This window comes from Providencia sp. wls1914, from assembly GCF_009706645.1.
Lineage (GTDB): Bacteria > Pseudomonadota > Gammaproteobacteria > Enterobacterales > Enterobacteriaceae > Providencia > Providencia zhijiangensis.
In genome coordinates this window covers 230,687-346,029 of sequence record NZ_WLUN01000004.1, presented here as the reverse complement: position 1 = coordinate 346,029, position 115,343 = coordinate 230,687, and the positions used below count along the sequence as shown (strand labels likewise).

The window sequence follows — 115,343 nt, the reverse complement described above, 5'->3', positions numbered from 1 at the left end:
TTGCGCGCTCTTTTGGGTTATCGCCAATCAATAACCAAGATTCCACCACCACGAAAATCCCTGCTACCGCAATACCCGCAATTAAACGGTTTGGTAGCCAAGCTTCAATCGTCGGTGTCCATGGCAGTAAAACAACCGTTGCTGCCAACATTAATAGGAAACTAATAAAGGAGAGACGGTGACCAATTTTTGCGATCACGGGCTCAATCATCATTGAGCCAATTAATAAACCAATATAGTAGGCACTCGCTAACCAGCCTGCATATTGCGTATCAATGCCAAAGCTACCCATTGATAGCGGGATCAAGCTCATCAGGTAACCTGAAGCAATAGCAAATAACGTTAAGCCTGCAACAGGTACAAAGGTATTGTCGCCTTTACGCATTAACATGGTGGACATTTTCACGTCCTACTCTCCAAAAAATAAGGTAAATATTGTGCGCTGCAGACGTCGATAATCACGGCAAAATTATTCATGAAAATGAATATATTTTAGCGACTAGTGCAGTGATGAAATTAAATAGATGAGGCTAATTTGAGCGCAATATAGATCTTTCAAGACGGGAATGACAATGAGAAAAACTAATGATGACTAGTAAATTTATTTATGTGAGAAAAATCACGTTTTTTTATGCAGTAAAAACCCCTAAAAAATCGCCATAAAAACAATCAAATCATTTATTATCAATGAGATAAACCAATAAAACCAAAACTCCTATCGTTACTTTTTGAAACACAATTCCTTACTCCTATTCCCTCTTTCAAAATATATTTATCACTTTTCTTAAAAAGAAATCTATTCAAAACTAATTTTGCTAATTAATTAGCCTCAAGCTTATCAATATACTTAATTAGTGGTATTCATTATCCAAACACCCATTTTTATAAATTATTATTATCTTGTTTTAATAATTGCCCTCTAACTTCGAGTTGTCTTCTAACTAGTTTTTGCTGTGGCAAGGCGGCAAATGAGCTAATCCCTAGGAGCATACACTAGTATGTGACTAGGGTTAGCGAGTGAAGCCAACACAGCCACAGTGAAAACTAGGACGAAGACAACCGGCGCCATAAAGTTGTACGACTGATACCAAAATACTCCGCCACCGCCTTACGATCCCCATTAAACCTTGCCATCACTTCCTCTAACGTCTCGGTTACTTCCCGAGACTTTGCCGGATTTACTTCTGTTCGCCTTTCTGGTGATAGCATCTTGAGCATGTCTGGGTTGATGCTTTTATCTGCATAGGCACTACAATAGAGCGCAACACGCTCCATTAAGTTACGCAATTCTCTTACATTTCCAGGCCATGAATAGGAGAGAAAAAAGTCTCGACAACTGAGAAGTTGCTGAACTCTAAAGGCTGGAAGCGGAAGCTGTAATCCAGCAAAAGCGAGTTTCAATAATCGCTCTGCCAGCGTGAAAATATCCTCGTTACGCTCTGATAATGCGGGAACTTTCATGCGAAGGACACCTAGGCGATAGAAAAGATCGCCACGGAATCTGCCTTGTGCTACCCATTCATCCAAATCACAATGGGTTGCACAAATAACACGAACGTTAACCTGTAGAGGTCGATACCCCCCAACTCGTACCACGGAACGCTCTTCCAACACACGCAATAACCGAGTTTGTAACGCTATCGGCATCTCACCGATTTCATCGAGAAAAAGAGTTCCGCCATTCGCTAATTCAAACAGCCCTGCACGACCGCCGCGACGCGAACCAGTAAATGCACCTTCTTCATAACCAAACAGTTCAGCTTCCAGTAATGTTTCAGGAATGGCACCACAGTTAACCGCCACAAACGGCATTTGCTGTTTACTGCGTTTTTGCTGATTAAACAAACTGTATTCGTGATGAATAGCTTGTGCCACCATCTCTTTCCCCGTGCCACTTTCACCTTGTATCAACACCGTAGCATCTGAACGGGCATACAACATAATGGTTTGCCTAATTCGCTCCATCGCAGGCGATAAGCCAATCAGGTCATTAATCGTGTGTCTAACTTTTGCTGTATTCTGCTGAGGGTAACGTGATTGTTCAGTTACATGGCGATGGGACATTCTGCTGAGTTCGATAGCATCAGAAAAGGCTTGTCGAATGGTCTGTGTAGAGTAGATAAAAATCCCTGTCATACCCATTTCCTCAGCGAGATCCGTAATTAATCCCGCCCCCACAACAACGTTTACCCCCATGGCTTTTAGTGCTTTTAGTTGTGCTCGAGCATCTTCGGCAGTGACATAACTGCGCTGTTCAATCTGTAATCCAAAACTATGTTGAAACTGCTCTAACGCAGGGATAATTTTTTGATAGCTAATAATGCCGACTTTATGGCTAATTTCCCGAGCCTTCGCCAAGGCCTGCATCACATCAAAGCCGCTAATGTTCACAATAATAACGGGAACCGAGACATGACTTTTTAAATAAGCCCCATTAGAGCCTGCGCTAATAATCGCGTCACAGTGTCCTTTTTTTAAACGGCGACGAACTTCTTCTGCGGCTTGCTCAAAACCGATATTCAGTGGAGTGATGTCTGCTTGTGCACTAAATTCAGGGCTAATATCACGAAATAACGTGTAAAGACGAGACACTGACACCGTCCAAATAATGGGCTTTTCCATTGTTCTTCTCCACTGAGTTTGCTCTGCTTGGGTTTGCTTAGCACTTTGATGTTTCACCTTTGTTTCATGAAACAATACATCGACCCAATGAAACACACCAATCCATTGATTAAAAAATGGCTTTCTTGTCACATAAAAATAAAAATTTTTATCCTATTGATATTTAAGGATTAATAATAATTTCTGTTTTTCCTTCCGTACTGGCACGTCAATTGCTATCTAACTATAGTTAATAAAGTCACATAGTTAGTGAAAGTCATTTACAACTGATTAACCAACTCTGAGGTGTTTATGTCTAGCCGTTCCGCAGGTCAAAAGTTTCGAGATGCCGTTAACAGTGAATCCCCTCTTCAATTGGTCGGCACTATCAATGCAAACCATGCACTTCTAGCTCAACAAGCTGGCTATAAAGCCATTTACTTGTCTGGTGGCGGCGTTGCTGCTGGCTCATTAGGGATCCCCGATTTAGGCATTTCTACGCTGGATGATGTGTTGATTGATATTCGTCGAATTACTGATGTCTGTGATTTGCCGTTAATGGTGGATGCGGATATTGGCTTTGGCCCCTCCGCATTTAACGTAGCCCGTACCGTCAAATCGATGGCGAAAGCAGGTGCTGCTGGGCTGCACTTGGAAGATCAAGTTGGCGCAAAACGTTGTGGTCATCGTCCTAATAAAGAAATTGTGTCGACTCAAGAGATGGTTGACCGAATCAAAGCCGCTGTCGATGCCAGAACAGATGAAAATTTTGTCATTATGGCACGCACTGATGCGCTAGCCGTTGAAGGGCTTGAGGCCGCTTTAGAGCGAGCAAGTGCTTACATCGAGGCGGGTGCCGATATGCTGTTTCCCGAAGCGATTACTGAGTTAGGCATGTATCAGCAATTTACTCAACATACGCAAGTGCCTGTATTAGCTAACTTAACTGAATTTGGTCAAACGCCGCTATTTACTTTGGATGAGCTACGAAGTGTTGGCATCGCCATCGCCCTGTACCCACTTTCTGCTTTTCGCGCTATGAACAAAGCCGCTGAACAGGTGTACACCACCTTACGCCAGCAAGGCACTCAGAAAAATGTCGTGCCACTTATGCAGACTCGTGAAGAGCTCTATAAATCCATTAATTACTATCAGTATGAAGAAAAACTGGATGCGTTATTTTCACAAAATAAAAAACGCTAATTTCTTTCCAATCACTCCATAAACCGTGAATAGAGCAAGTTGTAATCTCCTCTGTCCCCTACAAGGAATCAATGATGAATGAGCAACTTAAGAGTACAGGATTCAAACCTAAAAAATCAGTCGCCTTATCAGGTGTTACCGCAGGCAATACGGCACTTTGTACCGTAGGTCGAAACGGTAATGACCTCCACTATCGGGGCTATGATATCCACGATTTAGCCACTCAATGTGAGTATGAAGAAGTGGCCTATTTACTGATCCACGATAAGCTTCCTAACCGCACAGAGCTGGCGGCGTACAAAGAAAAACTTAAGCCTTTAAGAGGCTTGCCGACGAATGTGAAACAAACCTTAGAATCCATCCCTGCGAATACTCACCCGATGGATGTCATTCGTACTGGAGTTTCAATGATGGGTTGCGTGTTGCCAGAAAAAGATCTGCATACCGTCGCTGGCGCTAAAGATATTGCCGACCGATTACTCGCCTCTCTGGGTTCCATTTTGCTGTATTGGTACCACTTTAGTCACCATGGTCGCCGCATTGAAACCATGACTGACGATAACTCCATTGGCGCCCATTTTTTGCATCTGTTACACGGTAAAAAACCGCCAGCTCAGTGGGAAAAATTCATGCATATCGCCTCTATTTTATATGCAGAACATGAGTTTAACGCCTCAACATTTGCCGCTCGCGTGATTGCCGGAACAGGTACTGACTTCTACTCCGCAATTACCGGTGCCATTGCGGCATTAAGGGGACCAAAACATGGCGGTGCCAATGAAGTTTCATTAGAAATTCAGCAGCGTTATGCCTCTATCGAGGAAGCTGAACAAGATATCGTGGCTCGAGTTAAAAACTCAGAAGTCATTATCGGCTTTGGCCACCCTGTTTACACCTTGGCGGATCCTCGCCATCCCATCATTAAATCCGTTGCTCTACAGCTTTCAGAGCAAAGTATGAATCGGCATTTGTACACCATTGCCGATCATATTGAATCGGTCATGAAGAGTGAGAAAGGCATGTTTCCTAACCTCGATTGGTTCTCTGCTGTGGTTTATCACTTAATGGGCATTCCGACTGCAATGTACACCCCATTATTTGCTATCGCGCGGATTGCCGGCTGGTCAGCGCATGTGATTGAACAACGCCAAGATAATAAAATTATTCGCCCTTCAGCAAACTACACGGGCCCAGAAAATAAGCTTTTTGTTCCCATAGAACAGCGCTAATTAAGGTAAAAATAATGACCACGCAAACTCAAACGGCTCCACATGTTCAATTTGATAAAGTGATGACGGATATTGTCGATTATGTTATTGATTTTCCCATCACTTCAACGTTGGCATACGATACTGCCTATTATTGTTTACTGGATACCCTAGGCTGTGGCATGGAATCCCTTGAATATCCAGCTTGCAAAAAGCTATTAGGCCCTATAGTCCCAGGTACACACGTCCCAAATGGCACCAAAGTTCCCGGAACACAATTTCAATTAGACCCAGTCCAAGCGGCATTTAATATTGGAACCTTATGCCGCTGGTTAGATTTCAACGACACTTGGCTAGCCGCGGAATGGGGACATCCCTCTGATAACCTCGGTGGTATTTTAGCCACTGCCGATTGGCTTTCCCGTGAAAATCTCGCTAAGGGCAAAAAACCGTTAGTGATCCGTGATGTCCTCACCGCCATGATCAAAGCTCATGAAATTCAAGGTTGTATCGCCCTCGAAAACGCATTTAATAAAGTTGGTCTTGACCATGTCATTCTGGTCAAAGTGGCCTCAACCGCCGTCGTTGCTCAAATGCTAGGACTCTCCCGTGAGCAAATTCTCAATGCGGTTTCTCTTGCATGGGTTGATGGTCATAGCTTGCGTACCTATCGACACACGCCAAACACTGGCTCCCGTAAATCATGGGCAGCAGGTGATGCCACCTCTCGTGCAGTTCGCTTGGCGCTTATGGCACAAAAAGGTGAAATGGGCTATCCAACCGCATTAACCGCAAAAACATGGGGTTTTTACGACTCCCTGTTCCGTGGTCAGCCATTTAAATTCCAGCGACCTTACGGCTCTTATGTGATGGAAAATGTGTTGTTCAAAATTTCTTTCCCAGCAGAGTTTCACGCTCAAACCGCGGTTGAAGCTGCTTTACAATTGCATGAACAACTTAGTTCAATGGGAAAAACCTCTGACGATATCGAGTCTATTTCAATTCGTACCCACGAAGCTTGCGTGCGCATTATTGATAAACAAGGCCCATTACAGAACCCGGCAGACCGCGATCATTGCATTCAATATATGGTAGCAATCCCGCTTATTTTTGGTCGCCTCACCGCCTCTGACTATGAGGACAGTGTCGCTCAAGATAGCCGAATTGATGCGCTGCGAGCCAAGATGCAGTGTCACGAAGACTCTACATTTACACAGGACTACCATGACCCTGAAAAACGCTCTATCACCAATGGGCTCACTATCACATTAAAAGATGGGCAAATTTTGGACGAAGTGGTTATTGAATATCCCGTTGGTCATAAACGTCGTCGCCAAGAAGGTATGCCGCTGTTGCTTAAGAAATTCAGAACCAACTTAGCGCGTCAGTTCCCTGAAACTCAGCAGTTGCGAATTTTAGCTGCTGCACTGGATAAACCATTATTTGAAAATATGCCTGTTAATGAGTTTCTCGATTTATGGGTGATTTAGTTTTGTTATTTTTTTGATTTACAGACAGTCAAAGGCTCCACGCTATCGAATACCGTTGACTGTCTGTTCATCACAAATAGCACGGTTTATGGCATTTGTGGCACAAGTGAAGAAATATCATCTTGTCCCGTGGCAATATTTTCCGCTGGTACTAATGACGCCATCACTTCTTCCCTTAACTTCGCCACCTCTTCATCAATTTCTTGACGCATTTCTGGTGAACATTTTTCTAATAACTCGCTTAACGTACCCATAATCCCTCCGGTTTCACTAAGTGGGATGCATATTCTGCATCTGCTGATTTAATCAACTTGATATAAAACTGATTTTCATCACAACCTTTTTTATTACCTGCACATAACACAATTCCACAACTTCTTGGATCAAACGCAAAACAGACTCGAATGGGTACCCCCGAAACTTGGATCCTGAGTTCTTTCATATGAATAAATTTAGAAAGTTTTAATCTATCTGCATAAGGACGCCCTAAATGAGGCCCATATTCAGAAAGAATCAAAAGCATCGAAAGTACCTTCTTTTTTACTTGATAGTTTTGAATTTCTAACCAATCGTCAAACAAAATCCTCGTTCTTATCGTCCATGTCAACAAAACAAATCTCCTTACTTTAAGAAAAAAACTCAACCCTCTGGTTATTAAGAAAAACTCATTTTCTAAAAAAATAAAAATCAAATAACCGATTAAATGCAGGACATGGCTGTTATAACCAAAAAATTAAGTAGATTAAATAAAAAAAGAAACTCGATAAAATGAATGGAAGGCGCTTCGCAGAAATCGTAGTAAGAATAAAACAGACGAAATAATATCAAAGTAAATTATTAAGTTTTATTTTCTTATTTTGATTGTAATAGGGATAAAAAAGCCCCAGTTTGCTCAACTAGGGCTTCAAAAATGTCAGTCTAGGAATTTACTTTAGCAATCTCGCTCTCACTGATTTGCCTTTGATTTTACCTTGCTGTAATTGCTTCCACGCTTTGTTCGCCACTGATTTTTTAATAGCGACATAAGCATGCATGGGGTGAATCGCGATTTTACCAATATCATCCCCTTCTAGACCAACCTCTCCGGTTAATGCACCCAAAATATCCCCAGGACGAATTTTCGCTTTTTTACCACCATCTAGGCATAAGGTCGCCCATTGGGCTTCTAATGGTGTAATGCGCAATCCTGTTGGCTCTGGCAGCCAATTTAACTTCATGTTAAGCATCTCTTCGAGCACATTTGCGCGTTGAGCTTCTTCTGGTGAACATAGGCTTATCGCTAAACCGCTTTGTCCTGCACGAGCTGTACGACCAATTCGGTGCACATGCACTTCAGGATCCCAAGACAACTCAAAGTTAATCACCATTTCCAGTGCTTTAATATCTAAACCTCGAGACGCCACATCCGTCGCTACTAAGACTCGGCTACTACCATTCGCAAATTGAACTAAGGTTTGATCACGATCGCGCTGTTCCATATCACCATGCAATACTAGGACACTTTGATGGCTGTCCATTAAAGCATCATAGACAGCCTGACAATCCTTTTTCGTATTACAGAACACGACACAAGAAGCCGGTTGTTCACGGCTTAGCAGCTTTTGCAGTAAGTCAATTTTGTCATGTCGAGACACTTCATAAAACTGCTGTTCCACATCAGGTAATTCATTAACAGAATTGATTTCAATGGTTTGTGGATTATTTTGGATGCGTCGGCTAATTGCTGCAATGCTATCCGGCCATGTTGCTGAGAATAAAAGTGTTTGTCTATCTTCTGGCGCGAAAGAGATTACTGCGTCAATATCATCCGCAAAACCCATATCTAACATACGGTCGGCTTCATCAAGTACCAGTGTCTGTAAATGATCTAACCGCACCGTTTCTTTATGTAAATGGTCAAGCAAACGCCCTGGTGTTGCCACCAAAATATGCGCTGCATGCACTAACGAATCGCGCTGAACACTAAAAGGTACACCGCCACATAAAGTTAAAATTTTGAGATTAGGAATATAACGCGCTAAACGGCGTAATTCATTTGCGACTTGATCCGCTAATTCTCTTGTTGGACATAAAACGAGGGATTGGGTATTAAAGTTTTTTGCATCAATACGTTGTAATAGCCCTAGGCCAAAAGCAACCGTTTTCCCACTCCCCGTCTTAGCTTGGGCTCGCACATCTTTGCCTGCAAGGATAGCGGGTAATGCCGCTTCTTGAATTGGGGTCATGGTTAAAAAACCCAATTCATTGAGATTGGAGAGTTGCTCCGCAGGAAGCGCATTTAGTTCAGCAAATGAAGTCACAGTTAACATTCCGAATAAAATAAAAGAGATCATTACGAGGGATCATAGCCCCCCGTACATGATACTAAAAAATAAATTGATAGCGAGTTTGGCTGGTATAAATATGATTAGCTTTGGCAATAATAGGGTTTTTACCATCTGATTCTGTATGCCCTAAACCATCAAATGGGTATTGTGGAGCCAACACTATCCCAGAAAATGGCGTATAGGTTTTGCTTTTACCTAAAACAGAGATTAAATGGTTCCCCGTATACAAATGGATAGCAGGTGACGTACTCACTATATTCATTTGCACATCACCATTGGGAGAGCCCAGTGTCGCCACAATTTGTCGCCCATCGACCACTGACTCATCAAACACAAAAGTATGGTCGTATCCACCTACCGCTTGCTGCTCTTCATCTTGTAAAAAATCATAGCCAACACGTTTCTTTTGCCTAAAGTCGAAATAAGTGTCAGTGACTTCTCGCCATTCTCCCGTTGGGAGCCCTTCACTATCCTGTGGCAAGAAATATGCTGCCTGCATTTGGAGGTCATGCTCAAATGCAGTGCGATCCGACTGTTCACCCGCAAGATTAAAATAGGTGTAATTAGTCAAGTTAACAGGGCAATCTTGGTTACATTGATATCGGTAGTTAATGAGCACTTGGTTATCGTCAGTGAGCTCATAATGCACTTCAACTTTTAACTCCCCCGGAAAACCTTGGTCACCATCAGAAGAGACAAGGGTAAAAATCGCTTGCTGCTGATCAGGCTGAGCGATTGACCACACTCGATAACTGAAGTTATCACGCCCACCATGCAAGCAATGTGCGCCTTGATTATGCGCAAGTTGATATTTACGACCTTCAAGGTCAAAAGTGGAGTTTGCAATGCGATTTGCGACTCGCCCTACCGTTGCACCAAAATAAACTCGCTGTTCCATTTGAGCGGCCATATTAGGTGAACCTAAAATGATATCGCGTTTACCACTCGCCAACGGCAATATACAGCTCACCCAGCTGGCGCCTAAACTACTCAAAATAATTTTCATTCCCTGTTTATTTGTGAGTGCAACGACCTTCGGTGTGCGTAGAGTATGACGTTGTTGCTTGGTAAACTGCATTTTTCCCTAATATTCCTTATATTTCCGCTTATCGTGTAACCAACATAATTTAACAATAATAAAACGAATTCTCGATTACGTAAAAAGAAAAAAGCTGAGCGCATAATACGTCAGCTTTTTCAAAAATGCTTAATACTTAAATAGGAATCAATGCAAACAATCTTTATCGTAAGGGTCTAAGTGGGTCATAACATCCAGTATTTGTGGATTTTTCATTAACTGTTTCCGTACGTTCACTGCAATATCATGCCCTTCTAGAATTGTCATTTGGCCATCTAATTCTAAGTGGACATCTACAAGGAAAAAGTCACCAGATTTGCGTGTTTTCAAATCATGGAATCCTTTAACTCCCGAAATACCTCGAAGAACATCGCTCATTTGTTCGAGCGTTTCTTCATCTGCTCCTTTATCCATTAAATCTTGCATAGACTGATAAGTGAATTTGAATCCCATACGGAAAACGAATGTCCCCACAATTAAAGCGGCAATGGGGTCAAGAATACGGATACCACATAAACTCCCAATAATCCCGATAGCGACCACTAATGAAGAAGCAGCATCAGAACGTGCATGCCAAGCATTCGCCACTAACATACTCGAATTCACTTTATTTGCCACATGCAGCATGTAGCGGAATAAGCCTTCTTTCGCAACCAGAGCCGTTAATGCAGCAACTAATGCAATCGTATGAACTTCGGGGATTAAATCTGGGTTAATCATTTTTTCGACCGCAGACCAGCCCATACCGACACCAACGATCAACAAAATAATCCCTAAAATAAGGGAAGCCCCGTTTTCATAACGAAAATGGCCATATGGGTGGTCAGCATCAGGTTTTTTATGACTTTTTTTATTCGCAATAAGGACAACAAAGTCTGCAATTAAATCCGAAAGTGTATGAATACCATCAGCAATTAAGCCTGATGAGTGGGAAAATATACCGACAATAATTTGCCAAATAGACAACAGCGTATTCACCGCCACACTGATCAATGTACTTTTTTTTGCGGCTTTAAATTTCTCTTGTTGTAGTTCGAATTCATTTTTCCCGGAAGTTGGGATTTCATGTTTATGCATAGTTTATTTTCTTAATGAAAAGCAAAACAATTATCATTTAAATATATTGTATTTTCAATAACTTAATTAAGTATGGTGATACTCTCATATTATTTGTTAAATGTCCCATAATAAATTGTAAATAATTGATTACATTGATTGAGAATGATTATTCTTTATTTTTCTATCTCTAATCAGATAAAAGCCACAAATAGAAGGTATTCATGACTAACCTAGTCTCTATTATAGATAGAGTGTAGATTTATCTTTATTAGATAGCCATGCTCCTATGAATCCAATATCACAAAATCATAAGTGTAATATGACTTATAAAATGATAGGTATATAATCAAATTAAAATAACAAATGAAGAGGTGGCTATGTATAAGAAAATATTGGTTCCTATTGATCTGTTAGAAGATGATTTAAATTCAAACATCATCAAACATGTGGAATATTTGGCAACATTGGGTAAGCCTGAGATTCACTTTTTCTCGGTGATCCCGAGTGTAGAACTATTTTTTGGTATTGAAGTCGCTATTTTACCTGAAAGCCATAAAAATTCGGCTGAGCGTGCAACACTCGCGATGCGGGCATTAGAAGAAGTGATCAAAGAGACTAAAATTCCAAGTTCTCAAATTACATGTCAAGTAAGCATTGGTTCAGCAAAAGACGAAATTTTAGACTATGCTAAAACTATTAATGCCGACCTGATTGTCGTCGGTTCTCATCATCCAAGCACATCCACCTATTTATTAGGTTCGACAGCATCCGCCATTGTGCGTCATGCACAAACATCCGTGTTTGTCGTTCGTTAATCTAAAGCTTACAAAATAAAAAATGCCGCATCATAGAAAACTGACGCGGCATTTTAATGCATTATTTCATAGTAGAGTTCATTAATTTATCGTCTGTCGACCAGATACGATATTTCACTTCCATATCTTTTGGTGCATAAACAACAATTGGGAGTTTGCTGTTATAACGAACAAATGCTTCATCACCTAACTGAGTGGTAATAAACCGATCTTTTGCAGGCTCGCTACAAGCCATCATTGTTGAGGCAGGTCCTTTGACTTCGTCTAATTTGTAGTAGTTATATCCCCAACCCTCTAAGGTTTTTTCTTCTAAGTCACCCATAAACCATTGGCGGTTACAATCCGCTTTGATTGTTTTACCGATAACCAGCTCAACCATGTAGTCATATTCATTTTGCTGAGTATCAAGCTGGATCACATGACGAGTCATACCTGATTCTGCTTTCGGGTATGGCGCGATCTTTCCTAAATCTTCAGTCGCCATTGCACAAGAAGACACTGCCACCGCAGCCATTACAGACAAAATCGCTTTTTTCATCATAAAATTCCTATTGGTAAAAAAATAACAACATTAAAAACTAGGGTTTAATACATAGTAGGTCAATTCAACCACTTTAATCACTATAGATGATTCTTAATTACAAAAATATAGATAACTCATTAATCCTTTAGTGATAATACTTAATATTAGTATAAGGATCATAAAATTAATAAAAATTATGTAAATCCCCCCCTTCAATATGTACATAAAACAATCAATGGTTATACTGATAGTGAGGCTTAATTCATTCTGAGGAGGTAGTATGTTATCTGCTGATCAAGATTTAGTTTCACAATTAATCTCCACACATCCCCGCTTTCAATCTCTCTATGAGAAGCATCACCAGTTAGATAAAGAAATTAGCAAGCTTGAAGGTCCTTCCGGTGCCGGCTATAACGAACAGGTTGCCAAACTTAAAAAAGAAAAACTGCATCTAAAAGATGAAATGCAGAGAATAATGCAAACCAGTCGATAAGGTGCCTTTAAACTACAGCTAATCTTACTTTATCAAGTACATTGGAGCCTTAGCTTCAGTGTATTAAGCTCCAATAAAGATAGCGGTTATACAACTGGCGATAATACAGTGTTAATGGCATAAGAAATTTCTCTTATGCCATTTTTGCTATTACTGGAGGTAAAAATGCTTTTATATTGATTTAATCGCCTATGAATAGTTACCTTAAAGATATATATTAAATGTATCTTTAATTGTGAGGAAACGATGATGGTGGGTAAAAGAATATCTCGGGAAATCGTAACGATAGAGAAAATGATAAAAATCTATGAAAAGGCACACCCTGCTCCTGAAGACGCCCCTGAACATTACCAAACACTTTTTTCCTATGCGATTAAACGCCTAAAAAAATGCCGCTATGGTGAAGAAAAACCAGCTTGCAAACAGTGTCCTATACACTGCTACCAACCGAAGCAACGAGAGCAAATGAAAGTGATTATGCGTTGGGCCGGCCCCAAAATGCTCTATTGCCATCCCATCTTAGCAATTCGTCATCTCATCGATGATAAAAAGCCAGTCCCTGAATTACCACCAAGGCAACGCATAACATCTAATAGAGGTAAATAACTCTAAGTGCAAAATATTTTACCAAGCCAATAGAAGAGTGATCCTGTAGAAACTAAATCCCCCCATGTAAATGTTAAATATATTTAACCACTACTTATTCGTCTAAATCTTCGGTTTATTTTTACTATTCTATTGGTTTTTTATCACTTTTTAAAACATCACAGATCCGATATTCAGTTTCTGACAAATAAAGTCTATTTACTTAAACACATCATCAATATTCCCCTCTCTAAAAATGACGTTCTTATAAAAATTAGTAACCAATAAAAATTAATAACCAAAAACCATATTTATAAAAAAGCCAAAATCAATAACTCAAACCTATACATGTTAAAAATGAGATTTAAATCTCAATATTTGACTTAAATTGAGCTTTTTAATGAAAATATTAAATCTTATTAATTTAAATTATTAATTGATAATGAGACTAACGATAAAAATCATTAGAAAAATTCATTATTGATACTTTTAACGAATGTATCCCAAATAATTTACATCGCTATTATTTATGATAAAACACAAATAATGACTACTTACCTTTAAAAGTCAAAAAAACATCAAAAAAGCGTAAAAAAACATAAAATATTTAAATCCATAGAATTGAATAAAGTTAGAATTTAAAACTATAGTTACCCGTAACCATCAGAATAAACGAATAGAACACTAAATGAGTTACTCGAAATAACCGATGAATATATGCGAATAAATCGTAAAAACCATATTTCGAAACATTTATTAATACTTTAATTTACGATATGACATATAAAAAAACAGCTCATATAATTTTAATCATCAAAGTTATAGTGATTTTTTATATCAATAGAAGTTAAAAAGTTGACATTTAATTTCGACTATTACTTAAAGAGCTAATTTTAATAAAGGTGCTACCATGAACAGCAAATTAAGTCATCAGGTGATAAAAAAAGTTCGCATAGATAAAAATAACCCACATGCGATACTCGATTTAACCTCTAAAGGTCTTATCATCATAGAAAAAGGGGCGATTTTATTAGAAACCCCTGCGGCAAATCAAAGCCTGCATGAAGGTGATATTCTCTATCACAAACAGGGATCATACTCGTTTAAAACAGAGAGTAATGCATTAGACGGCGAATTCTTATGGATCTCATTGGATGATAAGTTTTTACGCGAGTACTTATCTCACTATGGTTCTCAATTAAGTGAGATCGAGCGCACTGAAAGCGCTGCAAAAGACATCATTAAATTTACAACAAACCCATTAATTAATGAGTTAAAAAATAGTTTAGAGTCATTTATTCAAACTCAGTACCCGGAAATGATTCTTAAATTAAGGATTAATGAGCTACTCTTGTTATTATCCTACAGTGAGCAAGGCGCAACCCTATTGTCCAATTTACGACAACTCAGTAATCGCCAAGCTGAGCGTTTGCAGACCTTCATGGAAAATAATTATTTAAAAGAGTGGAAGTTAAATGAGTTTGCCAGAACGTTTGGCATGGGCTTAACAACATTCAAAGAGCTATTTCATACTGTTTATGCGACATCACCACGTTCTTGGATCAGTGAGAAGCGCATCATGTATGCACATCAATTATTGATAAATACGTCGATGAGTATCGTGGAAGTTTCTATGGAAGCTGGCTTTTCAAGTCAGTCTTACTTTACTCAAAGCTATCATAGACGCTTTGGTTATACCCCCAGTAGGTCGCGCAAAGCCGCCTAATACCTTCCTCACGTTATATGCCCTGTCAGTATAGGATTGATGTCTTAGCTACACTGACAGAAAGGCAACCCCACATACCGTTGGAAATAAAAAAAGAGCCTACTATTTAAGTAAGCCCTTCTTTCTATTTAGCATCTTTATTGATCAGTTCGCTTGAATCACTTTCAAATCAATAATTGACATCGAATTTGGCGGCACCTCACCGGGAATACCGTCTGGGCCATAACCACCTTCAGGCTCAATATAAATTTTGACCATTCCGCCTACCCCCACTTTTTCTACGAACGAGTTCATCGGTGGTGGAAGTTGATCATAAGGTAACACCATTGGATTTTTCTCTGTATGCATAACGGTCACCTTACCATCGGTGAGTTGTTCACGCATAATCAATGTGATTTTCTTATCTTTCACATTTGTAATTGGCGTACCTTTTTGTAAAACCTTATAGTAAGTATAGTTATCTAACTTACTGTATTTCTGCTGTTTTATATCCTGCAGGATCTTTTGATTCCGCTTTTCATTCTCTTTAGCAATAGTCGTATTATCCGCAGATGGGATTTGGATAATGGTCGGCGTCTTACCTGTAGATGTTTTTTTACTCGCTCTTAATGCTTCATTCTCTTCACGCAACTGAGTCACGCGCTGATTGAGATCCCTAATTTGCATTTTCAATCCCTCATCCGTTGAAAATGCTTTCAAAGATGCCAGCTCATCTTTTGCTTTCTTCAAACTATCTTGAACACTAGCAAGCTCCAGCTTAGATTTGTTATCCGCCGCTGTTTTTTCATCGAGCTGTTTCTTAAGTTGAAGCAATTCCTGATCTTTTTTCGAGAGATTCTCTGCATTAAATTTTTCAGCATCTAACTTCAACGCATTCAGTTGGTTGTTTGCTTCTAGCAACTTTTGCTCGATTTCAGCTTGCTGTTTGTTGCGATTGGCAATGTCACTTTCAAGCTTAGCAATCAATGCTTCTTTTTCTTTGGCTTGTGACAACAACTGAGAATTTTGAGACTCTAGCTGCTGTTTATCAGACAGTTGCGCTTTTAACGAATCTTGAATGCCTTTATTCTCTTGATCTAACTTGGTTAAAGCTTCTTCTCGGCCTTTGAGTAAGCTAATTTGCTTATTCAATTCCGCCGTTAATTCTTTGACTTGTAGGTCAGTATCTTTGCCTGCAAGCTCAGTCTGTTTTTCTAATTCAGCACGCAGTTTTTGCACTTCAGTATTTGCTTGCGCTAACTGTTTTTTCGCATCCGCATAACTTTGTTCATTCGATGCTAGCTGCGCTTGTAGTTGTGCGTACTGATTTTGGCTATCTGCCAGTTGCTTAGCTATTTTTTCATGAGCATTTTGCTGAGTCGCCTGTTGTTTCTTCGCTTCTGCTAACTCAACATCCAGTGCATTTTTTTGTACTAACTTGGCAGTTTGCTCAACCAATGTCGCTTGAGCTTTGTCGTTCTGCTGCGATTTTTCAGCGAGTTGAGTCAAGAGCTTCTGATTTTGCTCAGATAAAGCTTTAACTTGTTTGTCGCTAGCTTGAGCCATCAACACTGCTTTATTTTCCAGCTCTTGCTTCACGTTTTGCAAGTCTATATTAGCCTTAGCTAGCTGCTGCTTAGAGGTGGCTAATTCAGCTTCTACCGCAGATTTTTGTTTTACTTTATCTATCAGTTGCTGATTCTGTTGTTCAAGCTGCTTAACCGCATCTTGCTGTTGCTTCAGTGCTAATTGGACATCACTTTTTTGCGTTTGAGCCAGCTTAAGCTCATCCTCACGCTGCTTCAATAAGGCTTCTTGCTGTAATAAGTTGGCATTCACAGACTTCAACTGCTCATCCGTATTGCCGGATGACTGCAATTGCTGTTTCGCATCAGATTGTAGTTTGGCAATCTCAGTGGTTAATTGCTCGATACGCTGATGAGCATCCGTGACTTGCTTGTCTTTGTCGGCCAACTGCTGCTTCATTTGCTCAGCCAGTTGCTGATTCTGTTGTTCAAGCTGCTTAACCGCATCTTGCTGTTGCTTCAGTGCGGATTGGACATCACTTTTTTGCGATTGAGCCAGCTTTAACTCATCTTCACGCTGCTTCAGTAAGGCTTCTTGCTGTACTAAGTTGGCACTCACCGATTTCAACTGCTCATCCGTATTGCCGGATGACTGCAATTGCTGCTTCGCATCAAATTGTAGTTTGGCAATCTCGGAGGTTAATTGCTCAATGCGCTGATGAGCATCCGTGACTTGCTTGTCTTTGTCGGCAAGTTGTTTTTTCGCATTTGTCGCTTCAATCACGCCATCACTCAGCTGTTTTTCCAACTGTTTGATAGTGTCTAATGACTGGCTATTTTGTTTGGTAAGGTTATCCAGATTAGCTTGCTTTTCAGCAATCACTTTCTGCGATTTGGTTAATTCATTGTTCAACCCATCGATAACAGCTTTATTATCAACAGATTTTACAACATTTTGTAATTGCTCAATTTGCAACTTACTTGCTGCAATGTCATCACTGAGTTTAGCTATCGTCGTTTGCTTTTCAGTAATGATGCGATTTAATTCAGCAATGTCTTTATTGTAGTTAGTCAGCTTAGTGACTAACTGACTATCAGTTAACAGCCTATTGTACGAAATAAGCTCACCAACGCCTTGAGCAACACCAAAGCGATACAGATTTTTTAATTGCTGCTGCTCAATGAGTTTTGCCAACTGAGCCAGATTGACTGAGTTATCAGTCCCTGCTTTCTTCGTCAAACTCGAAGAATATAAGCCAAGAGGATCAATAATGACTTGGTATTTGGCAAAATCTTTCGCCAAATACTTAGGATTCCATTGACTACCTTGTAGCAAATAGGAAGATGCAGGCTGGTAAGATTGAGACTCAGAAGGCAACGAACAGACGTCGATAACAGGTTTTTCTGTGCCTGCTACTTGAGCTGGTTCTGTTACTTGAACTGGTGTTGTAGGCTCAACAGGCGTTGATACCGATGCTTTTGTACTTTGAGATTGGGATGACGTCACCGCATTCGATGATCGCTGAGCCACCTTTTTCTCTTTAGTGTTCTTTGCTTTACCCGTCGTAACTTGACGGCTTTCTTTCGGCACAGGAACTGGCGAAAGAGAGGATAAGACATCATAACCTTGGGCTTGTGATTTAACACTCAGTGGTACTTCGACAGGTCGTGGCTTTGGTTTTTGACCTTCATTTTCAGATTGAAGGTAAGTATCAAAGTCATCTATGACATTATTAAAACGCTCCGCGTAGGAAGCTGTTGAAAAACATGTCGAAAAAAGTGCCAAAGAGACACAAAGCCTTAGGTTAAGTCTCATAATCCATTAATTTTCTGCAAAGTTGATTCCGTTGATAGCACTGCGTTGTAACGCACCTTAGCACAAAGAACTTTTGTTTTAGATTCTATAGCCATTTGCAATAGCTCAATGGTATCTGGGCTAGCAGTTGCTTCGATTTGTTTGTACAGCTGATTAATTTCACTCACTTCTTTAAATGATCCTACCAGGCGATTATAACTTTCTGGTGATAGCGTTTTCAGTGAACTGAGTTCTTTAATACAAGTATTTAGCGGCGCAACACCTTGCTGCTCAACAGCATTTGGTGAACGATCTAAAGCATTATTTAAAACGTTCTGAGATTCAGGGTAAGAATCATCAGCCTTACTATTTTGCTGTGAATTATTCGTTGCTGCTGTGGTGACTTGAGAATCAGCTAATGCCGTCTTTTGCGCATTTGGACCAGTGACACAGCCAGAAAGTAAAACCGTGCTTACCGCAAGCAAAGACGCGACATAAAATTTATTTTTTAAAAACATATATTTACCTTACCAGTACTTTTCTTCGCTATTATTATGATGTCCTAGAAACCTAGTGTAAGCTAAAAACTCGCTATTTTCTATATAGCCGAATAGAGAAATAGAGACTTCTCATAAATCTTATGCATTTTTATTTTGCGCCAATTTAGTTTTACAACCGCGGAATTGTTATTTCAGTACATTAATACTCATATGTCTTTAAATAAGATATCGCATACTTGTGTTTATTGGTGGCTCTTGCACATTAATTAACATCAAAAACACATTTTATTAGTAATAAATCAAAATAAACTTTGCTTACTCATCCTATTTTTCAGGTTTCTCTAAACTTAGTCTAATTAATCAACTTAGAATCATGGTATTACAAACAGGTACATTTACTCACTCAAAAATTGAAAATACTCACATTTTGGAATATCCCAATGAAATGATAAAGGCTACTCCGATGATAAAGATAGGTATTGAGTAAAATAAAATTCTACACTTATTAAAGTAGTCAATGAATAGCAGTTATCTTAAAAAGATATTGAGCTTAAATTAACGCATAACGTGACGTAACGCAGATTTTTATTTTTATACTGGAAAGGTACAACAAATTAATTATGGGTTTGAATGAGGGAATTAAATAAAAATATCATGATTAATTGATAATTTTCATGCCCAGTTATTAACTGGGCATGAAAAGCAAAGATTAAGCTTTGCTAGGACGTAATGCAGGGAATAGAATTACATCACGAATAGTATGGCTATTGGTAAATAGCATGACCATGCGGTCAATACCAATGCCTAAACCTGCTGTTGGTGGTAAACCGTGTTCTAATGCGGTCACGTAATCTTCGTCGTAGAACATCGCTTCGTCGTCACCTTCGTCTTTCTGACGAACTTGCTCAGCAAAACGTTCTGCTTGGTCTTCTGCGTCATTTAACTCAGAGAAACCGTTACCGATTTCACGACCACCGATGAAGAATTCGAAGCGGTCTGTAATGAATGGGTTGTCATCATTACGGCGTGCTAAAGGAGAAACTTCAGCTGGATATTCAGTGATAAAGGTCGGCTGAATTAAGTGGCTTTCAGCAACTTCTTCAAAGATTTCGCACTGAACACGACCTAAGCCCCAGCTCTTCTCAATCTTGATACCGATAGACTGAGCAATCGCAACCGCTTTATCCATATCATCCAGATCAGCAACGTTAGTTTCTGGACGGTATTTACAGATAGCTTCTTTCATGGTCATTTTGGTAAATGGCTTACCAAAATCGAACTCTTGCTCACCGTATTTAACAACGGTATTGCCTAATACTTTCTGCGTTAAGATACGGAACAAGTCTTCAGTCAGCACAATCAGGTCACGGTAATCGGCATACGCCATATACAGTTCCATCATCGTGAATTCTGGGTTATGGCGTGGAGATAAACCTTCGTTACGGAAGTTACGGTTGATTTCGAATACACGCTCAAAACCACCTACAACTAAGCGCTTCAGATACAGTTCTGGCGCAATACGCAGATACATATCGATATCTAATGCATTATGATGCGTAACAAATGGACGCGCAGAAGCACCACCAGGAATAACTTGCATCATTGGGGTTTCTACTTCCATGAATCCATGCTCAACCATGAAGTTACGAACTTCAGCTAAGATCTTAGAACGGATGATGAAAGTGTTACGAGACTCGTCGTTAGCAATCAGGTCAAGGTAACGTTGACGATAACGTGTCTCTTGGTCTGATAAACCGTGGAATTTGTCTGGTAATGGACGCAGAGCTTTAGTCAACAAACGAACTTCATGACAGTGAACGGTCAATTCGCCTGTTTTAGTTTTAAATAAACGACCTTTCGCGCCTAAAATGTCACCTAAGTCCCATTTTTTAAACTGCTCGTTGTAGATGCCTTCTGGCAGATCATCACGTGAAACGTAAATCTGAATACGGCCACCAACATCTTGCAATGTTGCAAATGACGCTTTCCCCATGATACGACGAGTCATCATACGACCCGCGATAGTCACTTCAATGTTCAGGTCTTCCAGCTCTTCAGCTGATTTTTCACCAAATTCAGCGTGAAGCTTATCGGAGACATTTTCACGACGAAAATCATTTGGGAATGGAATACCCTGTTCGCGCAACGCAACCAGTTTTTCTTTACGGGCTTTGAGTTCGTTATTTAAATCGGGAGCTTGTTCTGCACCCTGTTGCTCTTGAGACATTTTTTCCTCACAGGCCAGCTTTTAAACTAGCTTCAATGAATTTATCCAAATCACCATCCAGCACGGCTTGCGTGTTACGCGTTTCCACACCAGTACGTAAGTCTTTAATACGTGCATCATCAAGGACGTAAGAACGAATTTGGCTTCCCCAGCCAATGTCCGATTTATTCTCTTCCATCGCTTGCTTATCTGCGTTCTTCTTCTGCATTTCCAGTTCGTATAATTTCGCTTTTAACTGGCGCATGGCTTGATCTTTGTTTTTATGCTGTGAACGGTCGTTCTGGCACTGAGTCACAATGTTGGTCGGTATATGGGTGATACGTACCGCAGACTCAGTTTTGTTAACGTGCTGACCACCGGCACCCGAGGCACGGTATACGTCGATACGTAAATCAGCAGGGTTAATTTCGATATCAATATCATCATCAACTTCAGGATAGATAAACGCTGAACTAAATGAGGTATGACGACGACCGCCGGAGTCAAATGGGCTTTTACGCACTAAACGGTGAACACCCGTTTCAGTTCTTAACCAGCCATAGGCATAATCACCGATGATTTTAATTGTTGCAGATTTTAAACCCGCCACATCACCATCTGACTCTTCGATAATTTCTGTTTTGAAGCCTTTTGACTCAGCCCAACGCAGATACATACGCATGAGCATACTCGCCCAATCTTGCGCTTCTGTACCGCCAGAACCTGCTTGTAAGTCGATGTAGCAATCAGCACTGTCATATTCACCGGAGAACATACGGCGGAATTCAAGTTGTTCTAACTTGCCTTGCAGTACTTCTAACTCAGCGCCCGCTTCGTTGAACGTTTCTTCGTCATCAGCTTCTACCGCTAATTCCAATAAACCTTCTACATCTTCAATACCTTGGGTCAGTTGGTCAATTGTCTCAACAATCGCCTCAAGGGAAGAGCGTTCTTTGCCAAGTGCTTGAGCGCGTTCTGGTTCATTCCAGACATCCGGCTGCTCAAGTTCTGCATTCACTTCTTCTAAGCGTTCTTTCTTGGCATCATAGTCAAAGATACCCCCTCAGAACCGTTGTCCGTTCAGACAGGTCCTGAATTTTGCTTTTTACTGGGTTTATTTCAAACGTCATTTTCACTATCTTATAGTTGATCAATAAAGATAAATATTTTCATTCACGAACCGTTTAGTATAACGGAATTCCTGTCAGGTTTATAGGGCATCAATCCTCTATTTCTGAACGAACTTTTACCGTGGTTTTAATCTGGCCAAATATGTTCAATCATCAATTGCACATTTTTATTACCACGGAACTCGTTCACATCTAACTTAAACGCAATTTTCGCTTTTTTGACGCTATTATCTGGCCATCTGCGAACATCAATATTGAACATAATGCCATCCAACATCGGCCCGCCATTGACGGGTTCTAACATCAATTTTAAATGTTTCTCGCCCACCAGTTTTTGTTGCAATAACTGGAAGTGCCCATCAAATACCGGTTCAGGAAAAGACTGCCCCCACGGACCGCTTTCGCGAAGTAATTCAGCCGTCTCTAATGACAGTTGATTACGCAATAATTCACCGTCACTCCAAATAACGCCCGATAATTGCTCAGGTTGAATAAGTTCCCCCATCAGCATTTCGAAATGGTATTTGAATGCGTCAAATTTGCTTTCTTCGAGCGACAGACCCGCAGCCATAGCGTGCCCACCAAACTTTTGCATTAAACCCGGTTGCAACGTATTTAATCGCTCTAATGCATCGCGCATATGCACGCCTTGCACAGAACGACCTGAACCTTTTAATAATCCATCTCCGGCTGGTGCGAACGCAATAACGGGACGGTGAAACTGCTCTTTAATTCGTGAAGCCAAGATCCCAACCACCCCTTGATGCCATTCGGGATGATATAATGCTAAACCATTCGGTAACTGATTTTCGCTGTATTCTATTTTGTTAAATAACACCAATGCTTCTTGCTGCATACCCGCTTCAATTTCACGGCGGGTCTGATTTAAACCATCTAACTCATTGGCTAGCTGGCGTGCATGCGCCATATCATCCGTCAGTAGTAATTCAATACTGACAGACATATCATCCAGCCGACCTGCCGCGTTAAGCCTAGGCCCCAGTGCAAAGCCAAAATCATTCGCGACCAGACGAGAGGAATCTCGTTTGGACACCTCAATTAACGCTTTGATCCCAGCGCAGCAGCGCCCTGCTCTCACTCTGTTCAACCCTTGGTGCACCAAAATGCGGTTGTTCGTATCTAATGGCACCACGTCTGCTACGGTACCCAGCGCAACTAAATCAAGGTATTCCGCTAAATTAGGCTCGCTGATCCCTTGTTTTTCAAACCATTGCTGCTGGCGTAAATGGGCTCTTAACGCTGACATTAAATAAAACGTCACCCCAACACCCGCCAGTGATTTCGAGGCAAATTGGCAATCATTAAGATTCGGGTTGATGATAGCATCCGCCGTCGGTAGCGTTTCTCCCGGTAAATGGTGGTCGGTAATAATCACCTTCATCCCATACTCGTGAGCAGTGACCACGCCATCATGAGAAGAAATACCGTTATCTACCGTAATAATCAGGTCAGTTCCCTGCTTATAGGCTTCATCCACCACTAATGGCGTTAAACCATAGCCGTTTTCAAAACGGTTCGGGACGATATAGTTTAAATTCCTATACCCCATCGCTTTAAGCGCACGTATAGCTAATGCGGTGCTCGTTGCACCATCAGCATCAAAATCCCCAACGATAGTGATTTTTTGGTGCTCCACCAGCGCCAAATAGAGCAGCGTTAGTGCATTTTCAACCCCTGATAGCGAACGATAATCAAGCAAATTAGACGCTTTACGCTCCAATTGAGCGAGAGAGGTTATCCCTCTGGAGGCATAAATGCGCTGTAAAAGTTCAGGAACATTAGGTAATGCTGCAGCATCGCCCGTTAATTCTCTTTGACGTAAAAAAGTTTCGACATTCACAATGATGATTATTTCTGTTCAAGTATTTGGAGTAATTCGTCAGGTTTTAAAAAGCCAGGGAGTACTTGTCCGCTTGGTAGAACAATGGCCGGTGTTCCCGTAACTTTAAATAATTGACCTAATTTCAAATGATTACCTAAATCGATTTTACAGTCATCAATCATGGCAACTTCGTCACCTTTGAACGCTTTAGTCAACGCATCTTTTGGTAACGCATTACACCAGATGGATGCCATCTGTTTTGCCGTGTCGCTCTTCATCCCTTGACGCGGGAAGGCTAAGTAGCGCACAGTCACCCCTTTACTGTTTAGCTCACCCACTGTTTCGTGCAATTTCTTACAGTAACCACAGCTAATATCAGTAAAGACAGTTACCGCATATTTTTCATTGGGTGCTTTGAAGATGATCATCTCGTTTTTCAACGCTTCCATCTTCTTCAACAAAGGCTGGTTGCTGATGTTCACCGGAACTTTTCCGCTGAGATCATAAATTGGACCTTGTAACAGGTATTTACCGTCATCCGTCACATAAATTACGCCGTTATCCGTTTCCACCGTATTTAATCCCACAATTGGGGAAGGCTTAATGGATTCCACTTGCATATTATAATGTGCCAGTTTTTCGATAATCAGTTTTTCTTCCGTTGCGCCATAAACCGATGCCGTTAATGACGCGATGCAGGCGGCTAAAACAAGTAGTTTGCGTTTCATATTTATCCTTTTCACCCATCACCCTCTTGGATGATGCTGCTCATGTAAAGCACGTAGCCGCTCAGTAGCGACATGTGTGTAAATTTGGGTTGTGGATAGGTCACTGTGACCTAACAACATTTGTACAACGCGTAAGTCCGCGCCGTGATTCAATAAATGAGTTGCAAATGCATGCCTTAATACGTGAGGAGATAACGCATCCCCATCAATATTCGCAAGAACGGCATAATATTTTATTCGGTGCCAAAATGTCTGGCGGGTCATCTTTGTACCACGTTTGCTTGGAAATAAAACATCGCTAGTTTTCCCATTCAGTAAATCTGGGCGCCCCTGCGCGATATATTTTTCTAACCAGTAAATCGCCTCTTCTCCCAGAGGGATCAAACGCTCTTTATCACCTTTACCAACGACCCGAACGACGCCTTGACGCAAACTGATATCCGAAAATGTTAGCCCTGTCAGCTCAGAGACTCGTAAGCCACAAGCATACAGTACTTCCAACATAGCTTTGTCTCGTAACTCAAGCGAGTCTTCAGTCGCAGGTGCATTCAACAAATCTTCAACTTGTTGTTCACTGAGATCTTTGGGTAATCGCTGCGGAATTTTTGGTGCTGCGATTACCGCAGAAGGATCATCCGCTCTTATCTTTTCGCGGTAAAAATATTGAAATAACCGGCGAATCGAACTTAATAAACGCGCAGAACTTGCGGCTTTGTATCCGCTATCAATGCGTTCTGCGAGAAAAGATTGCAAATCAATCGACTGAACACTTTCCAAATGCAATTGCTGTGCATCCAGCCATCTATCTAACGATTGCAGATCATTACGATAAGATGCCAAGGTGTTTTCAGCAAGATCTTGCTCCAACCAAATTGTATCAAGAAACTGTTCAATTAAAGGATTTAGTTGTTTACGTTCCACGCCAGATCCTATGCCTCTTTATTATTACAGTGCAATCTATTATGCCTGATTGTAGCACCATCTGTTACAATACGTCCCTCGTGATAAAAACCAGCGCTGGATATAGTAATAATATATATGAAAATAGGTCTTTTTTACGGTTCAAGTACCTGCTATACCGAAATGGTCGCAGAAAAAATACGTGACATTCTTGGTGATGATTTCATTACCCTCCATAACGTCAACGATACACCGCCAGAATTAATGGAACAGTACGATGTTCTTATTTTGGGGATCCCTACGTGGGATTTTGGTGAAATTCAGGAAGATTGGCTAGAAATTTGGGAAGCGCTTCCCAAACTTAACCTTGCGGATAAAATGGTCGCAATGTATGGCATGGGTGACCAAGTTGACTATAGCGAATGGTTTTTAGATGCGCTCGGCATGCTCTATCACCAGCTTAAACCAACAGGCGCACAGTTTATTGGCTTTTGGCCGACTGAAGGCTATGAGTTTGAAAGCCCGAAACCGCTCACTGAAGATGGTAAGATGTTTGTGGGTCTTGCATTAGATGATGTGAACCAGTTTGAACAAACTGATGAGCGAGTCGCACAATGGTGCGAGCAGATCCTACAAGAAATTGAAGCTGCTCTTTAAACACCAAGTACAACTAACTGCAATATCAAATATCAGGATATTGCAGTAGTAATTGATTGAGATTGCGCCAGTTCTCTTCGGAAACAGAATCTTTTGCAATCCACAAGCGAAGCTTCTGAGGCTTACCCTGCAACGCATTAAGTGTTAATAAAATACCAAAGCGACTACACCATGGCGCTTTGATAATTTCCCACTCATTCTTTTTCCATTGCAGCTTGTTGCCATTCACCAATACAGCCACGCCTTTGACTTTACTGATATTTTTTTGGCTTTTCGCCCAACTTGCTACCAACACAACTAACAATGGCAGCCAAATCATTGAATTACCTGGGGCCCATGGTGCAACCAGCAAAATAATGCCCATTACCCCATGAAGACAGGTGGAAAAAAGCTGAGTTTTCCATGAAATGGAAAGATTAGATTTCCACAGGACCACGATTTTTATTTCTTTCTTGAATGAGTTTAATCATAGAGAACAGTTCTTCGTCCTCCGGACGCCCGTGATTCATTAGCCAATTGAACAAATCTGGGTCTGGGCACTCGAGCAGGCGCACAAAAACACGTTTGTCGTGATCTGTTAGCTCGTCATATTCATATTCAAAAAATGGCATGATAGAAATATCAAGCTCACGCATGCCTCTTCTGCACGCCCAATGAATTCGCGCCTTGTTATTGATATCGATTTGACTTTGCCCGCTAGGCATTCCATTATCCATTTCACTACGACCTTTTGTTGCAGTTGACTGATAAGATTGATTATTTTAAATACTCTATCAGATAATCTGTCAATAAAACATGTCACACTCTACATAGTTCACATTTTAGGTTGTAAAATACCGTTTTTCTACAAACTATTTACCCTCTTATGCTGAATAATAAGATAACGGAACTTTAATGCGGGTTTAGGCTTGCAATGTGACCTAGCTATTTTACCATTAAGCACCATTATCAGATAAAGAACAACAGGTGAAATCATGACTTCCCATGTAGACAACACACAACAGTTTCCCCTCGATTCTCAGTCTTTACCCCTTGTTTTGATTTCACTGGAAAACTGGGAACTTATTCATCTCCACGGCGCCGATGCAGAAAAATATCTGCAAGGGCAAGTCACCGCCGATATCAGCACACTTGAACATACGCACACATTAACCGCCCATTGCGATCCCAAAGGGAAAATGTGGAGTGACCTACGCTTATTCCATCACTTAGACGGTTTTTCTTATATTGAAAGACGCAGTGTTGCCGATGCCCAGCTCACTGAATTAAAAAAATACGCGGTTTTCTCAAAAGTCACTTTTGAAAAGAAACCGGAACTGAAATTACTTGGCGTTGCAGGACAAGGGGCGCGAGAAGCACTTTCGTCCGTGTTCGCCACACTACCGGATACCCAAAACCAAGTTGTTGCCGATGGCAACAGCACCCTTCTGCATTTTGATCTTCCCGCAGAACGTTTTTTAATTATTACGGATGAAGCGACTGCGCAAAATCTCGCAGAGACCTTAAATGCAACACAGGTTTCTGACCAACAATGGTTAGCATTAGAAATTGCCGCAGGCTTTGCCGTTATCGACCAAGAAAATAGTGCCCAACATTTGCCACAAGCGGCAAATTTACAAGCTATTCCTCACGGTATTAGCTTTAAAAAAGGCTGCTATACCGGCCAAGAAATGGTCGCACGCGCCAAATTCCGTGGTGCCAATAAACGCGCTATGTACTGGCTAACGGGCACAGGTTCCTCACTCCCTACTATTGGTGATGGTGTTGAGTGGCAACTGGGTGAAAACTGGCGCCGTACAGGAACAGTACTTGCCGCCGTGCGTTTAGGAAATGAAGAATTGAGCATCCAGATTATCATGAACAACGATATGGAAGCCGATAGCGTGTTTCGTGTTATGGGTGACGAACAAAGCCGCCTGACCATTGCACCACTACCTTATTCATTAGAAGAAGATAAATAACTGAGGTTTTTATGTCATCTGCAACAAGTAATAAGCCACTCGATGTTTTGAATTTTGGGGCTTTTACTGAAGTCGTCCAATTTTTGATGGAGCTCGATAAACTGAAAAGCGTTTATCGCAAGAATAAGTTATTAAACCGCGAAAGACACGAAAACACCGCCGAACACAGTTGGCAGTTTGCTGTTGCTGCGATGGCGTTTGCCCCTTATGTGCCGGGTGTTAACCTCGAACGTGCCATGAAACTTGCGCTCGTTCATGATATCGTCGAAATCGATGCGGGTGACGTTTTGGTGTTTGATAATGCCGCTCGTGAAGCTATTCATGATGAAGAAGTCAAAGCAGCTAACCGCCTGTTTAACTTACTGCCTAGTCCTCAAAATGCTGAGTTCTTAGCATTATGGAATGAATATGATGCCGTCGAGACATTGGAATCTAAGTATGCCAATGCCATTGATAGAGCGATGCCAATGTTAATGAACCTGCATAACCAAGGCCAAAGCTGGATTGACAATCATATTCGCCATGAGCAAGTTGTCAGTAAGTGTGACTATATTCAGGAGATCCTCCCTGAATTTTGGTTGCAACTTAAACAGCAATTAGAGCAAGCCCACCAAAAAGGCTGGCTGCTGTAGTTAAAAAAATAAAACAAAAAACGCCAGATAAAATATCTGGCGTTTTCATATTAAGAAACTCGAAAATTAATTACATATACTCATCGATAGGCACGCAAGAGCAATGTAAATGACGGTCGCCATAAACATCATCAAGGCGTTTTACCGCTGGCCAATATTTGTTCACTCGTGTTGCGTGAGATGGGAATACCGCCAATTCACGGCTATAGCCATGTGCCCACTCTTCCGCTAACTCAGTTTGAACGTGTGGCGCATTGACTAACGGGTTATCTTCCAGCGTCCATTTACCTTGAACCACTTGATCAATCTCATCACGGATAGCCAGCATGGCATCGATAAAGCGGTCGATTTCCACAATACTTTCTGATTCAGTTGGCTCAATCATCAACGTGCCCGCCACTGGGAATGACATCGTTGGCGCATGGAAACCATAGTCAATCAGGCGCTTAGCAATATCTAGCTCACTGATGCCCGTGTCTTTCTTGATTGGACGCAGATCCACGATACATTCGTGAGCCACATAACCTTCTTGTCCGGTATAGAGGATCTCATAACGGCTCGCTAAACGTTTGGCAATATAGTTAGCATTTAAGATTGCCACTTGGCTGGCTTTTCTCAGCCCGTGGGAGCCCATCATGCGGATATACATCCAGCTAATTGGCAGAATAGAAGCACTACCAAATGGCGCCGCAGAAACCGCACCTTGTTCGGTCAGCATTTCTTGAGTGACGACAGAGTGACCCGGTACAAACGGTGCTAAATGTTTTTTCACACCGATAGGTCCCATACCTGGGCCGCCACCGCCATGAGGAATACAGAAGGTTTTATGTAAGTTCAAGTGAGACACATCCGCACCGATAAAGCCCGGAGTTGTCAATCCCACTTGTGCGTTCATATTCGCGCCATCTAAGTAAACTTGCCCGCCATATTGGTGGATAATTTCACACACTTCGCGAATGCTCTCTTCATATACACCATGAGTTGACGGGTAAGTAACCATTACGCAAGAAAGCGCCGCGCTGTGTTCCTGCGCTTTTTCTCGCAGGTCAACAAGGTCAATATTACCTTCATCATCACAACGTACTACCACGACTTCCATACCCGCCATGTGAGCAGATGCGGGGTTAGTTCCATGGGCAGAAGCTGGGATCAAACAGATATTACGAGCGCCTTCATTGCGACTTTCATGGTAACGACGGATAGCTAACAGACCCGCATATTCCCCTTGTGCCCCGGAGTTAGGTTGCATACAGACAGCATCATAGCCCGTTAATTGAACTAACCAGTGGGAAAGCTGCTCAATCATTTGGTGATAACCTTGCGCCTGCTCCGGTGGGCAGAATGGGTGTAATTCACCAAATTCAGGCCACGTAATTGGTAGCATTTCAGCCGCAGCATTCAGTTTCATGGTGCATGAACCTAATGGGATCATAGCTTGGTTCAGCGCTAAATCCTTACGTTCTAAGCTGTGCATGTAGCGCATCATTTCCGTTTCGCTATGATAACGATGGAAATTTGGATGAGATAAAATCACGTCATCACGCAACATGGCGGCTGGGATTGCATTTTCACTTTCTGAAACTTGCTTATCTAATTTTTCGAAATCCAGTTTTTGGTCAATTCCCGTGATCACAAAGAACAGTTCGTTGAGATCTTGGCGCGTGGTGATTTCACTGAATGTGACACCCACTGCACCGTGAATATCTGTGCGCAAGTTTATTTGCGCTTTTTCGGCACGCGCTAAAACAGCCGCTTTGTCTGCCACTTCGATAGCCAGAGTATCGAACCACGTTTTATGGCGCAGAGCGATGCCAGACTCTGTAAGCGCTTTAGCAAAAATCGAGCTAAAGCGATGAATGCGCTGAGCAATCACTTTCAAGCCTTCAGGCCCATGATACACCGCGTACATCGCAGCAATATTGGCCAATAAAACTTGCGAGGTACAAATATTGGAGTTCGCTTTTTCGCGGCGGATATGTTGTTCACGAGTTTGCATCGCCATACGTAGTGCAGTATGGCCTGCCGCATCACGAGAAACCCCGATAATACGTCCCGGCATCGCACGTTTGAACTCATCTTTACAGGCAAAGAACGCAGCATGAGGACCACCGTAACCCATTGGAACACCAAAACGCTGCGCCGAACCGAAAACGATATCAGCCCCTTGCTTTGCAGGTGCTGTTAATAGCACTAATGCCATCATATCGGCAGCCACACAGCTAACAATATTCTTCGCTTTTAGTTTGGCAAATAGCTCGCTGTAATCGTGGATATTCCCCGTGGTGCCCACCTGTTGCAGTAATGCACCGAATACCCCCTCGTGTTCCAGTACTTTCTCTGCGCTGTCCACAATCACTTCAAAACCAAATGTACCCGCACGAGTCCGCACAACATCAAGAGTTTGAGGATGGACATCATCCGCAACAAAAAAGCGCTCTGCATTTTTCAATTTACTGATGCGTTTTGCCATCGCCATGGCTTCCGCAGCAGCTGTTGCTTCATCCAATAACGATGCTGAAGCTAAATCTAAGCCCGTTAAATCAATCGTTAATTGCTGGAAGTTCAGCAGTGACTCAAGACGACCTTGAGAAACTTCGGGCTGGTAAGGAGTATAAGCCGTATACCAACCTGGGTTTTCAAGTAAATTACGTAAGATAACAGGAGGAAGGATCACTGGGGCATAACCCATGCCGATGTAACTTTTATAACGTTTATTCAGGGAGGCAATCCCTTTTAATTCTGCGAGGGCTTCTTGCTCAGTAGCACCACCGCCGACTCTTGGTGGCTCAGGCAGTAAAATGGCTTTCGGGACAATTTTGTCCATTAAATTATCGAGGGAAGTCGCGCCAACAGTACCTAACATGGTTTTTATTTGTTGTTCTGATGACCCTATGTGGCGCGAGATAAATTCTGAACGGTTTTCTAGTTGACTCAGTGACATCGACATATCTGTGTTCCCATCCTTTTTGCTATGCGTAGCGTAGGTTATAAGACTCTAGCGATGATAAAACCTATTGATAAACTGCGAGATAAGTAGACTAGCTCAAACTAACCTTGGTTAAAAAATATTCATTATGTTCTTGATATTTCGCACTGTAGCAAGCGATTACACTACAGTGCGAAACATGATGATGTGGATTACTCTTCCGCAGCGATCATGCTCAGATAACCTTGAGCATCAATAAGATCAGCTAACTGAGAGTCATCGCTCATCTTAATACGGAAAATCCAGCCTTCTTGATATGGCGATTCGTTCACCAGCTCTGGAGAGTCGCTGAGTGCATCGTTAACCGCGATAATTTCACCACTAATCGGTGCGTAAATATCGGATGCTGCTTTCACAGATTCAACGACAGCACAGTCGTCCCCTGCGCTCACTACATCACCCACGTCCGGTAAATCAACAAACACCATGTCGCCTAAAGTTTCTTGCGCATGTTCAGTGATACCCACCGTGAATTCACCATTACCTTCATCACGCAGCCATTCGTGTTCGCGGGTATATCTTAATTCTTTAGGTGCATTGCTCATTTCTAGCCTCTCTTTTGATTCTGACTATATGTTCTTGAGAAAAAGTTTTTGAGAAAACGTTTTAAAATCAATTTGTATTAGAAAATATCTAATTACACTAATGCCTTACCTTCGCGGACAAATCCGGGTTTTACTACTTCAACCGGCATTTCCCGCTGACGGATTTCAACGATGGCGTGATTTTTAATGTCACTCGGTACACGCGCTAACGCGATACTGAAACCCAATGTAGGAGAGAATGAACCACTGGTGATCACCCCCTCATGCAATTTACCTGATTCATCCGTAAAGCGCACAACCTGTTCGGCACGCAGAATGCCTTTTTCGCGCATCACGATGCCCACCAGCTTATCGGTACCCTTGGCCCGCTGTTTTTCCAGCGCTTCACGACCGATAAAGTTTCTGTCTTGCGGCTCCCAAGCAATTGTCCACCCCATATTGGCCGCTAATGGAGAAATAGACTCATCCATATCTTGCCCATAGAGATTCATACCCGCTTCAAGGCGCAAAGTATCGCGAGCACCTAAACCTGCTGGATGAACTCCTGCCTTCAGTAATTTGTGCCAGAAATCCACGATCTGCTGTTTCGGCATCGCAATTTCATACCCTTTTTCACCCGTGTAACCTGTGGTTGCAATAAACAGATCACCTGTTTGCACACCATAGAAAGGCTTCATATCTTTGATGGCAGCACGCTGTTCATCGGTCAGTAAAGTGTGAACTTTCTCTTGAGATTTCGGGCCTTGAACAGCAACTAACGCCAAATCATCACGTACAGTAATCGCAACCGCATAATCTTTTGCGTGCTGCTCAATCCATGCAATATCTTTGTCTCGCGTCGCAGAGTTAACCACAAGGCGGTAGAAGTCATCTTCAAGGTAATAAACAATCAGGTCATCAATCACACCACCTGATGCATTCAGCATGCCGGTATACAGTGCGCGACCTTTGATGGTGAGCTTAGCGATATCATTGGCGAGAAGATAACGAAGAAAATCACGGCAACCTTCACCATGTAAGTCAACAATCGTCATGTGGGAAACATCAAACATTCCTGCATCGGTTCGAACAATATTATGCTCGTTGATTTGCGAACCATAGTGCAGTGGCATCATCCAGCCGTGGAAATCCACCATTTTTGCACCGCAGGCTATATGCTCATCATATAGAGTCGTTTGCTTTACCATGAATACCCTCTTTACATTACTGTGTCTGATGGGGTGATCGCGCGATGAACGGCATAAATTTGTGTCTGTAAACCCCGTTTCATCAAAACGCAAATCATCGGATTTGATTCAAAACCGCTAACATTCGAAATTGGATGCTATAAAAAAAAATAGGGTGACGTACTCTCTGTATTACTCATTGCATCATTACATTTCCAGTGGTTTTTGTTAAATAATTGAGAACGATCACTCAATCCCTTCATATTTGGCTTATTGCTGCGCAAAATATCATCAAAATTGAGACTTACTCCAAAAATGTGGATAAATTCAGAAAAACACATGAATTAGAAAAACTAATCCGAAATAATGGATAAATTAGTTTTTCTCAGCTATTGGTAGACTAGGCTGACGACTAACTAGGTGGAATAAGAAATAAAAAACCTGAGTATTTAAAATTAAACACTCAGGTTATCTGGAAGAGAGAATTAAGGCGGAATTAAGCGTTATTAGCCGGTAGTTGCTTTAACCATTTAGGCATATCCGACAAGCCCATAGCGTGATTCAATAATTGCGGTTTAACTCCCGGCAAACTGTCTGCTAAAACAAGGCCAATATCTCGCAGCAGTTTCTTCGCAGGGTTGTTGCCATCAAACAGTTCACGGAAACCTTGCATCCCCGCTAACATCACCGCAGCGCTGTGCTTACGGCTACGCTCATAGTCACGCAAATAGAAATATTGACCAAAGTCTTTGCCTTCACGGTGTAGCCTTCTGATTTCTCCAATCAGCATAGCAACGTCCATAAAACCAAGATTCACACCTTGACCGGCTAAAGGATGAATAGTGTGAGCCGCATCCCCAAGTAGCGCTAAACGCTGCGCCGCGAACTGGCGTGCATAGCGCCCAGTTAACGGAATTGTTAAACGGTCGCTTTCTAATTGGCAAAAACCTAAATTAACATCAAATGCGACGGTCAATTCTTTCTCAAACTCTAACTTATCCAAATCTTGACGACGAGCCGCCGCTAAGTTTGGTTGAGACCAAACAATCGAGCATAAATGCGGGTCACTTAACGGTAAGAACGCGAGGATGCCTTCACCATTAAAGGCTTGGCGGGCAATACCTTCATGCGGACGTTCAGTTCGAATAGTTGCCACCAGTGCGGTATGTTCATAATCCCAGAAAGTGAGCGGAATATCCGCGTGGCTACGCAACCATGAATTTGCGCCGTCTGCCCCGACTATCAAGCGAGCCGTTAACATATTTTCATCGTCTAAAGTGATGAAAACGTCATTTTCCCCCCACACTACCTTTTTGATAGTTGCAGGTGCCAGTAAAGTCACATCGCGCAATTGGCTGGCTTTTTGCCATAAGGCGTCGCGCACCACATTGTTCTCAACAATATGACCTAAATGGGAGAGATTTTGGTCTTGCGCAGAAAAAGCAATACGGCCGAAACTGTGGTTGTCCCACACTTCCATCCCGTTATAGGCGGCAGCACGCATCCCTTTGATTACTGACCACACATCTAAATGAGCCAATAATTTTTCACTGGCGGCATTGATTGCCGACACGCGTAGCGCATGGGGATCGTTAGCAGAGAATGGAATTTTAGGTGGATGGTTCTCAACGACCGCCACACGTAAACCACTGCCTTCGAGTCCACATGCCAGTGCGAGCCCAACCATACCACCACCGGCGATAACCACATCAAACGATTGCATATTTTTATTCCTCTTAGTTTTGTGGTTATTTATGTGCGACCCAGCCAAGGGTTTGGCGGGCTAAAACATCACGAACAGGCGGCAACATCTCCATCGCCATCAGACCTAAATTACGCCCCACAATTAATGGGAAGCAACGATTAGCAAATAAACGCACCAGACCATCAGTCATGGTGACCGTTTTTTCTCGGTCGGCTAATCGGGTTTGTTGGTACTGACTGAGCAATGAATAACTACCAATATCTTGCTGATTATCATGAGCATTGACGACTAATTCAGCTAATTGCATGACATCGCGGATCCCAAGATTGAAACCTTGCCCTGCAATTGGGTGTAATGTCTGCGCCGCATTTCCCACCAGCGCAACACGGTGACTGACAGGATTCACCGCTTTTCTTAACACTAATGGGTAACAATTACGTTTACCCGCTTGGGTAATTTCCCCTAAGCGCCAGCCAAAGGCTTGCTGTAATTTGCGAATAAAGGTTTCATCATCCCACGCATTAATATCGTCAGCATGTTCTTGGTGATGACACCAAACTAACGAGCTACGCCCTTCAGACATAGGTAATAATGCCAAAGGACCAAATTCAGTAAAACGCTCGAAGGCTCGACCTGCGGGGTCAATCGAGGTTTTCACATTGGCAATAATCGCCACTTGTCCATAATCATCTTGCTGCCATTGCATGTTGCAAGCTTGGCCAATCGCGGAACGACTACCATCCGCTGCCACTAATAGACTGCCCGTAATTTGCTCACCGCTGTCTAACGTGACAGTCACATTCTCCACGGTACGCTCAACATGCTCCACTTTAGCGGGACAATAAAGTGTAACGCCGGGCGCTTTACGCAACAGTGAAAATAAACGGGCGCCCGCTTCATGCAATTCAATCACATTACCCAATTCGGTGATTTGATGATCTTCCGCATGAATATTAACGAACCCTGCGTGCCCTCTATCGGACACATGAACGTGATTAATGGGGGTGACGCAATCAGCAAATGCAGACCAAACACCTATCGACGATAAGTACTGGCAAGTGCCGTGCGCTAACGCAATCGCTCGTGCATCAAAGCCCGGATGTTGGTTATCCGGTTGAGATGCTTCGATAATTGATACCGAAACACGTCCTTGACTGAGTGATGAAATTGCCAATGCTAATGTCGCACCAGCCATTCCTCCCCCAACAATAATCACATTCATAGGTTGTTAATTACCTTCTATTATTACTTTTTACTGCTTAACCTAAGCGTTTTTTAGCCGCCGCCATTAACGCTTCAATTTCATCAGGATCTTTGACTACCATCGCCGTTAAGTTTTCATTCCCATCTTCAGTGATAAGAATATCGTCTTCTATGCGAACACCAATACCACGGTATTGAGGCGGTACATCAGCGTCTGGCGCAATATATAATCCCGGTTCAATAGTCAGCACCATGCCTGGCTCTAAAATGCGGTCTCTTTCTACACCGTAGAAACCGACATCATGAACATCTAAGCCCAGCCAATGGCTTAAACCATGCATAAAAAATGGATGATACGCTTTGTTTTCGATCAATTGTTCGACATCACCCTGCAAAATGCCTAATTTCACTAAGCCTTCCGTTTTAATACGAACAATTTGGCGAGTCACTTCGTGGATGCTGGTACCAGGGCGATACAGTTCTAATGCGGTATTGATAGATTGAAGAACGATATCGTAGATTTCACGCTGCTCTTTGCTGAATTTGCCATTTACTGGGAAAGTTCGAGTGATATCTCCGGCGTAACCTTCTAACTCTGCACCAGCATCAATCAGGACTAAGTCCCCGTCTTTCATCGCACATTCATTTTCTGTGTAGTGCAAAATGCAGGCGTTTTCGCCACTACCGACGATGGTGTTATAGGATGGGAAACGCGCACCATGGCGAGTAAATTCATACTCAATCTCACCACAGAGTTGATATTCATACATATTCGGGCGGCAAGTTTCCATCGCACGAATATGCGCTAATGCCGAGATTTCACCCGCTTTACGCATGACCGCCATTTCTGCATCTGACTTAAATAGGCGCATTTCGTGCACCATTGGACGCCAGTCAATGACAGTGCGAGGGGCTTTTAAATTGCGACGGCTTCCTCGGCGCAGGACATCCAACGCACCGAAAACCAGTTTATCCGCGTAATCAAATTCACCTTGAGCGTGATAAATCACATCAAGGCCATTGAGTAATTGATAGAGCTGATCAACGATTTCATCAAATGGCAGCGCTTTATCAACACCGAGTTTTTCCGGTGCCGCATCTTGCCCTAAACGACGCCCAAACCAAATTTCTGCGGTGAGATCGCGAACACGGTTGAACAGCACGGTGTGGCTATGTTTCTCGTCACTTTTTATTAAAACTAAAACCGCTTCTGGCTCACTAAATCCAGTCAGATACAGAAAATCACTGTGCTGGCGATACGGATATTCGCAATCCGCATTACGTTGTGCTTCCGGTGCTGAGAAGATAATAGCAGCACTTGCTGGCGCCATTTGAGCCAATAATGCATTACGACGAGAAATAAATTCCTGCTTATTCATACCGTTATTGCCTTATTATTCGGGTTTTAGGTTGGTTGCTTGTTTGATAATTAGCTAAAAATCAAACGGCAATCAGTTTAAATTAGGTAAATCCGTTCCTTAACCGTAGGTGACTGACAATGCAGAAAGCCTACAGTTAGTGGGTCGCTACCTAGTATTATAGATTAATGAAGAACGGGCTTGATATTCTCGACAGCGGTTGGACCTTTTTTCGGCTCAGCCAGTGCGATGTAACACAGTTGAACGGCAACTCTCACATATTCAACAACTTCTTCTAATGCTTGCTCTAACTCTTCTTGGTCTTCTTCTTCATCATAACCAAGCATACCGATGTTACGTAGATCAGTAATTACTTCACTAATCTCTTTTTTATCAGTCAATTTAGGTTGAGCAACGCCAATGCCAAGTAAGAAGTGGTTAACCCAGCCAGCCAGTGCGTCTGCATGGTCAAACACAGAAGCGTCTTCATCCGGAAATAGCATATTGAATGCAAATTCGGTGTCATCTAATGCTTCAAATGTGAGGTCATATAGCTCGCGCAATGGTTGTGAAACGGTTTGCGGAAACGCAAGTCCGTCATTCGCCAGATCATGAACAAGCGTTTGCCAACCGTGGTCACGGCTCCCTCCACAAATCAGTCCGGTTATTAAACCATGGATCTCGGCGGCCGTGAGTGCGATTGAGTGCTGTTGGAGTAAGTTATCCAACGATTCATAGTTAGGTAAAGATTTTTGTATAGACATCTGAATTCGTCATGTTAGCTTGGGATTCGTGATATGCTACCACCAAGGATAGCCGCTAGACCAGCCTGCTTTTTTTGTCTGAGTTATTATTAGCTTATTTTTATTCTAAACTAGTAATATATCGCCAATGCCTATCTCAGCATAAGCTATGCAAAAATTAACAACATTTACGCCAAATGTCCTACTTTTATTGGCGAAAACGATTTTAGTATGGAGGTACCATGTCCGCACAACCCGTTGATATTCAGATTTTTGGGCGCTCTATGCGCGTTAATTGCCCAATAGAACAAAAAGAAGCGCTCTTAGAGTCAGCAAAAGAATTAGAAGAACGCTTAAAAACGTTAAAAGACCGAAGCGGTGTCACTAACACTGAACAGCTTATTTTCATTGTCGCATTGAACGTCTGTCACGAATTAGCACAAGAAAAGACAAAAACGCGCGATTATGCTTATAATATGGAAGAGAAAATAAAAGTATTGCAGCAGACGATTGAACAAGCGTTGCACGATCAGGTGAAAATCACTGAGAGGCAGGTATTGCCCCTAGAGTAAATATGCTTATTAATCAATCACTAGTAAAAAAATAAAACGAAAAATTAGGTTGCATTTATACTCTAATTTCGTACAATGAAATCACTGAGTAACGAAAGTTCTCAAAACAAATTTCTCTGAGATGCGCGTCAGTGGGTAAGTCCCCTGAGCCGATATTTCATACCAAACAGAATGTGGTTATTGCGCTGGTGAGCATGCCTGATTCGCTCAGGAAGCCTAAAGGTTGCTAAACTGCGTTCACCTTGAACCAAGGGTTCAAGGGTTACAGCCTACAACGGCATCTTGGAGACCTCCCTTCTATTTAGTCTGCTCTTATTCTTTGCACAAAATCCCAAACCCACGCTAAAAATTACTTATTCCTATTCCTTGCGATATACTGTTTCGTAGGTTTTTCCACGAGTTATCAACTTGCTATTAGGAAATGATTTATGGGAATGGTTATGTCAGATACGCTCTCTTCACTACGTCAACAAATCCGTAAATCCATTCGAGCAACTAGACGGGAACTGACACCAGAAGCCCAAGATGACGCGGCTCAACACATTATCGCTCACATACTTAATCACCCCAAAATAGCGTCAGCTAAAACGATTGCCCTATTTCTTTCGTTCGATGGTGAAATTAATACACGTCCATTAATCCAAGCCCTTTGGGATCACGGAAAACAGGTTTATCTCCCCGTTATTCATCCTTTTAATCCTCATCACTTATTATTTTTGCACTACACGCCGAAGACTATCTTAGTAAAAAATAAATTTAATATTGAAGAACCACAATTGAATGTGTTGGATGTATTACCTATCGAGCAACTGGATATTATGATGGTCCCACTAGTGGCCTTTGATAGCCAAGGACAACGGTTAGGAATGGGTGGCGGATTTTATGATAGAACATTGGCAAACTGGCAACAAACTGGCTTTTATCCTATTGGGCTCGCCCATGATTGTCAGTTAGTTGAAGATTTACCCGTTGCGCATTGGGATATTCCGTTGCCAGAAATTATTACCCCGAAAAAAATATGGCGCTGGTAAATACCAACGCCACGGTGTTTTTAATATATCGACTGATTAGAACAACAGACGAGCGCGGATAGTGCCTGGTAGAGATTTTAATTTCAGTAATACTTCATCCGCTTGGCTTGGCGACTGCGTTAGCACATCAATAACCACGTAGCCCACATTACCGGAAGTTCTCAGGTATTGCCCGACCACGTTAATGTTATTTTCAGTAAACACTTGGTTGATACTGTTCATGATACCAGGGCGGTTTTCATGAATGTGCAGTAAACGGTTAGTATCATCCATATGCACTGGCAGAGAAACTTCAGGGAAGTTAACCGCAGATAATGTTGAACCATTATCTGAGTATTTTGCCAGCTTGCTTGCCACTTCTAAGCCGATATTTTCTTGTGCTTCCTCTGTTGAACCACCGATATGTGGAGTCAGGATCACGTTATCGAATTTAATCAACTCAGAGATGAATGGGTCATTAGGATCGTTGTTTGCTGCTGGTTCCGTTGGGAATACGTCAACCGCTGCACCTGATAATTTCTTGCTTTCTAACGCTGAACTTAATGCAGGAATATCAACGACGGTACCGCGTGATGCGTTGATGAAAATCGCACCTTGCTTCATTTGCTCAAACTGTGCTTCGCCAAACATATTCTTTGTGCTTGCAGTTTCAGGCACATGTAGACTCACCACGTCGCTCATTTTTAATAATTCTGGTAATGAACGAACTTGAGTTGCGTTACCTAATGGTAATTTGTTTTCGATATCATAGAAGTAAACATCCATACCGATACCTTCAGCTAAAATCCCTAACTGTGTGCCGATATGACCATAACCAACAATACCTAAGCGCTTACCACGAGCTTCAAAACAACCCTTCGCTTGTTTTTCCCAGATCCCACGGTGAGCTTGCATATTCGCTTCAGGAATACGACGTAACAATAGTAATAACTGACCTAATACCATTTCCGCCACGGAACGGGTGTTGGAGAATGGTGCGTTAAAGACAGGAATACCGCGCTTCGCTGCAGCATCGAGATCAACTTGGTTGGTTCCAATACAGAAACATCCCACAGCCACCAGCTTTTCTGCAGCAGCAAAGATCTCTTCCGTCAAATGAGTACGGGAGCGGATCCCCACAAAACGCGCGTCTTTAATCGCTTCTTTTAGTTCTTCGTCCGACAGCGCGCTTTTGTGATATTCGATATTGGTGTAACCCGCTGCTTTGAGGTTATCCACAGCACTTTGGTGAACACCTTCGAGCAGTAAAAATTTAATTTTGTCTTTCTGCAAAGATACCTTGACCATTTACCCTACCCTATCGTACTTAATTTTTGACCGATGAATTTCGTATGAACTCAAAATAATTCGAGATGCACGCCATGAAATTAAGGCACTCCAGCCCCTTCACATGCACCTTGAAATAAAACGAGAATACCAACATAGCAAAATCCAGCGCAGTAGCAATACAAACGATTGCTTAGACTCTGCTAAAATGTGTGATGAAAAAGAAGTTATATGGTGGAAAATCTAGAGCGGTAACACAAAATAAGCATTTTGCCCACCTAATGGGCATTTGTGTGAGATATATCACCAAAATAACGGAAGGTAAAAAAAATTTAAATAATTTTCATGTTGATGATATTTACAAAAGTCATTAACCATCAAACTATCTACTCAAAAATAAAATAAGCTCGCCAAAAACAAAATAAGCCAGTGAACTCGAAAATTCACCGGCTTATTATTGCATACTGATTAATTATAACTTAATGGTTTTTACGCCTTCCGCCGTTCCCATCAGCACGACATCAGCGCCACGGTTAGCAAATAATCCGACTGTTACGACGCCAGCAATCCCGTTGATTTTATTTTCTAAAGCCACTGGGTCGAGGATTTCTAAGTTGTGAACATCTAAAATAACGTTACCGTTATCCGTCACCACATTTTCACGGTAAACTGGCTGACCACCCAGTTTGACTAGCTCACGAGCCACATAGCTACGCGCCATTGGGATCACTTCCACTGGCAGAGGGAATTTACCCAGTACGCCTACCAACTTAGATTGGTCTACGATACACACGAATGTTTTAGCAATAGCAGACACGATTTTTTCACGAGTTAACGCTGCACCGCCGCCTTTGATCATGTTCATGTTACCGTCAACTTCGTCAGCGCCATCAACATAGACATCTAATAAATCCACGCTATTGCAGTCAAAAACGGGAATACCCAAGGATTTTAATTTTTGAGTTGACGCTTCAGAGCTAGAGACTGCGCCTTCGATTTGCCCCTTCATTGTTGCTAATGCATCAATGAAGTGAGATGCGGTAGAACCTGTACCGACGCCAACAATGGTGCCCGGTTTAACATATTCTAATGCCGCCCAACCTACTGCTTTTTTTAATTCATCCTGAGTCATGCGAGAGCCTTATACTGAAATAATGAGTCATTAAGTAGATGCCCAATAGTATATACCGGACACCCAGCAAGTTGCAGTATTGTTATTAGGGATTGTGCACTACTTCTTATGAAAAATACCCTTTAGGAATATTTGCAAGTGTTATCCCTAAAAATATGGCATAGTGATCAGCAGAATAACAAGAAGGAGAGTTTTTGATGAAGCGCCCTGATTATCGCGCCTTGCAAGCACTGGATGCCGTCATTCGTGAACGCGGATTTGAACGAGCAGCACAAAAATTGTGTATCACCCAATCTGCGGTTTCTCAACGAATTAAACAGTTAGAAAACCTTTTTGGTCAACCTTTACTCGTGCGTACTGTGCCGCCACATCCGACTGAACAAGGTCAAAAACTGCTAGCGCTGCTTCATCAAGTAGAATTACTCGAAGAACAGTGGCTTGGAGATGAAAACAGCGGCTCTACCCCATTATTGCTCTCCTTAGCGGTAAACGCCGATAGCTTGGCAACGTGGTTCTTACCGGCATTAAATCCCGTACTGGGTAACACCCCCATTCGCTTAAACATCCAAGTGGAAGATGAAACCCGCACCCAAGAACGTTTAAGACGTGGTGAAGTGGTCGGTGCTATCAGTATTCAGCCACAAGCGCTACCGGGCTGTTTAGTCGATAAACTGGGTGCTCTGGACTATATTTTCGTGGCCTCCCCTGGCTTTGCGGCTAAATATTTCCCTGAAGGTGTGACTCGCGCATCGTTATTAAAAGCGCCAGCGGTGGCCTTTGACCACTTAGATGATATGCACCAAGCCTTTGTACAACAAAACTTTGGTCTCTCGCCAGGTAGCGTCCCTTGCCATATTGTTAACTCATCAGAAGCGTTTGTGCAGCTAGCAAAACAGGGGTCAACATGCTGTATGATCCCGCATTTGCAAATTGCCAGTGAATTAGAAAATGGTGAGCTGATCGATTTAACACCGGGGTTATGCCAGCGCCGTATGCTTTATTGGCATCGCTTTGCGCCAGAAAGCCGCACAATGAAGAAAGTGACTGACGCCCTGCTGAAAACAGGACGCCAGATGCTAAAACAAGATGATGAAATTGCTGCCGAAATTAACGCTTAATTTCAAAAACCACATCGACTTGGTCATTAAAATCAATACTTTGTTGCTCATAGGTCTCATCAACATTGAGATCTTGAGCTGTAGCTTTCAACGCGCCACCACGACTACGCATCGCCATTGGGTATGGTACATCTGATGGAGCATTATAATTAATGCTGTAAATCGGCCCTAGCTGTGCATTAAACCCTTTCGCCAGCGCTTCAGCCTGCTGTTGAGCATTCTTCATCGCTTGGTCACGCGCTGCATTACGATATTTCTGCGGATCATTCACGCCAAATTGTACTGAATTAATTTCATTCAATCCTGCTGCTAATGCGCCATCAAGCAGAACATTCAGTTGATCCAGTTTTTTCACTTTGACTTCAACGGTTCTTGTCGCGGTATAGCCTTTTAAAGACGCCTTAGCAGTCGAACTATAATCATAGTTTGGTTGCGTACGTACATTGGCAGCTTCAATATCTTGCTTTTCAATGCCATTTTTCTTTAGGAATTCATAATATTCAGCAACACGCTTATCAACGGCGGCTTTCGCAGCAGCGGCATCTTTATTGGTCACTTGCACATTAATGCTCAGCGTCGCCATATCTGGTGCCACTTTCACAGCACCACTTGCTGATGTTGAAATATGTGGACCTTCTGGTACGGCACTTGCCAATGACATGGTTGGTACCGCAAGACCTGCCAGCAGGGCAGCAACAACGATAGATTTTAATTTCACAGAACCTCCCAATGGTGTTTTTCTCTACAATAAAAAGGAAGCTCATCATAAACTTCCTTTGATTAAGGTTCACATTATCATATTCAGCTCAAACTGCGATTCAGAATAATGCTAATTAATAACCCAAACCATGCATCGCGAGTTTAAATGCAATAAACCACATGACACAACCGACAAACAAGTTAATCAAACGCTGAGAACGTGGTTTATTCAGTATAGGAGAAAACCAAGCGGCTAACATGGCTAATAAGAAAAACCATACAAATGAAGCCGTCAAAGCCCCTGCTGTAAACCATGGACGTAATTGGCTTTCTAATTGCCCACCGACACTGCCTAACACCACAAATGTATCTAAGTACACATGCGGATTCAGCCAAGTGACGGCAAATAAAGTCACAATTACTTTCCAGCGTGTCATTGTTTTGCTTTCTAGCTGTAAGACTTCATCATCTGGGGTCATGGCTGTACGAAACGCACCATAGCCATACCACGCTAAGAATGCGACTCCAGCCCATGTAATTAAGGCCATCAACAACTCAGACTGGCTTAATAAGGCACTACCGCCAAATACACCGGCAATGATTAAAATCGTGTCACTTAGAGCGCATAATAATGCACTCATTAAATGAAATTGTTTGCGGCTACCTTGTTGCAATACAAACGCATTTTGCGGTCCCAAAGGTAATATCATTGCAGCCCCAAGCAAAGCCCCCTGAAAATAAATCGTAAACATGCAATTTTTCCCAATAATTATTCAGATAATCTGCAAAGAATAATATCCAGAAAAAATCATTAGTGAAAACGATTAACTCTAATGGTCCATAAGCAAGGCTAATCAGGATTGGCAATAACGAAATGATAAAAAGTCAGGATACGGTTAAGGACAAAGTGCAAATAAAAATGGCGCAACTTTTTAGGTCACGCCATTTTTAAGGATAAATACGTTAAGACTTATTCAGCAGAAATATTTTTTGCGCTGGTATTAACTTGGTGAAGATGAACATCCATTTGTGGGAATGGAATACCAATATTGTGCTTATCAAGCGCACGCTTAAAGTTTTCCATTAAATCCCAATAAACTGGCCAAGTATCACCATTCGTTGTCCAGAAACGCACTAAATAGTTTAGTGAAGATGGTGCCATTTCATTTAAACGGATAGTTACACCTTTGTCATGAAGAATGCGTTTATCCGCAGCAACGATATCACCCAAGACTTTTTTAACCATATCAATATCAGAATTGTAAGCAACACCGACCATGATATCTTGACGACGAAGTGGCTCACGAGTCACGTTAATAATGCTGTCACCAATAATTTTACCGTTTGGGATCACCACGATACGGTCATCTGCCGTTCTCAATGTGGTTGAGAAAATTTGCACGCTTTGTACTGTACCGTCAATCGCGCCAATCTTAACAAACTCACCCGCTTTTAATGGTCTGAATACCACCAGCAGAACGCCTGCAGCAAAGTTACCTAATGAGTTTTGTAATGCTAAACCAACCGCTAAACCGGCGGCACCCATTACCGCGATGACAGAGGCAGTTTGTACGCCAATTTTGCCCAGCACCGCAATTAAGGTAAATGCCACAATGGTATAGCGAGCAATAGCAGATAAGAATTCGCTAACAGTGGAGTCAATTCCTCTCATTGTCATCACGCGATTCAAACCACGGCTAACCCATTTAGCAATCATCAACCCCACAATTAAAATAACAAGTGCGGAAACGATATTGACGACATACTGGACTAGCAGATCCTGATTTGCCACAAACCAATTTGTTGCATCATTCAATGCGCCTGTAACATCATCAGTATTCATATGTATATCCTTTTCGATCAAATTTAGACTAGGAAAACTCGCTCAATTCAATTAATAACCTTGGAAACTATTAGTAAATAATTGAATAACACGCTTAAAATAATAGCTATAAATTATCAAAATATAAAATTAATCGATAAATAAAATGCTATTTATCGATTTTCGATAACAAATTCACGGTAGTCATCCAACATATCAAAAAAGTCATTTACACCACAAAAGGCAATACTTTCATTATCATAGTAACTCATGCCTTCTTCTAACCCATCCGTCTCAAAAGCTAATTGGTTCGCACGGATCATCACTTCTTCATCATCAAGAATGAGCGTGTATTCGTGACCAATAAACTCCCATTGCTTTTCACTGCCTTTAATCAATTCATAATTTTCTGCGATGGTATCCAGTAAACTGAGGTCATTTTTGATTTCCTCATTTAACCAATAACCGATAGCTTCATGGTCCATTGAAAATTTAGCGGTAATACTTCCTGTAATATCCTTTAAGAATTGGTAGTCCATATGCAATACCTCACACTTTGCGTCTTTGAATTAAGTATAACGCGAGTCAAGCGGGTTTGCTTAGCGCTATTACAGACTGTCAGAAGAAAATTAATGGTCGTGACTATTACGCTGCATAAATAGGTTTATTCAATTAAAATTGATGCACACTATTCAACTCGGTAATAGGAACGTCAATGATTAATCGATTAGACCATATAGTCTTAACCACTACAGATCTTGATGCCTGTCTTGATTTTTACCAACGCATTTTAAAAATGTCTGTGATCACCTTCGGCGAACAACGTTTTGCCCTGCAATTTGGTCAGCAAAAGATAAATATTCACCAATATGGGAAAGAGTTTGAACCTAAGGCACACTTGCCTGTTCCAGGATCGTTAGATCTCTGCTTTATCAGTGATATTCCACTGATAGAAGTTCAACAACACATTGAACAGCAAGGTGTGGAAATTATAGAGGGGCCAGTGCAACGAACGGGGGCTGTCGGTAAGATTAGTTCTTTGTATATCAGAGATCCTGATTTGAATTTAATTGAAATTTCACAATATCTTTAACACTCACCTAGCCATATTCGTATTCTTTGCCAAAAGAAAGACAGAAAAAACCCCAAAAATTGAATTCTCAATTCTTGGGGTTAAATGAGTATGATTCTATCTATCGCTGATTAAACAGCGGTTTGGAAAATCACACCATCAGCTTTTTCAGTGTACTGATCCAGTCGATCAAAGTTCAGATAGCGGTATGTATCTTCCGCAGTTTCGTCGACTTTATTCATAAACTGTTGGTACTCAACTGGCGTTGGTAAACGACCTAACAGAGAAGCTACTGCGGCTAACTCTGCGGATGCCAGATACACATTCGCCCCTGTACCTAAACGGTTAGGGAAGTTACGAGTCGATGTCGAAACGACAGTCGCACCATCTGCCACGCGTGCTTGGTTCCCCATACACAGTGAACAGCCAGGGACTTCAATACGGGCTCCGCTCTTACCAAACACGCTGTAATAACCTTCTTCAGTTAATTGCGCTGCATCCATCTTGGTTGGTGGCGCAACCCACAGGCGAGTTGGTAATTGACCTTTATGGGAATCCAGCAATTTACCTGCTGCACGGAAGTGACCAATGTTAGTCATGCATGAACCAATGAATACTTCATCGATTTTTTCATTCTGAACATCAGACAGTAAGCGCGCATCATCTGGGTCATTTGGCGCACACAGAATTGGCTCCTTGATCTCATTAAGATCAATTTCAATCACTGCTGCATATTCTGCATCGGCGTCGCCTTCAAGTAACTCAGGGTTCGCTAACCAGTTTTCCATACCTTTGATACGACGCTCAATAGTACGACGGTCGCCGTAACCTTCTGCGATCATCCATTTCAATAGAACGATGTTAGATTGCAGGTATTCGATGATTGGCGCTTTATCCAGTTTGATAGTACAGCCCGCCGCAGAACGTTCAGCCGACGCATCCGCTAATTCAAATGCTTGCTCAACTTTCAGCTCAGGAAGACCTTCAATTTCCAGAATACGACCAGAGAAAATGTTTTTCTTACCTTTTTTCTCAACAGTCAGTAAGCCATCTTTAATCGCATACAGTGGAATAGCATGAACAAGGTCACGTAATGTGATACCCGGCTGCATTTGTCCTTTGAAGCGAACTAATACAGATTCTGGCATATCCAGAGGCATAACACCGGTTGCAGCGGCAAAAGCCACTAAACCAGAACCTGCTGGGAATGAGATACCAATTGGGAAACGGGTATGCGAGTCACCACCAGTACCAACAGTATCTGGCAATAGCATACGGTTTAACCAAGAGTGAATAATACCGTCGCCCGGACGCAGAGAAACCCCACCGCGATTCATAATAAAATCAGGCAGCGTATGGTGCGTGGTAACGTCGACAGGTTTTGGATAAGCTGCCGTGTGACAGAATGACTGCATGACTAAATCTGCAGAGAACCCTAAACACGCTAAGTCTTTCAGCTCATCACGTGTCATTGGACCCGTGGTATCTTGAGAACCGACAGACGTCATTTTAGGTTCACAGTATTCGCCAGGGCGAATACCTTGACGGCCGCATGCACGACCCACCATTTTTTGTGCTAATGAGTAACCACGATTGCTTTGTGCAACAGGTTTCGCAAGACGGAACATATCCGTTGCACCTAAACCTAATGCTTCGCGCGCTTTAGTGGTTAAGCCACGACCGATGATCAGTGGAATACGACCACCAGCACGAACTTCGTCAATTAACACATCCGTTTTTAATTCGAATGTTTCTAACAATTCGTTAGTTTCGTGATTACGAACTTCACCTTTATATGGATAGATATCAATCACATCACCCATATTCAGTTTAGACACATCCACTTCAATCGGCAGTGCACCCGCATCTTCCATTGTGTTAAAGAAGATAGGTGCGATTTTGCCACCCAGCACCACACCGCCACCGCGTTTATTAGGCACGAATGGAATATCATCACCCATAAACCATAAAACAGAGTTCGTTGCTGATTTACGCGAAGAACCTGTACCGACAACGTCACCCACATAAGCTAGTGGGAAACCTTTTTTGTTCAGTTCTTCGATTTGTTTAATTGGACCTACGCTACCCGCTTCATCAGGCACGATACCATCGCGTGCGTTTTTCAGCATTGCTAAAGCATGCAGAGGGATATCAGGGCGCGACCATGCATCTGGTGCAGGAGATAAATCATCAGTGTTTGTTTCGCCAGTGACTTTAAATACAGTCACTGTCATTTTTTCGGCTAATTCAGGACGCTCGTTGAACCAATCGGCATTCGCCCATGACTCAATTACTTGCTTAGCATGTGCATTTCCCGCTTTCGCTTTTTCTTCTACGTCGTAGAAGTTATCGAACATGAGTAGAGTATGGGAAAGTGCTTTTGCTGCGATGGCTGCCAGTTTGGCATCATCAAGAGCTTCGATTAACGCATGAATATTGTATCCGCCCTGCATGGTACCAAGCAGTTCGATGGCTTTTTCAGGGGAGATCAGAGGGGAGGATGTTTCGCCTTTTGCGATCGCGGCTAAAAATCCAGCTTTAACGTACGCTGCTTCATCGACGCCCGGTGGAACACGGTTGGTCAGCAGGTCTAACAAGAAATCTTCTTCACCTTTGGGTGGGTTTTTCAGTAACTCTACTAGTGCAGCTACTTGTGACGCATCTAATGGCTTAGGGACAATCCCTTGAGCGGCACGCTCGGCTACGTGCTTACGGTATTCTTCTAGCACGACGTTCTCCTCGCTTCTTTGTTATTTATATACCCGGCTGTCTGCACCATCCTGAAAAAGTCATCATCCGGTGCCAGGTCAGAGGAATTTGCTCACATAATCTCAATGGCGACAAAATTATGTCCAGCTTCGGGCAATCAGCATAGCAGAATTTAAACGTAATGTTAATTCATTCACAAGAAAGTAACATTCTTCTGCTAACTTAACCCATTAACAAACTTTATAGGGTAATTTTTAAGCTTGAAACATCATAATCCATTATAAACATCCATTAAGACCTTACTTTTTATAATCCATTTCGTGACTGAAAGCACTCTAATTAGTGCCTTTTTTCATCCCTTATCACAAATTATATTTAATAACTCATTTTTACTTATCTGACTAATTGATAAGGCAAATCATTGCGATTGGTTTAAAGTTTTTTAACGAATTTAATGGGGTTTATTGGCGTTGGAACAATATAGGTTTGAGATAAGATAATTAAGAAAAATATAAATTAACATCGATTTTTTCATTCAAATAAAAAAGACCAAAACATTTCTGCTTTGGTCTTCAATTCGCTTAATTCTTGCTAAAAAAGAAAATTATTTTTTCTTTTTCGCTTTAGCGTTTGGTAAGTCAGTGATGCTACCTTCGTAGATCTCTGCTGCCATACCAATTGATTCGTACAGTGTTGGGTGAGCATGGATAGTTAATGCTAAATCTTCAGCATCACAACCCATTTCGATTGCCAGGCCGATTTCGCCCAGTAATTCACCACCGTTAACACCAACAACCGCACCACCGATAATACGGTTAGATTGCTTATCGAAAATCAGCTTAGTCATACCTTCAGAGCAGTCAGATGCGATTGCGCGACCTGATGCAGCCCATGGGAATGTTGCTGTTTCGTAGCTGATGTTTTTCTCTTTCGCTTCTTTCTCAGTTAAACCAACCCATGCAACTTCTGGCTCAGTATAAGCAATTGATGGAATCACTTTAGGATCGAAGTAGTGTTTCAGACCAGAGATAACTTCTGCTGCAACGTGACCTTCGTGAACACCTTTGTGAGCCAGCATTGGTTGACCAACAATGTCACCGATAGCAAAGATGTGTGGTACGTTAGTACGCATTTGTTTATCAACATGGATGAAACCACGATCATCAACTTCAACGCCAGCTTTACCTGCGTCTAAGTTCTTACCGTTAGGTACGCGACCGATAGCCACTAACACAGCGTCATAACGTTGTGGTTCAGCTGGCGCTTTTTTACCTTCCATTGAAACGTAGATACCATCTTCTTTCGCTTCAACAGCAGTCACTTTAGTTTCTAACAGTAAGTTGAATTTCTTGCTGATTTGCTTAGTGAATACTTTAACCACGTCTTTATCCGCAGCAGGGATAACTTGGTCAAACATTTCAACCACATCAATTTGTGAACCCAGTGCATGGTATACAGTACCCATCTCAAGACCGATGATACCGCCACCCATTACCAGCAGACGCTCTGGAACTTCTTGCAGTTCTAATGCATCTGTTGAATCCCAAATACGTGGATCTTCATGAGGAATAAATGGTAACTGAATTGGACGTGAACCCGCAGCAATGATCGCATTATCAAAGTTGATAGTGGTGCTGCCGTTTTCGCCTTCAACAACCAGTGTATTCGCGCCAGTAAATTTACCCAGACCGTTAACTACGTTAACTTTACGGCCTTTCGCCATACCCGCTAAGCCGCCAGTCAGTTGGGTGATAACTTTCTCTTTCCACAGACGCACTTTGGAAATGTCAGTTTTTGGCTCGCCAAATACGATACCGTGTTCAGCTAATGCTTTAGCTTCTTCGATAACTTTAGCAACGTGCAGTAATGCTTTAGAAGGGATACAACCAACGTTTAAACAAACTCCACCAAGAGTTGAGTAACGTTCTACCAAAACAGTTTCTAAACCTAAGTCAGCGCAACGGAATGCCGCAGAATAACCTGCTGGGCCTGCACCAAGCACAACGACTTGGGCTTTAATTTCAGTACTCATCATGACCTCTTTTTGTTTTGTCCAGCGGGGCCGCCGAATAAACGAATTTTCCACTGGTAAAGTACACACCGCAAGCAGTTTACAGAATTGTTAACATCCTGAAAAGGCTGAATACGTGACGTAACTCCCAACCTTTCGTTGCAACAGCGAAAAACTCTGCCCCAGCCTAAATAAAACAGACCGGTCAATTGACCGGTCTTATTAGTTACATTACCAGACGGCGAATATCGCTCATCAGTTGTCCAACTAAAGTGATGAAGCGCGCACCATCAGCGCCATCAATCACACGGTGGTCAAATGACAGAGACATTGGCAGGATCAAGCGTGGAACGAACTCACTACCATTCCAAACTGGTTTGATAGAAGAGCGAGACAGACCCATAATTGCCACTTCTGGCGCATTCACAATTGGTGCAAAACCGGTAGTCCCGATACCACCTAAGCTAGAGATAGTGAAGCAACCACCTTGCATGTCAGCGGCGGTCAGTTTACCTGCACGCGCTTTCTTAGACACTTCACCCAGCTCACGAGATAACTCCATAATGCCTTTTTTGTTCACGTCTTTGAAAACAGGAACAACTAAACCATTTGGCGTATCTACAGCGATACCGATGTTGATATATTTTTTCAGGAACAGACGCTGTGCATCTTCTGAAATAGAGCTGTTGAAGCGTGGCATTTCTTCCAGAGCACGAGCAACCGCTTTCATCACGAAGACCAGTGGAGTGATTTTCACATCCAGCTTTTTCTTCTCGGCTTCTTTGTTCTGCTGCTTACGGAACTCTTCAACTTCAGTGGTATCCACTTCTTCCATAAGAGTTACGTGCGGGATCATGACCCAGTTACGGCTCAGGTTAGCGCCAGAAATTTTCTGGATACGACCCAGCTCAACTTCTTCAACTTCACCAAATTTGCTGTAATCAACTTTCGGCCATGGAAGCATACCCGGTAAACCACCGCCAGCTGCTGCTGGTGCTTCTGCACGTTTGATTGCATCTTTAACGTAAGCTTGAACGTCTTCACGTAAAATACGGCCTTTACGACCTGTACCTTTCACTTTCGCTAAGTTCACACCAAATTCGCGAGCTAAACGGCGAATAACTGGTGTTGCGTGAATATACGCATCGTTCTCAACAAATTCATTTTTGCTATCAGCAGTTTTAGCTGGAGCAGAAGCTACTGGCGCAGCTGCTGGAGCTGCAACTGGTGCTGAAGCCGGAGCTGCAGTAGGAGCTGGCACTGCACCCGCAACTTCGAAAGTCATAATCAGGGAACCAGTTTTGACTTTATCGCCAGTCGCAATCTTGATCTCTTTAACTGTACCTGCGAATGGTGCTGGTACTTCCATTGATGCTTTGTCGCCTTCAACGGTGATTAAAGATTGCTCAGCTGTTACGGTGTCGCCAACTTTGACCATAACTTCGGTAACTTCAACTTCATCACCACCGATATCTGGTACGTTAACGTCTTTGATTGCCGCTGCGGCTGGTGCCGCAGCCGGTGCTGCTGGAGCAGAAACCGCTGCTGCAGGCGCTGCGCCCGCAACTTCGAATACCATGATCAGCGAGCCAGTTTTCACTTTATCGCCAGTCGCAATTTTGATCTCTTTAACTGTACCTGCAAATGGTGCTGGCACTTCCATTGACGCTTTATCGCCTTCAACGGTAATCAGAGATTGCTCAGCCGTGATTGCATCACCCACTTTAACCATGATCTCAGTGACTTCAACTTCATCACCACCGATGTCTGGTACAGCAACTTCTTTCAGTGCTGCAGCCGCAGGAGCAGCTGGTGCCGCCACTGGAGCAGCTGGTGCTGCTGCTGGCGCAGATGCGCCTTCTGCTGAATCAAAAATCATGATTAATTTACCGGTAGTAACTTTGTCACCAACTGCAATTTTAATCTCTTTAACCACACCCGCTTGTGGAGATGGGACTTCCATAGACGCTTTATCACCTTCAACAGTGATGAGCGATTGCTCAGCTTCTACTTTATCACCAACTTTTACCATGACTTCGGTGACTTCAACTTCATCAGCACCGATATCTGGCACTTGGATTTCAATAGACATTGATTATTACCTCTTATGCCAAACGTGGGTTAACTTTATCTGGGTTGATGTTGTATTTTTTAATCGCTTCTTCAACGACTTTAACATCAATCTCACCACGTTTAGCCAATTCACCTAACGCTGCAACGATGACATACGTTGTATCCACTTCGAAGTGGTGACGCAGGTTCTCACGGCTGTCAGAACGACCGAAACCGTCAGTACCTAATACACGGTACTCACTGGCTGGAACATAAGTACGGATTTGTTCAGCGAACAGTTTCATGTAATCAGTCGATGCAACAGCTGGCGCATCATTCATAACTTGCGCGACATAAGGTACGCGTGGCGTTGCTGATGGGTGCAGCATGTTCCAACGCTCACAGTCTTGACCATCACGAGCCAATTCAGTGAATGAGGTTACGCTGTATACGTCAGAACCAATTCCATATTCCGCAGCCAAGATATCGGCAGCTTCACGAACGTGGCGCATCATAGAACCTGAACCTAATAACTGCACTTTGCCTTTCTTGCCTTCGACTGAAGCCAGTTTATAGATACCTTTACGGATACCGTCTTCAACGCCTTCTGGCATTGCGTGCATGTGATAGTTCTCGTTCAGAGTCGTGATGTAGTAGTACACGTTCTCTTGTTTCTCACCATACATACGCTCTAAACCGTCTTGCATGATAACCGCAACTTCGTAAGCGTAAGCTGGGTCATAAGAAATACAGTTAGGGATAGTCAGTGATTGAATATGGCTATGACCATCTTCGTGCTGTAAGCCTTCACCGTTCAGTGTTGTACGACCAGAAGTACCACCGATCAGGAAGCCACGAGCTTGTTGGTCACCTGCTGCCCACATTAAGTCACCAATACGTTGGAAACCAAACATAGAGTAGTAGATATAGAATGGGATCATCGGCAGGTTGTTGGTGCTGTATGATGTTGCAGCCGCTAACCATGAAGAGCCCGCACCCAGTTCGTTGATACCTTCTTGCAGGATCTGACCTTTAGAGTCTTCTTTATAGTAAGCAACTTGCTCACGATCTTGCGGAGTATATTGTTGACCTTTCGGGCTATAGATACCAATTTGACGGAACAGACCTTCCATACCGAAAGTACGTGCTTCGTCAGCGATGATTGGAACTAAACGCTCTTTGATCGAGTTGTTTTTCAACATGACATTCAGTGCGCGGACGAATGCGATTGTTGTTGAAATCTCTTTAGATTGTTCTTCCAGTAATTGACTGAAATCTGACAGAGCTGGAATTTCCAGTTTTTCATCAAATTTAGCGCGACGAGCTGGTAAGTAACCACCCAGAGCTTGGCGACGTTCGTGCAGATATTTGTATTCTTCAGAATCTTTATCGAAAGTAATTAATGGCAGTTTTTCGATTTGATCATCAGCAACTGGTACATTGAACTGATCACGGAAGTGGCGAACGCCGTCCATGTTCATTTTCTTAACTTGGTGAGCAATGTTTTTACCTTCTGCTGTTTCACCCATACCATAGCCTTTGATGGTTTGAGCTAAAATAACAGTTGGTTTGCCTTTGGTTTCTTGTGCTTTCTTGAATGCTGCATACACTTTCTTCGGATCGTGACCACCACGGTTCAGCGCCCAAATTTCGTCATCAGTCATATCTTTCACTAATGCAGCCGTTTCTGGGTAACGGTTGAAGAAGTGTTCACGCACATATGCACCATCGCGTGATTTAAATGTTTGATAGTCACCGTCAAGGGTTTCGTTCATCAATTGAACCAGTTTGCCGGTTGTATCTTTACGCAGCAGTTCGTCCCAACGGTCACCCCACATAACTTTGATAACTTGCCAGCCAGCACCACTGAAGATACCTTCTAATTCGTTAACGATTTTACCGTTACCTGTTACTGGGCCATCAAGACGTTGCAGGTTACAGTTAATAACGAAGACTAAGTTATCTAACTTATCGCGAGTTGCGATAGTAATTGCACCTTTAGATTCTGGCTCATCCATCTCACCATCACCTAAGAACGCATAAACACGCTGTGCTGAAGTATCTTTCAGACCGCGGTTATCCAAATATTTTAAGAACTTAGCTTGGTAGATAGCATTGATTGGACCCAGCCCCATCGATACAGTTGGGAACTGCCAGAAATCAGGCATTAATTTAGGATGCGGATAAGAAGACAGACCGTTCCCACCAATTTCTTGACGGAAGTTATTCATCTGCTCTTCAGTTAAGCGACCTTCTAAGAATGCACGCGCATAGATACCAGGGGAGATATGGCCTTGGAAGAAGACTAAATCACCACCGTCATTATTGTTATGAGCACGGAAGAAGTGGTTGAAGCAAACTTCATATAAAGTTGCGGAAGACTGGAATGATGCCATATGACCACCCAGTTCTAAATCCTTTTTAGATGCACGCAGAACGGTCATTACAGCGTTCCAGCGAATTGCAGAACGGATACGGCGTTCTAAATCCATGTTACCAGGGTATGCAGGTTCATCTTCAACAGCAATTGTGTTGATATAATCAGAACTACCAGATGCACCAGCGGCAATGTTAACACCGCCTTTACGTGCTTCGCTTAATACCTGTTCGATAATAAACTGTGCACGATCAACACCTTCTTCACGGATGACCGATTCAATCGCCTGTAGCCAGTCGCGAGTTTCAATCGGATCCACGTCATTTTTTAACATATCTGACATGGTGTATTCCTTATCTGTTATCTATTTTATATGGTTATGTGGAGCCTATCTTCCTGCCATTTTCTTCATGTTAATGAAAACAGCGGGAAGATAGGCCCTGATGTAGTTGCCGCTTTATCTCTAACTAAGAGTACTCACAGTAATGTAGACGCAGCAGTCAGGATCTACACTACCAATTTTAAATCTGGTCTAGATCTGGATGTTGCTGTAAGCGACGTAGTGAACGCTCTCGGCGAGTCTGCTCACGCCCAATGTCCAGCAGCAAATCTTCAATAAAAGCAAGATGTCGATGAGACGCTTCTCTCGCTTTTTCAGGTTCCCTTGCGACAATAGCGGAAAAAATCTGTTCTCTATGCTCGCTTACTGCGTTGTACATCTCTTTACGGGTATATAGGAACTCAAAATTCTGGCGGATATTTTGCTCTAACATAGGGATCATGCAACGTAGCAAATGTAACAGCACTACATTATGAGCAGCTTCCGTTACAATCAGTTGATACTGTAATACCGCATCTGATTCCGCGTTAAGATCACCACTTTTCTGAGCTGATTTAATCAACTCATAGCTTTGGCGAATACGCTCTAAATCTTCTTCCGTACCACGTAATGCCGCATAGTAAGCAGCGATGCCTTCTAATGCATGACGCGTTTCAAGAAGATCTAATTGAGATTCTGGGTTACCAGCAAGTAATTCGGTCAATGGGTCACTAAAACTTTGCCACATCTGTTTTTGTACAAATGTGCCACCACCTTGACGACGAGATAGAAGACCTTTAGCTTCTAAGGTTTGAATAGCTTCACGCACTGATGGTCTTGAGACATCAAATTGCTTAGCAAGTTCACGTTCAGGAGGCAGCTTTTCGCCGGGGCGTAAAGTCCCCTCGAATATGAGATGCTCAAGCCGTTGCTCGATTACATCTGATAACTTTGGTTGGCGAATTTTACCGTAAGTCATAATCTGCCATTTTCATAGTGAGTAATTATTGATTATCTAGTACCCAGTGTTAATTGGTCATACCAATTATTTTATGGCTTAATAAAGTAACAAAGTATTCACTATCTGTCCATAAAGACCTTGAGCTAAATCATAAAATCCTGCAAGTTTTAACGGTTTATTTTAAAAAAAGCATTAATTAATAACCAAGCCTTGATTAAACAACACACAAATTTAACAAAAAATATGACTTTTTATGCCACTGAAATTAAAACTGAACCGTTACAGCTTACCAATTATTGCATGCAAAATCACAAAATATGAATAAAAACTCAAAGAGTAAACATTGCGCATATTTTTACAAAAAAACGCCATGACCATAGTTAATGATTTGTTAAATTCATGGTTAGCAAAAATATACTTACGTAATTAATCATATGAAAACTGCATACCAATGGTAAAAAGTATCCCGTAAATATTCAGTACAATTCAATAATCATGAATGTGTGTTCAAAAGACTATGATATCTATGTAGTCATTCCTTTTTAGGGGGAAGACTTAAAATCTATCGACCTCCCCTTATCTTTGTAACCTCACGGTATAGCTTAAATCAGCTTAGACTAGCTTTTAGGTTCAATAAATCGCATTGAGAGGTCTAAAGCCTGAATATGTTTCGTCAATGCGCCTACTGAAATGAAATCAATGCCTGTCAGAGCAAATTCTCTGATTGTTTTATCTGTCACATTCCCTGATACTTCTAAAGCGGCTTTACCATCCGTGAGAACAACGGCATCTTTCATCATGTCAGTCGTAAAGTTATCAAGCATAATAATATCCGCTTGAGCTTTAAGAGCCTGTAATAGCTCATCTAGATTTTCGACTTCTACTTCAATAGGAACATCCGAATGAGCTTGGCGAGCAAGCGATACCGCTTGGGAAACAGAGCCCGCTGAAATAATATGATTTTCCTTGATTAAATAAGCATCAGACAAACCTAATCGGTGGTTATACCCGCCGCCCATGAGCACCGCATACTTTAATGCGCTTCGCAAACCAGGGATAGTTTTACGGGTGTCTAATAATTTAGTTCGAGTACCCTCAAGAAAGGCAACATACTTTGCTGTCACTGTAGAAACTGAAGATAGTGTTTGCACAAAATTCAACGCCGTTCTTTCCCCAGTGAGTAGAATCTGAGAAGGCCCTTGCATCTCACATAATACTTGGTCTGGTGAAACCTTATCGCCGTCTTGAACCTTCCAATCCACTTTAACTTTATTACCTAGCTGGTAAAAAACCTCCTCTAGCCATTTTTGCCCACAAAACACGCCTTCTTCACGGGTAATAATTCGAGCTGTGGCTTGGGACTCTTCATTTAATAACTGCCCTGTAATATCCCTTTTATAATCAATGACCTGCCCGAGATCTTCTTTTAAAGCAACACTGACCATAAAAGGAATGTCGGTAATCAATCTTGCCATTAACAATTTACGTCTTTCTTGTTCATCATAGCGTCGTGTAGTCATTATTTACTCCAAAATATGCACCCGTACGGATCTCAATTATGCTAATCTTTCTTAATTACGGGTACTTACAAAAAAGAAAAGAGCATACTATGGATACTGATATGAAAATACATGATGGTTGGTTAAATAATGTGACTCATATCCCTTCCCCACATCATGATGACCGCCCTGAGGGCGAAGAACCTTCACTTCTTGTCATTCACAATATCAGCCTTCCACCAGGACAGTTTGGTGGTTCTTATATTAACCAACTATTTACTGGCACTTTAAATCCCGAAGAACACCCTTTTTTCGATGAAATTAAACATCTACGTGTTTCAGCTCATTGCCTCATCCGTCGGGATGGCGAAATTATTCAATATGTTCCTTTCAACAAGCGTGCATGGCATGCAGGGCAATCTAATTATCAAGGGCGAGAAAAATGTAACGACTTCTCTATTGGCATCGAGTTAGAAGGTACGGATTATGAAGCCTTCACTGAAGCTCAATATATAGCTTTAGCCAAGCTCACTAAGTTACTGATAACTGAATTTCCGCAGATCGAGCAGAATATTACAGGTCATAGCGATATTGCTCCCCATCGAAAGACTGACCCAGGCCCTTACTTTGATTGGCAGCACTATAAAAACGCACTCTAAGCTTTCCCAATTAATAATTTTTACGAATTATCCGCCTATTATCTTAGCTAATGAGGGTAACCGCCCCCATTAGCCCCTCTTCCTGATATGCCTCTATTTATATCAGTCTGACAAACTCATTTTTATTAGAAAAAATATTCTTGGTATATTTTTGCGAGAACGCTCGAAATAAAATGAGACAACTCACCGTTTGCAAGAACATTTTACAAAGCCACTCGTAACCTGAATTTTCAATTCGTATTTTCACTAAAAAACTCTTTTATGATGCAGCCTCACACTATCAAGGAGGTTTTATTTATGGATCAGAAGGGATTTTCTTTAATCGAAATCATGGTTGTTATTGCAATTATCTCAATACTCAGCGCCGTCGCTATACCGGGTTATCAAAGCTACATGCAAAGAGCCGCAATGACTGATGTACTACAAACGATCTTGCCTTATAAAAACAGTGTGGAACTGTGCAGCTTTAACCAAGGCCTTTTAGCCAAATGTAATTCAGGAAAAGAAGATATACCGAGCAATATAAAAGGAAAATATCTAAAACAGATTGATGCGAAAGCAGGCGTCATTACCTTTGTTGGTGACAAAACATTAACAGGCCTTACGGGTATTTTGACACCCACTAACTCAACAGCCACATCACCATTTTCATGGAGTATCAGTTGCCAAGCTGATACTAATGCAGATCTAAAAAAACTTTGTGAAAAAACACTGAGCTTCTAATTAAGGGATTAACATGCGGACATCTAGGGAAAGCCATTATATTTTCAAAGAACTCAAAGTGCTTTGTGATAAAAACTATATCGTGATTATCGATTACAACGAAAAAAGGTTATCCATCGCCACGATAGAAAAACCCAATGACAATTTATTATCCACATTACGTTTTATTGCCAGCGTTCCTGTTTGTTATGAAATATGGCCTAAAGAAAAAATTGATCATTATTTCAATCGCCATGTTTTAGAAATCAATGAAGATGAAAATGATTATCAGGCTAACACTATTGAACCTATCAACGTGGCATCTCCTGCTGTTGATTTTGTCGATGATTTATTAAAGATGGCAGTAAGAAAGCGTGCATCTGATATTCACCTTGAACCAACCAAACATAACCTAAAAATTCGCCTTAGAGTGGATGGAAAACTCTACGTTATCCCTTCACCACCCCATGAAATAAACAGTGAGGTTATTGCCCGAATAAAAATATTATCAAAAATGAATATTGCGGAAAAAAGAATACCACAGGATGGACAAATGAATTGGAGCTTTGAGCGAAAGAACTTTAGCATCCGTCTTTCCAGCATGCCCACACTTCATGGCGAGAAATTAGTTCTGAGATTATTAAATACTCAGCTAAAATACTCTCTTGAACAAATTGGGATGTGCCCGACTTTATTACCCCTATTAAAAAACACATTAAAAAAACCGCAAGGATTGATTCTCGTGACGGGCCCCACTGGTAGCGGGAAAACTGTCACACTTTATAGTGCACTGGAATACCTTAATCAAACATCAAGAAATATATCCACCATTGAAGACCCTATTGAGATCCCCCTTGGGGGGATCAACCAAACACAAGTACACGAAAAATATTCACTTACTTTTGCGTTTATTCTTCGTGCACTACTTCGGCAAGATCCTGATGTTATTATGATTGGTGAAATTAGAGACGAAGAAACTGCTCAAATAGCAGCTCGAGCAGCACAAACAGGGCACCTTGTTCTATCAACACTTCATACTAATTGTACTGTCAGTGCCATTACACGCATGGAGCAACTAGGCGTTGACAGAAATCAACTTCAATCTTGTTTAAAAATGGTTATCGCTCAGCGCTTAGTGAGAAAACTTTGCACATACTGTAAACAAGAAACGGTACATATTACTCCGATAAACTCAATGCAGAATATTAACGAATACCACTCTACAGGGTGTGAACACTGTTTTTCTGGGTTTATGGGGCGCACTGCAATTTATGAATACCTCGATCAAGCACAGCTCGATTTAATATTAAAAGACAATGGTAAATTAGCTGATAATTTCAAAAATCTATTTCAAGCAAGTCTTGAGCGAGTCGAAGCTGGAGAAACAACATTACAAGAAATTTATTCTATTATCGGACAAGGAGAGTAAATTAATGTTTATCTATAATTACACCTCACTTGAAAATAATTCGTATATAACTGATAGCTTAGTAGCAAAAAATAAACAACAAGCTTTTTTAGATATAATTAAACGAGGACAAACGCCAATATCCATAAAGTTTAAATCTATATTTATATTGGACAAGGAAAATTTAAACTACAGAATTCATTTCTTCCATCAGCTAAATATACTATCTTCATCAGGAATCAGTTTATTAAAATGTTTTCAATTACTTCAACTTAATTGTCATTTACCCTTTTGGAAGAACCTCATTAATCAAGCAATCAATGATTTAGAAAAGGGTATTAGTTTTATTAAGAACTTAGAAAGTCACCCACGTATTTTTAATAGTACAATAATTAGCTTAATCGCAATCGCCGAAAAAACGGGAAAATATGATGAAAGCTTTTTGATCATCAAGAATATGCTTGAACATAATCAAAAAACATCAATCTTAATAAAAAAAGCCTTGCGTTACCCAGTTACCCTCGTAGGGTTCTCTGGCCTATTACTTATCATTATGCTGGTTTTTGTCATTCCGCAGTTTATTGATATTTACGAAAGTTTTCAACAGGAATTACCATCCATAACTAAGGTCGTTATTATCATATCGGATACTCTGATTGAGAATTTTCAATGGCTACTATTAACACTGTCCACCACTATATTCTTATTTATTAAATATAGGTCATATGTATCCAGAAAACTGAGCCATTTAATGCAGTATCTTCCTTATATCAATAACATCATCAGAGCCAAAAATTTGAACATCTACTTTTTAACATTATCTTCCACATTAAAATCAGGATTACCCCTCATGGAATGCCTTGATTGCTCAACTAAAACGATAGTGCATCATAAATACAAGGAAGAATGTCATGAAATTTATCACTCCGTTCTTAGAGGAGCTTCATTATCCGATGCAATGAAAAATACTCAGCTCTTTCCAAAATTAGTAGTTCAGTTAATTTCCTTGGCGGAAGAATCTGGCAAACTAGAATATTTTGCAGTATATTTATTTAAGTATTATTCAAGGCAATATAAGACTATTACGGAGCATCACCTTAAGAGCCTTGAACCTATATTACTCTTATTTATAGCTATCATTATCTGCCTAATAATGTTTGCTATGTATTTACCAATATTTAAATTAGGCTCAGTCATTTCTGGAATGTAGCTTATTACATAAAGAAAACAGTTCAATTTAGAGAGTAAAAATAGATTGAAATCACACATATATCCATAACATGATAACTTGACTCAATTGTATACAGACAAATTAAAACTTTCAGTGTAACCTGACTTATTTCCCGTAAACTAATGAATCATTTATGTCTTATATCGTTGCCCTCACTGGGGGGATAGGAAGTGGTAAAACAACCGTTGCCAACGAATTTGCTAAACTAGGGGTGCCACTTGTTGATGCTGATGTCATCGCCCGCCAAGTTGTTGAACCTAATACCCCTGCATTGATCAGCATTCAACAGCACTTTGGTCAAGATGTGTTAAACCATGATGGCACTTTAAATAGAGGTTTCTTACGGACAGTTGTTTTTTCCGAGCCTAAGGAAAAAGCGTGGCTAAATGCGCTGCTTCATCCTTTGATAAAACAAGAAACGCAGACACAACTTCAGCAGGCTAACTATCCTTATGTTTTATGGGTAATCCCCCTGCTTATTGAAAATAAAATTTCGCATTTAGCAGATCGTGTTCTTGTCGTTGATGTAACAAGAGAAGAACAAATAGAAAGAACGATTAGACGCGATGACACCAGCCTAGAGCATGTTATTAATATATTAAATGCTCAAGCATCTCGAGAAGAAAGGTTGTCATATGCTGACGATATCATCACTAATCATACAGATGATACTGAGCTGCCAAATAGAGTTGCAGAACTACACAAGCAATACCTAGCACTTGCAGCACAAAAAGAATAGGAATGAGCATGAGCGAAAAAATCGAAACAACTTTGGTTACTTATGAATATCCAATGAATGAAAAAATTCGTTCTTGGCTGCGGCTTGAAACATTATTAATGCAAATCTATGAACAGAGCCATATAACCTCCTACTCCTCTGGAATCGCCTTTTTCCGCTCTGTTTCTGAACTGATTGAAATATTGGATAGAGGTGAAGTTCGCTCAGACCTTATCAAAGAACTCGAAAGACAAAAAAGTAGGCTACTCAGTTGGGCTGATGCTCCAAATGTTGATAAAACATTAATCACCTCTCTTTTAAATGACCTAACACCGAAAATAAGCAGTTTAATGTCTGCGCCTCGATTTGGCCATCAACTACGCAATGATAAAATTATTAGCATGGTTCGCCAACGTCTCAGCATTCCCGGTGGATGCTGTAACTTTGATTTACCCACCCTTCAACTGTGGTTAAACATCCCTCAATCAGATAGAGATAATGAAATAAAAAGCTGGCTAAATAGTTTAGACCCTCTGCAAGATGCCTTAAAAACCGCGTTATTACTAATCCGCCAGAATGGCAGTTTTGAACCTGCCGAATCTCACAATGGTTTTTTCCAAGGTAATGTCGAAGGAAAAGAGCTTTTACGTATTAAATTATCACCAGAGCATTTGATATACCCTCAAATTTCAGGGCATAAAACGCGTTTTGCCTTACGTTTTCTTCATATCGATAGTGAGAATGGTATACTCCCAGACGTAATTCATTTTCAGTTAGCCTGTTGTTAGTTTGAGAGTCGATGTATGAATGAAATTATTGAAGTCAATTGTCCGACTTGCCAAAAAGTCGTGACTTGGAATGAATCCAGTCCTTTTCGTCCATTTTGCAGTAAGAGATGTCAATTGATTGATCTAGGCGAGTGGGCCGCCGAAGAAAAACGCATAGAAAGCCAAGGTGATATTTCCGATAGCGATAATTGGAGTGAAGCACCCGAGCATTAATTTCACTTTATCTGTGTTGATAATGAAAATAGCCAAATCTCTACATTAGGCTATTTTCATTCTTCATTACTGACGACTGGTTGTTACGCGTCCTTAATCAGCATATCAACAATCACGCGATTAGCAGGTGGAAACTCTTCAGCAATTAAGCTTTGCTGCTCAATCCAACGTGATTTTTGCCCTTCTTTTCCATAAGGGTCATTTTTCCAGCCTGAAACCATAAAGAAATAGAGCGTAATAAATCTATCGTCAAATTCATGATCAACTTGATGGAATAGATCACAGTCAGTCACCGCAATACCCACTTCTTCTTCCAATTCACGGATCAGTGCGTCCTTCGGGTCTTCCCCCTTTTCTAGCTTCCCACCAGGAAATTCCCAAAACCCAGCCATGTGAGTACCTTCTGGTCGCTGAGTAATAAAAATATGTTGCTGAGCATTACGAATGATCCCAGCGGCAATATGCAGATGTTTTTTTTCCATAATTTCTTCATTAAAAAGGCGGGTTTCCCCGCCTTTATTGATTATTTACTGAATTCTAAATTAATTTAAGCGGCCATGGCACTGCTTGTATTTTTTACCAGAACCGCAAGGGCATGGATCATTACGACCAATTTTATTACCTTGGGTTGCAATCTTCGCTTCTGCTTCTGTCATTAGCGATTCAGCTTCAGCCTCATGGCTTAAATGCTGTTTCTTCGCCAAACGTTCAGCTTCTTCACGACGTTGCTGCTCTAATGCTTCAACTTCTTCCGGTAAACGTACTTGTACTTTTGACAAGGTACTGATCACTTCATATTTCAATGCTTCCAACATATTGGCAAACATACTGAAGGACTCACGTTTGTATTCTTGTTTTGGATCTTTTTGCGCATAGCCACGTAAATGGATACCTTGACGTAAATAGTCCATGGAAGCTAAATGCTCTTTCCATAATGTATCCAGCGTTTGCAACATAACGCCTTTTTCGAAATTACGCATTGCTTCAGAGCTAACGATCTCTTCTTTACGCTGGTAAATTTCAATCGCTTTTTCCATGATACGTTCGCGTAAAGTTTCTTCGTGAAGTTCAGGCTCTTTGTCTAACCACTCTTGAATTGGTAAATCGAGGTCAAAATCGTTCACTAAACGTTTTTGCAGACCATCAATATCCCACATTTCTTCCAGTGATTGAGGCGGAATATATGCATCAATAATAGTGGTAAAGACATCTTCACGAATGCTGTCTACGGTTTCTTTAATATCGCCGCCATCCAGCAGTTCATTACGCTGAGTATAGATAGCACGACGTTGGTCACTTGCCACATCATCATATTCAAGTAATTGTTTACGAATATCAAAGTTACGGCTTTCAACTTTACGCTGTGCGTTAGCAATTGCTTTTGTTACCCAAGGGTGTTCAATAGCTTCGCCCGGTTTCATACCCAGTTTTTTCATCATGCCCGTAACACGGTCTGATGCGAAGATACGCATTAAAGCATCTTCCATAGACAGATAGAAACGTGATGAACCAGCATCACCTTGACGTCCCGCACGACCACGTAACTGGTTATCGATACGGCGAGATTCATGGCGCTCTGTACCAATGATATGTAAACCGCCAGCCGCTAACACTTCATCGTGACGAATTTTCCAGTTCGCTTTGATTTCATCAATTTGTTCTTGCGTTGGGTTCTCTAGCGCAGCCACTTCTGACTGCCAGCTTCCCCCTAACATGATATCGGTACCACGACCCGCCATGTTAGTTGCGATGGTTACAGCGCTTTTTTGCCCCGCATTAGCGATAATATCAGCTTCCATTGCGTGGAATTTCGCATTCAATACGTTATGAGCAATTTTTGCTTTAGTCAGCGCATGCGAAATTAATTCAGATTTTTCAATTGAAATGGTACCGACCAGAACTGGCTGACCTTTGGCGGTTTTATCACGGATATCTTCAATAATTGCTTCAAATTTGTCTGCTTCAGTCATATAGACTAAATCAGGCATATCCTTACGAACCATTGGACGGTTAGTTGGGATAACAATCGTATCCAGTTTATAGATTGAGCTAAATTCGAATGCTTCGGTATCCGCAGTACCGGTCATACCCGCTAATTTTTCGTATAAGCGGAAATAGTTCTGGAAAGTAATCGATGCCAATGTTTGGTTTTCATTATGGATCTCAACACCTTCTTTTGCTTCAACAGCTTGGTGCAGACCATCAGACCAACGGCGCCCTTCCATTGTACGACCAGTATGTTCGTCGACAATAATGACTTGGTTATCTTTAACAATATAGTCAACATCACGAGTAAACAGTGCGTGTGCACGTAAACCTGCCATGACGTGGTGCATCAGCATAATGTTTGATGGTGAATAAAGCGACTCGCCTTCATCCATTAAACCAGCTTTTGCCAGTAATTCTTCAACCAGAACCAGACCGCGCTCTGTGATTGTTACCTGACGAGATTTTTCATCAACCGAGAAGTGACCTTCACCTTGGAAAGTGTCTGAGTCTTCTTTTTCTTGGCGAACGAGTTTTGGGATCAGTTTGTCCACTTTGATGTACAGATCCGAGCTATCTTCCGCTGGGCCTGAAATGATTAGTGGCGTACGCGCTTCATCGATAAGGATAGAGTCCACCTCATCCACTAATGCGTAATGCAGTTTACGTTGAACGCGATCTTCTGGGCTAAATGCCATGTTGTCACGTAAATAGTCGAAACCAAATTCGTTGTTAGTACCGTAAGTAATGTCTTCCGCATAAGCTTGACGCTTTGCAGGTGGAGCCATACCCGATAAGTTAATACCCACGGTTAAGCCTAAAAACTCGAATAATGGGCGGTTATTTTCCGCATCTCGTTTTGCTAGGTAGTCGTTCACGGTAACAACGTGAACCCCTTTGCCTGATAATGCGTTAATGTATGCTGGCAGCGTTGCAGTCAGTGTTTTACCTTCACCTGTACGCATTTCTGCGATGCAGCGCTCGTTCAGTACCATACCACCGATTAACTGAACGTCGAAGTGACGCATACCGAAGACACGTTTACTTGCTTCACGCACTGTCGCAAACGCTTCAGGGATCATATTTTCAATGCTTTCGCCTTGTTTTAAACGCTCACGAAATTCTACGGTTTTGGCCTTCAGCTCGTCATCCGATAATTTCTCAAACTCAGGCTCTAACTTGTTAATTTTTTCCACTTCTTTACGCAGACGGCGCAGAGTACGGTCATTACGGCTACCAAATACTTTGGTTAATAGTTTAGTTAACATATTTTTTCTCAGGTAAATCAATTAATTATTTGAATTAGTGGTTTTTGACACGACGAGAAGCGACCCAATGGTAGGCTTTACATCGCTAAATGGATTTAGGCGAAAAAGGGGCCAGCCCGAATGCCATGTACCTGAGCAACCCAAATCGCGGGCTGATAAACAGTAAAGAGAGGGTAGATATGTTCGCTAGCTTGAGTCGTTGCCACATCCCATTGTAAAGATCGCTGCGCCAACATCGCGTACAGCGTATCTAACATTAATTGAGGGGCAAATAGCGTCTCTTTTTGTAGCTTACTTTTGTCGGTATCTTCATCTTCAGTTGCTGAAAAGGCAAAAGTCAGTTGGCGGATAACATTACGTACCGCATGTTGCTGCCAGTAATTGACCGAGTAAGAAGACGAGGATGAAGAGCGTTGGGAGTTCTGCTGTGCAAATAAGTTATCGAAAGCATTTACAGCTTGGCTTTGTCGATTCGCTGGCGCAGAATTAACTTGAGTTTGCTGAGATTCTGATAAGGCATTTAAAATTGTAGGCAAGCCAACACCCGTAGCCACAACACCTAATAACAGGTGGGACCAAAAGTATCGTCTACCTAAATGTCGCCAAAAATTTAAAATGCCCATCAAACTCTTATATAATTTATAGATTAAAGTATGATTCCCAATTATGTTCTGACATCTTTAGCAATCGCGTAAAATGAGAGTTCACAATGAGAGATAGTCATCCACAAGCACTTTTCGATGTTCTCGAAGAGTCTCTGGCGAAAACATCAAACACTTTACAAACTATTCAGCGAAATGCAAAAGCTATTCTAAAATTGAATCGTGTTGTAAAAAGTTTGCTGCCAGCAGAAATTAAACCCATGTGTCGAGTGGCAAACTACCGTAATAACATTATGGTTATCGAAGTGGCTAATGCCAGTTGGATGACCCGCCTTAATTACGAGAAAATGAATCTTACTTCTGCATTAAGGTCGTCTATTCTACCATCTTTATCTTCCATCGACATCAGAATCAACCCCGATCTTATACGAAAATCTAAGCAAAATAGCTCATTGAATAAGCAATCAGTGAATCAAAAAGAAAATCGTAATCAAAGACAGATTAGTACGCAGACCGCAGAGCAGTTATTAAGATTAGCGAAAAAGAGCCCGAAGGGATTAAAAGAGAAATTTGAGCGGCTGGCTGCATTAGCCGGAGAGAGTACTAATGCAACCAACAGAAAAGGCTAACCCTGGCTGGCAGAGATAGCCGCATAATAGAAACTATTATGCAAATACAGTCGAAGGCGCTTTGAATGCCAGAGGTAATTCAGCTTCGTCTTCAAAGGTCACTAGATCCCAAGCAGATTCTTTAGCCAGAACCGCTTGCAGCAATTTGTTATTCAATGCGTGACCAGATTTGAATGCAGTGAATGCACCAATAATGTTATGTCCACACATGAATAAGTCACCAATTGCATCGAGCATTTTGTGACGAACGAATTCATCTTCAAAGCGTAAACCATCTTCGTTGAGCACTTTATAGTCATCAACGACGATAGCACAGTCAAAACTACCGCCTAAGCATAGGCCTTTCGATTGTAGATATTCAATGTCACGCATGAAACCGAAAGTACGCGCGCGGCTAATTTGGTTTACAAAAGATTCTGCAGAGAAATCCATTGCATAGCGTTGCGTGCTGCTATCAATCGCAGGGTGTTGGAAATCGATAGTGAAATCTAGGCTAAAACCATTGTATGGGGACATTTCTGCCCACTTATCACCATCTTCAACACGTACAGTTTCTTTAATGCGTAAGAATTTCTTCGCACAATTTAATTCTTCAATACCGCCATCTAGCAGTAAGAAAACAAACGGTGCAGCACTGCCATCCATAATCGGGATTTCAGGCGCATTGACTTCAATAACAATGTTATCGATGCCTAATCCTGCTAAAGCAGCATTCAAATGTTCAACCGTCGAAATACGCACGTTATCTTCGTTGACTAAGCAAGTACATAACATAGTATCGCGAACTGATTTCGCATCTGCCGGAAAATCTACCGGTGGATTAAGGTCAGTACGACGGTAGATGACCCCGGTATTGGCCGGTGCCGGACGTAAAGTAAGCGTAACTTTCTTGCCGGTATGTAAACCAACACCAGTCGCTTTAATAATACGTTTAAGTGTCCGTTGTTTGATCATCGTATTTTCTCGCAATGTTATAAGTCCTACTGGCTATCTTAATTGATAACCAGTAGAAAATTTTAGCACAAAAAGCGGAAAAACCAATCTAATTAAAAATTAATCGGCCTGTTTACGCAAGAAAGCTGGGATATCTAAGTAATCCGGCTCTTTATTTACTTGTGTATTTTGGTCGTTAACGGCTTTTGCAGCTGGTTTTTCATCATTTAATGAAGACATGCTATTTTGCATTTGCTGATAGCGTTGCTCCATAGAAGCTTGCTGAGACATTTTATTGCTAACTAAAGTAATTTCTGGACGTTTGTCCATACCAATACCTGTAGCAACAACAGTCACGCGCAATTCTTCATGCATTTCTGGGTCTAAAGAGGTACCGATTACGACAGTCGCATTATCTGATGCGAATGCACGAATGGTATTACCCACTGTTTCAAACTCATCCAAGCGCAGGTCAAAACCAGCAGTGATGTTGACCAGAACACCACGCGCGCCAGATAGGTCGATATCTTCCAGAAGTGGGCTAGAAATTGCCATTTCAGCAGCTTCTTCCGCTCTATCTTCGCCACGAGCCACACCAGAACCCATCATCGCGTAGCCCATTTCTGACATCACGGTACGTACGTCAGCAAAGTCCACGTTCATTAAACCTGGGCGAGTGATTAGCTCAGCGATACCTTGAACTGCACCTTTTAATACGTCGTTAGCCGCACCAAAAGCATCCAGTAAAGAGATACCACGACCAAGTACTTTCAGTAACTTGTCGTTAGGGATAGTGATCAGCGAGTCAACGTGCTTGGATAGCTCAGTGATACCCGCTTCCGCGAATGCCATACGTTTTTTGCCTTCGAAATTGAATGGCTTAGTCACGACAGCAACGGTTAGGATACCTAATTCTTTAGCAACTTCAGCAACGACTGGCGCAGCACCAGTACCCGTACCACCGCCCATACCTGCAGCGATGAACACCATATCTGCGCCATCAAGAGCATTGCGCAGTGCTTCACGGTCTTCTTCCGCCGCGTTACGGCCAACTTCTGGGTTTGCACCCGCACCCAGACCTTTAGTAATACCTGTACCGATCTGAATGGTTTGTCCGACTGCGGTTTTACGCAGGGCTTGTGCGTCGGTGTTGACTGCAAAGAACTCAACACCTTCAATGCGCTCGCGTACCATGTGTTCAACGGCATTTCCGCCGCCGCCGCCAACGCCGATGACTTTAATCACCGCATCGTTGGTTAGCTCCATTGGTTCAAACATAATGTCTCTCCGTTTTGTGCTTACTATTGAAGCTAATAATATGCTTCTAAATAAAAATTAAAATTCTTTTCTCAGCCAGCTAGTGAGCTTACTAAACCACCCGCTAACTGAAGCACGTTTTTCCGTCTCGGTATCATCGCCAAGGTGGCTTTCTTTACCGTAATGCAGAAGCCCTACCGCTGTGGAGTAGTACGGCTCCTGAGCATAATCCGTTAATCCTGTTATATTAAGTGGGGTACCGATTCTGACCTGTGTATGGAACACTTTTTGAGCGCATTCAACTAACCCGTCAATTTGTGCTGCCCCACCGGTCAAAACTATCCCTGCCGCTAAGTGGTGTTTGACACCTTGCTGGCGTAACTGTTCCTGTAAATTTAAAATTTCTTCATTTACTAAATTTAACAGCTCAGTATACCGTGGCTCAATCACTTCCGCTAAGGTTTGACGCTGTAAACTTCTCGGTGGACGACCGCCAACACTCGGTACTTCCACCGTTTCATCTTTACTCACAATCGAACCGACTGCACAACCGTGACGCACTTTAATCGCTTCTGCGTCTGTTGGCGGCGTACCAAATGCGTAAGCAATATCACTTGTTACCACATTACCTGCGTATGGGATCACTTTGGTATGACGCAAAGCACCACCCGTATAAACTGCCATGTCCATTGTGCCGCCACCGACATCAACAACACAGACACCTAATTCGCGCTCATCTTCAGTCAACACACTGTAGCTTGCAGCAAGACCGGCAAAAATAAGCTGGTCAACTTTTAACCCGCAACGCTCAACGGCTTTCACAATGTTCTTTGCCATATCGTTATGGCAAGTGATCAGATGAACTTTAGCTTGCATACGAACACCAGAAAGACCGACTGGATTTTTAATGCCTTCTTGGTAGTCAATCGCGAATTCTTGCGGGATAACATGCAAAATTCGGTGTTCGTCTTTAACTCGGACAGATTTCGCCGTATGAACGACGCTGTCCACGTCTTCTTGTGTCACTTCTTCTTCTGAGATTGGCACCATACCAATTTCATTTTGGCAGCTCACATGTTTACCCGATAAAGCAAGGTAAACAGAAGAAATTTGGCAATCTGCCATTAATTCAGCTTGGTCAATCGCTCTTTGGACGCATTTAACAACCGACTCAAGATCGTTAACGCCACCTTTGTCCATTCCGCGAGATGGACAGCTTCCCACCCCAATAATATTAACCATACCATCGGGCAGAATTTCTCCTACAAGGGCTGACACCTTGGAAGTTCCAATTTCAAGGCCTACCACTAATTTTCTGTCCGTCGCTTTAATCATTTGCTTCTGCCTATCTGCCTAATTTGAGTTATTAGCAATTTGTCTTATTGGAAGCCTTGCGGTGCGTCAACTAATAGAGGAGCCCACCCCACCGCTGCCCCACTGGTATAACGCAAATCAACATAGTCGACGCGTTTATCAGTCGTTTGCTGTAAAAGCGGATAAAGCTCGAGAAAACGGTTTAACCGCTCTAACACATCTTTTTTCCCAAGTTCGACTCTTACATCATTATCTAAAATAATCTGCCATGCATGGCGCGCTGTCATAGAAACGGATTTTAGTTTCAAGTTATTTTTCGCCAAAATACCACTTAGCACAGCAAATTCTTTCAAAACCTCTGTTTGGCTTCCTTGCGGACCATACAGCAACACATAATCGCCTTTACCATTTTGACTTGGTGGAAGGGTAAATACGCGCCCTTCTTGGTCGACCATGTTTTGGTCATTCCATCTTGCGTAGGGTTTGTACTCCGCAATATGGATTTTTAATTCATCCGGCCACTGTTTACGCACTGTAACTTGGCGTATCCATGGCATCATACTGATTTGGTTTTGAATCGCATTCACATCCACCGTCATAAAGGTTCCCGGCTGACCTAATGACAAAATTGCCTTTCGTACATCGTCATTGGTGGTGTAGTTGCGCTCTCCCGTTAATATCAGTTTGGACATTGGCAGCCTATCGGCATCCTTCATCCAGTTCATCACAGTCCAGCCGCTCCACACAATGGTGCCGACGACCATCAGGAAGAAAATCAATCCGCCCAGAAAAGCCCCATTACTTGGTCTTGAGCGCGGATCTTCATCTTGACCGCTATTCTGATTATGATGCCTTACGTTTAACGCTGCCTGTGACATATCAACTAGCCAATTCCAAAATACGTACCACTAACTGCGAAAAATCCAAACCGGCTTGACGCGCAGCCATTGGAACTAAACTGTGACTGGTCATTCCCGGCGAAGTATTCACTTCGAGTAAATAGAATTCCCCATCACTATCTTGCATCACATCAACCCGTCCCCAGCCACGACAGCCTACCGCTTGATAAGCTTGCATTGCGATATCTGCCAGTTTCGCTTCGAGGTCGCTTGTTAAACCACTTGGGCAGAAATATTGAGTCTCATCGGACAAATACTTCGCTTCATAGTCATAAAAAATACCCGGTGGCTGAATGCGAATCGAAGGTAGAACCTCGTCACCCAATACCGCGACCGTATACTCAGGGCCACTTAACCACTTTTCAATCAACAACGTATCGTCAAACTGGAAAGCAAGCTCAATGGCTTCTGGCAGTGCATCCAGAGAGTCAACTTTGCTCATTCCAACACTGGAACCTTCCAAACTCGGTTTAACGATAAGTGGCAGTCCTAAGTGCTTAACTTGCTGAGCTAACTGCTCTTTTTTAATATTAGTATATTTCTGCTTGTTAAGTGAAATATATGGAGAAACACTTAATCCAGCGCCTTGCCAAAGTTGTTTGGTGCGCAGTTTATCCATACTCAGTGCAGATGCCATTACGCCACTGCCAGTGTATGGAAGCCCCAGAAACTCAAGCATACCTTGGATCGTGCCGTCTTCCCCGCCACGACCATGTAAGGCGATAAACGCTTTATCAAAACCAGCTTCTTTCAATGTCACAACAGGGAAATCTTGGGTATCAATTGGATGCGCATCAACGCCCGCTTGGCGTAATCCCGCCAATACGGCATTGCCAGACTGAAGTGACACTTCACGTTCAGCAGATGTGCCGCCAAATAGAACCGCGATTTTTTCTGTCATGCTTATTCCTCAACCATCGGTGGCTGTAATTTCGTTTCTGCTAGGTTTTTGGCTATTTTACCAATATTTCCTGCGCCTTGAACTAAAATTAAGTCGTTATCATCAAGAACTTGTGCCAGCATATGTGAAACTTGTTCAGGTTCTGCCACAAAAATAGGATCAACCTGCCCACGACTGCGGATTGTACGGCATAATGATCGGCTATCAGCCCCCGGAACCGGCTTCTCTCCCGCAGAATAAACTTCTAGCATTAGCAAGACATCTACCTGCCCCAGCACGTTTGCAAAATCATCGTATAAGTCACGAGTACGTGTATAACGATGAGGCTGGAAAACCATCACGATACGTTTATCTGGCCAGCCTGCGCGAGCAGCTTTAATGGTGGCATCCACTTCTGTTGGATGGTGACCATAGTCATCCACCAGCATCACTTCGCCTTCTTTACCATTCACATTACGCAGCGCGTAGTTACCTAGGAAATCGAAACGACGACCTGTCCCTTGGAATTCCACGAGTGCAGACAGAATGTGTAAATCGTCTATACCTTCTTCGGTTGCCACCGCAACAGCTGCCGTGGCATTGAGCGCATTGTGGCGACCTGGTGCATTCAGCACGACAGTCAACTCTGGCATTCCTTCACGAGCAATCGTGAAAAAGCCTTGGTTCCCTTTTTGCTCGTACTTGGTGATACGAACATCCGCATCGTCACTAAAGCCGTAAGTGGTAATGTAACGACCGATTTTTGGTAATAATGAACGGATCACCGGGTCATCGATACACATCACTGCACGGCCATAGAATGGCAAGTTATGCAGGAAGTTGATGAAGGTATCTGTCAGGTTTTCAAAATTACCCTGATAGGTATCCATGTGGTCCGCTTCAATGTTCGTCACAACCGCAACCAGTGGCTGTAAATGCAAGAATGACGCATCGCTTTCATCCGCTTCAGCGATCAAGTAACGGCTGCTACCTAATCGTGCATGAGTTCCCGCTGATTTCACTAATCCGCCATTCACAAATGTTGGGTCTAATCCCGCTTGCGCGTAGATCCCAGAAATCATTGCCGTTGTCGTTGTTTTACCGTGAGTTCCCGCCACTGCGATACCATGACGATAGCGCATTAATTCAGCCAGCATTTCGGCACGGCGAATAACAGGGATACGCAGCTCTTTCGCAGCTTGAATTTCAGGGTTCTCTGCAGAAATAGCCGTAGAAACTACCACCACACTCGCATTTTCAACGTTTTCAGGGCGATGATTAAAATAGATAGTGGCGCCCAACTCAGTTAGCTGCTGAGTCACCGCATTAGGTGCTAAATCTGAACCACTAATTTCATAACCTTCATTAGCCAACACTTCAGCGATACCACCCATGCCAGCACCACCGATGCCGACAAAATGAATGTGCCGTACTCTACGCATTTCTGGCACCGATGTTCTTAATTTCGCTAACTGTTGTGTATTCACTGTATTTCCGCTTCTCTATAAATTCTGTCTACATTCTATTTTGTATGGCCAAGCTATTTGCGAGACTTACGCTATTTCGCAACATCGCAAATAACCGCCGCAACACGTTCGGTTGCATCCGTGATGGCACAGCTATAGGCTTTTTCTGCCATCGACAATAATTCGGTTCTATCCCACTTGTTGAGTAACTCAACAACGGCTTCAGGTGTAAACTGCGGTTGCTCAATAATCTTCGCAGCCCCTGCTTGTTCTAAAGGCAGTGCATTCCAATACTGTTGGCGGTCTTTATGCTGGAAAGGAACAAAAATCGCGGGTAAACCTGCCGCGGCTATCTCACTGACAGTTAATGCACCTGAACGACAAACCACAATATCAGCCCATGCGTAAGCTTGCGCCATATCATCAATAAATTCAGTCACTTTAAACTCAGAATTGCCTGAATTTTGCAAACAATCATTATACAGTGCTTCTGTCGATTCCTTACTGCCTTTTCCAGCCTGATGCCAGATATTTAACTGTTTGCTCACATTTCCAGCAACTGCAGGCATGACTTGATTTAAAATTCGCGCCCCTTGGCTACCGCCTACAACCAATACGCGTATTGCGCCCTCGCGACCCGCTAAGCGCTCTTGCGGTGCCGGCAATGCCAATACATCTTCACGCACTGGGTTACCTACAACGGGTGCATTAGGGAATGCGCCGGGAAAAGCTTGTAAAACACGTTTTGCAATTTTTGATAACCATTTATTGGTTAATCCCGCGATCCCATTTTGTTCATGGAGAACAACAGGAACGCCACATTGCCAAGCTGCTATCCCGCCAGGACCAGACACATAACCGCCCATACCAAGAACAGCATCGGGTTGATAGCGCTGAATAATGGTTTTCGCTTGGCGAATGGCTTTATAGATACGCCAAGGCGCACCAATTAATGCACCAATACCTTTGCCTCTTAAACCCGAGATCTGAATAAACTCAATATCAATACCGTGTTTCGGTACTAAGGTGGCTTCCATGCGATCCGCAGTGCCTAACCAGCGAATTTCCCAACCTTGAGCCTGCAAATAATGCGCCACAGCTAAGCCGGGAAAAACATGCCCCCCAGTTCCGCCTGCCATAACGAGTAATTTTTTTGCCTGACTCATTTGGAACTCCTTACAAACGCCTGAGCTTTCTCAAGTCGTGTTTCATAATCAATTCTAAGTAACACAGCGATCGCCGCTGACATCACTAATAAACTCGATCCCCCGTAACTGATTAACGGGAGTGTTAAACCTTTAGTTGGCAACATACCTGCCGCTGCCCCCACGTTAACCAATGCTTGGAAGGTAAACCAAATACCGATGGCACACGCGAGATACCCACCAAATAATTGGTTGGTCAGTAGTGCTCTACGCCCTACCATCATCGCTCTAAACGCCAGCATGAATACCATCAGTAGCACCAGAACCACACCCACGTAACCCAGCTCTTCAGCTAGTACAGAGAAAATAAAGTCAGTATGCGCTTCCGGTAAATATTCTAATTTCTGTACCGAGTTACCCAGACCTTGTCCGAGAAGCTCTCCTCGACCAAATGCCATCAAAGATTGCGTTAACTGATAACCGCTACCAAACGGGTCATCCCACGGATTTAAGAAGGATGTCACGCGGCGCAAACGATAAGGTTCAAAGATAATCAAAGCCAGTACGCCTACACCACAAACCGCGATACCGATAATAAACGGTGCTAAGCGCGCACCAGCTAAAAACAGCAACCCTAACGTAGTTACAACCAGTACAACTACCGTTCCCAAGTCTGGCTGCAACAGCAGCAATAACGCCATCATAATCAAAATACACATCGGTTTTACGAAGCCGAAAAACTTGGTGCGTACTTCATCTGACTTACGAACTAAATAGCTGGAAACGTAACAAAACAGCGCGAACTTCGAAATTTCTGCGGGCTGAATTTTTACAATACCGATATCAATCCAGCGCGATGCCCCATTGACGGAACTACCGGCAACCAACACAACCGCCAGCATACCCAATGCGCCCATCAGCAAAATAAAACTGTATTTTTCCCATGTGGCCATCGAGACGCGCATGACACCTAAAACCAGTAGAAATGCAACGACCAAATAGACCACGTCACGTTTAGCAAAATAGAATGGGTCATCCGTTAATCGCTGTCCGACTGGCATCGATGCGGAGGTCACCATAATGAAACCGATTGCCGCCAGACCGAATGCTAACCAAACCAATGTACGGTCGTAGAGCGTCGTGCCTGAAATCACGCCATTCTTTTCACCGATGATCCAGTTTTTTAAACGCAAGGCACCCGGTATGGTCATTAACCTAACTCCTTAGCGAGTTGAGCAAAAACATCACCCCGCTGCTCAAAACTTTTGAACTGATCTAAGCTGGCACACGCTGGAGATAACAGCACCATGTCGCCAGATTTTAACAACGGCGCAATTTGGCGCATACTCTGTTCCATCGTATCTGTCAGTACGGATTTTTCTGGTGCGAGTTCCGCTAATTGCTGACCATCACGACCAAAGCAGTACAAACGGTAGTTATCCGCCGAAATATATTCTTTGAGCGGAGAAAAATCAGCTGACTTGCCGTCACCACCCAGCAATAAGTAAATATAGCCATCCACATGCAAACCATTAAGTGCAGCTTCTGTACTGCCCACATTGGTTGCTTTTGAGTCATTGATCCAACGCACACCGCGATTGAAAAAGACCAACTGGAAGCGATGTACTAAACCGGCATACTCTTTTAAGACTTTAAGGCTAGCTTCACGAGGGATTGCCACAGTATCAGCTAAGGCTAGTGCAGCCAGTGCATTCATATAGTTATGCTGCCCAGTCAGATGCATTTTTGCCACATCCAACACCACTTCACCTTGAGCAACTAAGACACGTTTTTGCGTATCAAAGTAGTAATCACCGCTATTTAAACCAAAACTAGTGTATTGGCTAACGCTCTGGTCATGTGGAAGTGTTAGCGGATCTTGCGCGTTCACAATGCAGTGTTGTGCATTATCATAAATACGTAATTTTGCTGCGCGATATTGCTCAAGCCCCAATGGGTAGCGATCCATATGATCTTCAGTCACATTCAACACGGTTGCAGCCGCTGCACGTAGGCTAGACGTGGTTTCTAATTGGAAACTAGACAGTTCCAGCACAAACAGGCTATGCCCTTGATTGAGCAAAGAAAGTGCAGGAATACCGATATTCCCGCCCACACCAACGGAAATGCCCGCTGCTTTCGCCATTTCCCCCACGAGGGACGTTACCGTACTTTTACCATTAGAACCTGTGATTGCGACGATTGGCGCATCCGCCTCACGGCAGAACAGCTCAATATCACCCACAATCTCAATACCGTTACTTGCTGCTTCCTGTAACTGCGGTGTTGCCAACGCAACGCCTGGGCTGGCAACAATCAGATCGGCTTGTTGCAGCCATTCATTATTTAAGCTGCCACTATGGCAAGCAACATTCTCAGGAAGTTTATCAACTCCAGGTGGCACAGCGCGGGTATCCATCACGCGAGGAACAACCCCACGAGCAAGGAAAAAGTCAACGCAGGAAAGCCCAGTTAAACCTAGGCCGATAATCACTACGTTTTTACCCTGATACTGCTGAGCCTGTGAACCAATCATCTTAACGCACCTTCAATGTTGCTAGTCCAATCAGAACTAACATGAGAGAGATAATCCAGAAACGCACGATAACGCGTGGTTCTGGCCAACCTTTCAATTCATAGTGATGGTGAATTGGTGCCATACGGAAAATTCGTTGGCCACGTAATTTGAAGGAGCCAACTTGTAAAATTACCGACAGTGTTTCAACCACAAACACACCGCCCATGATGACTAATAAGAATTCTTGACGCAGTAAAACAGCGATAGTTCCTAATGCTCCACCTAATGCTAAAGAGCCTACATCACCCATAAACACTTGTGCTGGGTAAGTGTTGAACCATAAGAAGCCTAAACCGGCCCCAACAATCGCCGTACACACAATCACTAACTCCCCCGCGTGAGGTAAGAACGGAATGTGTAAATAGTTAGCAAAGTTAACGTTACCCGTTGCCCATGCTACTAACGCAAAACCTGCGGCAACAAATACAGTTGGCATAATCGCTAAGCCATCTAAGCCGTCCGTTAAGTTAACAGCGTTACTGGTTCCAACGATAACGAAGTAAGCCAGTAAAATGTACAGCACGCCTAATTGCGGCATCACATCTTTAAAGAAGGGAACAACCAGCTGAGTCGCTGGTGTGTCTTTACCAATAGCGTACATAGAAAATGCAACGATCAGCGCCAGTGCGGACTGCCAAAAATATTTCCAACGTGCGATAAGGCCACGGGAGTCTTTTCGAACGACTTTGAGGTAATCATCCGCAAAGCCCACAAGACCGTAGCCGACTAAAACGAGGAGCACACACCACACATAGGGGTTATCCAAACGCGCCCACAATAAAACGGATACGCTAATAGAGAACAGGATTAAAATTCCACCCATTGTTGGGGTGCCACGTTTACTAAAGTGTGATTCAGGGCCTGCATCACGGACAACTTGGCCAATTTGCATTTTTTGCAGGTAAGCAATCAGACGTGGTCCCATCCACAAAGCAATACCCAATGCTGTCAGCAAACCGACAATGGCTCTGAACGTCAAATAGGAGAAGACGTTAAAAGCAGAAAATTTATGAACCAATAATTCGGCTAACCAGACTAACATTCGAAGCACTCCTTCAATGCATTCACGACATCTTCCATCGCGGAGCTGCGTGAACCTTTAACTAAAATAGAAACAACATCATTCTGCTGTGCTAGCGGAATTAGTCGGGTTAATAAATCTTGTTTCGCTGTAAAATGCTCGCCACGTTCGCTAGATTGGCTAATAATTTCGCTTAACTGTCCAACACTGAGAACTTTATCTAACCCCGCTTGTTTCGCGGCTAAACCAACTCGCTCATGACACTCGTGGGCATAATCACCAAGCTCACCCATGTCACCGACAACGAAAATGCGATAGCCCGGCATTTTCGCCAGCACATTAATCGCCGCAATCATCGAACCATCATTGGCATTATAGGTATCGTCCAGTACGACTTTCGTCTCACTTAAACTCACTGGAAATAAACGCCCAGGTACTGCTTTCGTGGTAGCAATACCTTGTTTGATATCGTCTAAGGTTGCCCCCACAGAGATGGCTAATGCACTTGCCGCTAAAACGTTGGCAATGTTATGCACACCCGGTAATGGCAATGTGATTTCAACCTGCCCTACCGGCGTATGTAGTGTGAAATCCGTTGTCAGCTGTTTGATTTGAATATCTGAAGGATAGAAATCCGCTTTTTCAGTCAGTGAGTAATACCAAACGGTTTGACGAGGGTTAAATTTCCACTTATCAGAGTAGCTATCTAAATTCACAATCGCCGTGCCTTCTTCTGGCAGACCTTGGTAAATTTCACCTTTGGCTTTAGCAACACCTTCAGGGGAACCAAAACCAGCAAGATGCGCACCAAATAAGTTATTCACGAGTGCAGTTTCTGGCTTAACGATGTTGGTCGTGTATTCAATTTCATGTGGGTGATTAGCCCCCATTTCGATCACAGCAAATTGGTATTCATCCGTTAAACGGAACAGTGTCAGTGGAACACCAATATCATTATTCAAGTTACCTGCGGTATATAACGTTTTACCGCGTTGCGCCAGAATCGAGGCTGTCATCTCTTTCACGGATGTTTTGCCGGAAGAGCCGGTCAACCCGACCACTCTCGCTTTAGATTGTTGGCGAACCCAAGCTGCGATTTGCCCCATCGCAATACGCGTATCTTCAACAATTACCTGTGGGCAGTTCACATCCAATTGATGGTCAACTAACAGTGCTGCTGCGCCAGCATCAACGACTTGATCGGCAAAGTCATGGGCATCAAAACGCTCGCCTTTTAAGGCAATAAACAGACAGCTAGCGTCTATTTTACGGCTATCCGTACTCACGCTTAATAACGCTAATTCGTTATTGCTCGCTTTTTCAATGCGACCGTGAGTGATTTTCGCCAGTTGGGTTAAGGTCATCGGGATCATGCCATCACCCCCAACAATCTTGCGACGGTCAAGCGGTCTGAATAATCTAAACGGCGAGAACCAATGATTTGATAATCTTCATGGCCTTTACCTGCCACTAAAATCACATCATCAGGTTGTGCTTGTAAGATAGTGTTGGTAACAGCTTCTGGACGTCCTGGGATCGCGAATACACGGCTAGAATCCAAAATACCCGCCATGATGTCGTTGATAATATCCAGCGGATCTTCGCTGCGAGGGTTATCATCGGTGATCACCACTTTATCAGCGTATTGTTCAGCAGAAGCTCCCATCAGTGGGCGCTTGCCTTTGTCTCTATCACCACCACAACCAAAGACACACCACAGCTTGCCTTTACAATGTAAACGCGCTGCCGCTAACGCTTTTTCTAATGCGTCAGGGGTATGAGCATAATCCACAACCACAGTTGGCTTGCCTGCAACGCTAAACACTTCCATACGGCCACAGACTGGCATTAATGCGCCTGTTGTCGCTAAAAGCTGCTCTAATGGGTAATCCATCATTAATAGCGTCGCCATCGCCAGCAATAAGTTGCTTACGTTAAACGCCCCCATTAATGGGCTTTCAAATGAACCTTCACCCCAGCTTGACGTGAAATGAATGGTTGCGCCTTTATCGTGATAGTCCACATCAGTGGCTTTTAACCATGGGCCTTGCCAGTTAGCCGGAATACGATTTTCCATTGTCACGGCACAAGCTTGCGGCAAGCGCTGCAACCACTTCAGCCCGACTTCATCATCAGCATTAATAATTTGAGTTTTGGTTTGATGAGTCGAGAACAGTAACCATTTTGCAGCTTCGTAATTTGCCATATCACCATGGTAATCAAGGTGGTCACGGCTTAAGTTAGTGAATACTGCCGCGTCAAATTGTAGCGCAGCAACACGACCTTGCACCAAGCCATGGGAAGAAACTTCCATCGCCGTCAACGTCGCTTTTTTATTCAGTAATTGAGTCAGTTCTAATTGGATATCAACAGCGGAGCCCGTGGTGTTCTCACTTGGAGAAACTTGCCCCAGTAGCCCATTACCTACCGTACCCATCACTGCTGATGTTTCGCCTAATCCTTTTGCCCATTGGGCAATTAATTGCGTGGTGGTGGTCTTACCGTTGGTCCCCGTCACACCCACTAACTTCATTTGGGATGAAGGTTGATGGTAGAACTCACCCGCTAATGCGGATAAATGGTTGTTTAGGTCGTTAAGATAAATGACAGGCACACCATGAATAAAGCGAATTTCGCCTTCTTCTGCTTCGCCTTGTGCTTCTGCGATAACTGCAGAAACCCCTTGCGCGATAGCTTGAGGAATATAGTGTCTACCATCTGACTGATGGCCTTTTACAGCAATAAACAGATCGCCCGCGGCAGCCTTTCGACTGTCTAGCGTCATCTCTCGTAAAGAGACATTTGTTGTACTCACACCAAATGGGGCGAGGAGTTCACAAAGATTACGATCTGCCACTTTTAACCTCTTTTTGACTGTTCACGATTTCACTTTTATCGTCTGTTTGCAATGCATCTGGCTCAACGTTCATGAGACGTAAAACCCCGCCCATGATAGAACCAAAGATAGGTGCAGATACTGCACCTCCGTAGTACTTACCGGCTTTTGGATCGTTGATTAACACAACGAGGGCATAGCGCGGGTTGCTTGCGGGAGCAACCCCTGCGGTATAAGCGATATATTCGTTGATATAGCGCCCTTCAGGTCCGACTTTTTTGGCGGTACCTGTTTTAATTGCAATACGATAGCCTTTAATTGCGGCACGTGTTCCCCCGCCACCAGGCAGAGCAACACTTTCCATCATGTGCACAACGGTGCGCATTATTGGCTCAGGAAACACTCGCGTCCCCGGAACAGGCGGGTCGACTTTAGTAATCGATAACGGGCGGTATATCCCGAAACTACCGATCGTTGCATAGGCACGCGCAAGTTGTAATGGAGTCACCATCTGCCCGTACCCAAAAGAAAAGGTGGCCCTTTCTAAATCAGACCACCGTGTTTTTTTACTTGGAAAGATGCCACTACTTTCCCCGACTAACCCCAGATTAGTCGGCTTGCCAAACCCAAAGCGGCTATACACGTCCACCAGCTCTGTGGCAGGCATCGCTAACGCTAATTTTGAAACACCAACGTTACTCGACTTCTGTAAAATACCGGTAATTGATAACTCTGCGTAACGCGCAACGTCTTTGATTTCATGACCATTCACGCGGTACGGATAGGTATTTAATACGGTATTTTCTTTCACAATTTTGTTTTGTAGCGCACTCATCACCACAAGTGGCTTCACGGTTGAACCTGGTTCAAAAATATCCGTGATAGCGCGGTTACGCATGAAATCCATCGGCGTACCCGCGAGATTGTTTGGGTTATAGGATGGACTGTTTGCCATCGCTAAGATTTCCCCAGTATTCACATCCACAAGGATTGCCACACCGGACTCAGCTTTGTTCTCTTGAACACCTTTCGTTAGCTCGCGATACACAATAGATTGAATACGCTCATCGATACTGAGCATCAAGTTATGGGCTGCTTGGCTATCGACGGAAGAGACGGTCTCAATCACACGGCCATTACGGTCTTTACGTACCGTACGTTCACCCGGAGAACCTTTTAACCAACGGTTAAAGCTTTTTTCCACCCCTTCAATACCTTCACCATCAATATTTGTCACGCCTAGTAAGTGAGCAGTCACTGGACCTGATGGGTAATAGCGGCGAGATTCTTTACGTAAATAGATCCCTGGAACTTTTAGTTTGCGGACATATTCACCGATGGAGGGGTTAACTTGACGAGCGAGGTAAACAAAGCGCCCTTTCGGGTTAGCAGAAATTTTGGTGGTGATTTGTTCAAGAGGAATATCTAATGCATCGGCGAGCGCTTTCCAGTGTTCATCGTTACTTACGCCGCCTTTTTCAAAGACTTCTTTAGGATCAGCCCAGATAGCGTTAACCGGGACACTGACTGCTAATTGGCGACCTTCACGGTCACTGATCATTCCTCGAGCCGTTGATACTTCTTGAACGCGAAGGGAGCGCATGTCTCCCTCTTTTACCAGTTTTTCCGGGGCAATAATTTGTAGGTACGCAACGCGAGTCAACAACCCTGCTAATGCCAACCCAATACATCCACACAACAAAACAAAACGCCAGCGAACAAAGCTGGTGACTTCTTCTGTTTTCTTGTTCTTAGCGGGTTTGGTTGCTTTCATTCTTAACCTTCGTTATTGCTTGGAAACAATAATATTTTCTTGGGATGGCTCAACATGAACCATTTGCAATTTTTCAACAGATAAACGCTCAACACGGCTGTGACTGGCTAACGCATTCTCTTCAAGGATCAAGTTTCGCCATTCGATATCGAGAAAATCTTTCTCTTCGTACAGCTTATCTTTGGCGGCAGTCAGCAGTCGTGTTTCATGAGCGGTGGTCACCACAAACACAGCGCTAATCACTATCGCGGCTAGCAAAATCATCGGAATAATTCCGTAACGAAATAAATCGCGACCGATGACTCTGGCTAAACTGTGTCTTTCTGGTGTCATTACTCTACCGCTCTCTCTGCAAAACGTAACACCGAGCTACGTGCTCGTGGGTTTTCGTCAATTTCACTCTCGGAAGGCTTCATTTTGCCTAGTGCACGTAATTTAGCGGCACCTAGCTCTTTGATTTGCGCTTCTGTCAGTGGAATCCCCGCAGGAACAGAAGGTCCGGTACTGTTTTGACGAATAAAGCGTTTTACTAATCTGTCTTCCAATGAATGGAAACTGATCACCGATAAACGCCCTTCAGGTGCTAAAACAGACATCGCACCATTTAATGCTTTCTCAATCTCTTCCAGCTCGCTATTGATATAAATACGAATCGCTTGGAAGCTGCGGGTTGCTGGGTGCTTGTGTCGGTCTTTAATCGGACTGACTTTGGCAATCAGCTCCGCCAAGTGGCGTGTACGCGTTAACGGTTCTTCTTCGGGATTATGGTTGCGCTCAACAATGGCTCTTGCGATACGCTTTGCAAAACGCTCTTCACCAAATGTTTTGAGCACCCATGCGATATCGTCTGCTTCCGCGTTCATCAGCCATTGCTGCGCGGATTGACCACGCGTTGGATCCATACGCATATCCAGTGGCCCATCACGCATAAATGAGAACCCACGCTCTGGATCATCTAACTGCGGCGAAGAGACGCCGAGATCCAGCAACACACCATCAATCTTGCCTACTAAGCCTTCTTCTTCCACATAATCTGCAATTGCTGAAAATGGGCCATGCTTAATCATAAAACGTGGGTCATCAATCCCTTGAGCGGCTTTAATCGCCTCTGGGTCACGGTCAATGGCAATCAAGCGACCTTGATCTCCTAGTTGGCTTAAAATCAAGCGAGAGTGCCCGCCACGACCAAATGTGCCATCAATATAGATACCATTTGGTTTAAGATTTAAGCCGTTCACTGCTTCATCGAGCAGTACTGTTACGTGTTTAAATTGCTGCTGTGTCATTGTTATAGTGACAAATCCTGTAGACGGGCGGACAGCGGTTCGTCGGCTAGACGCTCAGCAGCGATGTCAGTTTCCACCTGCTGGTACCACATCTGTTCATCCCAAATTTCAAATTTATTTATTTGGCCCACCAACATGACCTCTTTTGTTAGCCCTGCGTGTTGACGCAGCGTGCTAGCTAGCAAAAGACGTCCTGCATTGTCTATCTGACATTCACTGGCATGACCAAGTAAAAGGCGCTGTACTCGACGTTCTGCGGGATTCATGGTGGATAACTTAGACAGTTTTTCCTCAATGATTTCCCATTCGGGTAAGGTATAAAGCAACAGGCATGGCTGGTGAAGGTCAATGGTACACACCATTTGCCCTTTCGATTCCTCGCTCAGCATTCCTCGATAACGAGTAGGCACGGTTAGTCGCCCTTTGCTGTCGAGATTAACCAGTGTAGCCCCACGAAACATACCTGATTTTTCCCCTTTATTTCCAACTGCCCCACTTTACCCCACAATTCTCCACTTATAAAGTTTACGAATGGTATGAAAACGTTGTCAAGCCAGCCGCACGTAGCTTTAGCTTTATTTACAGAACGTTTTAGAAAAGAAAAAGTTGGAAAAAATCTTACTTGGAAAGAAAAAGAGAAATAACGAGTTGATATAATTCACTTATTTATAAAACGCAGGTAAAACATATTTAAATCTATTTCATTGCTGCAAAATCATACAAATTTGAGTAAATGATATATACGTCTCATTTTTAATCAGTTTATTTCGTGTCTATTCTTTACCTTTTGATCATCATTTATTGATGATTATTTAAACAAAACTACCAAATAATACGTATTATTATATAAAATCATTATATTTCAATACATTAAACAACTGCTTTAATTCACAGTGTTATTTTGCTGACAATAATTTGCTCATTGTATTTATCGGTTTTTTTATGGGTTAAAAAAATTTAATTCGTCAAAAAACCAATCGATGCAAAATAATCAAAAAAAGTATTAGGAAAATTCCTAAAGTGAAATATTTACAGGATAACGCAATAAAAAAATCGCAATCCCCCATAAATTTCACCAAAAAAAAGCCCCTAATAGATAGGGGCGGATATATTACTAAGAATCTTGGTTAACATCACTAACTATTAAACCGGTTTTTTCACCAGTGGATAAGGTTTATCCACTACTGTTTGCGACCTAAACTACCACGGCGACATAAGTCCCTGCGAATTCGACGAATTCCAGTTTCTGGCTTCTGTTTCTCGTCTAGGCTGGCTAATACTAATTCTAAAATACGCTCTGCAATATCACGGTGGCGCTGAGCGAGAGAGAGCACAGGACAACCGAGGAAATCCAGTAATTCGTTATCACCAAAGGTGCTGATAACCATGTTTTCAGGTAAGCGGCCATTGCGTTTCAATGCCACATCCAACACGCCTTGCAGCAAAGAAAATGACGTTGTGAATAATGCATCCGGCATCGCGTTACCGCTATCTAGCCATTGGGAGAAAACGTCGGCCGCGGCATCACGCTCATAACTATTGGCGTATAAATAATTGACTTCGCGAGTGTCCCCTTCCCATGCTTTACGGAAACCTTGCTCACGTAGATAGCTAACAGAAAGTTCAGGTAATGCCCCGAGATATAAGACCGATTCAGCTGAGAATTTACGTAATTCTTTAGAGATCATCAGAGCATCTTCTTGGTCGTCACCGACCACGCTAATGAAATGCTCTTTTTCTAATGCTCTATCCAGCGCGATGATAGGCAGTGAACGGTTCGCCCAGCGCTGATAAAACGGATGTTCAGGAGGTAATGCGGTAGACACAATAATCGCGTCAACTTGGCGCTGCAGTAAATGTTCCACGCAACGAATTTCGTTGTCAGGTTGGTCTTCTGAACACGCAATTAAAAGCTGATATCCGCGCTGACGAGCTTGTCTCTCAAGATAATTGGCGATACGGGTATAGCTAGTATTTTCAAGATCAGGGATCACCAACCCGATTGAGCGAGTGCGACCAGCGCGTAACCCTGCAGCGACTGCGTTTGGATGGTAATTGTGCTCTCTGACGACTGCCATCACTTTTTCTACAGTTTTATCGCTGACTCGATACTGCTTGGCCTTGCCGTTGATCACATAACTAGCCGTTGTGCGGGAAACACCCGCTAGACGGGCTATCTCATCCAGTTTCACGTTAACCTCTTTGCAATTTGGGAAACAGCCCCGAGTCATTCGAGGCCTTAATCCGCTCTATTCTACCTGCGGCGGATAAATTTTTCATCGCATAATTTTATCGCCACGAGAAACACCAACAATCCCTGAGCGTGCAACTTCAACAATTTCAGCAACACCACGCACAGCTTCAAGGAATGCATCCAGTTTATCGCTTGTTCCTGCGAGCTGAACGGTGTACAGCGTTGGTGTCACATCCACGATTTGCCCACGGAAAATATCGGCACTTCGCTTAATTTCATCGCGCCCATAACCGGAAGCTTGTAGTTTCACTAACATGATTTCACGCTCGACATGAGCTGATGCGGTCAGTTCACTCACACGCAACACATCCACCAGTTTATGCAACTGTTTTTCAATCTGCTCGAGCACCTTGGCATCCCCCTTTGTCTGGATGGTCATCCGTGACAATGTCGGATCGTCGGTCGGTGCTACGGTCAAGCTTTCGATGTTATAACCGCGCTGTGAAAACAACCCAATCACGCGAGATAATGCCCCTGATTCATTCTCTAGTAACACTGATAAGATACGACGCATGATCAAGTCCTCTCCGTTTTACTTAACCACATTTCATCCATTGCTCCACCACGGATCTGCATTGGGTAAACATGCTCAGTTTCATCAATATTAATATCTACAAAGACCAGACGCTGGTTTTCATTCACTTCGGTTAGCGCTTGTTTCAGCTTATCTTCAAGTTCATCTGGGGAGGCAATTGAAATCCCCACATGCCCATAAGCCTCGGCTAATTTTGTGAAATTTGGCAATGACTGCATATAGGACTGTGAGTGACGACCTTGATAAATCATGTCCTGCCACTGTTTTACCATGCCCAAGAAACCATTATTCAGATTCAGGATCAGTACCGGTAATCCATATTGCAGCGCAGTTGAAAGCTCTTGAATGTTCATCTGAATACTGCCGTCGCCAGTCACGCATACAACCGTGGATTTAGGGTGCGCTAATTTAACCCCTAAAGCAGCTGGCAAACCAAAGCCCATGGTGCCTAAGCCCCCTGAGTTGATCCAGTGCCGTGGTTTATCAAACGGATAATAAAGTGCAGCAAACATTTGGTGCTGCCCCACATCTGAGGTCACATAAGCTTCACCGTTGGTTAAGCGGTAAATAGCCTCAATGGCTTGTTGCGGCTTCACTTTACTTGGGTTTAATGCATATTTTAGGCACTGTTTTTCGCGCCAAATACCGATCTCCTTCCACCACGTTTGCAGTGCAGCAGTATCTTGCTCGGCAGCCGCATGATCCAGTTGAGCAATCATCTGTTCTAACGTAAGTTTTGCATCGCCAACAATGGGAATATCCGCTTTGACTGTTTTCGAAATTGAGGTTGGGTCCACATCAATTTGGATCACGGTTGCATTCGGGCAATATTTTTCTAAGTTATTGGTTGTACGGTCGTCAAAGCGAACACCTACCGCAAAAATCACATCAGAATGATGCATCACTTTGTTAGCTTCGTAGGTGCCATGCATTCCGAGCATACCCACAGATTGTTGGTGAGTTTCGGGAAATGCGCCTAGCCCCATCAACGTTGATACCACTGGCAACTGAAGTTTTTCAGCTAGTGTCATTAGCTCCGCGGAGCAATTGGCATTGATCGCACCGCCACCGATATACATCACTGGCTTCTTCGCCGCGACTAATTTGGTCAACGCTTTCTTAATTTGTCCTTTGTGCCCTTGTAAGGTCGGATTATATGAGCGCAATGAGACGGATTCAGGGTAGCGATAAGGGAATTTAGCGGCCGGATTCACCGTATCTTTTGGAAAGTCGATCACCACAGGCCCTGGGCGTCCACTCGCCGCAATATAGAACGCTTTTTTGATGGTTTCAGGGATCTCTTTCGCGTGTTTGATGAGAAAACTATGCTTCACGATTGGGCGCGAAATACCCACCATATCGCACTCTTGGAACGCATCGTTCCCAATTAATGAACTGGCGACCTGCCCCGATAAAACCACCATGGGTACAGAGTCCATATACGCAGTCGCAATACCAGTTATCGCATTGGTTGCGCCGGGTCCTGACGTTACTAACACTACGCCCACATCCCCTGTTGAGCGCGCATAGCCATCGGCCATATGCACCGCAGCTTGCTCGTGACGAACTAAAATATGCTCTACGCCACCCACGGTATGCAGTGCATCATAAATATCAAGAACTGCGCCTCCCGGATAGCCAAATACGTGTTTCACTCCTTGGTCAATCAATGACTTGACGGCCATTTCTGCTCCCGACAACATCTCCATGAGTTTGCCCTCAGACTATTTGCAAGTTAACAGAGAGCCGAACGGCCCTCTTTAATTTTTATTAAGTTAGTCATAAATTCAGCTCTTAACATATCCCTACCATTTGTGGGACGCAAATTTGATTTCGCAGAGAAATTAAGGAAGATTTCATTTTGTCTTGAACATGAAAATTCGGCAGATTCATTGACTAGTTTTCAATCAAAATAGAGCGAAAATAACTAAAAGGTAAGCAAAAATAGTGGCAACGCGATTTTACATAAATAGCAGGTAAAACAAAGCCCTTCAGGGATAACCACTGAAGGGCTTAGAAAATATGATTAAATATCGAATTACTCTTGATACATAGATTCAATTTCTAATCGGTAGCGCTCTGAAATAATTTTACGGCGTAATTTCAGCGTAGGCGTTAATTCACCTTTCTCCATTGAGAAATTGCTTGGTAACAGTGTAAAACGCTTCACTTGATGGAAGTTTTCCAGATTCTTTTGTAGCTCTTTGAGACGACCTTCAAACAGCGCGACAATTTTAGAGTCTTTTAACAGCTCCAAACGATCACGGTATTTTAAGTTAATTGAATTTGCATACTCTTCAAGGCTGTCATAGCAAGGGACTATCAGCGCAGAGACAAATTTACGTGCATCAGCAATGACGGCAATATGCTCAATAAAACGGTCTTGACCTAAAACACCTTCGATAACCTGTGGCGCAATATATTTCCCGTTAGACGTTTTCATTAAATCTTTCAGTCTATCCGTAATATATAAGTTGCCTTGCTCATCGATTTTTCCGGCATCCCCTGTACGCAACCAACCATCAGCCGTGAATGTATCTATCGTTTCTTGCGGGCGATTATAGTAGCCTTTCATGACGACGGGGCCTTTGACTTGGATTTCGTCGTTTGCGCCAATGCGTACAGAAATGGCAGAAAGCGGTGTACCAATTGAACCTAATGGGTATTTGTTAGCTTCCCAGCACGAGACTGTCGCGCAAGTTTCGCTCATCCCATAGCCATATTTGATATCCACACCTGCAGACAAGAAAAACGCAATCACATCATCATCGAGACGCGCGCCCGCCGCTGGCATAAAACGAATGTGACCACCGAGCCCTTGGCGAATCTTGCTTAGAACCAGTTTATCTGCCAATGCATATAAGCGATTGTTGATAAATGAAAGTGATTTACCTTTCGCCATCGCTTTCACTTTTTGTTTCCCTATCGCAATCGCCCATTTGAAAATCGCACGACGCATGAAAGGCGCTTGGGATACTTTACTTTGTACTGCGCTATAAACTTTCTCATAGAAACGTGGTACGGCACACATCACCGTTGGCTTAACATCAGCAAGCGCTTCTTTTACTAAATTAGTATTGGTTAAATAGACATTACGCGCGCCGCTGTGCATGACATAAAAACTCCATGCGCGTTCAAAAACGTGGGAAAGCGGTAGAAAACATAATGAAACATCGTCTTCGGACAGTTCTAAACGGTTGTCATGAAGATAAAGCTGAGCTGCCATATTGTAGTAATCCAGCATTACCCCTTTCGGTTCACCCGTGGTGCCCGAGGTATAAATAATGGTGAATAAATCACTTAAATTTTGAGCAGCAATTCGCGTATCTAACTCAGCTTGATATTGAGGCTGAGCGAGGGACATAAATGTCGATAAGTGCATGCTGTTAGCCACTTGGCCATCTAATTCAACATTATCATCTAATGCAATGATAGCGGTGAGTTGCGGGCAATGGGCAAGTAATTGGCAAGCAACTTGGTATTGTTCTTGAGCACCCACAAAGAGGATCTTAATGTTGGCGTCATTAATGATATAGGCGGCTTGGTCGATACTGCTGGTAGCATAGAGAGGCACCGTCACGGCTTTAATTTGTAATACAGCCAGATCAACCAAAGACCAATTCATACTGTTTTGAGCAAAAAGCCCAATATTCTCTTGCGGTGCAACATTCATCGCTAAGAGCTGATGTGCAATCGCGGTGGTTTTGGTACCCACTTCTGCCCAAGTCAGTTCTGATTGATGTCCGTTGTCCCATTGACTGAAAGCTATCCGATCCGCTGACTCGCTCGCGTCCATTCTGGAACGTATGCGGTTAACAATATGATATGGATATAGATTTTCAGTAATCAAAGTGTATTCCCTATAGGTCATTAGAATTTTAAGTCATTCGGCAAACTCACAAATAACCTAATCTTAATACTTTTTATTATTTCAGCTTACATCTGTTAGCTGAATATTTTGAGTGTATAGCGGAAAGATAAACGAGGAAAGGAATAAAGTGTAAATTTTTTGCAAATGCTACGGACACAACAAAACTCGCCACTATTTTCATCATGGCGAGTTAGTATTTAGAGGAATATGCTAGTGTTATCTTGGAATGAATTGAATCAATCTAGCTTACAACTGTTCTATCATTTGGCAAAACTGCGTTTTCATCCATTGATGGCCTTTATCTCGCGCCGTCGATTCATGCCACGTTAAATAACATGGGCGGGAATTATCTTCCCAAGGCAATGATAAAGTACGTAGTTGCAGTTGACTTGCATGGTGTTCCACTAACCATTTAGGTGCAATCGCCACTAAATCTGTTTGTGCCACAATGTTCAATACACTGTTTAAGTCAGTTCCTTGATAACTGACAGTGTGTGAAAGTTCCGTATTATGGTAATACAGTTTGCTAAATGACCCGATATTATCCATTGCCATAATAGCGTGTCTTTCATTCACTAACATTTCTTGATTAATGGTACTTTCAATTCTTGGATGGTGACTCGCTACGACTAAAACTAATTCATCATTAAATAAAATCTGATGTTGATATTCGGGTTTTTCGAATTGATTATAGCCCAAGAAGAAATCTATCTCTTGATACTTTAATTGATGCGCTATGTTATTCCCTAAAAAAGAATGAATGAAAACTTGAATATTTGGCGATGCAATTTTAAATTTATCAACAATTATTGCCGCTAAGCGAATATCCAATGGAGAGCAAATAGATAAGTTAAATGCTCTTTCGCTTTGCTTAGGATCAAATCCTGCGCCTGGTAATTCATTATGCACCAATTGAAGCGCTTGTCTTACTGGCCCAAATAATTGTTTAGCACGCGAAGTTGGTTGAATACCACGCCCATAACGAACAAATAATTCGTCATTGAACATAGATTTTAAACGGGATACGGCGTTACTTACTGCAGGCTGAGACATACCGAGAACTTGTGCTGCACGAGTGACATTTTGCATTTGCATCACAACATCAAAAACAGTTAATAAGTTCAAATCAACATTACGCAGATGAATATCGCTACTTTCTTTTTTTGCTGTTGAGATCGTATCAAAATCAGTCATTTTTAACTCCACTAAATATATTTATCATTTTTAATTAATGAACATAATTCATCAAAGCAATATTGACGAAAAATATAAAATCATTAAATATTATTTTTAAAACAACTTATACATGATAAGTTATTTCGCTTTCCCTGCATTTATTAAAACGACGCTTCTATTCTTTTTGCCCATAAATTAGAATCGAGGTATAGATATCATCATAAAATGCAAATATTCATCAGTGTAATGGGTGCGTGTAACTTATTAAAGTCAGCATCATTTCGATAAAAATAATAAAACAAATTCAAGAATAAATCATAATAAATCTCTTCTATAAACGCGCTTGAATCTCATTATCAGATTAATTTTTAATTATTTATTTATTAGATAATTAACCTTATTTGAAGCATAGCCATCATCAATACCAACAAAGACTTTTATCTAACTTCTGCATACTTTCATTATATAAACATAATAAAAATCATTACGTTATAAAAACATCATCATGCCATTAATTTTTAGACGAAATTTTAGCCTACTTTTAGCGGCCTGATATAGACAAAAACATCATAAAAATTATAAATATCAGACGCAAACTCCAATAATCGATAACAACTCAATTTCGAGCATTTCGAGCTCAAAAAATTAAGTTTGACATCATTATTGAAATCACGTATCAATAAATGCAGATTATTTGAAATTCATAGAGAGACAGTTACCCATGACATTTTCTATCCGCCTACTAAGCCTACTACTACTCGCAGCCAATTTGCGCGGTATGCTTATGGATGGAAAGTAAAACAAATACTGTCCACAAACATAAAGAAGCCCGCGCAACCAGCGGGTTTTTTTATGCCTGCGGCTAGATGGGAATCCAACAAACAGAATTAAAAACAACAAAATTTAGTCTATGAGGAACGCATTATGAGCAACCAAGTTATCATCTTCGATACGACCTTACGTGATGGCGAGCAAGCCTTGCAGGCCAGCTTATCCGTTAAAGAAAAATTACAAATTGCTTTCGCGTTAGAGCGCTTAGGTGTCGATGTTATTGAAGCTGGGTTTCCTGTCTCATCCCCGGGTGATTTTGAGTCTGTTCAAACTATCGCCCGAGAAATCAAAAACAGCCGCATCTGCGCATTAGCACGCTGTGTTGAAAATGATATTGATGTAGCGGCTGAATCCTTGAAAGTGGCTGAAGCATTCCGTATTCATGTGTTCTTAGCGACATCCAATTTGCATATGCAGAAAAAGTTAAACAAAACGTTTGATGGCGTGATGGATATGGCGGTCAACTCCATTAAACGCGCACGTCGTTATACCGATGATGTGGAATTTTCGTGTGAAGATGCAGGTCGTACCGATATTGATAACTTATGCCGTATTGTCGAAGCCGCCATTGGTGCTGGCGCGACTACTATTAATATCCCAGATACCGTCGGCTACACGACCCCATATCAATTCGGTGGCATTATCTCTTCTTTATATGAGCGCGTACCTAACATTGATAAAGCCATCATCTCCGTTCATTGCCATGATGACTTAGGCATGTCAGTCGCCAACTCCATCAGCGCCGTTCAAGCCGGAGCTCGCCAAGTGGAAGGAACGATCAACGGATTAGGCGAACGCGCAGGAAATACCGCGTTAGAAGAAGTGATCATGGCGATTAAATTGCGTGAACAGATGTTAGGTGTGCACACCAATATCAATCACAAAGAAATTTACCGCACCAGCCAGTTAGTCAGCCAGTTATGCAATACCCCAATTCCTGCCAATAAAGCGGTTGTGGGCAGCAACGCATTCGCGCATTCATCAGGGATCCACCAAGATGGCGTGTTAAAGAATCGCGAAACATACGAAATCATGACCCCTGAATCCATCGGCTTGAAAGAGCAACAATTGAATTTAACCTCTCGTTCAGGTCGTGCAGCAGTTAAACACCGCATGGAAGAGATGGGTTACAGCGAAGGTAAAGATTTCAACTTGGATGAGTTATACACCGCATTCTTGAACTTAGCCGATAAAAAAGGCCAAGTGTTTGATTATGATTTAGAGGCTTTAGCCTTCTTCGCGAAACAACAAGATGAAACTGACCATTTTGTCATGGATTACTTTAGTACACAGTCGGGTTCAAGCATTGTGGCCACTGCAACCGTCAAAATGCAGTGTGGTGAAACAGAAAAATCAGAAGCGGCAACCGGAAATGGCCCTGTTGATGCCATCTACCAAGCGATTAGTAAAATCACCAACTACCCAATGAAATTGGTTTCTTACCAATTGTCTGCAAAAGGTCAGGGGGAAAATGCATTAGGACAAGTGGACATCGTCGCTGAATGTTTTGGCCGTCGTTTCCACGGTATGGGATTGGCGACGGATATCGTTGAGTCATCAGCAAAAGCGATGGTGCACGTGTTGAATAGCATTTGGCGTGCAGAACAAGTCAAAAAAGAAAAACAAAAAATCTCTGACCAAGAGTCACAAATTAATACAAAGGAAGCGGTGTAAACATGTCTACGAATTTTAATATTGCGGTATTAGCGGGCGATGGAATCGGCCCTGAAGTGATGGCTCAAGCTCATAAAGTATTGAACGCGATTAGTAAGCGATTTGCTATCACCATTTCAACTAAAGAATATGATGTGGGCGGCGCTGCCATTGATAATCACGGAGAGCCATTACCGCAAGCGACAGTCAAAGGTTGTGAAGAGGCTGATGCCGTATTATTCGGCTCAGTGGGTGGCCCAAAATGGGAACATTTGCCACCGGACAGCCAGCCTGAACGCGGCGCATTATTACCATTGCGTAAACATTTTAAATTATTCAGTAATTTACGCCCTGCTCGTTTATACCAAGCATTAGAAGCATTTTGCCCATTACGCGCAGACATTGCTGCTCAAGGGTTTGATATTTTATGCGTCCGTGAATTAACGGGTGGGATTTACTTTGGTCAGCCAAAAGGCCGTAAAGGCGAAGGCGCTGAAGAATATGCGTTCGATACCGAGGTTTATCACCGCTATGAAATTGAACGCATTGCCCGCATTGCCTTTGAATCTGCTCGTAAACGTAGCCATAAAGTGACTTCAATTGATAAAGCTAACGTTTTACAAAGCTCCGTATTATGGCGCGAAGTGGTTAACCAAATTGCCAAAGAGTACCCAGATGTTGAAGTGAACCATATGTATATCGATAACGCCGCGATGCAGATGATCAAAGCCCCTTCTCAGTTTGATGTGGTTCTGTGCTCCAACTTATTCGGTGACATTATTTCCGATGAGTGCGCGATGATCACAGGCTCGATGGGTATGTTGCCTTCAGCTAGCTTAAACGCCGATGGCTTTGGCTTGTACGAGCCCGCAGGCGGTTCAGCGCCAGATATCGCAGGCAAAAATATTGCCAACCCAATCGCACAAATTTTGTCGGCATCCATGTTATTGCGTTTTAGTTTGAATCAAACGGAAGCGGCTGATGCCATCGAAAGCGCGGTGAATAAAGCATTAGAAAATGGCTATCGTACTTCAGATTTAGCGGGCAATGGTCAATCAATCAGTACCAGTGAAATGGGTGACATTATCGCTCGTTATATTGAAGAAGGGGTTTAACATGTCGAAGACTTTATACCAAAAATTATATGACGCTCACGTTGTCCGTGAGGTTGAAAACGAAATCCCTTTAATTTATATCGATCGCCATCTGGTACATGAAGTGACTTCACCGCAAGCGTTTGATGGTTTAAGAACCAAAAATCGCCCGTTGCATCAACCAAGCAAAACATTTGCAACCATGGATCATAACGTGTCAACGCAGACTAAAGATATCAATGCCTGCGGTGATATGGCGCGAATTCAGATGCAAGAGTTGATGAAAAACTGCGAAGAATTCGGCGTGACTTTATATGATTTAAATCACCCATATCAAGGTATTGTCCATGTGATGGGGCCAGAGCAAGGCATCACTTTACCGGGGACAACCATCGTTTGTGGTGATTCTCATACTGCCACTCACGGTGCATTCGGCGCATTAGCTTTTGGGATTGGGACATCCGAAGTTGAACACGTCATGGCGACCCAAACCTTGAAACAAGCGCGTGCCAAAACCATGAAAATTGAAGTGGTGGGTAAAGCACCTGCGGGGATTACCGCAAAAGATATCGTTTTAGCCATTATCGGTACCACGGGTAGCGCAGGTGGAACGGGCTACATTGTCGAATTTTGCGGTGATGCAATTGAAGATTTGAGCATGGAAGGTCGCATGACCGTCTGTAACATGGCGATTGAGTTAGGCGCTAAAGCCGGCATTATCGCTCCCGATGAAACCACCTTTAATTATATGAAAGGTCGCCAATTTGCACCGAAAGGCCAAGATTGGGATGATGCTGTCGCGTATTGGAAAACGTTAAAAACCGATGATGATGCGAAGTTCGACAAAGTGATCACCATCCAAGCTGAGACTATTGCACCGCAAGTGACTTGGGGTACTAACCCGGGGCAAGTGATCGCGATTAACCAACCAATCCCAGCACCTGAATCTTTTACTGACCCCGTCGAGCGAGCTTCTGCAGAAAAAGCCTTGGCGTACATGGGATTGGAATCAGGTATTAAGTTATCTGACGTGAAGATTGATAAAGTCTTTATTGGCTCTTGCACTAACTCACGCATCGAAGATTTACGCGCCGCTGCGGCCATTGCCAAAGGGAAAAAAGTCGCGTCTGGCGTACAAGCCATTGTGGTACCAGGTTCCGGCCCAGTTAAAGCCCAAGCTGAACAGGAAGGTTTGGATAAAATCTTTATGGATGCTGGCTTCGAATGGCGCTTACCAGGCTGTTCAATGTGCTTAGCGATGAACAACGACCGTTTGAATCCGGGTGAACGCTGCGCATCCACCAGCAACCGAAACTTTGAAGGTCGCCAAGGTCGTGCAGGTCGCACCCATTTAGTTAGCCCTGCAATGGCTGCTGCCGCAGCGATTAACGGTCATTTTGCTGATGTTCGTGACATTCAAATCTAAAGGAGAAAACCATGGATAAGTTTATTAAGCATGTTGGGATTGTTGCTCCTTTAGATGCCGCAAACGTCGACACCGATGCGATTATTCCAAAACAATTTTTGCAGAAAGTGACTCGCACAGGCTTTGGTCAGCATTTATTTAATGACTGGCGTTTTTTAGATGATAAAGGCCAGCAACCTAATCCTGATTTTGTCTTGAACAAACCAGTATTTAAAGGCGCTAGCATTCTGTTAGCCCGTGAAAACTTTGGTTGCGGTTCATCTCGTGAACACGCACCTTGGGCACTGACCGATTTCGGTATCCAAGTGGTGATTGCGCCAAGTTTCGCCGATATTTTTTACGGTAACTCGTTTAATAACCAATTACTGCCAATTAAATTAAGCGAACAGCAAGTGGATGAGATGTTCAACTATGTGAACAGCCACGAAGGTTGCCAGTTTACGGTGGATTTAGAAGCGCAAACCGTCACTGCTGGCGACAAAGTGTATACTTTCGAGATTGACAGTTTCCGCCGCCATTGCATGATGAATGGCTTAGACAGCATTGGTTTGACGTTACAGCACGTTGACCAAATCAAGGATTACGAGCAAAAGCTCCCCGCCTTTATGAATTAATCCCCAGCCCACTTCGGTGGGCTTTTTCTTGCCCGTAAAAGTAGAACTCAACTCCAACAAACCGCGCCCACCAATAAATCCTTCCCCATTAATTCCTAATATGCAATTATTCAATTAATTGCCTCTTTATATTTTTCAAAATAGTTCGCGTTGTGGCAAGGCGGCAAAATGAGGATATCTCGGGGAGCATACATAAGTATGTGACCTGAGTATCCTAATGAAGCCAACACAGCCACAACGTGAAATATGAAGAAAAAAAGCCAGTATGCATTCACATACCGGCTGGTAAATATATACCATTACTCAATAAAAGGGGGAGTAAACCTGCAACAGACAGGTCAATAGAGCTACTTACTGCCCCCTATTATCTACGGAATATAGGATATTAAAATTGATGCAATTTATTCTGGAGTTCCTCTTTTATGTCTAATTCTCGATTACAAACGCAATTTGTACGCTTGTGGCAGCACTTTCAGGGAAAAAACAGTGAAACCACATTGCAAGATATTGCCGATATTTTGTTTTGCTCTCGCCGTCATGTTCGTACCCTGCTCAATAATATGCAGTCCCATGGTTGGCTCAGTTGGCAAGCAGAATCGGGACGAGGAAAACGCTCCGCATTAATTTTTCATATCAATGGCTTAGAACTACAACAGGCGCAGGCTGAACAGCTGTTAAAAGAAGAAAGTATTGAAAAACTTGTGGCTCTCGTGGGCGATAAAGAGACTATCCGCCAAATGGTCTTATCGGAGCTTGAGCGCAGTTATCGACAAGGTAAAAACTTACTGCGCATCATTTATTACCGTGATTTTCCTAATTTACTTCCCGGCACCCCAATGCGCCGCTCTGAAATCCACTTAATGAGTCAGATATTTAATGGATTAACTCACTTAAATGAGGAAAAAGGGGAAGTAGAAGATGGTATTGCTCACCACTGGCAAGCCATTAACGAGCAACATTGGCGCTTTTATTTACGTCCGGCTATCTATTTTCATCATGGACGTGAAATGCAAGTGGAGGATATTATCCACTCTTTATTACGATTAAAGCAGTGCTGGCCGCTGTTCTCACATATTCACTCGGTCACCTCCTCGCAACCTTACGTGATTGATGTCCATCTGAGCCATCCTGATACGCAATTTCCTTGGTTACTGGGCAGCCCACATGCCGCCATTCTCCCGAAAGAGTGGGAAACCATCAGCGGCTTTAGTCAGCGCCCTATTGGTACGGGTCCTTATGAAGTCGAAACCAATATTCCTCAGAAACTCACCATCAGCGCTTTTGACCGCTATTTTGGCTATCGTGCCTTGTTGGATGAGGTGACTATTTGGGTGGTTCCCGAGCTTTCTGAGCAGATGGTGTGTACCACATTAAAGATGGATGGTGATAAACGCCACAATGACTCTCTCGAAAGCCGCATGGAGGAAGGTTGCTATTTTCTGTTATTCGACCAACGCTCCGACATTTCTCAACGGGAAGATGTGCGTAAATGGCTGTGTAGCTTTTTAACCCCCGTCAACCTACTAGCGCACTGTGAATCCTTCTATCAACGCCACTGGGCGCCTGCTTATGGATTACTGCTTCATTGGCATCACAGTAAAATGCTCTCCCAGCGAACCAAACCTGAAGACTTAACCGAACTAACGGTCACCTTTTATCGCCATCATCATGAATTTTATGCCATCAGCCAAATCATGAAGCGAGTGTTAGAAACCCAAGGAGTAGAGCTTAAAATTAACATCGTTGATTATGATGATTGGTTTAACGGGGATGCAAAGAGCGATATTTGGCTCTCCACTGCCAACTTTTATAAACCTCTTGAATTTTCTATCTTCGCCACGTTGTACGAAATGCCGCTATTGCGTCAGTGTTTAGGAAAAACCCTCGATGAAGAGTTACAGTTGTGGCGCCAGCAAAAATTGGATGTGGAATCTTGGTGCGAGAGCTTGATTGATTCTCAAGTCTTCCACCCCATTTTTCATCACTGGTTAGAGTTACAAGGTCAAAGAACGATGCGAGGTGTTCGTATGAATACCTTTGGCTGGTTTGACTTTAAATCAGCTTGGTTTAAGCCAACTGAGGATAATACACAGAATTGATGATAGTTATAAACAGTTAGAGTGAGTAAAATGGATTTTATTCACTTTTTCTGTGGATATCCATGTGAACAACCAGATAGTAATCAGGGTATATCCCAACTATTCATTTCTAACAAAAAACCACACTAAAAAATAAAACATTATAAATCATAGCAATAAGTGAATTTCACATGAGATATCCACTGTAAGTTTTCCCCTCTTTTTTTGTTAGGAGTTCAACTGAGCAAAGATCAATCAATGCATGTTTTATCCACAAGGAATGTACTTAACTTACCCGCTTTTTGTGACGAGCTTCAATAAATGACATTAGTCAAGGCTGTAAATTCACACAGTAATCGCAGTTTTTCACAGTTATCCAGAAATCCTGTGGATAACCTAGTGCATGATCCTGTGATTATCTTGGGATGAAGTTGAATAACCCTAAATATTCATAATCCCGTCTGTGATTATTATCTAATATCCATATATATATCATGAAGTTAAATACGGTGACTAAAAAGTGTTATACTCACCCTATCTTGCGACCATTTCCTTGGTTATTTTTTAAACACAATCAAATTCTGTCGACTATGTCCTTTATACCGCCTTCACCACCAGAAAATGAAACCGTCTTATTAGCGCGAGCCCAAGCCCTTGCAGGCTATACGCTTGGTGAGCTAGCAACTATCGCAGGTATCCCAATCCCCCCCGATCTTAAGCGAGATAAAGGCTGGGTCGGGACACTGTTAGAGTATTTTTTAGGTGCGACCGCAGGCAGTAAAGCCGAACAAGACTTTGCAGATATTGGAGTCGAGCTTAAAACAATTCCAATCGATCGCCATGGCGTACCATTAGAAACGACGTTTGTCTCTGTCGCGCCACTTACAGGCAATAGCGGCCTAACATGGGAAAATAGCCATGTGCGCCGCAAATTATCTCGTATTCTGTGGTTTCCGATTGAAGGTGAACGCCAAATTCCACTTGCCCAGCGCCGTATTGCAAACCCGCTGATTTGGAGCCCTTCTGCGCTTGAAGAACAACTTTTACGCCAAGATTGGGAAGAGTTAATGGATTTAATTGTGCTGGGAAAAGTCGAAACCATCACCGCTCGTCACGGACAAGTTTTACAGATTCGTCCCAAAGCGGCGAATAATAGAGCGCTAACCGAAGGTATTGGTGAATTTGGGCAGCCAATAATGACATTACCGAGAGGTTTCTATTTAAAAAAAGATTTTACAGGTCCATTATTAGCGCGGCACTTTAACCTCGGTTAATCAGTCAAGGTATCGCCTGTGCCAAACAGACGATTTTTTATTCCATTTTTAAGGCAACAAGATGTTTGAGTGGTTCTTAGATCCCCATGCTTGGATGGCATTGGCAACATTAACAATTTTGGAAGTCGTACTGGGTATCGACAATATTATTTTCTTAAGTATTGTCGTCAGCAAATTACCCGCTCATCAACAAAATAGTGCCAGACGTATTGGGTTAATCGCAGCGATGGGCATGCGCTTAGCACTGCTAGCGTCCATTGCTTGGCTCGCACGCCTCACCACGCCACTTTTCACATTAGCTGAACATACCGTTTCCGCCCGCGACTTAATTTTGTGTGCCGGTGGCTTATTCCTAATTTGGAAATCCAGTCAGGAGATTTTCGATACCATTGAAGGGGAAGACGATGATGGAATAGCCCAGAAAAAAGTGACTTCATTCTGGGGAGCCATTATGCAAATCGCAATTTTAGATATTATCTTCAGTTTAGATTCGGTGATCACCGCCGTGGGGCTATCTGACCATCTGTTTATTATGATGGCAGCTGTGATTATGGCGGTCATGATCATGATGTTCGCCGCGAAACCTATTGGTGATTTTGTGGAGCGTTACCCTTCCGTCAAAATCCTCGCACTCTCTTTCTTGATCCTTGTGGGCTTCACTCTGTTACTTGAAAGTGTTCAGGTACATGTATCAAAAGGCTATATCTATTTTGCTATGTTCTTCTCCATGTCAGTGCAAATGCTCAATATTCTGCGTAGCAAAAAGTGGAAAATGAAAAACAAGCAATAAGTGAAAAATAAACAGTCATAGCCAACTTAGCGTAAGGCGTCCTTTGCTGCAGCAATAGCGCCTTCCACCGCTTTTTTAGCTTGAGGGCTATTTTTCCAACAACTTGACCCCGTTAGTGCCGCGCCCGAAATTAAAATTTCATCGTAAGAAGCTTCACTTAACTGCGCTAAAGATGAAAACCCCATTTGTTCTAATCGGCTAATCACTGTTGGTCCAACTCCCTTCACCGCTAAGAGAATTTGCTTTTCTGAGTCTGAAAATGGCATAAATTATCCTTTTGGCTGTAAAATAGCCGTAATTGAGCGTATATTTTGCAATTAACCTATTTCTTAATTTAAAATTCTGAGCTGTCTATAACAGGTTGAGTTACCTGCCCTACAAATCTGTTTTAGCAAATAGGAAATAACAACGGTAAAGTCATTGACGACTCGCGATAGAAACTAACATGTCGCACTAAAAATTCTATCTTGTAGGTATTTATTATGTATAGCAACAAAATATCCAATACTCGCCATATGTCGATGACATTATCTGATGGGCGACTTTTGTGTTGGTATGAATCTGGCCCTGAACAGGGGTTCCCCGTGATTTTTTGTACTGGCGCAGGGATGAGCGGTACACTGGGCTTTGGCATTGACCGTCTTGAAGAGCTAAATATACGCTTGATAACCCCTGAGCGTGCCGGACTCGGTCAATCCACCTTTGATGAGCATAAATCCCTACAACGCTTTGCTCAAGATATTCAAGAACTTCTGAATGCTCAAAAACTGCCGTCATTTTCCGTTGTCGGTTTTTCTCAAGGTGCCGTTTTCGCCATGGCACTCGCCAGCTACGCCTCCCCTGTTTCTTTATCGCTTGTGTCAGGACAAGACCAATTTGAGTTTCCTGCAACCCGTGCGCAATTAAAACAAGATGTGGTTAATATGCAGGAGCAAGCCATTCATACCCCTGATGCTTTATCGGAATGGTTGATGCGCAATGTGACCTCACAATGGTTACTGGCATTTATTCTTAACTGTAGTGCAGAGATAGACCAGCAGGTTTATAGCGAAGAGAGCTTCTTAACCGCCTACAGTGACTGTATGGAACGTGCATTTATGCAAGGTAACCAAGGCTATGTTCAAGATCTCTTAATCGCCCTGCAGCATTGGCAGTTCAATCCTGAAGATATCCACTGCCCTGTCGCACTGTGGTATGGCGAGCAAGATGTGAGTACCGTGCATTCACCTGATTTTGGTAAAACACTGGCTCAGCGTTTTCCTGATAGCGAACACTTTTTGTTCTCTCATGAAGGCGGCTCAGTTCTGTGGACACAAGCCTATTCCATTCTTGCCCAATTGAAAGAACACAGCCTTTAGGCATAAAAAAAGGTGCCCAATGAAACATTAGGCACCTTAAATAGCGGATTAAAACTTACTTTTTAGACGCTTGGATATATAACAGTTCCAATGCAATCGTCGCTGCGGCTAATGCCGTAATTTCTGATTGGTCATAGGCTGGAGCCACTTCCACCACATCCATCCCAACAATATTCAGTGACTTAATTCCACGCAGCAGTTTTAACGCTTTATCAGATGTTAAACCACCAATCACTGGCGTACCGGTTCCTGGTGCAAATGCAGGATCCAGACAGTCAATATCAAATGTCAGATAAACAGGCATATCACCCACGATCTGTTTGATCTGAGCAACCATGTCATCCACACCACGATCATTCGCTTGAGCCGCATCCAATACCGTGAAACCGTTGTCAGAATCATGCTCAGTACGAATACCAATCTGCACAGAATGATTTGGGTCGATCAAACCTTCTTTTGGCGCATGATAGAACATGGTGCCGTGGTCATACAGGCTGCCATTGCCGTATGTGTCAGTGTGCGCATCAAAATGCACTAACGCCATTTTACCGAAGTGTTTCGCATGGGCGCGCAGTAATGGCAATGTCACAAAGTGGTCGCCACCAAACGTTAAACAGCGTTTACCGGATTCCAACAGCTTTTCAGTGTGAGCTTGCAGCTTGTCGCACATATCTTGCGCATCACCGAAGGCAAACACTACATCGCCGCAGTCAACCACGTTGAGTTTATTCTTTAATTTGAAATCCCATGGCCAACGGTGACTTTCCCATGCTAAGTTTGTTGAAACTTGTCGAATGGCCGCAGGCCCATGACGGCTACCTGCACGCCCGGAAGTTGCCATATCAAATGGAACGCCCGTGATCACCCAATCAGCATCAGAGCTATAGGGTTGAAAATTTAATGGAAAACGTAAAAAACCAAATGCGTTTGAAACCAGTGAATTATCAACCTGATTTCCTAATGTGCTATTAATCATCACTGTTCCTTAATCATTCATCTTCTAAGTAAGTGTAACCGTACAACCCACTTTCAAACTCGTTCACAAAATCTTTTTGCAGCTCGTCGCTTAGCCCAGTGCCTTTCACTTGCTCAATAAAGCTTTCTAACAGTACTTCAGGAACCAGCTTCACATATTGCAGCATATCGGCGACTGAATCGCCCTCTTCACTTTGCAGGTAACGAATGCTGCCTTGGCTATCAACCCACACATCGATGGCGGCAGTATCGCCGAATAAGTTGTGCATGTTGCCTAAAATTTCTTGGTATGCCCCGATCATAAAGAAGCCAATCATCGGCGGATTTTCTGGATCATACGCTGGCATTGGCATGGTGGTTTCCACCCCATCACCATCAACATAATGATCAATAATACCATCTGAGTCACAAGTGATATCCAGCAATACCGCACGTCTGTCTAACGGCTTATCTAAGCCTTCAATTGGCAAGACTGGGAACACTTGGTCAATTCCCCAAGCGTCTGGCAGTGATTGGAACAGCGAGAAATTCACATAGAATTTATCCGCCATACGCTCTTGCAGCTCATCAATAATTGGGCGATGAGCGCGGTTGCTAGGGTCTAAATCTTGCTGAATACGGCGACAGATATTTAAGTATAGCTCTTCTGCCCATGCGCGTTGTGTTAAGTCCAACACACCATGCGCATACTGGGTATGTGCTTCTTGCAAGTCAAACTGGCTATCGTGAAGCCATTCACGCAGCGAGCGGCTATTACCTTGATGCTGCATGGATTCCCACGTTTCCCATAACGAAACCAGTGAACGTGGCGCATCTTCACTCGGCGGTGTGGTTTTGGTGAATTCGTTACGCTCAACCCCAATCACGTTAGAGACTAACACGGTATGGTGAGCGGTCAATGCACGCCCAGACTCGGTGATCACCGTTGGGTGTGGCAAGTTAAACTCTTCACACGCATCGCCAATCGCCCAAATCACGTTGTTCGCGTATTCGTTCAAGCCATAGTTAACCGAACAATCTGACTGAGAACGCGTACCTTCATAATCAACGCCTAAGCCACCGCCCACGTCAAAGCACTGAATGTTGACACCTAATTGATGCAACTCGACGTAGAAACGGGCTGACTCACGAACCCCTGTCGCGATATCACGAATATTCGCCATTTGAGAACCTAAATGGAAGTGCAATAATTGCAGGCTATCCAAGCGGTTCGCATTGCGTAAAATTTCGACTAATTGCAGAACTTGTGTTGCCGCCAATCCAAATTTAGATTTTTCACCGCCACTCGCCTGCCATTTACCGGAACCTTGGGATGCTAAACGGGCACGAACACCTAAACGAGGCGTCACTTCCAGTTTTTGTGCTTCTTCCAGCACCATCTCGATTTCAGACATTTTTTCGATAACTAGGTACACTTTGTGCCCCAGTTTTTCGCCGATTAATGCCAGACGAATATATTCGCGATCTTTATAGCCGTTACACACAATCACAGTGCGAGTGCGACCTGCGTTGGCTAATACTGCCATTAATTCCGCTTTTGAACCCGCTTCTAACCCTAAAGGTTCCCCAGAATTGACCAGCGACTCAATCACACGACGTTGTTGGTTAACTTTAATTGGGTAGACTAAAAAATAGTCCCCTTTATAACCGTAAGATTCGCGCGCACGTTTAAACGCCGCGTTAATTGAACGCAAACGGTGTTGCAAAATTTGAGGGAAACAGAACAGCGCAGGTAAACGTAAATGTTCCTGCTCTTCTTTAACTTGGTAGACTAAATCAGCTAAATCAACAAAGGTGTCAGGGTTTTCAGGATTCGGGCAAACACAGACATTTCCGCGCTCATTCACCTGATAGTAACCACCGCCCCAATACGCAATATTGTAAGTTTGGCGCATCTTGCGAGCGATATTATCATTCATAATAAACTCCTAGTATGGAGGGGTGAGTGATGCGTTCTCCTTCCAGACAAGCAGCGACCAAGCGCATGATGCAACTAGGCAGTAATGTCAGGGAAACAGCGATACTCAGATTGTAATTAAAGTGCTTAGAACTTCTAAACGGTGACAATATATATCCACAGACTTAGCAGACGACTACATTATAGATTACTGGCTAAGTATTATGGATCTATGATAGGTATGACGGTAACTTCGCGATGAAGTCAACATAGACAGGAAAGTAAAAGCCAATGTCACACGGCGATCCGCGTAAGACGGTTGGATACTGTTATTCAGCAGATTATGGATCATCGCCCATTAACCCCCAATATAACTGTTTTCCCCTTAAAAACTTCAATGATTATTATTGAAATTCAACCGGTTATAAACATTCCTGATAGAAAGCAGACTCATGGCTGACCTGCTGGTATATAGCGGGAAATGACAACCATCCGCTACGGTCGCAGTTTATACCTCGAATAGCCCCAAAATGCAAAAGCAAATTATCTAAAATTTCACATTCACGATAAAACTAACTGAATTAGCCATTTATGCGCTTATCATTTTAGGCTGAAAAACAGGTAGAAATTATTCATTGAAAAGTCTAGAATAGCCGTCTAGATGTTAAAACATCCAACTATAATGTTCTTTGAATTCTTAAGGTATTAATCTCATGTCTACACACCTCTTTACTTCTGAGTCCGTATCAGAAGGGCATCCTGATAAAATTGCAGACCAAATTTCTGATGCGGTCCTTGATGCTATTCTTGAACAAGACCCAAAAGCGCGCGTAGCTTGCGAAACCTATGTCAAAACCGGCATGGTCATGGTTGGTGGTGAAATCACTACCAGTGCATGGGTCGATATTGAAGAAATTACGCGTAAAACCGTTCGTGAAATCGGTTATACCAGTTCAGACATGGGCTTTGATGCCAACTCTTGCGCAGTATTAAGCGCAATTGGTAAACAATCACCAGATATCAACCAAGGTGTTGACCGTGCAGATCCTTTAGAACAAGGCGCTGGCGACCAAGGTCTAATGTTTGGTTATGCAACTAACGAAACTGACGTATTAATGCCTGCACCGGTGACTTATGCACACCGTTTAGTGCAGCGCCAAGCTGAAGTTCGTAAAAATGGCACACTGCCATGGTTACGCCCAGATGCGAAAAGCCAAGTCACCTTCCAATACGATGACAACAAAATTGTCGGTATTGACGCGGTAGTTCTGTCCACACAGCACTCAGAAGATATTGACCAAAAAGCTTTACACGAAGCGGTTATGGAAGAGATCATCAAGCCGGTTCTGCCAGCTGAATGGTTATCTCCAGCGACTAAATACTTCATCAACCCAACAGGTCGTTTCGTTATCGGCGGACCAATGGGTGACTGTGGTTTAACTGGTCGTAAAATTATCGTTGATACCTACGGCGGTATGGCACGTCACGGTGGTGGGGCATTCTCTGGTAAGGATCCATCAAAAGTTGACCGTTCTGCTGCTTATGCTGCGCGTTATGTTGCAAAAAACATCGTTGCTGCAGGTTTAGCCGACCGTTGTGAAATCCAAGTTTCTTACGCTATCGGTGTCGCAGAGCCTACCTCTATCATGGTAGAAACGTTCGGTACGGGTAAAGTTGACGAAGCATTGCTTGTGAAATTAGTCCGCGAATTCTTTGACTTACGTCCTTACGGTCTAATTCAAATGCTGGATTTATTACACCCAATGTACCAGCAAACTGCGTCTTATGGTCACTTTGGTCGCCCACAATTCCCATGGGAAAAAACCGACAAAGCGGCACAACTGCGCGAAGCTGCTGGCCTGTAATTTTCGCTAGTGTCACTGACGCTAAGCGCAAAAATCAGCTTAATAAAGACCCATCTTAATGATGGGTTTTTTTATGCCTAAAATTGCTCTCCAATGTAATGAGTCAAATAACCTTTCTATTCGCCTCATTTTTTGGGTAGAATAAACTCAATATTCACCTCATCGGAGCGCAACATGTGGATTTGGGAACAACCTAATTGGCCTACCTTTACCTATGATCAAACGCAGTTACAACCATTACTGCGTGATGTTGTTTTTCTTCAAGGCAAACTGAATGGTCGATGCGATACCTTTGATATCCGCCAACACGTATTGGATAACATCCTCGCCAATATCATTTATTCCAGTGATATTGAAGGCGAAAAGCTTGATGCACGCTCCGTACGTTCTTCCCTTGCTAACCATTTGGGCATTTCCGATGATGCACCGTTCCCGATAGATCAAAAAACACAAGGCTTAGTTGAATCCGCCTTAGATGCGATCAGCAATCTTGAAAAAACATTAACCGCTGAACGGCTGTGCCAATGGCATGCATTGATGTTTCCATCGAATGAAAGTCTGTTTAATAAAATTGCCGTTGGGTGTTTTAGGACTAATTCAATACAAGTCGTCTCTGGGCGATTAGACAAGCCCACTATTCATTTTGAAGCGCCGCCAGCAGAGCAAGTTCCTCACGAAATTGAGCAATTTCTGTCGTGGTTTAACCGCAGCCACCATGATTCGACATTAGACCCCATTCTTCGCGCTGGCATTGCCCATTTATGGTTTCTTACTATTCACCCTTTCGATGATGGAAATGGTCGAATTGGGCGTTTAATCATGGATTTAGCCTTAGCTCAAGCCGAAAAAACTACGGTTAGGCTGTATGCAATGTCTCAATGTATCAATGAACAAAAAAAGCAATATTATCAAATACTCGAACAATCCCAACGTGGAAATGTTGACCTCACCCAATGGCTGATTTGGTTTATTAGCACACTGCGTAGCGCCATCAATGAAACCTTACAACAGATCCAATTAACTATTGAAAAAACAAAATATTGGAGTCGTTTTGACCAACGTATTTTGCGACCAGAGCAGTTAAAAGTGCTAAATAGGATGCTGGATGGTGACTTTGCTGAGGGGATCAATAACCGCCAATATATGGCTGTGGGAAAAGTGAGTCGCTCAAGTGCCACACGCCATTTATCAGAGCTTGTCGAGCACGGCTTTCTTGAGGAAGGCGCTAGCGGTGGACGCAGTACACGATATCGCTTAAGCCAAGAACCGCTATTTACGGGGTCATGGTGTTAAATTGATAGGGTTAAATTGATAGGGTTAAATTGATGAGTCAATTAACGGTTATATTCGCCTCATTTTCTGGGTCGAATAATCCCATTAATTGACTCATTAGTCTTGATGACTTTCTGATGCGTGAAACTTACTTTTCAGTACGTTGAAACAGCTGGAAAATGGCCATTCCCGCTATCATCGCCAGCGTAAACAAAATACCTTGAGTCAGTCCCATACCAGTTAATAAAATAGCAGGCCCCGGGCAAATTCCCCCAAGCCCCCAACCTAAACCGAACAACACGCTGCCTATCACTAATTTTTTATCAATAATTTTACTGCTTGGGATCTGTAATGGGCAATTCAGTATACTGGTTTTGCGCTTTTTCACTAACTGGAATGCGATACCGCTTATCACCATTGCCACTGCCATGGTAACCAACAAAGAGGGATCCCAATTTCCCGTGATATCCAGAAATGCCAAAATTTTTGCGGGATTACCCATACCGGCTAACAGCAAGCCCAGCCCAAATAAAATACCGGAAACTAACGCGATAATGATTGGCATCACTTTATCCTCTTAACCCAAAGTGGTTAATCACAGCGACCGTGATAAAGGCCACCAGCATAAAAATAGCCACCGCAACCATGGAACGACGGGAAAATCTCGCCATGCCACAAATGCCATGTCCACTGGTGCAACCGCTACCTAATCGTGTCCCAAAACCCACTAACAACCCCGCAGCAATCAGTAATGGCATACTCGTTGCTATAGTGACTTCTGGCGTATACACAAAGGTAATAAACAGTAATGGTGCAACCAAGATCCCGACAATAAACGCCAGTTTCCACGCCGTATCCCCTTTAGTGGGTTTAAGGACTCCCGCTAAAATCCCGCTGATCCCGGCAATTCGCCCATTAAGAATCAATAATATTGCCACTGCTAAACCAATCAAAACACCGCCAACTGCCGCAGAGCCTGGCGTAAAATGCGCCCAATCAATCGTCATTTTAATTCCCCTTCACTGGACAATAGAGTTGATACAACGTATTGAGTAAGGTAAATAATTTCTCATCTGCAATAGAATAATAGATACGCTTACCTTCCCGACGCGTTGCGACTAATCCTTCATTTCTTAGTACGGTTAACTGCTGCGATAACGTTGGCTGCACAATACCTAGCGAAGCTTCTAAATCGCTCACGCACGCTTCGCCCTGCGTTAATTGGCACAGCAATAATAGTCTGTCTGGGTTCCCCAGTGTTTTTAATAATGACGCAGTTTGCGTTGCGGCTTGGGTCATTGCTAAAAGCAGCTGTTCTGAATTTGGTTGTTCACTCTTTGGCATCATTGGATCCCTTGTTACTTATGTATATTATTATACCTAAAAATAATATATATTTTGATATATTAATTGTCAATTATCACTTGTTAGAACTCTATGACTTCACGTATTCTTGAGGACATGAAAACAATCCGAGTCCCCATCCTGCTCCAACAGCGAGTGATGAAAACCCTGCGTGAAAAGCTCGCGTTAGCTGAAGAAAAACTGGAACAGAAATTTCCAGAGCCTTCCATCAACTATAAACAGCGTGGAACCACCGCGGGCAGCGCCTATTTAAAAGATTGGGAAATTCGCGTTAACCCGACGTTGTTAATTGAAAATCCAGATAATTTTGTGGATGAAGTGATCCCCCATGAACTCGCTCATTTACTGGTTTATCGTGTATTTGGACGTAAAGGGGTCGCCCCTCATGGCAATGAGTGGAAATGGATGATGCAGACTGTTTTAGGGGTAACGGCGAAACGGACTCACAACTTTGCAGTGACCAGCGTCAAAAGCCAAACTTTTCGTTATCTTTGTGGTTGCGACACAATTCATGAACTGACCATCAGAAGGCATAACAAAGTTGAACGTGGTGAAAACCAATATTTATGTCGAAAATGCGGGGAAATTCTCAAGCGAGAAATTGAGTCAGCGGCAGAGTGTTAATTCCCTGCCGCATCAAGAGGTAGGACTGAACTTAAGCGAACTCCGTCATCACTAATTTCGCGATTTCAAAGTAAATAATCAAGCCAGTACCATCAATAAATGTCGCGATGAATGGCGCAGAAACTACCGCTGGGTCAACCTTTAGCTTCTTCAGAACCATTGGGATAATAGAAGAAACAATCGCGCTCCACACGGTAATAGCCACAATCGTTAAGCTCACCACGATAGTCACTTCATGACCCACACCTAGGATCCAAGCACGAATTAATGCCGCGCCGCCAATGGTGACAGCCACTAAGAACGAGGTTGAAACTTCTTTTTTCAATACCGCACCGAGGTTACGTAAACTTACTTCCCCCAACGCCATCGCTCTCACGAGTGTCGATGTGATCTGAGTTCCGCTGTTTCCGCCGGTACCAATCAACAATGGAATAAAGAACGCCAGTGAAATGGCGGCTTCAAGTTGCTCTTCGAACGCTTTCAGCACAGTTCCAGTATAGGCTTCCGCCACAAACAGCATTAATAACCACACAACACGCTTACGCCATAAAGTGACTGGACTGGTGGTTAAATACGGCTCTTCGAGTGGCGTAGTCGCCCCCTGCAATTGTGCATCGAGGGTATTTTCGTCTTCAATAAGCTCTGCTATATCTTGAGGACGTAATACACCCATTAACTTACCGAACTGAACAACGGGGATCATATCCAAACCGCTATGATTAATTAAATCATAAACATCATGGCGTGATTGTTCAGGGGAAACAGAGAAATAATTGTGGCGCATAATATCCGACACTAATAAATCCTCTGCTGAGGCAAGTAATGATTTAACGGACAGAATTCCATTTAAATAGTTTTCACTATCTACGACAAATAAATACGTTGGAATTTGTTCGCCTTCGAGATGTTCAATAAGACTTTTCTTCACACATGCCACAGAGTCGGCAACCGATACTGGCAAATATGATTGGCTCATATAAGCGTGAACAGTTGAATCATCAATTTTAGTTGGTTGTGATTGATTAGACTTTTGACGAGCGTCTTTCATCGCGGATTGTGCAATAGCTACTGCACCCGCTTTGTTCTGGGTAGAAAATGACATTTTTTTAGTCCCTATTACTGTTGTTTACTCAAACAGTACTCACATAGGGGCGAAACCAGATGAGAGAATGCGATTGCTATCTCTTCGTCTCGGTTTTAGCACTATACAACGTATCCTGAATCAATCAGGAAGTTACATGGGGATATACCTTCGGTCGATATATCCTGTCCTAATCTTGGGCGTCTCTCGACGTCGTCAGATCAGTAACCTATGTTTGTATAGGAGCCTCGCCTAACGAGATACTGCACTTTGGATGCGGCGCGAATTATACCCACTGAGTGTTCAATTACCACCCTTTTACCCCGCTCTTTTTTTAATAGCCCACCCTCGTTTAAGTTTTGTTTAAGTTAATGTATATCAAAAATTCAGCGTGTAACCATTTGTA

The 115,343-nt window shown here is 42.7% G+C and carries 87 protein-coding genes, 1 other RNA gene, 13 pseudogenes and 1 riboswitch (1 of these 102 cut by a window edge); of the genes and pseudogenes, 34 read left to right on the top strand and 67 right to left on the bottom strand.

Translation table 11 applies throughout. The features are described from left to right. Both GKR74_RS03725 and prpR read right to left on the bottom strand, forming a co-directional pair. Positions 1-385 (bottom strand): annotated as a pseudogene (locus GKR74_RS03725) (MFS transporter); its annotated part reaches 755 nt to the left of the window's first position; the annotation flags it as partial. 659 nt (positions 386-1,044) lie between these two features. Continuing rightward, positions 1,045-2,622, bottom strand: a complete 1,578-nt coding sequence (gene prpR / locus GKR74_RS03720) for a propionate catabolism operon regulatory protein PrpR (protein ID WP_154602707.1) — start codon at positions 2,620-2,622, stop codon at positions 1,045-1,047. A 291-nt stretch (positions 2,623-2,913) separates the two neighbouring features. Between prpR and prpB the strand changes: the two genes are divergently transcribed. The 3 genes from prpB (at position 2,914) to GKR74_RS03705 (ending at position 6,502) form a co-directional block, all read left to right on the top strand. Beyond that, complete coding sequence (gene prpB, locus GKR74_RS03715; protein WP_154602576.1) at positions 2,914-3,804, top strand: methylisocitrate lyase; 891 nt, start codon at positions 2,914-2,916, stop codon at positions 3,802-3,804. Positions 3,805-3,878: 74 nt separating this feature from the next. After that, positions 3,879-5,033: a bifunctional 2-methylcitrate synthase/citrate synthase gene (prpC, locus tag GKR74_RS03710; protein WP_154602575.1), complete on the top strand. Its 1,155-nt coding sequence runs from the start codon at positions 3,879-3,881 to the stop codon at positions 5,031-5,033. Positions 5,034-5,047: 14 nt separating this feature from the next. Next, the gene (locus GKR74_RS03705; RefSeq protein ID WP_154602574.1) at positions 5,048-6,502 is read left to right on the top strand and encodes a bifunctional 2-methylcitrate dehydratase/aconitate hydratase; all 1,455 of its coding nucleotides are present in this window, start codon (positions 5,048-5,050) and stop codon (positions 6,500-6,502) included. 86 nt (positions 6,503-6,588) lie between these two features. On the opposite strand, the gene GKR74_RS03700 is transcribed toward GKR74_RS03705, so the two are convergent. From GKR74_RS03700 to GKR74_RS03680, 5 genes and pseudogenes are all read right to left on the bottom strand, one after another. Then, on the bottom strand, positions 6,589-6,756 hold the full coding sequence (locus GKR74_RS03700) for a hypothetical protein (protein WP_154602573.1): 168 nt from the start codon (positions 6,754-6,756) through the stop codon (positions 6,589-6,591). Beyond that, positions 6,744-7,112: a type II toxin-antitoxin system RelE/ParE family toxin gene (locus tag GKR74_RS03695; protein WP_442959337.1), complete on the bottom strand. Its 369-nt coding sequence runs from the start codon at positions 7,110-7,112 to the stop codon at positions 6,744-6,746. The genes GKR74_RS03700 and GKR74_RS03695 overlap by 13 nt, the downstream gene beginning before the upstream one ends. Positions 7,113-7,428: 316 nt before the next feature. Further along, positions 7,429-8,802 carry an ATP-dependent RNA helicase DbpA gene (gene dbpA / locus GKR74_RS03690; protein ID WP_336431293.1) on the bottom strand — a complete coding sequence of 458 codons (1,374 nt, stop codon included), beginning with the start codon at positions 8,800-8,802 and terminating at the stop codon, positions 7,429-7,431. 64 nt (positions 8,803-8,866) lie between these two features. Beyond that, the gene (locus GKR74_RS03685) at positions 8,867-9,907 is read right to left on the bottom strand and encodes a galactose-1-epimerase (protein WP_154602572.1); all 1,041 of its coding nucleotides are present in this window, start codon (positions 9,905-9,907) and stop codon (positions 8,867-8,869) included. A 129-nt stretch (positions 9,908-10,036) separates the two neighbouring features. Then, positions 10,037-10,984, bottom strand: a pseudogene (locus tag GKR74_RS03680) (cation diffusion facilitator family transporter). 359 nt (positions 10,985-11,343) lie between these two features. Between GKR74_RS03680 and GKR74_RS03675 the strand changes: the two are divergent. Further along, on the top strand, positions 11,344-11,781 hold the full coding sequence (locus GKR74_RS03675) for a universal stress protein (RefSeq protein WP_154602570.1): 438 nt from the start codon (positions 11,344-11,346) through the stop codon (positions 11,779-11,781). Positions 11,782-11,842: 61 nt separating this feature from the next. On the opposite strand, the gene eco is transcribed toward GKR74_RS03675, so the two are convergent. Then, positions 11,843-12,319, bottom strand: a complete 477-nt coding sequence (eco, locus tag GKR74_RS03670; RefSeq protein ID WP_154602704.1) for a serine protease inhibitor ecotin — start codon at positions 12,317-12,319, stop codon at positions 11,843-11,845. A gap of 265 nt (positions 12,320-12,584) precedes the next feature. Between eco and GKR74_RS03665 the strand changes: the two genes are divergently transcribed. The 3 genes from GKR74_RS03665 (at position 12,585) to GKR74_RS03655 (ending at position 15,108) form a co-directional block, all read left to right on the top strand. Next, positions 12,585-12,797: a DUF465 domain-containing protein gene (locus tag GKR74_RS03665; RefSeq protein ID WP_036951125.1), complete on the top strand. Its 213-nt coding sequence runs from the start codon at positions 12,585-12,587 to the stop codon at positions 12,795-12,797. A 249-nt stretch (positions 12,798-13,046) separates the two neighbouring features. Then, positions 13,047-13,403 carry a nitrous oxide-stimulated promoter family protein gene (locus GKR74_RS03660; RefSeq protein WP_154602703.1) on the top strand — a complete coding sequence of 119 codons (357 nt, stop codon included), beginning with the start codon at positions 13,047-13,049 and terminating at the stop codon, positions 13,401-13,403. A gap of 889 nt (positions 13,404-14,292) precedes the next feature. Then, positions 14,293-15,108, top strand: a complete 816-nt coding sequence (locus GKR74_RS03655; RefSeq protein WP_154602569.1) for a helix-turn-helix transcriptional regulator — start codon at positions 14,293-14,295, stop codon at positions 15,106-15,108. Between the two features lie 144 nt (positions 15,109-15,252). Here GKR74_RS03655 and GKR74_RS17945 read toward each other — a convergent pair whose 3' ends face one another. The 7 genes and pseudogenes from GKR74_RS17945 to xerD all read right to left on the bottom strand — a co-directional run. Beyond that, positions 15,253-18,399 (bottom strand): hypothetical protein, encoded by a 3,147-nt coding sequence (locus GKR74_RS17945; RefSeq protein WP_230089116.1) that lies wholly within the window; start codon positions 18,397-18,399, stop codon positions 15,253-15,255. A 14-nt stretch (positions 18,400-18,413) separates the two neighbouring features. Next, positions 18,414-18,926, bottom strand: a pseudogene (locus GKR74_RS03645) (hypothetical protein). Positions 18,927-19,617: 691 nt separating this feature from the next. Further along, positions 19,618-21,135 (bottom strand): lysine--tRNA ligase, encoded by a 1,518-nt coding sequence (gene lysS, locus GKR74_RS03640; RefSeq protein ID WP_036951129.1) that lies wholly within the window; start codon positions 21,133-21,135, stop codon positions 19,618-19,620. Beyond that, positions 21,089-22,244: pseudogene (prfB, locus tag GKR74_RS03635) on the bottom strand (peptide chain release factor 2). Before prfB ends, lysS begins: the two are co-directional and overlap by 47 nt. Positions 22,245-22,371: 127 nt before the next feature. After that, a complete protein-coding gene (gene recJ, locus GKR74_RS03630) occupies positions 22,372-24,105 on the bottom strand; it encodes a single-stranded-DNA-specific exonuclease RecJ (protein ID WP_181477398.1) in 1,734 nt (577 codons plus the stop codon). Positions 24,106-24,113: 8 nt separating this feature from the next. Further along, on the bottom strand, positions 24,114-24,815 hold the full coding sequence (gene dsbC / locus GKR74_RS03625; protein WP_154602567.1) for a bifunctional protein-disulfide isomerase/oxidoreductase DsbC: 702 nt from the start codon (positions 24,813-24,815) through the stop codon (positions 24,114-24,116). A 21-nt stretch (positions 24,816-24,836) separates the two neighbouring features. Continuing rightward, positions 24,837-25,736: pseudogene (gene xerD, locus GKR74_RS03620) on the bottom strand (site-specific tyrosine recombinase XerD); the annotation flags it as partial. A 117-nt stretch (positions 25,737-25,853) separates the two neighbouring features. On the opposite strand from xerD, the gene fldB reads away from it, so the two are divergent. Continuing rightward, a complete protein-coding gene (gene fldB, locus GKR74_RS03615) occupies positions 25,854-26,372 on the top strand; it encodes a flavodoxin FldB (RefSeq protein WP_154602566.1) in 519 nt (172 codons plus the stop codon). A 13-nt stretch (positions 26,373-26,385) separates the two neighbouring features. On the opposite strand, the pseudogene GKR74_RS03610 reads toward fldB, so the two are convergent. Next, positions 26,386-26,808 (bottom strand): annotated as a pseudogene (locus GKR74_RS03610) (protein YgfX). Beyond that, the gene (sdhE, locus tag GKR74_RS03605) at positions 26,789-27,055 is read right to left on the bottom strand and encodes an FAD assembly factor SdhE (protein ID WP_036951240.1); all 267 of its coding nucleotides are present in this window, start codon (positions 27,053-27,055) and stop codon (positions 26,789-26,791) included. Before sdhE ends, GKR74_RS03610 begins: the two are co-directional and overlap by 20 nt. A gap of 291 nt (positions 27,056-27,346) precedes the next feature. On the opposite strand from sdhE, the gene ygfZ reads away from it, so the two are divergent. Together ygfZ and GKR74_RS03595 are read left to right on the top strand one after the other, a co-directional pair. Continuing rightward, positions 27,347-28,333 (top strand): tRNA-modifying protein YgfZ, encoded by a 987-nt coding sequence (gene ygfZ, locus GKR74_RS03600; RefSeq protein WP_154602563.1) that lies wholly within the window; start codon positions 27,347-27,349, stop codon positions 28,331-28,333. Between the two features lie 11 nt (positions 28,334-28,344). Then, a complete protein-coding gene (locus GKR74_RS03595; RefSeq protein ID WP_154602562.1) occupies positions 28,345-28,965 on the top strand; it encodes an HD domain-containing protein in 621 nt (206 codons plus the stop codon). A gap of 70 nt (positions 28,966-29,035) precedes the next feature. Here GKR74_RS03595 and gcvP read toward each other — a convergent pair whose 3' ends face one another. The 7 genes from gcvP to GKR74_RS03560 all read right to left on the bottom strand — a co-directional run bounded on the left by gcvP (position 29,036) and on the right by GKR74_RS03560 (position 38,692). Further along, positions 29,036-31,912: an aminomethyl-transferring glycine dehydrogenase gene (gene gcvP / locus GKR74_RS03590; RefSeq protein WP_154602561.1), complete on the bottom strand. Its 2,877-nt coding sequence runs from the start codon at positions 31,910-31,912 to the stop codon at positions 29,036-29,038. A gap of 191 nt (positions 31,913-32,103) precedes the next feature. Then, positions 32,104-32,496 (bottom strand): glycine cleavage system protein GcvH, encoded by a 393-nt coding sequence (gene gcvH, locus GKR74_RS03585; RefSeq protein WP_154602560.1) that lies wholly within the window; start codon positions 32,494-32,496, stop codon positions 32,104-32,106. A gap of 92 nt (positions 32,497-32,588) precedes the next feature. After that, positions 32,589-33,683 (bottom strand): glycine cleavage system aminomethyltransferase GcvT, encoded by a 1,095-nt coding sequence (gene gcvT / locus GKR74_RS03580; protein WP_154602559.1) that lies wholly within the window; start codon positions 33,681-33,683, stop codon positions 32,589-32,591. 475 nt (positions 33,684-34,158) lie between these two features. Further along, a complete protein-coding gene (gene ubiI, locus GKR74_RS03575; RefSeq protein ID WP_154602558.1) occupies positions 34,159-35,385 on the bottom strand; it encodes an FAD-dependent 2-octaprenylphenol hydroxylase in 1,227 nt (408 codons plus the stop codon). Positions 35,386-35,410: 25 nt separating this feature from the next. Continuing rightward, a complete protein-coding gene (gene ubiH, locus GKR74_RS03570) occupies positions 35,411-36,589 on the bottom strand; it encodes a 2-octaprenyl-6-methoxyphenyl hydroxylase (RefSeq protein WP_154602557.1) in 1,179 nt (392 codons plus the stop codon). A 37-nt stretch (positions 36,590-36,626) separates the two neighbouring features. Then, on the bottom strand, positions 36,627-37,949 hold the full coding sequence (gene pepP / locus GKR74_RS03565; protein WP_154602556.1) for a Xaa-Pro aminopeptidase: 1,323 nt from the start codon (positions 37,947-37,949) through the stop codon (positions 36,627-36,629). A 164-nt stretch (positions 37,950-38,113) separates the two neighbouring features. Further along, the gene (locus tag GKR74_RS03560; protein ID WP_154602554.1) at positions 38,114-38,692 is read right to left on the bottom strand and encodes a YecA/YgfB family protein; all 579 of its coding nucleotides are present in this window, start codon (positions 38,690-38,692) and stop codon (positions 38,114-38,116) included. Between the two features lie 221 nt (positions 38,693-38,913). Here GKR74_RS03560 and zapA point away from each other — a divergent pair, with 221 nt between their 5' ends. From zapA to GKR74_RS03545, 3 genes are all read left to right on the top strand, one after another. Beyond that, entirely contained in the window at positions 38,914-39,243 is a 330-nt protein-coding gene (gene zapA / locus GKR74_RS03555) for a cell division protein ZapA (RefSeq protein WP_036951152.1), read from the top strand. A gap of 110 nt (positions 39,244-39,353) precedes the next feature. Further along, positions 39,354-39,536, top strand: a non-coding RNA gene (gene ssrS / locus GKR74_RS03550) — 6S RNA. 135 nt (positions 39,537-39,671) lie between these two features. Beyond that, positions 39,672-40,274 carry a 5-formyltetrahydrofolate cyclo-ligase gene (locus tag GKR74_RS03545; protein ID WP_230086611.1) on the top strand — a complete coding sequence of 201 codons (603 nt, stop codon included), beginning with the start codon at positions 39,672-39,674 and terminating at the stop codon, positions 40,272-40,274. Between the two features lie 36 nt (positions 40,275-40,310). On the opposite strand, the gene serA is transcribed toward GKR74_RS03545, so the two are convergent. Together serA and rpiA are read right to left on the bottom strand one after the other, a co-directional pair. Continuing rightward, positions 40,311-41,561, bottom strand: coding sequence for a phosphoglycerate dehydrogenase (serA, locus tag GKR74_RS03540; protein ID WP_132495784.1), 1,251 nt, complete (start codon positions 41,559-41,561; stop codon positions 40,311-40,313). Positions 41,562-42,012: 451 nt separating this feature from the next. Continuing rightward, positions 42,013-42,672, bottom strand: coding sequence for a ribose-5-phosphate isomerase RpiA (gene rpiA / locus GKR74_RS03535; RefSeq protein WP_154602553.1), 660 nt, complete (start codon positions 42,670-42,672; stop codon positions 42,013-42,015). Positions 42,673-42,869: 197 nt separating this feature from the next. Here rpiA and GKR74_RS03530 point away from each other — a divergent pair, with 197 nt between their 5' ends. Next, complete coding sequence (locus GKR74_RS03530; RefSeq protein ID WP_036951157.1) at positions 42,870-43,790, top strand: LysR family transcriptional regulator ArgP; 921 nt, start codon at positions 42,870-42,872, stop codon at positions 43,788-43,790. Here GKR74_RS03530 and GKR74_RS03525 read toward each other — a convergent pair. The 4 genes from GKR74_RS03525 to GKR74_RS03510 form a co-directional block, all read right to left on the bottom strand. Further along, positions 43,780-44,508 carry an oxidative stress defense protein gene (locus GKR74_RS03525; RefSeq protein ID WP_181477403.1) on the bottom strand — a complete coding sequence of 243 codons (729 nt, stop codon included), beginning with the start codon at positions 44,506-44,508 and terminating at the stop codon, positions 43,780-43,782. The genes GKR74_RS03530 and GKR74_RS03525 overlap by 11 nt on opposite strands. Positions 44,509-44,623: 115 nt before the next feature. Further along, entirely contained in the window at positions 44,624-45,241 is a 618-nt protein-coding gene (gene argO, locus GKR74_RS03520) for an arginine exporter ArgO (RefSeq protein WP_154602551.1), read from the bottom strand. A 218-nt stretch (positions 45,242-45,459) separates the two neighbouring features. Then, entirely contained in the window at positions 45,460-46,332 is an 873-nt protein-coding gene (gene mscS / locus GKR74_RS03515; RefSeq protein ID WP_154602550.1) for a small-conductance mechanosensitive channel MscS, read from the bottom strand. A 152-nt stretch (positions 46,333-46,484) separates the two neighbouring features. Continuing rightward, on the bottom strand, positions 46,485-46,850 hold the full coding sequence (locus GKR74_RS03510; protein WP_036951163.1) for a YacL family protein: 366 nt from the start codon (positions 46,848-46,850) through the stop codon (positions 46,485-46,487). A 176-nt stretch (positions 46,851-47,026) separates the two neighbouring features. Between GKR74_RS03510 and GKR74_RS03505 the strand changes: the two genes are divergently transcribed. After that, positions 47,027-47,404, top strand: a complete 378-nt coding sequence (locus tag GKR74_RS03505; RefSeq protein WP_154602549.1) for a VOC family protein — start codon at positions 47,027-47,029, stop codon at positions 47,402-47,404. Positions 47,405-47,514: 110 nt separating this feature from the next. On the opposite strand, the gene acnB is transcribed toward GKR74_RS03505, so the two are convergent. From acnB to nadC, 6 genes are all read right to left on the bottom strand, one after another. Continuing rightward, the gene (gene acnB / locus GKR74_RS03500) at positions 47,515-50,112 is read right to left on the bottom strand and encodes a bifunctional aconitate hydratase 2/2-methylisocitrate dehydratase (protein ID WP_336431289.1); all 2,598 of its coding nucleotides are present in this window, start codon (positions 50,110-50,112) and stop codon (positions 47,515-47,517) included. Positions 50,113-50,696: 584 nt separating this feature from the next. After that, the gene (gene lpdA / locus GKR74_RS03495) at positions 50,697-52,124 is read right to left on the bottom strand and encodes a dihydrolipoyl dehydrogenase (RefSeq protein WP_036951171.1); all 1,428 of its coding nucleotides are present in this window, start codon (positions 52,122-52,124) and stop codon (positions 50,697-50,699) included. A gap of 205 nt (positions 52,125-52,329) precedes the next feature. After that, positions 52,330-54,195, bottom strand: coding sequence for a pyruvate dehydrogenase complex dihydrolipoyllysine-residue acetyltransferase (gene aceF, locus GKR74_RS03490; RefSeq protein ID WP_154602548.1), 1,866 nt, complete (start codon positions 54,193-54,195; stop codon positions 52,330-52,332). A 13-nt stretch (positions 54,196-54,208) separates the two neighbouring features. Next, the gene (aceE, locus tag GKR74_RS03485; protein WP_154602547.1) at positions 54,209-56,875 is read right to left on the bottom strand and encodes a pyruvate dehydrogenase (acetyl-transferring), homodimeric type; all 2,667 of its coding nucleotides are present in this window, start codon (positions 56,873-56,875) and stop codon (positions 54,209-54,211) included. 178 nt (positions 56,876-57,053) lie between these two features. Next, the gene (pdhR, locus tag GKR74_RS03480) at positions 57,054-57,830 is read right to left on the bottom strand and encodes a pyruvate dehydrogenase complex transcriptional repressor PdhR (protein WP_154602546.1); all 777 of its coding nucleotides are present in this window, start codon (positions 57,828-57,830) and stop codon (positions 57,054-57,056) included. Positions 57,831-58,429: 599 nt separating this feature from the next. Further along, entirely contained in the window at positions 58,430-59,332 is a 903-nt protein-coding gene (gene nadC, locus GKR74_RS03475; RefSeq protein WP_154602545.1) for a carboxylating nicotinate-nucleotide diphosphorylase, read from the bottom strand. A 101-nt stretch (positions 59,333-59,433) separates the two neighbouring features. On the opposite strand from nadC, the gene ampD reads away from it, so the two are divergent. The 7 genes from ampD (at position 59,434) to yacG (ending at position 65,030) form a co-directional block, all read left to right on the top strand. Continuing rightward, positions 59,434-59,970, top strand: coding sequence for a 1,6-anhydro-N-acetylmuramyl-L-alanine amidase AmpD (gene ampD / locus GKR74_RS03470; RefSeq protein ID WP_154602544.1), 537 nt, complete (start codon positions 59,434-59,436; stop codon positions 59,968-59,970). A gap of 297 nt (positions 59,971-60,267) precedes the next feature. Next, positions 60,268-60,693 (top strand): prepilin peptidase-dependent pilin, encoded by a 426-nt coding sequence (ppdD, locus tag GKR74_RS03465; RefSeq protein ID WP_154602543.1) that lies wholly within the window; start codon positions 60,268-60,270, stop codon positions 60,691-60,693. 13 nt (positions 60,694-60,706) lie between these two features. Continuing rightward, the gene (locus tag GKR74_RS03460; RefSeq protein WP_154602542.1) at positions 60,707-62,101 is read left to right on the top strand and encodes an ATPase, T2SS/T4P/T4SS family; all 1,395 of its coding nucleotides are present in this window, start codon (positions 60,707-60,709) and stop codon (positions 62,099-62,101) included. Positions 62,102-62,105: 4 nt separating this feature from the next. Further along, entirely contained in the window at positions 62,106-63,290 is a 1,185-nt protein-coding gene (locus GKR74_RS03455; RefSeq protein WP_154602541.1) for a type II secretion system F family protein, read from the top strand. A 154-nt stretch (positions 63,291-63,444) separates the two neighbouring features. Beyond that, complete coding sequence (gene coaE / locus GKR74_RS03450) at positions 63,445-64,050, top strand: dephospho-CoA kinase (protein WP_154602540.1); 606 nt, start codon at positions 63,445-63,447, stop codon at positions 64,048-64,050. 8 nt (positions 64,051-64,058) lie between these two features. Continuing rightward, the gene (gene zapD, locus GKR74_RS03445) at positions 64,059-64,817 is read left to right on the top strand and encodes a cell division protein ZapD (RefSeq protein ID WP_154602539.1); all 759 of its coding nucleotides are present in this window, start codon (positions 64,059-64,061) and stop codon (positions 64,815-64,817) included. A gap of 15 nt (positions 64,818-64,832) precedes the next feature. After that, complete coding sequence (gene yacG / locus GKR74_RS03440; RefSeq protein WP_132495795.1) at positions 64,833-65,030, top strand: DNA gyrase inhibitor YacG; 198 nt, start codon at positions 64,833-64,835, stop codon at positions 65,028-65,030. An 83-nt stretch (positions 65,031-65,113) separates the two neighbouring features. On the opposite strand, the gene mutT is transcribed toward yacG, so the two are convergent. From mutT to secM, 3 genes are all read right to left on the bottom strand, one after another. Continuing rightward, entirely contained in the window at positions 65,114-65,512 is a 399-nt protein-coding gene (gene mutT, locus GKR74_RS03435; RefSeq protein WP_154602538.1) for an 8-oxo-dGTP diphosphatase MutT, read from the bottom strand. A 60-nt stretch (positions 65,513-65,572) separates the two neighbouring features. Continuing rightward, positions 65,573-68,284: a preprotein translocase subunit SecA gene (gene secA / locus GKR74_RS03430; protein WP_036951189.1), complete on the bottom strand. Its 2,712-nt coding sequence runs from the start codon at positions 68,282-68,284 to the stop codon at positions 65,573-65,575. A 95-nt stretch (positions 68,285-68,379) separates the two neighbouring features. Continuing rightward, positions 68,380-68,907, bottom strand: coding sequence for a secA translation cis-regulator SecM (gene secM, locus GKR74_RS03425; protein WP_154602537.1), 528 nt, complete (start codon positions 68,905-68,907; stop codon positions 68,380-68,382). An 86-nt stretch (positions 68,908-68,993) separates the two neighbouring features. Here secM and GKR74_RS03420 point away from each other — a divergent pair, with 86 nt between their 5' ends. Continuing rightward, positions 68,994-69,515, top strand: coding sequence for a DUF721 domain-containing protein (locus GKR74_RS03420; protein ID WP_154602536.1), 522 nt, complete (start codon positions 68,994-68,996; stop codon positions 69,513-69,515). A 36-nt stretch (positions 69,516-69,551) separates the two neighbouring features. Here GKR74_RS03420 and lpxC read toward each other — a convergent pair whose 3' ends face one another. The 21 genes and pseudogenes from lpxC to leuO all read right to left on the bottom strand — a co-directional run bounded on the left by lpxC (position 69,552) and on the right by leuO (position 94,758). Beyond that, positions 69,552-70,469, bottom strand: coding sequence for a UDP-3-O-acyl-N-acetylglucosamine deacetylase (lpxC, locus tag GKR74_RS03415; protein ID WP_006660764.1), 918 nt, complete (start codon positions 70,467-70,469; stop codon positions 69,552-69,554). Between the two features lie 99 nt (positions 70,470-70,568). Then, positions 70,569-71,726, bottom strand: a complete 1,158-nt coding sequence (gene ftsZ, locus GKR74_RS03410) for a cell division protein FtsZ (RefSeq protein ID WP_036951193.1) — start codon at positions 71,724-71,726, stop codon at positions 70,569-70,571. Positions 71,727-71,783: 57 nt separating this feature from the next. After that, positions 71,784-73,040: a cell division protein FtsA gene (gene ftsA, locus GKR74_RS03405; protein ID WP_036951194.1), complete on the bottom strand. Its 1,257-nt coding sequence runs from the start codon at positions 73,038-73,040 to the stop codon at positions 71,784-71,786. Positions 73,041-73,084: 44 nt separating this feature from the next. Further along, positions 73,085-73,897 carry a cell division protein FtsQ gene (gene ftsQ / locus GKR74_RS03400; RefSeq protein WP_154602535.1) on the bottom strand — a complete coding sequence of 271 codons (813 nt, stop codon included), beginning with the start codon at positions 73,895-73,897 and terminating at the stop codon, positions 73,085-73,087. After that, a pseudogene (locus tag GKR74_RS03395) lies at positions 73,863-74,819 on the bottom strand (D-alanine--D-alanine ligase). Before GKR74_RS03395 ends, ftsQ begins: the two are co-directional and overlap by 35 nt. Positions 74,820-74,821: 2 nt before the next feature. Next, a complete protein-coding gene (murC, locus tag GKR74_RS03390) occupies positions 74,822-76,240 on the bottom strand; it encodes a UDP-N-acetylmuramate--L-alanine ligase (protein ID WP_154602698.1) in 1,419 nt (472 codons plus the stop codon). A 116-nt stretch (positions 76,241-76,356) separates the two neighbouring features. Beyond that, a complete protein-coding gene (gene murG, locus GKR74_RS03385) occupies positions 76,357-77,430 on the bottom strand; it encodes an undecaprenyldiphospho-muramoylpentapeptide beta-N-acetylglucosaminyltransferase (RefSeq protein ID WP_154602533.1) in 1,074 nt (357 codons plus the stop codon). Then, a pseudogene (ftsW, locus tag GKR74_RS03380) lies at positions 77,430-78,620 on the bottom strand (cell division protein FtsW); the annotation flags it as partial. The pseudogene ftsW and the gene murG, both read right to left, overlap by 1 nt. Beyond that, the gene (gene murD / locus GKR74_RS03375) at positions 78,620-79,945 is read right to left on the bottom strand and encodes a UDP-N-acetylmuramoyl-L-alanine--D-glutamate ligase (protein WP_154602531.1); all 1,326 of its coding nucleotides are present in this window, start codon (positions 79,943-79,945) and stop codon (positions 78,620-78,622) included. The pseudogene ftsW and the gene murD, both read right to left, overlap by 1 nt. 1 nt (position 79,946) lies before the next feature. After that, a complete protein-coding gene (gene mraY, locus GKR74_RS03370) occupies positions 79,947-81,029 on the bottom strand; it encodes a phospho-N-acetylmuramoyl-pentapeptide-transferase (RefSeq protein ID WP_154602530.1) in 1,083 nt (360 codons plus the stop codon). After that, positions 81,023-82,381 (bottom strand): UDP-N-acetylmuramoyl-tripeptide--D-alanyl-D-alanine ligase, encoded by a 1,359-nt coding sequence (gene murF / locus GKR74_RS03365; protein WP_154602529.1) that lies wholly within the window; start codon positions 82,379-82,381, stop codon positions 81,023-81,025. The genes mraY and murF overlap by 7 nt, the downstream gene beginning before the upstream one ends. Further along, positions 82,363-83,865, bottom strand: a pseudogene (gene murE, locus GKR74_RS03360) (UDP-N-acetylmuramoyl-L-alanyl-D-glutamate--2,6-diaminopimelate ligase). Before murE ends, murF begins: the two are co-directional and overlap by 19 nt. Then, positions 83,852-85,618: a peptidoglycan glycosyltransferase FtsI gene (gene ftsI / locus GKR74_RS03355; RefSeq protein WP_154602528.1), complete on the bottom strand. Its 1,767-nt coding sequence runs from the start codon at positions 85,616-85,618 to the stop codon at positions 83,852-83,854. The pseudogene murE and the gene ftsI overlap by 14 nt, the downstream one beginning before the upstream one ends. A 12-nt stretch (positions 85,619-85,630) precedes the next feature. After that, positions 85,631-85,951 (bottom strand): cell division protein FtsL, encoded by a 321-nt coding sequence (gene ftsL / locus GKR74_RS03350; protein WP_036951205.1) that lies wholly within the window; start codon positions 85,949-85,951, stop codon positions 85,631-85,633. Next, positions 85,951-86,904, bottom strand: coding sequence for a 16S rRNA (cytosine(1402)-N(4))-methyltransferase RsmH (gene rsmH / locus GKR74_RS03345; RefSeq protein ID WP_154602527.1), 954 nt, complete (start codon positions 86,902-86,904; stop codon positions 85,951-85,953). The genes ftsL and rsmH overlap by 1 nt, the downstream gene beginning before the upstream one ends. Positions 86,905-86,906: 2 nt before the next feature. After that, positions 86,907-87,365, bottom strand: coding sequence for a division/cell wall cluster transcriptional repressor MraZ (gene mraZ / locus GKR74_RS03340; protein ID WP_154602526.1), 459 nt, complete (start codon positions 87,363-87,365; stop codon positions 86,907-86,909). A gap of 720 nt (positions 87,366-88,085) precedes the next feature. Continuing rightward, on the bottom strand, positions 88,086-89,096 hold the full coding sequence (gene cra, locus GKR74_RS03335) for a catabolite repressor/activator (protein ID WP_181477415.1): 1,011 nt from the start codon (positions 89,094-89,096) through the stop codon (positions 88,086-88,088). A 57-nt stretch (positions 89,097-89,153) separates the two neighbouring features. Beyond that, positions 89,154-89,672: pseudogene (gene ilvN, locus GKR74_RS03330) on the bottom strand (acetolactate synthase small subunit). Beyond that, positions 89,645-91,402, bottom strand: a pseudogene (gene ilvI / locus GKR74_RS03325) (acetolactate synthase 3 large subunit). The pseudogenes ilvN and ilvI overlap by 28 nt, the downstream one beginning before the upstream one ends. Positions 91,403-91,731: 329 nt before the next feature. Beyond that, a complete protein-coding gene (locus tag GKR74_RS03320; RefSeq protein WP_154602522.1) occupies positions 91,732-93,489 on the bottom strand; it encodes an AMP-dependent synthetase/ligase in 1,758 nt (585 codons plus the stop codon). Positions 93,490-93,810: 321 nt separating this feature from the next. Next, positions 93,811-94,758 carry a transcriptional regulator LeuO gene (gene leuO, locus GKR74_RS03315; RefSeq protein ID WP_154602521.1) on the bottom strand — a complete coding sequence of 316 codons (948 nt, stop codon included), beginning with the start codon at positions 94,756-94,758 and terminating at the stop codon, positions 93,811-93,813. Positions 94,759-95,664: 906 nt separating this feature from the next. On the opposite strand from leuO, the gene leuA reads away from it, so the two are divergent. The 7 genes and pseudogenes from leuA (at position 95,665) to GKR74_RS03275 (ending at position 104,500) form a co-directional block, all read left to right on the top strand. Further along, positions 95,665-97,245: a 2-isopropylmalate synthase gene (leuA, locus tag GKR74_RS03305; protein ID WP_154602519.1), complete on the top strand. Its 1,581-nt coding sequence runs from the start codon at positions 95,665-95,667 to the stop codon at positions 97,243-97,245. Between the two features lie 2 nt (positions 97,246-97,247). Then, positions 97,248-98,339, top strand: a complete 1,092-nt coding sequence (gene leuB / locus GKR74_RS03300; RefSeq protein WP_154602518.1) for a 3-isopropylmalate dehydrogenase — start codon at positions 97,248-97,250, stop codon at positions 98,337-98,339. 1 nt (position 98,340) lies between these two features. After that, the gene (leuC, locus tag GKR74_RS03295; RefSeq protein WP_154602517.1) at positions 98,341-99,744 is read left to right on the top strand and encodes a 3-isopropylmalate dehydratase large subunit; all 1,404 of its coding nucleotides are present in this window, start codon (positions 98,341-98,343) and stop codon (positions 99,742-99,744) included. 11 nt (positions 99,745-99,755) lie between these two features. Next, positions 99,756-100,358: a 3-isopropylmalate dehydratase small subunit gene (gene leuD / locus GKR74_RS03290; protein WP_154602516.1), complete on the top strand. Its 603-nt coding sequence runs from the start codon at positions 99,756-99,758 to the stop codon at positions 100,356-100,358. A gap of 422 nt (positions 100,359-100,780) precedes the next feature. After that, a pseudogene (sgrR, locus tag GKR74_RS03285) lies at positions 100,781-102,463 on the top strand (HTH-type transcriptional regulator SgrR). 563 nt (positions 102,464-103,026) lie between these two features. Beyond that, positions 103,027-103,710, top strand: a complete 684-nt coding sequence (gene mutH, locus GKR74_RS03280) for a DNA mismatch repair endonuclease MutH (protein ID WP_418055353.1) — start codon at positions 103,027-103,029, stop codon at positions 103,708-103,710. Positions 103,711-103,771: 61 nt separating this feature from the next. Continuing rightward, positions 103,772-104,500: a TerC family protein gene (locus tag GKR74_RS03275; RefSeq protein WP_154602514.1), complete on the top strand. Its 729-nt coding sequence runs from the start codon at positions 103,772-103,774 to the stop codon at positions 104,498-104,500. Positions 104,501-104,526: 26 nt separating this feature from the next. On the opposite strand, the gene GKR74_RS03270 is transcribed toward GKR74_RS03275, so the two are convergent. Further along, a complete protein-coding gene (locus tag GKR74_RS03270; RefSeq protein WP_154602513.1) occupies positions 104,527-104,766 on the bottom strand; it encodes a helix-hairpin-helix domain-containing protein in 240 nt (79 codons plus the stop codon). Between the two features lie 216 nt (positions 104,767-104,982). On the opposite strand from GKR74_RS03270, the gene GKR74_RS03265 reads away from it, so the two are divergent. Then, positions 104,983-105,858 (top strand): alpha/beta fold hydrolase, encoded by an 876-nt coding sequence (locus GKR74_RS03265; RefSeq protein ID WP_154602512.1) that lies wholly within the window; start codon positions 104,983-104,985, stop codon positions 105,856-105,858. A 55-nt stretch (positions 105,859-105,913) separates the two neighbouring features. Here the strand turns inward: GKR74_RS03265 and speB are convergent, their stop codons facing one another. Then, positions 105,914-106,834 carry an agmatinase gene (gene speB / locus GKR74_RS03260; RefSeq protein WP_154602511.1) on the bottom strand — a complete coding sequence of 307 codons (921 nt, stop codon included), beginning with the start codon at positions 106,832-106,834 and terminating at the stop codon, positions 105,914-105,916. After that, positions 106,827-108,752 (bottom strand): annotated as a pseudogene (gene speA / locus GKR74_RS03255) (biosynthetic arginine decarboxylase). The gene speB and the pseudogene speA overlap by 8 nt, the downstream one beginning before the upstream one ends. A 691-nt stretch (positions 108,753-109,443) precedes the next feature. On the opposite strand from speA, the gene metK reads away from it, so the two are divergent. Together metK and GKR74_RS03245 are read left to right on the top strand one after the other, a co-directional pair. Continuing rightward, positions 109,444-110,595, top strand: coding sequence for a methionine adenosyltransferase (gene metK, locus GKR74_RS03250; RefSeq protein WP_006661136.1), 1,152 nt, complete (start codon positions 109,444-109,446; stop codon positions 110,593-110,595). A 174-nt stretch (positions 110,596-110,769) separates the two neighbouring features. Continuing rightward, on the top strand, positions 110,770-111,888 hold the full coding sequence (locus GKR74_RS03245) for a Fic family protein (protein WP_154602509.1): 1,119 nt from the start codon (positions 110,770-110,772) through the stop codon (positions 111,886-111,888). A gap of 127 nt (positions 111,889-112,015) precedes the next feature. Here GKR74_RS03245 and GKR74_RS03240 read toward each other — a convergent pair whose 3' ends face one another. From GKR74_RS03240 to GKR74_RS03230, 3 genes are read right to left on the bottom strand one after another with little or no spacing between them, the layout of a single operon-like run. Then, positions 112,016-112,432, bottom strand: a complete 417-nt coding sequence (locus GKR74_RS03240) for a DUF6691 family protein (protein ID WP_154602508.1) — start codon at positions 112,430-112,432, stop codon at positions 112,016-112,018. Positions 112,433-112,436: 4 nt separating this feature from the next. After that, positions 112,437-112,874, bottom strand: coding sequence for a YeeE/YedE family protein (locus GKR74_RS03235; protein WP_154602507.1), 438 nt, complete (start codon positions 112,872-112,874; stop codon positions 112,437-112,439). Between the two features lies 1 nt (position 112,875). Further along, positions 112,876-113,211 (bottom strand): ArsR/SmtB family transcription factor, encoded by a 336-nt coding sequence (locus GKR74_RS03230; protein ID WP_154602506.1) that lies wholly within the window; start codon positions 113,209-113,211, stop codon positions 112,876-112,878. Positions 113,212-113,328: 117 nt separating this feature from the next. Between GKR74_RS03230 and GKR74_RS03225 the strand changes: the two genes are divergently transcribed. After that, positions 113,329-113,856: a SprT family zinc-dependent metalloprotease gene (locus tag GKR74_RS03225; RefSeq protein WP_154602505.1), complete on the top strand. Its 528-nt coding sequence runs from the start codon at positions 113,329-113,331 to the stop codon at positions 113,854-113,856. Positions 113,857-113,887: 31 nt separating this feature from the next. Here GKR74_RS03225 and GKR74_RS03220 read toward each other — a convergent pair whose 3' ends face one another. Beyond that, positions 113,888-114,958: a magnesium transporter gene (locus tag GKR74_RS03220; RefSeq protein WP_036951226.1), complete on the bottom strand. Its 1,071-nt coding sequence runs from the start codon at positions 114,956-114,958 to the stop codon at positions 113,888-113,890. Between the two features lie 73 nt (positions 114,959-115,031). Then, a riboswitch (M-box (ykoK) riboswitch) is annotated at positions 115,032-115,204 on the bottom strand. Between the last annotated feature and the right edge of the window lie 139 nt (positions 115,205-115,343).

Bases quoted from the DNA above. Each gene is read 5' to 3' on its own strand.
- rpiA (WP_154602553.1), bottom strand. From the start codon at position 42,672: ATGACTCAGGATGAATTAAAAAAAGCAGTAGGTTGGGCGGCATTAGAA.
- pepP (WP_154602556.1), bottom strand. From the start codon at position 37,949: ATGAATAAGCAGGAATTTATTTCTCGTCGTAATGCATTATTGGCTCAA.
- zapD (WP_154602539.1), top strand. From the start codon at position 64,059: ATGAGCGAAAAAATCGAAACAACTTTGGTTACTTATGAATATCCAATG.
- GKR74_RS03530 (WP_036951157.1), top strand. From the start codon at position 42,870: ATGAAGCGCCCTGATTATCGCGCCTTGCAAGCACTGGATGCCGTCATT.
- prpC (WP_154602575.1), top strand. From the start codon at position 3,879: ATGAATGAGCAACTTAAGAGTACAGGATTCAAACCTAAAAAATCAGTC.
- leuB (WP_154602518.1), top strand. From the start codon at position 97,248: ATGTCTACGAATTTTAATATTGCGGTATTAGCGGGCGATGGAATCGGC.
- GKR74_RS03460 (WP_154602542.1), top strand. From the start codon at position 60,707: ATGCGGACATCTAGGGAAAGCCATTATATTTTCAAAGAACTCAAAGTG.
- ygfZ (WP_154602563.1), top strand. From the start codon at position 27,347: ATGACTTCCCATGTAGACAACACACAACAGTTTCCCCTCGATTCTCAG.
- gcvP (WP_154602561.1), bottom strand. From the start codon at position 31,912: ATGTCGATGTCACTGAGTCAACTAGAAAACCGTTCAGAATTTATCTCG.
- GKR74_RS03660 (WP_154602703.1), top strand. From the start codon at position 13,047: ATGGTGGGTAAAAGAATATCTCGGGAAATCGTAACGATAGAGAAAATG.
- ftsA (WP_036951194.1), bottom strand. From the start codon at position 73,040: ATGATTAAAGCGACGGACAGAAAATTAGTGGTAGGCCTTGAAATTGGA.
- mraZ (WP_154602526.1), bottom strand. From the start codon at position 87,365: ATGTTTCGTGGGGCTACACTGGTTAATCTCGACAGCAAAGGGCGACTA.
- aceF (WP_154602548.1), bottom strand. From the start codon at position 54,195: ATGTCTATTGAAATCCAAGTGCCAGATATCGGTGCTGATGAAGTTGAA.
- lysS (WP_036951129.1), bottom strand. From the start codon at position 21,135: ATGTCTCAAGAGCAACAGGGTGCAGAACAAGCTCCCGATTTAAATAAC.
- GKR74_RS03225 (WP_154602505.1), top strand. From the start codon at position 113,329: ATGAAAACAATCCGAGTCCCCATCCTGCTCCAACAGCGAGTGATGAAA.
- GKR74_RS03545 (WP_230086611.1), top strand. From the start codon at position 39,672: ATGGGAATGGTTATGTCAGATACGCTCTCTTCACTACGTCAACAAATC.
- mutH (WP_418055353.1), top strand. From the start codon at position 103,027: ATGTCCTTTATACCGCCTTCACCACCAGAAAATGAAACCGTCTTATTA.
- GKR74_RS03675 (WP_154602570.1), top strand. From the start codon at position 11,344: ATGTATAAGAAAATATTGGTTCCTATTGATCTGTTAGAAGATGATTTA.
- prpR (WP_154602707.1), bottom strand. From the start codon at position 2,622: ATGGAAAAGCCCATTATTTGGACGGTGTCAGTGTCTCGTCTTTACACG.
- secA (WP_036951189.1), bottom strand. From the start codon at position 68,284: ATGTTAACTAAACTATTAACCAAAGTATTTGGTAGCCGTAATGACCGT.
- ubiI (WP_154602558.1), bottom strand. From the start codon at position 35,385: ATGCAATCGTTTGATGTGGTTATCGCCGGTGGTGGTATGGTTGGGCTC.
- speB (WP_154602511.1), bottom strand. From the start codon at position 106,834: ATGATTAATAGCACATTAGGAAATCAGGTTGATAATTCACTGGTTTCA.
- leuO (WP_154602521.1), bottom strand. From the start codon at position 94,758: ATGACTGATTTTGATACGATCTCAACAGCAAAAAAAGAAAGTAGCGAT.
- mutT (WP_154602538.1), bottom strand. From the start codon at position 65,512: ATGGAAAAAAAACATCTGCATATTGCCGCTGGGATCATTCGTAATGCT.
- lpxC (WP_006660764.1), bottom strand. From the start codon at position 70,469: ATGATCAAACAACGGACACTTAAACGTATTATTAAAGCGACTGGTGTT.
- GKR74_RS03655 (WP_154602569.1), top strand. From the start codon at position 14,293: ATGAACAGCAAATTAAGTCATCAGGTGATAAAAAAAGTTCGCATAGAT.
- leuA (WP_154602519.1), top strand. From the start codon at position 95,665: ATGAGCAACCAAGTTATCATCTTCGATACGACCTTACGTGATGGCGAG.
- ftsZ (WP_036951193.1), bottom strand. From the start codon at position 71,726: ATGTTTGAACCAATGGAGCTAACCAACGATGCGGTGATTAAAGTCATC.
- zapA (WP_036951152.1), top strand. From the start codon at position 38,914: ATGTCCGCACAACCCGTTGATATTCAGATTTTTGGGCGCTCTATGCGC.
- coaE (WP_154602540.1), top strand. From the start codon at position 63,445: ATGTCTTATATCGTTGCCCTCACTGGGGGGATAGGAAGTGGTAAAACA.
- lpdA (WP_036951171.1), bottom strand. From the start codon at position 52,124: ATGAGTACTGAAATTAAAGCCCAAGTCGTTGTGCTTGGTGCAGGCCCA.
- ampD (WP_154602544.1), top strand. From the start codon at position 59,434: ATGAAAATACATGATGGTTGGTTAAATAATGTGACTCATATCCCTTCC.
- GKR74_RS03245 (WP_154602509.1), top strand. From the start codon at position 110,770: ATGTGGATTTGGGAACAACCTAATTGGCCTACCTTTACCTATGATCAA.
- GKR74_RS03420 (WP_154602536.1), top strand. From the start codon at position 68,994: ATGAGAGATAGTCATCCACAAGCACTTTTCGATGTTCTCGAAGAGTCT.
- GKR74_RS03265 (WP_154602512.1), top strand. From the start codon at position 104,983: ATGTATAGCAACAAAATATCCAATACTCGCCATATGTCGATGACATTA.
- prpB (WP_154602576.1), top strand. From the start codon at position 2,914: ATGTCTAGCCGTTCCGCAGGTCAAAAGTTTCGAGATGCCGTTAACAGT.
- GKR74_RS03455 (WP_154602541.1), top strand. From the start codon at position 62,106: ATGTTTATCTATAATTACACCTCACTTGAAAATAATTCGTATATAACT.
- murC (WP_154602698.1), bottom strand. From the start codon at position 76,240: ATGCGTAGAGTACGGCACATTCATTTTGTCGGCATCGGTGGTGCTGGC.
- GKR74_RS03240 (WP_154602508.1), bottom strand. From the start codon at position 112,432: ATGCCAATCATTATCGCGTTAGTTTCCGGTATTTTATTTGGGCTGGGC.
- ubiH (WP_154602557.1), bottom strand. From the start codon at position 36,589: ATGAATGTGATTATTGTTGGGGGAGGAATGGCTGGTGCGACATTAGCA.
- GKR74_RS03270 (WP_154602513.1), bottom strand. From the start codon at position 104,766: ATGCCATTTTCAGACTCAGAAAAGCAAATTCTCTTAGCGGTGAAGGGA.
- rsmH (WP_154602527.1), bottom strand. From the start codon at position 86,904: ATGACACAGCAGCAATTTAAACACGTAACAGTACTGCTCGATGAAGCA.
- GKR74_RS03510 (WP_036951163.1), bottom strand. From the start codon at position 46,850: ATGGACTACCAATTCTTAAAGGATATTACAGGAAGTATTACCGCTAAA.
- GKR74_RS03275 (WP_154602514.1), top strand. From the start codon at position 103,772: ATGTTTGAGTGGTTCTTAGATCCCCATGCTTGGATGGCATTGGCAACA.
- ppdD (WP_154602543.1), top strand. From the start codon at position 60,268: ATGGATCAGAAGGGATTTTCTTTAATCGAAATCATGGTTGTTATTGCA.
- gcvH (WP_154602560.1), bottom strand. From the start codon at position 32,496: ATGAGCAATGCACCTAAAGAATTAAGATATACCCGCGAACACGAATGG.
- GKR74_RS03505 (WP_154602549.1), top strand. From the start codon at position 47,027: ATGATTAATCGATTAGACCATATAGTCTTAACCACTACAGATCTTGAT.
- GKR74_RS03700 (WP_154602573.1), bottom strand. From the start codon at position 6,756: ATGGGTACGTTAAGCGAGTTATTAGAAAAATGTTCACCAGAAATGCGT.
- metK (WP_006661136.1), top strand. From the start codon at position 109,444: ATGTCTACACACCTCTTTACTTCTGAGTCCGTATCAGAAGGGCATCCT.
- leuC (WP_154602517.1), top strand. From the start codon at position 98,341: ATGTCGAAGACTTTATACCAAAAATTATATGACGCTCACGTTGTCCGT.
- GKR74_RS03235 (WP_154602507.1), bottom strand. From the start codon at position 112,874: ATGACGATTGATTGGGCGCATTTTACGCCAGGCTCTGCGGCAGTTGGC.
- GKR74_RS03705 (WP_154602574.1), top strand. From the start codon at position 5,048: ATGACCACGCAAACTCAAACGGCTCCACATGTTCAATTTGATAAAGTG.
- GKR74_RS03220 (WP_036951226.1), bottom strand. From the start codon at position 114,958: ATGTCATTTTCTACCCAGAACAAAGCGGGTGCAGTAGCTATTGCACAA.
- ftsI (WP_154602528.1), bottom strand. From the start codon at position 85,618: ATGAAAGCAACCAAACCCGCTAAGAACAAGAAAACAGAAGAAGTCACC.
- GKR74_RS03595 (WP_154602562.1), top strand. From the start codon at position 28,345: ATGTCATCTGCAACAAGTAATAAGCCACTCGATGTTTTGAATTTTGGG.
- nadC (WP_154602545.1), bottom strand. From the start codon at position 59,332: ATGACTACACGACGCTATGATGAACAAGAAAGACGTAAATTGTTAATG.
- mraY (WP_154602530.1), bottom strand. From the start codon at position 81,029: ATGTTAGTCTGGTTAGCCGAATTATTGGTTCATAAATTTTCTGCTTTT.
- argO (WP_154602551.1), bottom strand. From the start codon at position 45,241: ATGTTTACGATTTATTTTCAGGGGGCTTTGCTTGGGGCTGCAATGATA.
- GKR74_RS03560 (WP_154602554.1), bottom strand. From the start codon at position 38,692: ATGTCTATACAAAAATCTTTACCTAACTATGAATCGTTGGATAACTTA.
- fldB (WP_154602566.1), top strand. From the start codon at position 25,854: ATGAAAATAGGTCTTTTTTACGGTTCAAGTACCTGCTATACCGAAATG.
- serA (WP_132495784.1), bottom strand. From the start codon at position 41,561: ATGGTCAAGGTATCTTTGCAGAAAGACAAAATTAAATTTTTACTGCTC.
- dsbC (WP_154602567.1), bottom strand. From the start codon at position 24,815: ATGAAACGCAAACTACTTGTTTTAGCCGCCTGCATCGCGTCATTAACG.
- GKR74_RS03685 (WP_154602572.1), bottom strand. From the start codon at position 9,907: ATGCAGTTTACCAAGCAACAACGTCATACTCTACGCACACCGAAGGTC.
- yacG (WP_132495795.1), top strand. From the start codon at position 64,833: ATGAATGAAATTATTGAAGTCAATTGTCCGACTTGCCAAAAAGTCGTG.
- gcvT (WP_154602559.1), bottom strand. From the start codon at position 33,683: ATGGTAAAGCAAACGACTCTATATGATGAGCATATAGCCTGCGGTGCA.
- ftsQ (WP_154602535.1), bottom strand. From the start codon at position 73,897: ATGTCACAGGCAGCGTTAAACGTAAGGCATCATAATCAGAATAGCGGT.
- GKR74_RS03320 (WP_154602522.1), bottom strand. From the start codon at position 93,489: ATGGACGCGAGCGAGTCAGCGGATCGGATAGCTTTCAGTCAATGGGAC.
- eco (WP_154602704.1), bottom strand. From the start codon at position 12,319: ATGAAAAAAGCGATTTTGTCTGTAATGGCTGCGGTGGCAGTGTCTTCT.
- murD (WP_154602531.1), bottom strand. From the start codon at position 79,945: ATGATTGGTTCACAGGCTCAGCAGTATCAGGGTAAAAACGTAGTGATT.
- GKR74_RS03230 (WP_154602506.1), bottom strand. From the start codon at position 113,211: ATGCCAAAGAGTGAACAACCAAATTCAGAACAGCTGCTTTTAGCAATG.
- leuD (WP_154602516.1), top strand. From the start codon at position 99,756: ATGGATAAGTTTATTAAGCATGTTGGGATTGTTGCTCCTTTAGATGCC.
- secM (WP_154602537.1), bottom strand. From the start codon at position 68,907: ATGGGCATTTTAAATTTTTGGCGACATTTAGGTAGACGATACTTTTGG.
- murG (WP_154602533.1), bottom strand. From the start codon at position 77,430: ATGAGTCAGGCAAAAAAATTACTCGTTATGGCAGGCGGAACTGGGGGG.
- aceE (WP_154602547.1), bottom strand. From the start codon at position 56,875: ATGTCAGATATGTTAAAAAATGACGTGGATCCGATTGAAACTCGCGAC.
- pdhR (WP_154602546.1), bottom strand. From the start codon at position 57,830: ATGACTTACGGTAAAATTCGCCAACCAAAGTTATCAGATGTAATCGAG.
- GKR74_RS03665 (WP_036951125.1), top strand. From the start codon at position 12,585: ATGTTATCTGCTGATCAAGATTTAGTTTCACAATTAATCTCCACACAT.
- murF (WP_154602529.1), bottom strand. From the start codon at position 82,381: ATGATCCCGATGACCTTAACCCAACTGGCGAAAATCACTCACGGTCGC.
- mscS (WP_154602550.1), bottom strand. From the start codon at position 46,332: ATGAATACTGATGATGTTACAGGCGCATTGAATGATGCAACAAATTGG.
- ftsL (WP_036951205.1), bottom strand. From the start codon at position 85,951: ATGACACCAGAAAGACACAGTTTAGCCAGAGTCATCGGTCGCGATTTA.